This is a genomic window from Halodurantibacterium daqingense (assembly GCF_042666235.1).
GTDB classification, from domain to species: Bacteria; Pseudomonadota; Alphaproteobacteria; order Rhodobacterales; family Rhodobacteraceae; genus Halodurantibacterium; species Halodurantibacterium daqingensis.
The window spans coordinates 1-109,932 of sequence record NZ_JBHTFQ010000007.1; the positions used below are offsets into that span (position 1 = coordinate 1).

Sequence of the window (109,932 nt, forward strand, 5' to 3'; positions counted from 1 at the left end):
AAACTTTATTGCAGTCCAAGCCTTCCGGGCGAGACGACAGCGGCGACGTCAAGCCGACGTCAAGCCCCCTGAGCAATGGTCCAAAATCTCGCTTACCGTGAATTCAAACATCTGACCGGTCGCGCGGGGTGAATACCTCGCGGACACCGGAGTCCAGCCGGAAGCCGGTGGATCCCGTTGCGCCGGAGTCCACCCGGCCAATGCTGATCAACCATCAACAGGAACCTGCATGACCCTCGCCTTTGCCCCGGAGCGGATCGAGACCTGGCCGCTGTCGCGCCTGCAGCCCTATGCGAAGAACGCGAAGGTGCATGGGCCCGACCAGGTCGCGAAGCTGGCCGCCAGCATGGCCGAGTTCGGCTGGACCGTGCCCTGCCTCGTGGCCGAGGACGGCGAGCTGATCGCTGGCCACGGACGCGTGCTCGCGGCGACGCAGCTCGGGCTGACCGAAGCGCCGGTGATCGTGTTGGGGCACCTGACCGAGGCGCAGCGTCGGGCTTACCGGATTGCGGACAACAAGCTCACGGAACTCGGCACCTGGGACGAGGCGCTGCTGTCGGCCGAACTGAACGACCTGCTGGCCGAGGATTTTGACCTGTCGCTGGTCGGCTTCACCGACGGCGAGCTGGACAAGCTGCTGGCCTACGCCGCGGAAGACGACGGTGAAGAGGGTGGCGCCGGGGGCTCCGTGCCGCCGGTGACCATCCCCGAGCCGCCCCGCAATCCGGCATCGCGCACCGGCGATCTGTGGATCCTAGGCGACCACCGGCTCCTATGCGGTGACAGCACCAGCGCGGCGGATGTGCGCCGCCTGATGAATGGCGAGCGGGCAATCCTGTTCGCGACCGACCCGCCGTATCTCGTGGACTACGACGGCTCGAACCACCCGACCCGGAACAAGGACTGGTCGCAGTCCTATGGGGTAACCTGGGACGACAGCAGCCAAGGGGCCGACCTCTACGATGGCTTCATCGCCGCGGCCGTGGCCGAGGCAATCACTGAGGACGCGGCCTGGTACTGCTGGCACGCCTCCCGCCGCCAGGCGATGCTCGAAGCCTGCTGGGAGAAGGCCGGCGCTTTCGTCCACCAGCAGATCATCTGGGTGAAAGACCGCGGGGTTCTGACCCGGTCACACTACCTCTGGAAGCACGAGCCCTGTTTCATGGGCTGGCGCCGACCGAACCGCCCACCGAAGGTCGCCGAGCAGACGCTGCCCTCGACCTGGGAGATGCCGTCCTTCGCGAAGGACGAGCGGCCCGACCACCCGACGCCGAAACCGCTGGACGCGTTCGGCATCCCGATGCGCCAGCACGTTGCCCGCGGCGGGCTTTGCTACGAGCCGTTCTCAGGGTCCGGCTCACAGATCATGGCGGGAGAGGCCAACGGCCGCCGCGTCTTCGCGATGGAGATCAGCCCGGCCTATGTCGATGTCGCCGTCGAGCGCTGGCAGGCCGAGACTTGCCGCGACGCGATCCTTGACGGCGATGGTCGGACCTTCGCCGAGGTGAAGGCCGAGCGGCTGACCTGCCCGCGAAGGAGCAGGATGCAGCCGCATGAAACAGAGCCGGGCCATGTCGCTGGTCGAGGCCGTCGCCAACGTGGCGGTCGGCTACGGCGTCGCCGTGATGACGCAGATCCTGATCTTCCCGGTCTTCGGGCTGCATACGACGCTGGCGCAGAACCTGAAGATGGGCGCAGTGTTCACGGTGGTGAGCATCGCGCGCTCCTTCGCTCTGCGGCGGCTGTTCGAGGCGATCCGAGTTAGGAACTAGGGATCAACAACCTGCGAAGTCGGCACACCGCGCCGGATTGCTGCCTGCCGGAGGCGGGGCCACGTCTCGTCTGAGATCGGCGTGACCATGTAGCCGTGATCAACGTCTCCCAGCATTGCCGAGTAGGCAGTGGGGCCTGCTCGCCAGAAGAGACCAATCAGCGCACAGAGGGCAGCATCAAGTTTGTCCTGATCGGACTTCCGAGGTTGAGCGGCGTTCCGCATCTGGTGGGTCCATTCGGCAAGGCCCAGCACATTGAATCGCTCTGCTGAACGCTCGACCACGCGCGCCACCGCCTGCCAGTCTTCCAAGCGAAATTTTTTCCGGTTCTGCGGATTGTACTTCGGAGCGCCGAGCCGCTGAGCAAAGCCGTTGTCGAGCGCGGGCAGAGCCAGCGCGGGGAATACTTCGATGAGGAAGTGGCCAGCAGACGCTGTGCGCGCCTGAAGAGGATCCTCCTCCGCACAGAGACCGGAAATGAAAGACCAAATCGGCGAGTCGTCGCAGAACATGCCGATCTTGCTGCGGTTGGCCGGCTGAACGCCACCGCCGACAAAAGAAACGAGGGACGCAGCGACTTTGTCCACCGGGCGGCTGCCCGAGGCATTGGGCACTACCGTTGGCTGATCAAGCGCAACGAGGCTGACAGCGAAATCCTTGCGGAGCTCCTCGATCAACCTGCGAGCCTGCGCGAACGAGACCAGTTGCGGTTCGTGGAACTGCACTTGGCCGTGGTCATCAAACGCCACGGCGCAGATCGCGCCCGGCGCCTTCGGTGCATCGGTCCACGCCGAATCGAAACCGAAAATGACCGTGCTGCTTTGCGGGTTCACGAAATCCATGTGGTCCTCCGCAAAGCAGCATAATCAAAGGGTGCAAGGAATGCAGTCGCTTACTTGCTTAGCATGTAAACCCTTCCTCGACCCTCGACCTTCTCGGAGGTGACATCGAGGCCGAGCTTCTTCTTGAGCGCGCCGGAGAAGGCGCCTCGGACCGTGTGCGGCTGCCATCCGGTTTCGGCGACGATCTCGTCGATGGTCGCGCCGCCGTCGGCGCGGAGCATCTCGATCAGCTTCGCCTGCTTCGTGCCCGCCCGCGGTGTGAGTGCCTTGGGCGCAGCGTCCGCCTCTGCGGGAGCGTCCTGCGGGGGCTCGGTACTCGGCGCCCCGTCGGCGCCCGTGGGCGCGCTGCCGGAGCCTTCCGGCTCGACGCCGATGGCGGCGAGGCCCGCGTCCGTGATGTGCAGGAGGATGGCGTTGCCGTCCTCGTCGTTGCGCCAGATGCGGTTGAGCGCGGCGTCGGCCTTGGTCCGGCTGTCGGTCGTGGTCTCGGCGATCAGCCCGCGCTTCAGAAGCGCGCCGACAACCTTTGCGGCGGCGCCGCCGCGAAGGGAGCCGGGGAGCGGCAGGACGTTGCTGTCCTCGCGTTCCACAGCGGAGCTGAGGATCACGAGCTGGGTATCGGAAAGCTTGGTCATCTGGGGTCTCCGTTTTAGGGGCCGCGACCGTCGCGACCCTCCTACGACCCCGAGCCGCGCATCGGCGCGGCAGGAGTTCCGGCTGGACCGGAGGTCAGATCAACCCGAGTTCGCGCAGGAGCGTGGCAGTGGCGGGCAGTCGATCTGTCGCCACGTCGATGGCGATGGTCATGCTGTCGGCGGTGAGGCGAGCGGGAATGTTCTCCTGCTCGCGGAGTGCACTCTCGATCTCGTCGAGGACGGCGGGGATGCGGCTGGCATCCCAAGGCTCGTACAGGCCGCGGATGGCTATGCGGATGGTTTCCATGTTGCGCGCTCCCGTCACTCGGCGTGTTCGCCCTCGCCGAAGGCGCTGTCGGTGATGCGCTTCAGGAGGCTGGCGTAGTGTTCGAGGGTGCCGACATGGCCCCAGTTCACTTCTTCGGGATTGGCGTTGAAGTGGTTGTCGCTGAGCGCCTGCAGGCGGGCGAGCATCTCGTCAATCTCGGTCTTCTTGCCGATGAAGGCGGCGAGCGCGGCTTCCTTGTTCCGGCGCGCCTTCTCGGCGCGGAGTTCGTGGCGCGGGGTCGTGATCGGGTTTAGGCGCGTGGTCATCGTCGTGGCTCCTTGGTGAGTTGCATCGTCTTTATGGGATCGACGTTCGCTCTGTCCGCGAGGCTTATCAACGACATAAGCACCTGACTTTGTATGATAATCGGGATTGGCGATGCAGGGCATGAGCGAGCGCCAGTACGCTGCCCATGTCGGGCTGTCACGCGGCGCGATCCAGAAGGCGAAGGCCGCCGGCCGGCTGGTCCTGCACGAGGATGGCAGCATCGACGCCGCGGCCTCCGTCAAGTGGCGGGCCGAGACGACGGACCCGTCGAAGACGACGAAGGCACCGGCGCCCAAGCTGAAACCCGTGCCCGCGGCCGCCGTCGCCGCCGTAGGCGACACGCTTCGCGAACAGGGACTGACCGCGCCGGCCGTCGGCGGCGGCACGACCTTCCTGCAGGCCAAGACCGCGAACGAGGTGCTGAAGGCGCAGGAGCGGCGTATCCGGCTCCAGAAGCTGAAGGGGGAACTGGTCGACCGCGCCCGGGCGGAGACGCTGATGTTCCGGCTCGCGCGCGACGAGCGCGACGCATGGGTGACCTGGCCGGCGCGGGTGGCTGCGTTGATGGCCTCGGAGCTCACCGCGGCGCTGGGGAATGCATGCGAGGTGGAGGCGGCGCAGATGCAGAAGGTTCTGGAGGCCCATGTCCGCGCCCAGCTCGAAAGCCTCGCGGAGATCCAACCCGGGCTTGGATGAGGATCTCTTCGGGTTCGACGGCGCCGCCGCGCTGATCCGCGCCTGGTCGCGGGGTCTGCGTCCCGACCCGGATCTCACCGTCTCGAGCTGGGCCGACCGCCACCGGAAACTCGCCTCGCGGGCCTCGGCCGAGCCCGGGCAGTACCGGACCGCGCGCACGCCCTACATGCGCGAGATCATGGACCGGCTGTCGCCCGGCGATCCGACCCAGCGGATCGTGTTCATGAAGGCCGCGCAGGTCGGCGCGACCGAGGCCGGCAACAACTGGATCGGCTTCGTGATCCATCAGGCGCCGGGGCCGATGCTGGCGGTCCAGCCGACGGTGGAACTGGCCAAGCGGAACTCGCGCCAGCGGATCGATCCGCTGATCGATGAAAGCCCCGACCTGCGGGAACGGGTCAAACCGGCCCGGTCCCGCGACGCGGGCAACACGATGCTGTCGAAGGAGTTCGCGGGCGGCATCCTGATCATGACGGGCGCCAACTCGGCGGTCGGGCTCCGGTCCACCCCGGCGCGGTACATCTTCCTGGACGAGGTCGACGCCTATCCAGCCTCGGCCGACGAAGAAGGCGATCCGGTCACGCTGGCCGAAGCGCGCTCGCTGACCTTCGCCCACCGGCGCAAGGTGTTCCTGGTGTCGACGCCGACGATCCACGGGCTCTCCCGGATCGAGCGGGAGTTCGAGGCATCCGATCAGCGGCGGTACTTCGTGCCGTGCCCGCATTGCGAGGCGATGCAGTGGCTGACGTTCGAGCGGCTGCGCTGGGAGAAGGGGCGGCCGGAGACGGCCGAGTATCTCTGCGAGGGCTGCGAGCGGCCCATCGCCGAGCACCACAAGACGAGGATGCTCGAGCGCGGCGAGTGGCGCGCGACGACCACGGCCGCCGATCCGACCACGGTCGGCTACCACCTGTCGGCGCTCTATTCGCCGGTCGGGTGGCTCAGCTGGCAGCGGATCGCGCGGGCGCATGAGGCGGCACGGGGCAGCGACGAGGCGATGCGGGCATTCCGGAACACCATCCTCGGCGAGACCTGGATGGAAACCGGCGAGGCGCCCGACTGGCAGCGGCTGGCGGACCGGCGCGAGGCATGGGCTCCAGGCACGGTGCCGCAGCGAGGGCTCTTCCTGACCGCGGGCGCCGACGTGCAGAAGGACCGGATCGAGGTCGACGTCTGGGCCTGGGGTCGGGGTCTGGAAAGCTGGCTTGTCGATCACCTCGTGCTCGAGGGCGGCCCCGGCGATCCGGCCTGCTGGCAGCAGCTGACGGAGTTGCTCGGGCGGACATGGACGCATGCTTCGGGTCAGCGGATGACGCTCGCCCGGCTCGCGATCGACACGGGCTACGAGACGAGCGCGGTCTATGCCTGGTCGCGCCAGGTGGGGTTCGCGCAGGTGGCGCCGGTGAAGGGCGTCGAAGGGTTCACCCGCACCAGCCCGGTGACCGGGCCGACCTATGTCGACGCGACCATCGCGGGCAAACGGCTCCGGCGCGGCGCCCGGCTCTGGACCGTGGCCACCTCGACCTTCAAGGCCGAGACCTATCGTTTCCTGCGGCAGGACCGGCCGACAAGAGAAGAACAGGCCGCAGGTGTACTGTGCCCGCCCGGCACGATCCACCTGCCGGACTGGGTGGACGGCGAATGGCTCAAGCAGCTGACCGCCGAGCAGCTGGTGACGGTGAAGGGCAAGCGTGGCTTCACGCGGCTCGAATGGCAGAAGCTCCGCGAGCGCAACGAGGCGCTGGACACTCGGGTCTATGCCCGCGCGGCCGCGTGGATCCTCGGGGCGGATCGCTGGCCCGAGGTGCGGTGGGCCGATCTGGAGGCACAACTCGGTGTGGCGAAGCAGGACGGGTCCGAGGCCGGTCCAGCGACAGCGCCATCCACCCCAACCCGAACGACGCCGCGCCGACGCACGGTGCGCTCGAGCTACATGAGGTGACTTGATGAGCACGGCCGCTGAGCTCCGCGCCCGCCGCGATGCGCTGAAGGCGCAGCGCTCCTCGGGCGTGGCGCGGGTGAGCTATGACGGCAAGACCGTGGACTATCGCAGCGTGGCCGAGATCGACCGGGCCATCGAGGCACTGGATCGCGAGATCGCCACGGCCGAAGGCCGGCGGATCGTCCGGCATGTGCGCGTGACGACGACGAAGGGGCTCTGAGCCATGGGCCTGTTCGACCGTTTCCGCCGCCGCACCCCCGGCGGCCCCGCGTCCTCCGGGCTTACGCGGCTCCCCCGGAGCCACGGTCCCTCTGGACTGCGCGCCCGGCTCGAAGGCGCCATGGCAAAGCGGCGACTGCGCGGCTGGAACCCGCCGCTCGAGAACATCAACGCGCTGGTCGCCTCGGGCGGCCCACGGCTCCTGGCGCGGTCCCGCGAGCTGGTGGTGACGAACGGCTATGCCGCCAACGCCTGCGAGGCCTTCGCGGCGAACCTCGTCGGTGACGGGATCAAGCCTTCGTCGCTGATCGGAGACGCGGATCTCCGCGACCGGGTCCAGCGGCTCTGGCTCGCCTGGACCGACGAGGCCGACGCGGATGGGCTGACCGACTTCTTCGGCCTGCAGGCCATGGTCGCGCGCGAGATGTTCGTGGCGGGCGAGTGCTTCGTCCGGCTGCGCCCGCGCCGGGCCGAGGACGGGCTGCTGGTGCCGCTGCAGCTGCAGCTTCTCCAGTCCGAGATGCTGCCGTTCGAGAAGATGGAGACCGCGGCAAACGGCAATCGCATCCGCTGTGGGATCGAGTTCGACGGGATCGGCCGGCGCGTGGCCTACCACTTCCGCCGCCGCCATCCGGGCGACAGCACCGATCAGGGGGCGGTGATCCCGGAGACGGTGCGCGTGCCGGCGGCGGATGTGCTGCATGTCTATCGCCCCATCGATGCAGGCCAGATCCGGGGGCTGCCGCATATCGCGCCGGCGATGGTGCGGCTGTTCCTGCTCGACCAGTACGACGACGCCGAGCTCGACCGGAAGAAGACCGCGGCGATGTTCGCGGGCTTCATCACCAAGACCGCGCCCGAAGAGCCCATGATGGGAGAGGCCGAGGCGGATCTCGACGGCGCCGCCATTGCGAGCCTCGAGCCCGGCACGATGCAGGTGCTGCTGCCCGGCGAGGATGTGAAGTTCTCGTCTCCGGCCGATGTCGGCGGCGGCTACGAGGCGTTCCAGTACCGCACGCTGCTGGCGGTCTCGGCCTCGCTGGGACTGCCCTATCATCTCGTCACCGGCGATGTCCGGCAGGCGAACTACTCGAGCCTCAGGGCCGAGCTTGTCGAGTTCCGCCGCCGCATCGGCCAGCTGCAGCATGGCGTGATCGTGCACCAACTCTGCCGCGCGGTCTGGCTGCGCTGGCTGGAGACGGCGGTGCTTTCGGGTGCGCTCAACGCCGATCCGGCACAGGTGCGGCCGGTGCAATGGATCCCGCCACGCTGGGACTGGGTCGATCCGCTGAAGGACATCCAGGCGCAGGTGCTGGCGATGGAGACGGGCATCACCTCGCGGCGCAAGGTGGTCGAGGCCACCGGCTACGACATCGAGGAAGTCGATCGCGAGAACGCGGCCGACGCCGCGCGCGCGACTGGGCTCGGCCTGCGCTACCGCACAAGCCCCGGCGAGACGCAGGGCGCTCGCGCGACGCCGGCGACGCGGCCTGACCCGGGCGCTGGCGCCGGCAACGACTCGGACGACGGCACCGACGCGACCGATCCGGCCACCGAACAGGAGTGAAGACATGGCAAGCTGGTATGCGATCCACGCCCGGGGGCGTGGCCGAGAGGACGCGCGCGCGGAAGTGGCGATCTATGACGAGATTGGCGCCTACGGGGTCTCGGCGAAGGGGTTTCTCTCCGAACTGGGCGCGCTGCCTGAGGGCACGCCCGTCGATCTGCGGCTCAACAGCCCCGGCGGCTCGGTCTTCGACGCGGTCGCGATCCACAACGCGCTGAAACGGCACGCGGGCCCGGTCACGGTCTGGATCGACGGCATTGCCGCCTCGGCGGCCTCCTACATCGCCATGGCGGGCGACGAGATCGTCATGCCCGAGAACGCCTTCCTGATGATCCACGATCCGGCCGGCCTCGTCATGGGCACGGCCGAGGACATGCGCGCCATGGCCGAGGCGCTCGACAAGGTGAAAGGCAGCCTTGTTGCGGGCTACGCCGCGAAATCCGGCCGGTCGCCTGAGGAGGTCTCCGCGCTGATGGCGTCCGAGACCTGGTTCGACGCTGCGGACGCCATGGCACAGGGCTTCGCCGACCGGCTGGTCGAGCCTGTCCGCATCGCCGCGCGCTTCGAAATCAGTCGGTTCCGCAACGCGCCGCCGGTGCTGGTCGACGCCATCGAAACCGAGCCGGAGAACGACGACGACACCGAAGGTGCCAGCGCCGAGGCCACCGATGAAGCGGATCAGGTCGCGGACAGCGAAGACGATCAGGACGCCACCTCCGACGCTCCTCAGCTGCCGGCCGAAGCCCCGCCGCCGAGTGGCGCGCCGCCGGACCCGGCCGCGATCCGGTCGGAGGCCATCGGCCATGCCCGGGCCGTGATCGACCTCTGCCGCCTTGCGGGCCAGCCACAGATGGCCGGTCGCTTCCTTGAACAGGACGCGAACCTTGAGGAGGTCCGCGCGGCGCTCCTCGCCGCCAAGGCCGAGGCCGAGCCCGAAATCGCGCCCCATCACCCGCAGCCCGGCCGCTCCTCGGCCGCGCGTCCCTGGGGCGAGATCGTCGCCCGCACCTTCAAGCCGAAAGGATGACATCATGACCACGCTGGTCGAAGGCACACACCCCGGGGGCTTCCTCGTCTGGGAAGCCTTCCGCGACTACACCCGCGAGACGATCACCGTCGCGGCGGGTACGCTCGAGCCCGGCGCCGTGCTCGGCAAGATCACCGCGTCCGGCAAGTACGCCGCACACGACCCGGCCGCCGTCGACGGCACCGAGACCGCCGTCGCCGTGCTCTGGGGCAAGGCGGATGCGTCCGGTGGCGACGCACCGGCGGTCGCGGTCGTCCGCGGACCCGCCATCGTCAACCGTCACGACCTCGTCTTCGCCGGCACGCCCAGCGAGGGCGAGATTGCGGCCGCCCATTCGGCGCTCCTCGCCGCGGGCATCCTCGTCCGCTGATCCAATCCCGACAGGAGGCATCCTCATGGCCACCATGGACATCTTCGAAGGCGATGCCTTCACCATCGTCGAGCTCACCCGTGCGCTCGAGAACATCCCCTACAAGCCGGCGCTGCTCTCGGGCTCGAACCTCTTCAGCCCGCGCGGCGTGCGCTCGCGCACCGTCGTGATCGAGAGTCGCGACGGCACGCTCTCGCTGATCCCGTTCTCGGAGCGCGGCTCAGCCTACGAGCAGCAGGTGCCCGACCGGCGCGAGATGCGCGCCTTCGTCTGCCGGCAGTTCAAGAAGCAGGACGTGCTCTGGGCCTCCGAGATCCAGTCCGTCCGCGACTTCGGCTCGGAGAGCGCCACCCAGCAGGTGCAAACCGAGGTGGCCTACAGGCTGCGCAAGCTCCGCCAGGACGCGGAGACGACCTTCGAGTATCACCTCCTGAACGGCATCCAGGGGCTGGTGAAGGACCCGAAGGACCACGCGACGGTGGTGAACTACTTCACCGAGTTCGGCATCTCGCCGGCGGCCGAGATCGACTTCGACCTCGACAATGCGAGCCCCGCCTCGGGGGCGCTCCGGAAGCGCTGCCAGGCGCTGATCGAGAGCGTCGAGGACTCGATGGGCGGGCTCTCGGCCGGTGCCGTGCAGATCCGAGCGGAATGCGGCTCGGCCTTCTTCGCCGATCTCGTGGCCCACAAGGAGGTGCGCGAAACCTACCTCAACACCGCCGCCGCGGCCGATCTGCGGGGACGCGTCGCCGACGAGGTCAGCTTCGGCGGCATCACCTTCCGCCGCTACCGTGGCGGCGTCGGCTTCGCGGTGCCGACCGACAAGGCCTTCTTCTACCCCGAAGGCATCGAGGGGCTCTTCGAGATCTACTACGCCCCCGCCGACACCTTCGAGACGGTCAACACGCTGGGTCAGCCGCTCTACGCCCGCACGATCCCGGACCGGGATCGCGATGAATGGGTGCGGCTTGAGATCGAGAGCAATCCCCTCCCGATCTGCACTCGCCCGCAGGTGCTTCGCTCGGCGCGGCGGACCTGATGACCGCCTTCGCCGCCGCCCTCGACGCGCTTTTTGCCGACGCGCATCTCGCGCGCGACGTCGTCTACACCGCCGAGGGCGGCGCGTCGGCACTTGTCCGCGCCATCCTGCGGCGCCCCGACGACGTCATCGGTTTCGGCAAGGCGCAGATCTGGTCGGAGAGCACCCGGCTCGATCTGCGCCTTTCCGAAGTGGCCAACCCGCGTCCCGGTGACCGCATCGAGATCGACGGCGAAGCTTTCCTCATCCAGGGCGAACCTGTCCGCGACCGCGAGCGGTTCGTCTGGACCGTGGACCTTCGGCCGGCCTGATCGCGATGAAGCTGAAGCTCGACATTACGCCCGATCTCGTCGCCGCCATGGCCACCGAGGTGAAGGCGGGCGAGAAGGCCGTCACCGCCGCCATGCGGGAGGCCGGGACCGGGCTCAAGTCGTCCTGGCGCGGTCAGATCACCAGTGCAGGGCTCGGGCGGCGGCTGGCGAACTCGATCAGGAGCCAGACTTACCCCAAAGCGGGCGAGAGCCTGGATGCCGCGGCGCTGGTCTGGTCCAAGGCGCCGGTCATCGTTGGCGCCCACGACACCGGCCCGATGATCCGCTCGAAGGACGGCTTCTGGCTCGCGATCCCGACCGAAGCCGCCGGCCGCGGCCTCCGAGGCGCCAAGCTTACCCCCGGCGAATGGGAACGCCGCCGCGGCCTGCGCCTGCGCTTCGTCTATCGCCGCCGCGGGCCGAGCCTGCTCGTCGCCGACCGCGCCCGGATCAACGAGCGCGGACAAGCGGTGGCGTCGCGCGCGAAGACCGGCCGCAACCAGGTCACCGTCCCGATCTTCCTGCTGTTGCCACAGGTGAAGCTGCCGAAGCGGCTCGACCTCGGCCGCGACGCCGAGCAGGCGCTCGACAGCGTGCCGGGACTGATCGTGGCGAATTGGGTGGAGGCACGAGCATGAGTAGCCAGAAGCGTCGGGCCTAAGATTCTCCTCGCACAATTGCCAGAAGTCGACGGAACTCGGAATCCTCAGTATCACGCTTCCAGAAGTTGATGAAACGAGCCACAACTTGAAGATTTCCAATTTCGTAGTGGCCAGAGCTGTCAATGCGATCCAAAGACGGTCGTAATTGCAAATCTGGACCGTCAAACTGAAGGAAAATTTCTGAAATGGCGCACCTATCACCTGTTTCCCCCAGCAACTCTTTGATATGCGAGATGAGAGCCTCTTTCGAGAGCCGGAGGTCCTTGTTCTTGATAGTGCGTTCCACTGTCTGTCCGTAGGACTGCTTCGCCGTTTGGTTGGCCTGTTCAGCCATGTTCCAGATCGCGATTTCCTTGGAGCCAAGGTAGTGGCCCGTGTTTTGACGTTCCAGCTTGCTCATCCACCAGAAGGCGTCGAGTGTCCACAGGTCCACTTTCAAGTCTCTTGCCAGCTGAAGGAGCATGGAATTGATGATTTCATACCTTTGCCCCTCCGAAGCACCGTGGGGGAACGTTGGCCATACACCTCGTTCCCGCATTTCCGGTTCGCTGGTGCCGTTCCAAACCCCGTAGCGATCAGGATATGCCAAGAGCAATATAGGTGTGAGGGTGGCCGCACCGGCTCCACGCACCATGGAAAGGGCGGAATCAAATCTGTCCGAGATCGGCTTTGTTTCGTCTACTAGACCGGTTATCGCATCTCGCAGACTTTCCATATCATCTGTGGCTCGGCGCCCCAGGCGTTCTAAACCTGTCCAGTGGTGATTGTGCTTGAAACTGAGGAAATCCAGATAGTCCTGCTTGGTGAGACTTTGCGGATTTCGGAATATCGGCCCGAAGCGATCAAGTACTTCATCACGCTTTGCGACAATGTGACGAATATCCGGCAGACTGAGAGCCTTGTCGACGTCGAACAGCATTATCGATACCTCTCAAAAGTGCGCCAGAACATAACCGTGTCGAAATCAGTGCAAACGCACAAGACGACATTTCTTGATGTGATGATCGGCAGAGAACCGTGCCCAGCCCTCGCGAAACTATCCTCGCCGCGCTGCACGTGCGGCTCTCGGTACTGCCCGCCACCACCCTGCGCGGTGAGGTGCTGCCCGAGCGTGTCCAGGCCGAGGGGCTGTTGATCCTGCGCGACGGCGAACCGAATGAGCCCGAGGTCACGCTGTCACCCCTGCGCTACCACTACCAGCACCGCGCCGAGATCGAGGCGGTCGTGCAGGGCGGCGACCGTGACGCCGCCTTCGACACGCTGACCGCCGGCATCGGCACAGCGCTCGCCGCCGACCGGACGCTGGGCGGCCTCTGCGACTGGGTCGAGGCGGAAGCGCCGCGGCCCGTCGATCTGCCGGTCGAGGGCGCGGCCAGCCTGAAGGCCGCCGTGATCCCGGTGGTGCTGCACTATTCCACGGCCGACCCGCTCGGATAGAACCGACGGGTCAGTTGCCGCGACAGGTGCCGTAGTAGCCGCCCGAGAAGTAGCAGTATTCCCGGGCCACTCCGGCAGCGATCATCTGGGCAGCGATGTCGCGACCATCGGGGAGGAAGCACTGCCCGACGATCCGCCCGTATCGGTCGATGTCGCGTACACGACAGGTCAGGCTTTGGCCGGCGACCAGCCGCTGCAGAGTGGATGTCGCGGCGGAGGCACCGCGCTCGTTGCGTTCGGGAGCATCAAGGCCCCAGACACGGATCGGCCGATCGACGCCGCGAAGTGATAGGGTGTCGCCGTCCGTCACATAGCGGACCGCGCCACTCACGGTATTCGTCTGCGCCGAGGCGGGGCCAACCGAAAGAACCACGATCGCAAGGACAGAAACGATCATCCGGGTGATGATCCACCGACCGGAAATACTGAGCGGGAATTTGGGACGATTACTGCGCATGACCTTTATGTGCGGCACGGCCCGACCGAACGCAACCGCGCTTCGACACCATCAAGGAGAACACCATGGCACGAGCCCAGGGGGCGCGGGCGCTGATGGCGCTTGCGTTCGAGACGACCTACGGGACGCCGCCGGTGGGCGGCTTCACCCGCATGCCTTTCGCCAGCACCTCGCTGGGTGCGGAGCAACCGCTGCTGAACTCGGAGTTATTGGGCTACGGCCGCGATCCGCTGGCGCCGATCAAGGACGCCGTGACGGCTGACGGCGATGTCGTGGTGCCGCTCGACGCCGAGGCCTTCGGATTCTGGCTGAAGGCGGCGTTCGGAACACCCACGACCACGGGCGCGGAAGCGCCCTACACCCACGAGTTCCAGTCAGGGTCTTGGACGCTGCCCAGCATGTCGATCGAAACCGGCATGCCGGAGGTACCACGCTACGCGATGTATTCCGGATGCGTGCTCGACCAGATCACCTGGCAGATGCAGCGATCCGGGCTGCTGACCGCGACCGCGCGGCTCGTGGCGCAGGGCGAGACGGTGGGCACGACGACCAGCGCCGGAACACCGGCGGCGTTGGATCTTAAGCGCTTCGGCCATTTCAACGGGTCGATCACGCGCAACGGCACCGCCCTCGGCAATGTGATCTCGGCCGAGATTACCTACGCCAACAACCTGGACCGGATCGAGACGATCCGCAGCGACGGCCGCATCGACGGGGCGGACCCGTCCATCGCGGCGCTGACCGGCCGGATCGAGGTCCGCTTCGCCGACCAGACGCTGGTGACGCAGGCGATCAACGGCGAGGCCTGCGAGATGGAGTTCGGCTACGTCCTGCCCTCCGGCGAGAGCTTCATCTTCACGGTGCACGCCGTCTACCTGCCGCGTCCCCGCATCGAGATCTCCGGACCGCAGGGCGTGCAGGCGACCTTCGACTGGCAGGCCGCCCGTGACAGCGTCGTCAGCCGGATGTGCACCGCCACCCTCGTGAACGATGTGGAGACGTATTGATGCTCACGCTCGACCTGACCAACGCCCCGCGCTGGCACGATCTCACTACCGGCGTCCGCGTGCAGCTGCGCCCGCTGACCACCGCGCTGATGGTGACCACGCGCAGCGATCCGGCCGTCGAGGCGGTGCCCGAGGACGCCTCCGGCGAGGAACGCGCGGTGGCCTTCGCCAAGGCGCTGGCGCGGCGTGCGGTACTCGCCTGGGAGGGCATCGGCGATGCGGACGGCAATCCCATCGACCCGCGCCCGGAGGCCATCGACGCGCTGCTCGACGTCTGGCCGATCTTCGAGGCCTTCCAGCTTACCTACGTCTCCAAAGGCCTGCTGCTGGAACAGGAAAAAAACGCCTCCGCGCTCTCGCCGAATGGTCCTTCGGCGGGGGCGACAGGTATTGTGAAGCCTGCGCGCAAGCCTGCCCGGACTGCCCGGCGCGGCTGAACCGGCCGCTCACCCATGAGGGTTGGCAGGTATGGGACCTGGTCGGCCGTCTAGGCGGCCAGCTGCGTGTCCTGCCCGGTGCGGTGATCGGCTGGGACATGTCGGCGGCGCTGGCGCTCGGTGACGCCCTCGGTGTGCCGCCGCTCGCCATGGCCGAACTGCTGCCCGTCATCGAGGCGGTGATGGTCACCAAGCTCAACGAACAGGTGGATCAATCCCATGGCGGAAAAACGGGTTAGCGTCCGCCTCGCGGCCGTGGGCGGACGGCAGGTGCGCGCCGAGCTGGAAGGTGTCGGCGAGGCCGGGTCGCGCGGCTTCGGACGGCTGAGCCGGGAGATGGAAGCGGCGAACACCCGGCTCGCGGCCTTCTCGCGGCGGGTGCGCGTGGCCGCCGCTGCCGCCGTGGCGGCCGCCGCGGCCGCTGGCGTGGCGATGATCCGCTCCGGGCTCCAGACGGTCGATGCGCAGGCAAAGCTCGCGGCCTCCCTCGACACCACCGTCGCCAGCATCCAGGTGCTCGAGCGCGCGGGCGATCTGGCGGGCGTGTCGATGGGTCAGGTCGAGCAGGCGGCGATGCAACTGACGCGACGGCTGAGCCAGGCCGCTTCCGGCGCTGGCCCCGCGACGGAAGCCCTGCGCCGCCTGCGGCTGTCGGCGGGAGAGCTGCAGGCCCTGCCGCTCGACCAGCGGATCGCGCTGATCCAGGACCGGCTGGCAGACCTCGTGCCCGAAGCGGAGCGCGCGGCGGTCGCCTCGCAGCTCTTCGGCGACCGGGCGGCGCTGGTCTTCAGCCGCATCGACACCGCGACGCTGCGGCAGGCGACAGAGGATGTGCGGGATTTCGGGGTTGTGGTGTCGGACCAGGACACGCGCCAGATCGAGCGCACCAACGATGCCATCTCGCGCCTCGGCCTGATCTGGCGGGGGCTGTCGAACCAGCTCGCCGTCGCGGCGGCGCCCGCGCTGGAGGCTGTCGCCGATGCCATGGCAGCGGTCGCGCGCACCACCGGGCTGCTCGGCATCGCGATCCGCACGCTCTTCGACAACCTCGGGCGGCTGGCCAGCATCGCGGGCACCTTCGCAGCCCTGATGGCTGGGCGCTGGGTCGCAGGCCTCGCGGCGGCGGCTCTCTCGGTGCGCGGGCTGGCCACTGCCCTCGTGGTCCTGCGCGGCGCGCTGATCCGCACCGGGATCGGGGCGCTGATCGTCGGTGCAGGCGAGTTGGTCTATCAGTTCTCCCGCCTCGTCACCGGAGCCGGGGGCTTCGGGAACGCGCTGGAGCTGATGGGTAACGTGGCCCGGGCAGTCTGGGACGGCATCAAGACCACGATGGGCTCGCTGGTCGACGACTTCCGGGCGTTGCGCGCGGATATCGAGAGCATCTGGACGCGGCTCATGGCCTTCCTCGCGGGCAAATGGGCCGACTTCCTCGGGATGATCGGGCCCACCTTCAACGCCGTGGCCGACCGGATCGGCGCGGATTTCCAGATCGACTGGTTCGGGGCGCAGTCCTGGGCCTCGATGCTGGATCATGCCGCGAGCAACGCGGGCAGCATGGCCGAACGCTTTCGCCAGCGGGCGGCGGACACGCGGGCGGGGGCCTTCGACAGCGTCCGCGAGGCCGTCACCGCGCTGGTCGAGGCCGTTCGCGGGTCGGGCGAGGAAACCGAAGGCGCACTCGATGCCGCTGCCGCCGGGGCCCGGCGCGTTGCCGAGGCGCTGGACGAGGCAGAGACCTCGGCGGGTCGCGCGGGTGCCGCCGGGCGCGAGGCCGGAACCCAGACCGCCACCGGCGCCGAGGAAGCCGTCACTGGCTGGCAGGCGGTGACCGCCGCGCTTGCCGACTATGCAGCAAGGGCGCGCGAGATAGGGGCCGACATCGGCCAGGCGCTGGTCGGGGCCTTTGGCGCGGCCGAGACCGCGGTCGCCGACTTCGTGCGCAAGGGCAAGCTCGACTTCCGCGATCTGGTGACCTCGATGATCGCCGATCTGGCCCGGCTCGCCGCGCGGCGCTTCATCCTCGGCCCGCTGGCGGGGCTGCTGTCCGGCGTGCTCGGCGGCGCAGGGGGCATGTTCGCCTCGGTCTTGCACGCGGGCGGCATGGTGGGCGCGGCCGGTCCCGGCCGGATGGTCCCGGCGCTCGCCTTCGCGGGCGCGCCACGCATGCATTCGGGCGGCTGGGTCGGGCTGAAGCCGGACGAGGTGCCCGCGATCCTGCAGCGCGGCGAGCGGGTGCTCTCGCGCCGCGAAGCCGCAGAATTCGGGCAGCGGCCGCGTGATGCGCTCTCCGTCAACATCACCATCATGACGCGCGACGCGGAAAGCTTTCGCCAATCGCGCACCCAAGTCGCTGCCGACATCGCACGTGCAGTGTCCATGGGGCGGAGGGGGTTGTAGCTTGTGGAGATCGGAAAAAGGCGGGCTAATGCCGCTTGGAGCCCTTCACGGTTATTCGGAACTGACTTCCTTGTAGGGCGTAGGGCCTACGCGCATGGAGAATATCCTGATCATGATCAAGGATTGGTGGTGTCAGATTTCTTTAACGGTTTCGCTGAGCAGCTTGTGATGACATCGCGTGGCAAGATCCGCGTGCGGTGTGGCGGGTCCGGTTTTCCCATCCTGCTTCTTCACGGGCATCCGAGAACACACACCACCTGGTTCAAGGTGGCACCTCAACTCGCGCGCAATTTCCATGTGGTTTGTGCGGATATGCCGGGCTTTGGGCGAAGCTATCAACCGGAAACACCCGCCGGCAGCTCGGCAAAGGCGAAGGCAGAAGCGTTACATGAGTGCATGGCAGTGCTCGGACATGAAAGGTTCGGGGTCGCGGGGCATGATCGCGGTTCGTATCGGGCATTCCGGCTTGCGATGGATTTCCCCGACAATGTTGCGGGCCTTGTCGTGATGGACGGTATTCCGATCTACGAGGCTTTGAATCGGGCGGACTGGCGCTTTGCAAAAAGCTGGTGGCACTGGTTCTTCTTTGCCCAAAGCGAGAAGGCGGAAGCGGCGATTCAGGCTCACCCCGACCTTTGGTATCCTGCAGAAGCCGCCGCCGGGGCAGAGAACAACCGGGATTATCTTGCCGCCACCCGAAACTCGGACGTGGTACGTGGTATGCTCGCAGATTATCGCGCAGGGCTTGAGTTCGATTATGACGATGATCGACGCGACAAGGAGGCAGGGAGACGTCTCCGCTGCTCCCTTGGAGTTCTCTGGTCAAAGCATGACGACATGGAAAGCCTTTATGGAGACCCGGTAAATCCCTGGACGGCCTGGAGCGATCAGATCGTTCTGCAACATGGGATCGCAAGCGGGCACCACATGGCTGAGGAAGCTCCTGACGAGGTTGCTGACCAGCTTAAACTGTTTTTTGCGGAGCTACGCTGACCGTCGGCTTCGTCCCGCACAGCCGCCATCACTTTCATGCCGGCGCGCCAACAACCCGCTCGTTCTACGCGCCGGCCAAGCACCGACCGATCACGGCGAAGACCATGTTACCGGGGCCGGGGATCCCGGCAAGCGGCGCGCGGAACTGCAAGAGCGCCGGGACAAGTTCACGATGCGCTCTTTGGGCTGGGCCTCTTGCGGCTGTGCCCGATCCATAACGCGGGCGCGGGGCAGCCCGACCCCGGCTCCGGCGCAATACCACAACTCCTGACATGAGGATCAGATGTCCTTTCACGAGGTCCGGTTTCCGGACGCGATCAGCCGTGGTGCGCGCGGCGGGCCGGAACGGCGCACGCAGGTGGTGGAGCTCGCCTCGGGCGCCGAGGAGCGCAATGCCAGCTGGGCCGACTCGCGCCGCCGCTATGACGTGTCCTACGGCATCCGTCGCGCCGACGATCTGGCCGCTGTCGTGGCGTTCTTCGAGGCGCGCAACGGTCGGCTCTACGGCTTCCGCTTCAAGGATTGGGCGGATTACAAGTCAGGTCCACCGTCGCGGGTCCCGAAGGCGCAGGACCAGCTGCTCGGAACCGGAGATGGCGTCCAGCGGCACTTCCGCCTGCGCAAGCTCTATGGCAGCGAGGCGACGGGCGGCTGGTGGCGCGCGATCCGCAAGCCGGTCGCCGGCTCCGTGCGAGTGGCGCTCGGCGAGGTAGAGCGCTTTGACGGCTGGACAGTCGAAACCGGCACCGGAACCCTGACCTTCGCCGTGGCCCCCGAGGCGGGCATCGAGGTGCGGGCCGGGTTCGAGTTCGACGTTCCGGTCCGCTTCGACAGTGATCTGCTGCAGGTAACGCTCGATGTCGAGCGCCTGGGCTCAATTCCATCGATCCAGCTCATCGAGCTGCGCGAACGCACCACACCGCTTCCGGACTGAGGAGAGCATCCATGTCAGACACCCGCCATGTCTCGGGCATCCTGCGCACCCTCTCCGGCCAGCCCTTTGCGAACAGGACCATGACCTGGTCGCGCAGTACCCGCCGTGCCGTGGCGCGCGAAGGCGTGGGCTTTGTCGACGAGCGGTTCTTCTCCGTCACCGGTCCGGACGGCACGGTCGATCTGGATGTGGTGCCGGGCGAGTACACGGTGATGGTCTCGCTTGCGGATGCGGACCGCTACATCCAGATCACCATCCCGGAGGGGGAAGGCACGTTCAACATCGCCGACGGGATGTATCAGGAGGTGCCCGCCAGGCCGTTAGAGGCCTGGGAGACGACGCGGATCCTGCTGCGGTCGTACCTTTCCGCCAACAGCGGCGCGCCCAATCCGCATTCGCAAGGCGCGATGCCTGCGCCACCGACCGTCGTTACCGGTGCCGGTGGGCCAGCGGCACCGGCCGCCCCCTACGACATGCTCACCAAATCCTACCGCTATTCCGCAGGCACGCTGGGCAATGTGGCGCGCTTCGATGGCGGCGGCAGCAAGCCCTATTTCACGGACTATCGCCGCTTCCCGGTGGCGACCCGCGCCGCCACCGGCGGCAACGCCAATGACGGCGAGGATGCGGTCAGCTGGCGCGCAGGCTTCGTCGTCGACGCGGCGGCGCTGGCCTTCCGTGTCGTGGGCTCCTCGGTCTTCAACTACCGCATGATCGTGGACGGCCGCTACGTGTCCTTCACCCCCACATCGATGGCCACCGGCGGGCGGCAGTATATCGTGCTGGACTTCGGCACGAAGGCGGTGCGGGCGGTGCAGATCGAGGGTAGCCAGGCAGCGGCGATCGACGGGATCCATGTCGCGGCGGCCGACACCGTCACAAAGCTGGAGGAGGCACCCTTTGGCGCGCTGATGTTCGGGGACAGTTTCACCGGCGCCATCGGCGTGCCGACCGGCCGAGACGGCGACGGGCTGGCGGTGGTGGCGGGGGATCATCTCGGCCTGCCGCTCTGGGCTTCGGGCGTCGGCGGCTCGGGCTATGTGGCGACGGCGGGGAGCACGGTCTTTGCCCTGCCACAGCGCATCGGCGCCGACATCGAACGCTACCTGTCCGAGAAGGGCACACCGCCGCCGCTGGTCATCGTGGCGATGGGGATCAACGATATCGGGTCCGGCGGCATCGCCCCGGCGGCGGCCAGCTGCTTCGACATCATCCGCAACCTCTGCCCCGCGGCGCTGGTCTTCGTGCTGGGACCCTGGGATCGCGCCGCGCCACTGGCGCCTGACGCGGGCTATGCCGAGGTGAAAGCCTCGATCATCACCGCCCTGACCGGTCGCACGGGGTTTTTCTTCATCGACACCCAAGGGATCGACTTCACCAAATCGGATGCCACCCATCCCGATCTCGCCGGGCATCAGGCGCTCGGCCTCTGGCTGAGCAACCGGATCAGGTCCCTTGTGCGAGCGCCGTGAGAGACTGACATGAAAGACTTGTCCTCCGCCCTGCAGGCCCATCTCGACGAAGGCACCACGACGCTGGCCTGGTGCTGGCGGATCACGCGGGCCGATGGCGTCACCTTCGGCTTCACGGACCACGACCGGACGCTGAGCTTTGACGGCACCGAGTTCGAGCCCGAGAGCGGGCTGACCGCCTCCGAGATGCGCTTCGGGTCGGACCTGTCGGTCGATGCGCAGGATGCCGAGGGCGTGCTGACCTCCGACCGGATCACCGAAACCGACATCCTCGACGGGCGCTGGGACAACGCCGAGGTCGAACTCTGGCGGGTGAACTGGGCCGATCCCGGCCAGCGCGTCCTCATGCGCCGCGGGGCCATAGGCCAGATCCGGCGCGGGCGGCTGGCCTTCGTGGCCGAAGTGCGTTCGCTCGCCCATGTGCTCGGCCAGACGGTCGGGCGGACCTTCCAGGCGACCTGCGACGCGGCGCTCGGCGACGGCCGCTGCGGCTTCGATCTCGAGGATCCGGCCTTCAAGGGTACCGGTGCCGTGATCGAAATGCTGCGTGACCGCGCCTTCACCGCCTTGGGGTTCGAGGTCTTTGCGGCGGGCTGGTTCGCGCATGGCACGGTCGAATGGACCAGCGGCGCGAATGCGGGGCGTCGGGCGGAGGTGCTGGCGCACGATCTTGTGGACGGGCTGGCGATACTGACGCTGCTCGAGTCTCCGGTGCGGATCATCACCGAGGGCGACAGCTTCATCGCGCGTGCGGGCTGCGACAAGCGCGTCACGACCTGCGGCACGAAGTTCGGCAATGTCGCCAACTTCCGAGGCTTCCCGCATATCCCCGGCCAGGACACGATCCTGCGCTATGCCACGAAGGATGGCGGCCATGACGGGGCGGTGCTGTGATCGGTCCGTTCATTCGGCCAAGGCCTCGGTCGCGGCGGCGATCTGGTCGCGGATCGTGGCGCCGAGCGGCCGAAGCGGGAGAGGCAGCAGGCCATCGCTCAGGCCCATCTGCTGCGCCATCACATGGATCACACGCAGCGAGCCATGGGCGCGAAACAGCGCCCAGAGCGGTGCGAGGCTGGCATCGAGCCGCTGTGTCTCGGCCCTGTCGCCCACCGTCGCCGCTGCAGCGAGCCGCAGCGCGATGTCGGGCAGAAGGCCGCCGATTACGCTGTACCAGGTATCTGCCCCGGCCAGCAGCGCATCGGCGCAGCCCCAATCGCCGCTGTAGCCGATGGCAAATCCCGCGGGCAGCGTGCCACGCAACGTGGCCAGATCCACGGCTACCGTACCGGTGGCGGGCAACGGCATCTTGACCGCCGCGATCCGGGGCAGCTCAGCCAGCCGCTGCAAAAGCCCGATCTGAAACGTGAAATGGGTCGTGCCGGGGTTGTTGTAGATGCACAGCGGAAGATCCGTCGCGGCGGCGACAGCCCTGTAATGTTCATATGCCTCCTCCTGCGTCAGTGGCGTGTAGCTGACCGCAGGAAGAAGCAGCGCATCCGCCCCGGCCTCGGCCGCGTCCCGAGCGAGCGCGCTGGCCTCATCGGTACGCAGTGCGCCTACCCCGACCATCAGCGGCACGCTGCCGCCCAGCACCTCGACCGCGACGGCCACCGCGCGGCGTCGCTCCGCGCGGCTGAGATAGGCGAAGGTGCCGGTGCTGCCCAAGAGGCCGACCGAGGTCAGTTCGGGGCGACGAAGGCGCTCCAGTACACGTCCAAGCGCATCGGCCTGCACGCAGCCATCCGCCGTCATCGGCGTGATCGGAAAGGCGGAAAGCCCGGCAAAGGTCATCGCAAGAGCCCCGAGGCGAAGAAGGAAACCTCATGACGAGATCACCGATCCCGCGCCATGGCAAGTACGCGCCGCAAGTGATCGGGCCGATTCCCGCTGTCCAGGACAAGGTTATCACTGCCGCCCGCAGCTGGCTCGGCACGCCGTATCACGACCAGGCCAGCCTTCGCGGCGCCGGCTGTGATTGCCTCGGCCTCGCCCGGGGCGTCTGGCGCGAGGTCGTCGGTCCCGAGCCGTTCCCGATCCCGCCCTATAGCCGGGACTGGGGCGAGACCGGCCCGCGCGAGGTTCTGGCCGAGGGCGCGGGTGCCATGATGATCGAAGTTGAGCCCGCGGCAGCCGGTCCGGGAACGCTGGTGCTGTTCCGCATGAAGCCCCGCGCCATCGCCAAGCATGTCGGGATCCTCACCGCGCCCGACAGCTTCCTCCACGCCTACGAGCGGCTCGGCGTGATCGAGGAACCGCTCACCCCATCCTGGCGGCGGCGCATCGCCTTCACCTTCCTCTTCCCGCAACGCTGAGACCCTGACATGGCAACACTTGTTCTCGGCGCGGCCGGCGCCGCCATCGGCGGCAGCATCGGCGGCGCGATCCTTGGTGTCAGCGCCGCGACCATCGGCGGCTTCATCGGCTCGAGCATCGGCTCGGTCGTCGACAGCTGGATCATCTCGTCGCTGGCGCCCACGCAGCGCATCGAGGGCGCGCGGCTCGACACGCTGCGCATCACCTCGGCCATCGAAGGCGCGGTGATCCCACGGCTCTACGGGCGCATGCGCATGGGCGGCAACATCATCTGGGCGACGGATTTCCGCGAGGAGACCAAGACCACTACGCAGGGCGGCGGCAAGGGCGGCGGGGGCGGCAAGGTCAGGACGACCGAGTATCTCTACTACGCCTCCTTCGCCGTGGCGCTCTGCGAAGGCTCCGAAGCCGGTCCCGCAGGGACCATTCTCTCCGGGGGAGAGAATGGAGGCGGAGGAGGCCCGGCAGGGCGGGGAATCACCGGGATCGGGCGCATCTGGGCCGACGGCAAGCCGATGGACCTCTCCGGCGTCACCTGGCGCTGGTATCCCGGCGACGAGGCGCAGACCGCCGATCCGTTCATTGCGGCGAAGATGGGGGCTGCCAGCACGCCCGCCTATCGCGGCACCGCCTATGTCGTCTTCGAGGAGCTGGCGCTCTCGACCTACGGCAACCGCCTGCCGCAGCTCTCCTTCGAGGTGTTCCGGCCGCTCGCCGATCCCGACACCGCCGAGGGGCTGACCCGCGCAGTGACCATGATCCCGGCATCGGGCGAGTTCACCTATGCGACGCAGGCCATCCGCAAGACCGATGGCGGCGCGACGTTGCCCGAGAACCTGAACGCGCTGGCCGACTCAACCGACATGGTCGAGGCGCTGGACCGGCTGCAGGCCATAGCGCCTACGGTCGAGAGTGTCAGCCTCGTGGTGGCATGGTTCGGCGACGATCTGCGGGCGGGCTCCTGCAAGGTGCGGCCCGGCGTCGAGGTGTCGGCCAAATCCACCACGCCCGCCAGCTGGTCGGTGAACGGCGTCAGCCGCGCCAGCGCCTTCCTCGTCAGCCGCGACGGTCTCCAGCCGAACGCCACGGGTTCGAGTGAGGCTGGAGACGACCGCCCCGTCTATGGCGGCACGCCGTCCGACTTCGCGGTGGTGCAGGCGATCCAGGAGATGAAGGCGCGCGGGCTGCGGGTCACCTTCTATCCCTTCATCCTGATGGACGTGCCGCCCGGCAACACGCTGCCGAACCCCTATTCCGACAACGTCGCCGAGACGGGCCAGCCCGCGTTCCCCTGGCGGGGGCGGATCACCTGCTCTCCCGCGGCAGGGTTCGCAGGAAGCGTGGACAAGACCGCCACGGCCGCCACGCAGGTCGCGAGCTTCTTCGGTAGCGCGACCCCCGCCGACTTCTCGGTTTCGGGCGAGACCGTCAGCTGGACCGGCCCCGCGGGGGACTGGGGCCTGCGCCGCATGATCCTGCACTACGCCCATCTCTGCGTTGCGGCCGGCGGCGTCGATGCCTTCCTGATCGGGTCGGAGATGCGCGGGCTGACCACGATCCGCTCGGGTGCCAGCAGCTACCCGGCGGTGCAGGCCTTCCGCGATCTAGCCGCAGCCGTGCGAAGCATCCTCGGCCCCACGACGAAGATCAGCTACGCGGCGGACTGGTCGGAGTATTTCGGCCACCAGCCGGGGGATGGCAGCAATGATGTCTTCTTCCACCTCGATCCGCTCTGGGCGGATGCCAATACCGACTTCATCGGCATCGACAACTACATGCCACTGTCGGACTGGCGCGACGGGTTCGAGCATCTCGACGCACAGGCTGGCTGGCCTGCGATCCATGACCGGGGCTACCTGCAGGCCAACATCGCCGGGGGCGAGGGGTTTGAGTGGTTCTATGCCTCGGAGGCTGACCGCTCGGCCCAGATCCGCGCGCCCATCACCGACGGCGGTGAGGCGGGGAGCGCCACGGGTTTGAGCGACGCGCCGAACGCGGGCAAACCATGGGTCTTCCGTTACAAGGATCTGCGCGCCTGGTGGTCGGAGCCCCACTTCAACCGCCCGGGCGGGGTGGAAAGCGGCACGGCGACCGCATGGGTGCCGCAATCCAAGCCCGTCTGGTTCACCGAACTGGGCTGTCCCGCCATCGACCGGGGGACCAACCAGCCGAACGTCTTCTTCGACCCGAAGTCCTCGGAGAGCTTCACGCCGCATTTCTCGCGCGGCTGGCGGGACGATGCCATCCAGCGCGCCTATCTCGAGGCGACCTATCTCTGGTGGGGCGATGCGGCGAACAACCCGGTGTCCACCATCTACGGCGGCCGCATGGTGCACGTCCCCGAATGCGCGGCCTGGACTTGGGACGCGCGTCCCTATCCGTTCTTCCCGGCGCTGACCGACGTCTGGACGGACGGGGCGAATTGGCGGCTCGGGCACTGGCTGACCGGGCGGCTGGGGGCGGTGTCGCTCGCGGCGCTCGTCCGGCACCTCTGCCTGCGCGCCGGGCTGCCCGCCCACCGCATCGACGTCACCGGCCTCTGGGGCGCGGTCGAGGGTTATGTCATCGGGGCGCTGGAAAGCCCCCGCGCCTCGATCACCACGCTCGCGCGGCACTTCGGCTTCGATGCCGTGGAGACCGGCGGCGTGATCCGCTTCGTCATGCGTGGCCGGTTCTCTGTCGCGACCCTCACACCCGACGATCTCGTGGCCGCTCGCGAGGGCGACGTGCTGGAACTGACGCGGGGCCAGGAGACCGAGCTGCCGCAGGCGCTGAAGTGGCAGGTCGCCCGCGCCGACGAGGACTACGACGCGGCCCTCGTCGAGGCGCGGCGCATCACCGTGGACACGACGCGGATCGCGTCCGAGTCCTTTCCGATGGCCGTGCCGCCCGAGGAGGCCGAGCGCCGTTGCCGCCGCGCACTGATGGAGGCGTGGGTGGGGCGCGAAACGGCGGCGTTCCGTCTGCCGCCCTCGCGGCTCGCGCTCGATCCGGCCGACGCGATCCGGCTGGAGCATGACGGGCGGCTGGTCGACCTGCGGCTCGTCTCCATCGCCGACGCCGAGGCGCGCGGCATCGAGGCGGTGCGCCAGGACCGCACGACCTACGACCTGCCGCCCGGCGATCCCCGCGCGGCCTCGTTGACGCGGGCTGTCGTGTTCGGCGCGCCGGATGCGGTGCTGATGGACCTGCCGCAGCTGACCGAGGACCAGCCCGCGCACCGGCCGCTGGTCGCGGCCCACGCCGTTCCTTGGCCGGGCGAGATGGCAGTGCTCCGCAGCCCTTCCACGGACGGCTTCGAGCTGCTGACCACGTTCGGCAGTCGCGCCCGGATCGGCATGCTGGTTTCGGATTTCTGGCCGGGACCGACCTCACGCTTCGATCTCGGCAACGCGCTGGTGATCGATCTGCTCTTTGGCTCGTTGGAAAGCGTCACTGACCTGACCTTCTTCGGCGGTGCTAATGCGCTGGCGATCGAAAGCGCACCTGGCACCTGGGAGATCGTGCAGGCGGGCGCAGCCGAGTTGCTGGCGCCGGGTCGGTATCAGCTCACCCGGCTCTTGCGTGGCCAGCGAGGGACCGAGGGCGCCATTGGCAATCCGGTGCCTGCTGGCGCCCGCGTCGTCGTGCTCGACGACAGTCTCGCATCGCTGCCGATCGCCGAGGCCGATCTCGGGCTGCCGTGGAACTGGCGCATTGGTCCAGCCAGCCGTTCGGTCAACGACGAGACCTACGTCGCCCAGTCCTTCACCCCCGAGGGTGTGGGACTGCGGCCGTTCTCCGTCGCCCATATCGAGCAGCCGTGGCGCAAGGCGCGCAGTCCCGGCGATCTGACGATCCGCTGGACACGCCGGTCCCGAGCACTCGCCGCCGACAGCTGGGGCGGGCTCGAGGTGCCGCTGGCCGAGGAGCTCGAAGCCTACGAGGTCGAGATTCTCGACGGCGCCACCGTGAAGCGGGTGCTGAGCACCGCCACCACCAGCGCGGTCTACACCGCCGCAGACCAGACCGCCGACTGGGGCGCGCCGCTCAGCCCCGGCGACACGCTCGACATCCGCATCTTCCAGCTCTCCACCCTCGTCGGGCGGGGTGCGCCCAAAACCGCCACGCTCTTGTTCTGAAGGCAACCCCATGTCCGACGCCACGACCCATCTCCTGCTGCCCTATATCCTGGCGGCGCAGGCCCAGAAGCATGTCACCCACAACGAGGCGCTGCGGCTGCTCGACGGCATCGTGCATCTTTCCGTTCGCGGAGCCGCCCGTACAGAGCCACCGCCCGCCCCGAACGATGGTGACCGGTTCCTCGTGGCGCCGGGTGCGACCGGCGACTGGTCCGGATGGGACAACAGCATCGCCTACTGGGTCGATGGCGCCTGGCTTCAACTGCCGCCTCGGCCCGGATGGCGGGCGTGGGTTGAGGAGTTCGACGGATCGGCAAACTCTCCGGGAGAGAGTTTGCCGGGAGAACGGCTGCTGCTGGTCTACGACGGCGCGGGCTGGGTCGGCACCACGCCCACGACGCTGCAGAACCTCGCGCTCCTGGGGCTGGGCACGGCAGCCGACGCCGCGAACCCGTTCTCGGCCAAGCTGAACGCAGCGCTCTGGACGGCGAAGACCGTGGCCGAGGGCGGCACCGGCGATCTCTTCTACACCATGAACAAGGAGGCCGCGGGGGACGATCTCGGGCTGACGCTGCAGACCGGTTTCGTGACCAAGGCCCTGGTGGGCCTCTTCGGCTCGGACCACTTCCGGCTCGCGGTCTCCGCGGACGGCAGCACCTTCTTCGACGGGCTCAGCGTCGACAACGCAAACGGCATCGTCGATCAGCCCCGGCTGCCGCGGTTCAAGGCGTACACGAACTACGACAACTACGTCGGCGTCGGCACCTGGACCAAGATCGGCCTCAACAACACCGACTACAACGACCAGGGGGCCTTCGATGCCGCGAACAACCACTTCGTCGCCCCCGTCGATGGCACCTACCTCTTCGGCGCGACGCTGCTCTACAAGATCAACGAGAGCGCCACGGCGCGCATGCGCGGGCGGTTGGTGCTGAACGGCACGACCGAAATCCGCGGTTCCCTCGGCGAAATCTCCGGCACCCACGTCTCGCTCGCCACCGCCATCTGGCTGCAGACCATGGTCCCGCTCACCGCGGGCGATACCGTCGAGCTGCAGGGGTATTTCCGGGTCGCGGACGGCTACTTCGCCGCCAACCACACGTCCTTCTGGGGCTGCAAGGTCGGCTGAGCGGCGGAAGGAGGATCCCAATGACACCACCCCGATCCGAAGGCTTCGTGCGCATCCCCGACGCCGAGTTCGAGGCGATCCTGACGCGCGCGGCCGAGGAAGGCGCGAAGCGCGCGCTCGCCGATGTCGGTCTCGACGGCGACGAGGCCGCGCTCGACATCCGCGATCTGCGGTCGCTCGTCGACTGCATCCGGCTGGTGCGCCGCACCGCCATGCAGACCGCCGTCCGCACGATCACCACCGGCGTCATGCTGGCGCTGCTCGCGGGCATCGCCATCAAGCTGAAGATCTTCGGCGGCGGCCCGTAGCCGCTCAACATCGAAAACCATCAGCCCGACCGCACCCGCCCTCGAGGCGGGGTGAGCCGCGGTCTGCCTGACAGGCAGACGGGAAGGTCCAGTGGGCCTTCCCGAGCGGCGAACGCACCGAGCCCCTGCGAGGGGCCGGAAACTCGTTATGGAGGATCCCATGACCACGACTTTCCACCGCCACTGGCGCGACGTGCCGGGAAGCGCCTGGCGCTGGCCGAACTTCAGCCCGGCAGAGATTGCCTGCCGGGGCACCGGCAAGCTGCTCATCAACGAACCCGCCCTCGACAAGCTGCAGGCGCTGCGCGACCGGCTGGGCAAGCCGCTAATCGTCCGTTCTGCCTATCGCAGCCCCGAGCACAACCGCGCCGTCGGCGGTGCCACGCGGTCGAAGCATCTCGACGGCGCCGCCTTCGATATCGCCATGATGAACCACGACCCAGCGGCGTTCGAGGCTACGGCGCGCGAGGTCGGGTTCCTTGGCTTCGGGTTCTATCCGCGCTCGGGGTTCATCCATGTCGACCTCGGGCCCGCACGGCAGTGGGGCGAGCGGTTCCCGGTCCGGGCGACGGCATTCGCAGCCGAGGCGCCGCCCGCGCGCGAAGTGCTGGCCGAGAGCCGCACCATGAAGGGCGGCGGCGCGGCCGGTGTGGCGACGCTGGGTGCCGCGGGTATCGAGGTGGCGCAGAGCGTCCTGGCCGAGACCCAGACCGCGATCCTGCCGCTCGTCCCGTATCTCGACACCCTGCGCTGGGTGTTCATCGCGGTCGCCCTCGGCGGCATCGCGGTCACGATCTACGCCCGCCTCGATGACTGGAAACGAGGACAGCGATGATCGCTGCGCTCCTGACCGGTTTCGCCGCCAGCCCGTGCATGCGGGTGGCGCTACGCTACTGCGCCGTCGTGCTCGCCGTGATCCTGTTCCTGCTAGCGCTTCGGCGGTCCGGCGAACGCACGGGCCGCCTCGCCGAACGCCTTGAGACTAGGGAGAAGGCCAATGATGTCCAACGCCGGATGCTGGAAGCCGCCGCTCGCCGCCCTCGCGATCGCAACGAGCTTGCTGAGCGGCTGTGCGACGGTCGGTTCTGAGACGGGCGAGTTCGGGACTTGCCCACCCGTCGTCGAATATAGCTGGGAGTTTCAGGCCAGGGCTGCCGAGGAACTGGCTTCGTTGCAGCTTGGCTCGGCCGTTGGCGAGATGCTGAGCGACCACGCTGTCATGCGCGACCAGGCGCGTACGTGTCTTCGGCCCTGATCACGCGCCAAACAGCAGCACCAGGATCAGGCAGCCGCATAGATTGTGAAAACTTCGGTCGACCCACTGCGCCGGATCAGGAACACCTCGTACGCCTCGCGCTCGCTTTCCGGGCCCATGCCGGGCGACCCGTAGGGCATCCCGGGCACGGCGAGACCGATGGCGTCCGGGCGTTCCTCCAGCAGCCGCCGGATATCGGCGGGCGGAACATGACCTTCGATCATGTAGCCCGCGATCCTGCCTGTGTGGCACGAGGCCATTTCCTGCGGGATGCCGTTGTCGAGCTTGTAGCGGGCGAGCAGCGTCCCCATGCTCTCCTCGACCGTCACATCGAACCCGTCGGCCCGCACAATCTCGACCCAGGCCGAGCAACATCCGCAATTGAGATCCTTGAGGACATGGAGCGCAGACCCTGCGATGGCCATTGCGGGGACAGCACCGGCAACCGAGGCAGCGCATGCGCCCAGCACGAAGCCTCTTCGGGAAAGTATCAGTTGCATGTCTTCCTCCGTTTCTCAGACGTTCTCTGCAGCGCTGCGGGTCATGTGTTTCCGACGTTCTTGCCTGTCTATCGCAGACAGCCAATCCGTGCCATGCGGCAGCATTTCCCAGTTCCTCATCATCGACCGACGTCAGCCATCGGAGCCCGGAAGCGCTTCAGTCTCAGCGCATTGCCCAACACGAACACACTCGACATCGCCATGGCACCGGCCGCCAGGACCGGCGACAGGAGCCACCCGAAGGCGGGATAGAGCGCCCCGGCTGCAACCGGGATGAGCGCAGTGTTGTAAGCGAAGGCCCAGAACAGATTCTGCCGAATGTTCCGGATCGTCGCCTTTGACAACGCGATCGCATTCGGAACGCCCTTGAGGCTGCCCGACATCAGGACCACGTCGGCGGCCTCGATGGCGATGTCGGTGCCGGTGCCGATGGCAATGCCGACATCCGCCTCGGCCAATGCGGGCGCGTCGTTGATGCCGTCCCCGACATAGGCAAGCCCACCATGTTGGTGCTTCAGCGCCCTGACGGCCTCCACCTTGCCGTCCGGCAGCACCTCGGCCACGACCTCGTCGATCCCGAGCTGTCGTGCGATGGCTTGCGCCGTGCGCCGGTTGTCACCAGTAATCATCGCCACCTTCAGTCCGAGATCGTGCAGGGCTCGGATGGCCTCCGGCGTGGATGGCTTGATCGGATCGGCGACGGCGATGATCGCGGCAAGCTCGCCGTCGACGGCGGCGTAGAGCGGCGACTTGCCCTCGTCGGCCAGTCGCGCGGCGATTGTCGCGAATTCACCGACATCGAGCCCGAGCTTCTCCATGAAACGATCGGCGCCGATCTCGACGCGGCGTCCGCCGACATCAGCGCTGACCCCATAGCCCGTCACGCTGTCGAACCGGGACAAGTCGGACAGCTTCAGCCCGTCTGCCTCGGCGGCTTCGACGATGGCGCGCGCGATCGGATGCTCCGATTTCACCTCGACGGAGGCGACCAGTGCCAGAACATCGTTACGGGCATGACCGCCGGTGGTCTCAAGGTCGGTGAGGGTGGGCTTGCCTTCGGTTAGCGTCCCGGTCTTGTCGAGCGCGACGACGCGGGCGTCCTTGAGCGACTGCAGCGCTTCGCCCTTGCGGAACAGCACGCCCATCTCCGCGCCGCGCCCGGTTCCGACCATGATCGACGTGGGTGTCGCGAGTCCCATCGCGCAGGGGCACGCGATGATCAGCACGGCGACGGCATTGACGAGCGCGAAGGTGGTCGCAGGCTCCGGCCCGAAGATCGCCCAGACAAGGAAAGTGAGCGCGGCCGCCGCCATGACGGCAGGCACGAACCACAGCGTCACGCGATCAACGAGCGCCTGGATGGGAAGCTTGGAGCCCTGAGCCTCCTCGACCATACGGATGATCTGCGCGAGCATGGTGTCGGCGCCGACCGCGGTTGCGCGGAAGGTGAGTGCGCCGGTCTGGTTGACGGTTCCACCCACCACGGTCGCGCCAGCCTGCTTCTCGACCGGCACCGGCTCTCCGGTGATCATGGCTTCGTCGACGAAGGACACGCCCTCGACGACCTCGCCGTCCACGGCGATCCGCTCCCCGGGTCGGACATCGACAAGGTCGCCTGTCACGACGTCGCCAAGCGCCACCTCGACAACCTTGTCATCGCGGCGGACGCGGGCCGTCTTTGGCTGGAGACCGACAAGGCGCTTGATCGCTTCCGAGGTCCTGCCCTTGGCCCGAGCCTCCAGATAGCGGCCGAGAAGGATCAGCGTGACGATGACGGCAGCCGCCTCGAAGTAGACGTTCACCGTTCCTGCGGGCAAAATCTGCGGCGCGAATGTCGCGACGACCGAGTAGGTCCAGGCGGCCAGCGTGCCGACCGCGACCAGCGAATTCATGTCCGGCGCGCCCCTGATGAGCGCCGGCAGGCCGATCCGGTAAAACCGCAGGCCCGGCCAGAACAGCACCACTGTCGTCAGAACGAACTGCAGGTACCAGCTTTCGCGCATGCCGATGGTGGTCATGACGAGCTCATGGACGGCCGGGATCAGGTGCGAGCCCATCTCCAGCACGAACACCGGCAGCGTCAGGATGGCCGCGATGGCAACGTCGTGACCCAAGGCCGCTTGCTCCGCCTGCTTGCGGGACGCCTGCGTCTCGTCGTCTTCGTTTCCGCTTACCATCCGCGCCTCATACCCCGCAGAGGCGACTGCAGCGACAAGATCGCGATCCGCGACAGTGCCTGAGGCGGAAAGCGAAGCACGTTCGGTCGCAAGGTTCACTGTGGCGGATGCGACGCCCGGGACTGCGAGCAGCGCCTTTTCCACACGCGCGACGCAGGACGCGCAGGTCATGCCATGGATGGCGAGCGTGATCGATCGGCCTGGAACCTCGTAGCCTGCGTCTTCGATCGCCCGGACCAGCCTGGCCTGATCGACAGGCTGGACCAAGGTTATATCGGCACGCTCGGTGGCGAGGTTGACCGTCGCCTTTCCCACGCCTTCAACGCGGTTCAAGGCCTTCTCGACTCGCCCGACGCAGGAAGCACAGTTCATCCCGATGACCGGTAGCGAGACAGTGGCGTGTCTTGGTGTCAGGTTGGAAGCGATCTCGGCGCTTCCTTTCGCTTGGACGTTCATCGTCAACTCCATTGGCGAGTGCTGTTGGAACTCTTCTGCTCTTTCCAGTCACTGGAAGGTCAACACCCGATTTCGTGCTGATGTCGCCCTTGACCTTCCACCAACTGGAAGCCCCATCTTGTAGAAAGCGAGGAAGCAGAACCCTTCAGGAGAGTGCCATGCAGTTCCAGATCGACAACATGACGTGCGGCGGCTGCGCCAAGGGCGTCACCAGGGCGATCCATTCGCTCGATCCGCAGGCGAAGGTCGACGTCGATTTGCCCCAGAAGCGGGTGACCGTGGAGTCGGGCGCCAATCAATCTGCTGTTGCAGCCGTGCTCGAGGACGCCGGGTTCTCGCCTCGCCCTGCGGCATGACGCTCGGGCAATAGTCAGAAGCAGCGTCAAGAGGAACGCGCTGACTTGAAGCGGGTTTTAACTGCTGAGCTAGCGTCTTCCCTGGTGGATAACCATTGATGAAAAAACCAGCGCTGATTTGGAACATGGCAACTGCAGCGTTGCTGGCGCTGGCATTCGCCTTCATCTGGCCGCCCGCGAGCTTTGGCTCCCCATTATCCTATGATCACGCGGCGCAAGCGGAAGCCCATAATCAACACGCTCATGCCAAACCGGGGGACCAGCACAGCCTTCTCACCGTTCAGATGGAGGCTGACTGCGATGCTGCGGCAGCAGGCTGTTGCATGATGGCTCATTGCTGTCCGGGGATTTCAGTCGGAGCGCATGAAATCACGACCGTTACGGCCAGCGACAAGACGACGGCTGCGTCGCCGGTGCCGGGGTTGGGAAGCGATCCTGGGGTGATCCTCCCCCCTCCGCGACGTCTGTGGCTCTGATCGCTCGACAAATCATACATTCAGGAGAACTCAAGATGACTATCGCAAAGACGATCCTCGCCGCGGCTATCGCTGCAACCGCGTTCTCAGCGCCCGTCATGGCGCAGGACGCGGGATTCCAGCTCCCCGAGCAGTGCACGACAGCGGCTGCCTCGGGTGGCATGGATCACTCGGCCATGGGACATGGCGGCATGCACGGCAATCAGGGCGGCGGCATGAACGCGGGCATGATGGAAATGATGGATATGGGAGGCATGGACCTCGAATCCATGCCCGAGCATGTCCAGGAGAACATGCGCAAGATGATGATCACCATGCCGGCCATGCACGAAGGCATGATGATGGAGGATGCCGACGTGGCCTTCGCCTGTGGAATGATCGCCCACCATCAGGGCGCCATCGACATGGCTGAGGTTTTGCTCGAGCACGGCGACGATCCGCAGATGCGCGCGCTTGCCGAAGAGATCATCGCGGCGCAAGGCCCCGAGATCGAGCGGATGACCACCTGGCTGGCTGAGAACGCCAACTGAGACCACAGTGGCCGCGCGGTGCAGACCGCGCGGCCACTTCTGTCCGCTCACCTCGAATTCACTTGAGCTTCCAGCGGCTGGAACCCCTATGTTGGCGGAAGAAGCTACGGAGATGCCGCCATGAACATCGGAGCAGCCGCCAGGCAATCGGGCCTGCCGCCCAAGACGATCCGCTACTACGAGGACATCGGTCTGCTGACCGCCGACCGGGCTGCCAACGGGTACCGCGACTATTCCAACGAGGACGTCCACCGGCTGCGCTTCGTCCAGCGGTCCCGCAGCCTCGGGTTTTCGGTCGAGGAATGTCGGCAGCTGCTCTCCCTCTATACCGACCGCGACCGCGCCAGCGCGGATGTGAAGGCGATCGCCACCGAGAAGCTTGGCGAGATCGACCGCAAGATCGCGGAACTGACCGGGTTGCGGGAGATGCTCGGCCATCTTGTCGAGAATTGTCACGGCGACGCCCGCCCGGACTGCCCGATCATCGACGGGCTGGCGGGAAAGACGCGCGACCACTAGCACTCAGGAGATCGGAACGGTGACGGGCGGCGGCATGATGTGGGGAATGGGGCTGTGGGGCGCCGTGGTCGCCAGTCTCGTGGTGCTCGTCATGGCGGCACTGGTCAAATACGTCGTTTTTCGCTGATGGCAGAGTCGTGGCGCAGACGGGGGCACAGGATGCCGGCCAAACCGCTCTTGCCCGGTCGGCATCTGTTGCCTGCATTCTGCCTGATGATCGGGCTTATGCCGGTTCCGGCTGCGGCGTTCCTCCACGCGTCCGAGACGGACACCGACTCCGGCCGCGCGCTTTACGTCGAGCATTGCGCGGCCTGCCACGGCGTCGATCTCGAGGGACAGCCTGACTGGCGCAGCCCCGACGCCAACGGCTTCTATCCGGCGCCGCCCCATGACGAGACGGGCCACACATGGCATCACGATGACGCCATGCTCATCGATTATATCGCCCGAGGCGGTCAGGCCGTTCTGGACGACATGGGCGTGACCTTCACGTCGGGCATGCCGGGCTTCGGCTCCGTGCTGGACCAAGGCGAGATCGAAGCCATCCTGGACTACATCAAGTCAACGTGGCCCGAACACATTCGCGACGCGCAGGCGCAGCGGTCCAACGCGGCCGCTGCCGATTGACGATCTCCCGACACCCGTCAGACCTTCCGAAAGAGCCCGAAATGGAACCGCTGCACGCTGCCCCACGGCGTGCGGTGTTCGTGGCTCAGCGATCGGACGAGCTGGTATCCGCTGCCCAGCCGTTCGGAAAGCAGGGCCCCATCATAGCGAGCGACCGGCAAACCGCTGCACGAGGCCGGGCCATCTGGCGCGAATGTCCCGATGATGGCGTGACCGCTGGGGACAAGGGCCCGATCCATGACACGCAGATAAGCGTCCTGATCGGACGCCTCGGTCAGGAAGTGGAACGCGGCCCGATCATGCCAGAGGTCGAAGCGGCCGGAGGGCTGCCAGTGCAGGACGTTCGCCGCCACCCACTCAACCGGCGCATCTGGCGAAAGCCGCGCGCGCGCCATGCGCAAGGCGGTTTCGGAGAGATCGAGAACCGTTATCCGGCGGAACCCTTGCTCCAGAAGGCAGTCCACCAGCCTCGATGAGCCGGCACCGACATCTACGATGGCCGCATCCTTGCCCGCGCCGGTCTCGGCGATGAGGTCGAGCGATACCTGTGGACGGTCCTCGAACCAGCTTGTCTCAGCCTCCTCCTTGCTCTGGTAGACGCCTTCCCAGCGGTTCGGTGTTTCGGCCATCGTCAATCCCTTACAACTCGTTCGGCCTGAGCCGTAGGACGTGGGTGATCACCGAACCCTTGCCATGACGCTCAGCCCGCTTCGCAACCGTAGAAACCGCGGTAGCCCACGCTGAGGCCCTGATCAAGCTCGAACACCAGCTCCGCGTTCTGGCGCCAGTCGACCTCGTCGCCGAGCAGCCGCACGGCCACCGTGGTGCCGGGCGCCGAGAACGTCGCCGCACCCTCCTGCGGATCGCCCTGCGCTTCCAGACCGACAAGGACACCGTTCAATTTCATCGCAGCCGCACCGCCTTCACTCGCCCAGAGGATCGGATCGGATTCCGGGCTGCGGTTGAAGGTGCAGGGAGCGGCGGTCCCAAGCACACGCTGGGCCTCGGCCTCGGGCATCGGCAAGCCCTGTCGAAGGCGCAGCTTCCGGATCACGTTCAGTAGTCCCATGTCGATCACTCCATTGACCCCCTCGTACTTCGCTCGGGGCAGGGTCACATGGCTCAAATCTCAATGGAAATCGTCGGCCGGACCGGGTCACCTCTCAGCGCAATTCAACACATCTGCCGCCTTGATTGGCTCATCGCGATCCCGGAGGTGAGCAGACTTGAACGCTTCGCTCTTCGCCCTGAGACGCGAAGCTTCAACACCGCCACGTCGATGGGGCGGCTGTCGCCGAACATCCTGCTGTCCTTCGCCCAGTTCGAGCGCGAGGTGACGGCCGAGCGCATCCGCGACAAGGTCGCCGCCAGCCGGAAGAAGGGCATGTGGATGGATGGTGCGCCACCCTACGGCGATCGCGTCGACAGTCGGAAGCTGGTGGTCGACGAGGACGCCGCCGAGCATGTCCGCTGGATCTTCACCCACTTCCTCGAAGTCGGGTCATCATCGTGACGGATCGCGATGATCTCGACAAGCAGATCAAGGATACCTTCAAGTCCAGTGACCTCGAACCGGTTCGAGCGACGAGCGGGGCTCCCTCGGCTTCATCTGCATCCACCTGTGGCTCACTGCTGGTGGTGCAGGCCGCGGAGGATGCGGCCCATCACCATGTTTCAAAGCGCTACTTGGTCCTGTCCAAAGGTCGCCAAGCGGTTGACAAACCCATCGACAAATCGATCTACGTTTACATCGACACAAACGGCGGCATTGGGAATGGTCGTTCCGGTTCGCCGCCGATCTGGAATGACTTGTCCTCGAGTTAATTCTCCCGCGCATTCCACGTCGATTTGCATTGGCTCCAGCGTCACTAGCGTCGGATCATGCGCGACGGCAACGGCGAGTGGATCGTGTAGCGCACAGCCAGTAATGTCGGGATACTGATCGCGATAGGCTGCAAGATAGAAGCGACTTGCTTCCGCGCATTTCCGCGAAGCGAAGCCGCCTTGCTTTTCAATCCGGTCCATCATGGCATCAGTGAAAAGCGTCTTCATTGTCACGTCCATGCCTACGAGGATGATGTCGGCTCCGGATTGGAGAACGATCCGCGCAGACTCTGGGTCGTTGAAGAAGTTGGCGTCGGCCATCGGACTCGGGATGCGGGGCACCCCAGGATGCCAGATGCTGCCGCCCATAATGACGATACGCTTGAAGAGCGTGGCAATTTCCGGCGCCTTCATCAGGGCAAGCGCAACGTTGGTGATTGGCCCTGTTGGCACGAGCGTCAGTTTCCCTGGATGCTTATGCGCCATTTCGATCAGCAGGTCGGGCGCCCATGTGTCAAGAGCAGTGCGCTCTGGGCTCGGCAAGTCGATGCCACCAAAGCCGTTAGGGCCGTGGATGCGGCTTCCCCTCTTGTTATAAGGCCGTGTGAGTGCGCGTTTTGCCCCTGCCGCGACGGGCACGTCCAGACAATCCGCTGCCTGCAGCAGCGCAAGCGTGTTCAGAGTCGCCTGCTCCACGTCGACATTCCCGTAGGTTGTGGTCACCGCCTCGAGCGTGATTTCGGGATGAGCAAGTGCGTAAACGATGGCCAGCGCATCGTCGATGCCGGTGTCCACGTCAAGGATGATGCGGCAGGGTTCTGTCATGTCTTGTCCTTCTTTCGACTAGATTTGGAATTTGCAGGTTTTGCGTCTGACTCCTGCTCCGGGTAGGCGAACCAGTAGAAGCCAGTGTCCGCAAAGCGCTGAGCAGCATCGGCTGCGCCAGGCCGCTTGTTTGCTACGCCCGCAACTAGCGCCTCCAGCACAGCAAGGACGGCGGCGTCCGAGGTGGAGGCGAAGCTCCGGCGGGCCTGTGCATAAAGCACGACAGTCCCAATCTTGGCGAGTGGCGAAGTCTGATTGTCGGTGACAACGAGGATAGGGATACCATGCTGGTGGGCAAACCGACTCATAGCGACCGTATCACGGAGATAGCGCGGGAAGGTGATCGCGATTACCAGATCCTCGGGGCCCAGACTCGTCAGATGCCGTGCGACTGAAATTGTTCCCGCACCGCTCTCCACGGTGCGGACATCGCAGCCTACCGCCTGCAGCCGGTGCGACAGGATCAATGCGAGACCAGCGGCACTGTCAAACCCAAGGATGAAGATGCGGCGCGCAGCACTGATCATGTCCACTGCCTGTTCACAGCGTGCAGGATCGAGATTGGCCATAGAGCCATGAAGGTTCGCGGCATCCTCTGCCAGCGAGGCTTGAACTACCTCAATGGTGCTGGAAGCTTCGGATAGCTTGCGGCGGAGCTTCTCTACCGGCTCCTGCGCCGGGGCTAAGCCGCGAAGAAGCTCTGCGCGGAACTCGGCGTAGCCGGGAAACCCCAGCTTTCGCGCAAATCGGTTGGCGGAAGCAACGGAGACTCCTGTCACCTCGACCGTATCATTAATGGAAAGCCCCGCAACTTTCAGTGGAGAGCGTAGCACGAAGTCCGCGAAGGTCCGTAGCGCCTGCGAGAGCTCAGGATAAACCGCTTCAATTCGCTCCGCGACAACCGAGCCTGGTGGCAGCGAGTCAGGAGCAGGTGCGCCTAATACTGCCACGATCCGACTCCATTTTGAGGTTGTAAGTATATTTTCATGTGATACACCTTATTGTAATAAGAGGTTACAGCGCTGGTTGCAAGCCGGTATGCCAGAACCCGCGATCTGCACCAACAGGAGTCGCTTGATGATACCTTCCTCATTGTGTCCGCTGTCTCGACGCCGCTTCCTTGCCGCTGGAATAGGCGCGTTGGGTGTTGCAGTCTCTGCTCCTTCACTTCGTGCGGAGTCCAAGTTAATGCGGGTAACCACCGCGCATGGGTGGGTCTCCAACATCCAATATGCGGGGTTCTTTCTTGGCCTCAGCCGCGGCTACTTTGCTGATCATGGGGTGGAGGCGGATTTCATTGCAGGGGGACCAAATGCGCCCGACACGCTGGTTTCACTTGCTGCGGGGCGTGCACAGGTTTGCACGGCAAACTGGAACCCCTTCCTTGATGCCCGTGCCCGCGGCAACGACTTCGTGCTGATCGGTGCGCAGTGGAAGGTGAGTCCGTCGGCCATCATCTCCCTCGCCGGGCGCCCTCTGCACCGGCCGGAAGACATGGTGGGGATGCGTATTCTTACTCAGAATCCCTCTGACAGCCTTATCCTCGATACAATCTTTGACAATGCGGGCCTCCCACGCGATTACACCGCAGTTCCGACCGGTTTTTCACCGGAACCGCTGCTCGCCGGTGACGGCGACGCTTATCTCGCCTTCGCAACAAACCAGCCAATCACGCTCGAACAGATGGGGTTGGTGGAGGGGCAGGATTTCCACGTCACCCTTCTGACCGATCTCGGATACAGGGTGATGCAAGGCCTCTATCTTACTCGTCGTGACTTTTTGGATAAGAACCGCGATGCAGTGACGGGCTACATGGCCGGCATGATCCGAGGGTGGCGCGCCGCCGTGACGGAACCCGACGCCGCGCTCGACCTGGTGCTAAATGAGTATGGGGCCGATCTGGGCCTCGATCCTCAGCAACAAGCTAGGCAGAATGAGTTGCAGATCCCCCTCGTCGCTCCGACGCCGGAAGCAGATCTCTTTGCGCTTGACGCTGAAAGCCTGACGGGCCCCATGACCGAGGTCGCTCGGGCCACGGGCCGCGAGGTCCCGCCGTTACACGAAATGGCTGATTTGGAAGTCGTTCCCGAGGCCTTGGCTCTCATCTCCTGACCTTTTACTTTCGAAAGGATTTTTCCAATGCTCCGCCCCCTATTTTTCTCTGCCGCGCTCTTGGCGGCGGGTTCTCCCATATTGGCCGATACTCCTCTACGCGTTCAGCTGGGCTGGATCGCCAATGTTCAATACGGGGAACATTTCATTGCGCTTGAAGACGGCCTTTTCGCCGAGCGTGGCCTTGATGTTCAGATCGCGCCAGGCGGCCCCAACGCACCGAACGCACTTACTGCAGTAGCTGCGGGCGAGGCTGATATCGGCTACACTAGTTGGCTGCCCTTTCTGGACGCTGTCGCCCGTGGCAACGACTTCGTGCTGATCGCTGCAGCGATGCAGACCTCTCCGCTTGGCATCATCTCTCTGCCTTCGCACCCGATCCTCCAGCCGGTGGATATTCAAGGCGCACGTATCTTGGCTCAGGGACCGGCCGAGAAAACTGCAATAGAGGCGACGCTGAGTCTTGCGGGTCTGCCCACGGATGACTGGACAATGGTGCCGGGCGGCTTCTCTCCGGAGCCGCTGCTGGCGGGCGACGGTGACGGCTACACTGCATTCGCTACTAATCAAGCCATCACGCTAGAGCAGATGGGGCTGGTGGCCGAGGAAGATTTTTACTTTCGCAGTTTTGATGATCTCGGCCTCGAGGGCTACGCGGGGCTCGCATTTGTGTCTCGGCAATTTCTAGAGGAGAACCGCGAAACCGTCCTAGCTTATCTAGAGGCCGTCGTCGCCGGATGGATCCGGAGCGAGGAAGATCCGGCCTATGCCGCTCGCCTAGTCGTGGACAAATACGGTCGCGACTATGGTCTCGAGCTGGATCAGCAAATCCGCCAGAACGAGGTGCAGGCGCAGTTCTTCCGTCCAAATGGAGATCCAGACTACCCCATATACTCACTAGATTTAGAAAAAGTGGCTGGCCCGATGATGAATGCTGCCCGCGCATCCGGTCGCACCGAATTGCCTGATCCCGCTTCTTTGATTGCACCCGAGCTTGCGCTGGAAGCGCTGGAGAATGTGAAGAATTAAAGGACCTCCTACAATGAACGCTCCCAAGACCGCGCCAGAGTGCGCCGATATCCTGATCCGACGTGCCCATGTCGTAACGCTGGATCCTGAGAACCGCGTGATCAGTCAAGGCGCTATCGCCATCTCGGGCAACCGCATTGCTTGGATTGGAAAGGATTCTGATGCCGCGAAGATTCAGGCAAAGGAGGTAATCGACGCCAACGACCAGATCGCCATGCCCGGGTTGATCGACGCGCATTTCCACACGGGGCAGCAGCTTCTACGGGGCAAGCTGCAGGCTATCGCTCGGAGCCGGCCGTTGAAGTTGCCGGTCTGGAAAAACTACTTGATCCCTTGGGAAAGCTGCCTCGATCCCGAGGATGTTCATCTTTCCGGTCTTGTCGCCTATACAAACATGATCCAGGTAGGAACAACCTGCTTTGCCGAAGCGGGCGGACCCCACCCCGATGAGATGGGACGCGCGGCATTGGAAGTTGGGATACGCGGCTTCATCTCCCAGTCTACTGTGGACCAGTCGGAGAACATCGGCGCGACAGTGCCGCCCAACATGCTGCTCACGCATGACGAGGCGCTTGAAAAGAATACTTCTTTGGTAGACCGGTGGAAGGATGGGGATAGGGTGAAGGCGTGGATGTCACTGCGCCAAGTCATCGTGTGCTCTCCCGAGTTGATACGAGACATCACCGTCGAGGCGCAGAGCCGAGACGTGAAGATCCACACCCATCTCTGTGAAGGCTCTTACGAAATCGACTATACTGCAGAGAAGTTTGGAATGCGTCCAACTGAGTGGCTGGAGAGCATGGGCGTGCTGTCACACCGTTTGCACTGCGCACACTCTGTCCTCCTTTCTGATCGAGAACTGGACCTTTACGAGCAGCATAGCCTTTCTGCTTGCCACTGCGGATTCGGCAACTACTCGATTGGCCACCCGCGTCTGATTGAAATGTGGCGTCGCGGTATCGACATTGGCCTTGGCACCGACGGACCTGGCGGGGGCGGCACGATTGACCTTTTCCAGGTGGCACATGTGGCCCGGGTCGGTCAGCAGGCAATCCATTCCTCCACCCTGCACTGGAAGGACCCGATCTCTTCCGAGGAGCTGCTAAGGGTGGCAACGCACGGAGGCGCCCGGGCGCTTGGCATCTTTGACCACGTCGGCTCGCTTGAGGTAGGTAAGAAGGCAGATATTCTTCTGGCTGACACGAGCCGGATGGATCACCGGCCCATGCAGGACCCGCTCTTCATTGCAGCCTCCGTTCTCGTTGGCCGGGACATGGACACCGTGCTTGTCGATGGTCGTGTTGTGATGCGCAAGCGAGAGATGGTCGGCATCGACGTCGAACGCATCAACGCACGCCTAATCGAGCGTATGCCCATCATTTCGGAGCGGTTTGAGAAGTTGGTCGGATGAACAGCGCAGGTGCAAAAGGCGCGGAGATCCTGCTGGATCACGTCGGCAAGGACTTTGCCATGGACAACGGTCAAACCGTCGTCGCAGTGGAAAAGGCACGGCTCGAGATTGGGGCAGGGGAGTTTGTCGCACTCATCGGCCCCTCGGGCTGTGGCAAGTCCACGCTGCTGAGGATGCTGGCAGCACTGGAGCAGCCGACACGAGGTCGCGTCACGGTCGATGGGCACGCACCTGAGGAACTCGCACGTGCGCATCGGCTTGGCGTGGCGTTCCAGGATCATGCGCTTCTGCCCTGGCTCTCGGTAGAGCAGAACGTAGCCTTGCCCTTCCGTATCTCGCGCCGCCCCGTCGACCGCGACCGCATTCGGGAACTGATAGCTCTCGTCGGCCTCTCGGGTTTTGAGAAAGCGCGGCCCAGCCAGCTCTCAGGCGGGATGCGGCAGCGGGTGTCTATCGCCCGCGCGCTTGTTCTGCGTCCAGATGTTCTGCTGCTCGATGAGCCTTTCGGAGCGCTGGATGCGGTGACACGGCGGCAGATGAATCTAGAACTACAACGGATATGGCTGGAGCAGAACATTTCCACCCTTTTGGTTACGCACTCGGTTGACGAAGCCCTTTTTCTCGCCGACCGGGTCGTGGTGATGAGCGGTCGTCCAGGGCGCATCCTGCGAGAGGCAATCGTCCCGTTCGGGCGCCCCCGTGCGCCGGAGGTTATGCGTTCCCCAGAGTTCCATCAACTCGAGGATGATCTGACCGAGGCACTGGAACAGCCGGAGACAAGGCCGTGACGTTGAGCCGCGAACGGGCACAGGATGTATTCTATGGGGTGCTGGGGATCGTGCTCTTTCTCGCTGCTTGGGAATACATCGGGCAGAACCAGCTCGCAGGGCTGACATGGCCGCCGCTGACAACTGTCATCGCCTATCTCACTGATCCCGACCGTCGGCCGCTCTTCCTGCGGGCAACGAGTGCGACCTTCTCCATGGTCGGCCTAGGTTATCTGCTTGGGGCTCTTCTGGGGGCGCTAGTGGCGGGGCTGGCACACCTGGTGCAACCCATGCGCGAAGGATTGGGCCGCCTCTCCTCCGTTATCAATGCAGTGCCGTCAATCGCACTCGCCCCACTTTTCATCGTGCTGCTTAGCCAAGAATGGACGGGCATGGCTATCGCGACGCTCAACGTCTACTTCGTCATCTTTGTCGCCGCCGGCTCGGGACTTAATGCTGCCTCTACGGCCCACCACGATCTCTTCACAACCTTCGGATCAAATCGTTTTCTTCGTTTACTCCAGCTGGAGCTTCCGGCGGCATTGCCTGCCCTGGTCTCGGGCCTCAAATACGCGGTCCCGGCATCCTTCATCGGCGCGATCATCGGGGAATGGTTTGGATCTTCGCGCGGATTAGGCCTCCTCATGGTCTCTTCGATGCAGAATTTTCAAATCCCCCTTCTATGGAGTGCAGTCGTCATTGCCGCAGCAGGCTCCCTCTCGGCCTTTGGGTTGATGGGGCTGATCGAACGCTTCGTTTATGGGAGGTTCCGCTGATGACATCGCTCATAAACGTCCTGCGAACGGGGATCTCCCGCTACTGGGGAGTTATCCTTGTGCTCGGGATCTGGCAGCTCTGGGTGAGCGTCACGGGTGTCAACGCGATAGTTATGCCCCGGCCGCTCGATGTCCTGCGGGACCTTGTAGGAAATCCAAGCGTCTATCTCCACAACGGCGGCCAGACCCTTGGCCTGGCCGTTGCAGGACTCGCGGCCGGAATGGCGCTTGGCACCCTGATTGCGGCGGTTGCGTGGTTCTCGCGGCTTCTCTCAGGGATGCTGGTGCCGCTGGCAATGATCTTTTCTTCAATTCCTGTAGTAGCACTCATCCCGGTAATCGCCCGCATTCTTGGCTACAACCTCACAACTGTTTTCGCGATCATTGTAATTATCTCGTTCTTCCCCGCCTTCGTCTTCACCTCCGCGGGCTTGAGAGCGTTGCCCCGCGGGTCGGAAGACCTTTTTCATGTCCTTGGGGCTAACAAGATGTCCAAGTTCCTGCATCTGGTTTTGCCTGCGGCTGTGCCAAACTGGATGATCGCGCTACGCCTCGCGGCACCTTCGGCTATTCTCTCGGCTATGGTAGCAGAGTTCCTCATGGGTCAGAGCGGGCTCGGGTATCTCTTTAGGCAGTCCGCAGGCGACTTCGATACCGAGAGGGCCTTCGGCACTTCTGTCGTGGCCACGATGATCTCTGTCATCTCTTTCACTCTTTCTCTGCAGGCGGAGCGCCGCGTCTCCGCACGTTGGAGGTAGACAAATGGGCAATCGTTCAATCTATCTTGCAGGGCCAGAAGTCTTTCTTCCAGACGCGCGCGACGTAATGCGTGAGAAGCGCCGCCTCGCCCGTGAGTATGGCTTCGAGCCGACAGGCCCCGGCAGCGACGAGGCCGAAGCTCCCGCAGGCCCGGTTTTCGCATCAGCAATATATGCCCGAAACGATGAAGCAATGCGAAGATCCGCTTTCTGCCTTGCAAACGTCACCCCCTTCCGCGGTATTAGCGCCGACGCGGGCACCGTTTATGAGATAGGCTTCATGATCGCGTTGGGACGGCGGGTCTGGGCCTATACAAACGACCCGCACGATTATGGCGAGCGTGTGCGAGCGAGTTGGTATGGCGGCCACGTTGACATATTTGAAGGCGGCCTCGTTCGCGGGTCTGACGGGTTAATGATTGAAAGCCATGGGAAGGCTGACAATCTGATGATCGACGCGGGCATCGAGAGGCAGGGCGGAAGGGTCCTACGGAACACGAGGGCCGCCGCCGCAGTATCCGATCCCGCACGCGATCTTTCCGTCTTCGAAAAGTGCCTGCAAGAGATGGCGTTGCAAATTCACGAGTGACCTGCCCCCCGGTCGTCCCTCGTTCATAACGAGAGTCCTTGGGTTGATAGTGGTCGGTTTCGGGCTGGGCAAGCGCGCCGGGCGCGGAGCCCTCAGATTGCTCAAGCGCCCGGCGCGCTTCTGCTGGCGTCTTGTTGCCCAGCGAGGAATGCCCGGAATGTAGCACCCAAATTCGACAAAATCGCGGAGGGGGCCAACCGCCGAAGGGGGCCATACGGCGTAGCGTATGGTTACGACGTGGCGCGATCAGTCGAAAAGCGGCACCGTGACGTCGGCCGTCTCGAACAGATAGTCGCGCGAGGCGACGATCTGGTTGCGTAGGGCGGCAATGTCATGCCCGACGATGGCGCCTTTCCATTTCTTGATCTGGCCTGCCACCAGCACGCTTTCCACGTTCGAGCGTTCCATCAGTGTCACCACCGCACCAGCGGCGTTGTTCAGCGGCGCCACGTTCAGCGCGTCAGCGTCCAGCAAAATGATGTCGGCCTCCTTACCGGGCGTCAACGATCCGGTCTTGTGGTCCAGCTTGAGGCCCGCAGCGCCATTGATCGTGGCGAAGGTGATCGCCTCGCGCACGCTCATCAACGCGGGTGCCGCCTCGGGCCCCTGTTCCAGCGCGGTCTGGTTCGCCATCATCCGCTGCACGGTCATCAGGCCGCGCATCTGGGTAAAGAAATCCGCCGTCATGGTGCATTCGACATCCACCGACAGCGACGGTGCCATACCCATGTCGATCGCCTTCTGGATCGGCGGCATCCCATGGCGCATCTGCATTTCGATTGGCACCGCGAGCGAGACATGCGCGCCCACCTCTTGCGCACGGGCCCAAGCCGCATCGGACATGCCGGTCATGTGGATGAACAGGTGCTTGTCGGTGTAATGCGGGATCAGCGCATCCATCGTCTCGCGCATGCCCAGAGATCCCACCACATGCAGGCCGATCATCAGGTCCAGGTCCTGCGCCAGCCGCCACAGGTCCAACGGATCGACGCCGGGCAGATAAACCTCGCCCCCCATCAGCATGGTCAGCAACTGGTCGTCGGAGGCGAAATACGTATCGCGCAGCCGGCGCGCGTCGCCCGGATAAGCGAGGTCGGGGCCATAACCTTCAAAGTAACCAAACACGCCGCGGCGGCCCACGGCCTGCATCCCGGCGATCACCGCATCGGAATGGGCCGGGGAATGGTGGATCTGCGACACGTCATGCACCGTGGTCACCCCGGCATCAAGCTGGCTGAGCCCGCCGAAAAGCTGCGCGATATAGACGTCTTCAGGGCGGTAGAGTTTCGAGAAGATCCCCAAGATATCGTCCAGATAGGTCGGCTCGCCGGGGCGGGTCGGATCGGCGAACATGATCCCGTTCGGCAGATATGACCGCAGCGATGTCTCGAATTGGTGATGGTGGGTGTCGACAAAGCCCGGCATGACGATCCGGCCCGTGGCGTCGATCACCGCCGCATCGGGGGCATCGATCTGCGGGGCCAGCTGCAGGATGCGGCTACCCTCGGTCAGCACATCGCCGGTAAAATCACCGATCGCGCTGTCTTGGCTCAGGATATGCCCACCCCGGATGAGCGTGCGCCGTCCCGCTTCGCCAACTCCGGCTGGCATTTCCTGCGCCGCTGCCGGGCGCGTCAGGAAAGCGGGCAGAAACGCCGCCGCCGCCGCAGATGCGAGCGCACCGCGCAAGAACGTCCGGCGCGTGGGGTTGCTGTGGGATTGCGGGAATCCGGCCTTGCAAAGAGTGCACATTGTGATGTTCCAGTGTGGTTACTATTTGAGACCAAGACACCTAGAGTAAGCGCCGGACCGCACAAGGAGACACAGAAATGAAACTAGGGAACATGTCTGTGCCCGGGGAATGCGCTCGGATCACGCCGATTCTGTCACGCGTCGGCGACAAGTGGACCGTGCTGATCATCCTGATCCTGTCCGAGCATCCAAAACGCTTCAACCAGATCCGCCGCGAGGTCGAAGACATCTCGCAGCGGATGCTGACCATGACGCTGCGTGGGTTGGAGCGGGACGGCTTGGTGGCGCGGAAGGTCTATGCCGACAAGAACCCGCCTTGGGTGGAATACCGGCTGACCGATCTGGGCCAGACGCTTGTGGCGCCGCTGTTTGCACTTTGCGAATGGGCGGCTGAAAATTGCGACACAATCGACGCCAATGCCGCGCGGGCATCGTAAAGGGCGTATTTTGTTAAGAAACACTTCCTTGATTGAACCCTGAACTGCTGATTCAATTCCAGTGATCGAAGGTGACGATCGGCAATGATGGGGCCCGGGCAGGAGGCTCAGCCGGCGCTGTTTTACGAGTTCTCGCTTGAGGATCACATTCCACAAGATCACCTACTTCGATCCATCGAGCGGTTCGTCGATCGGAGCAGCATCCGTGCCCATCTTGTAGATTTCTACAGCCACACCGGCCGTCCCTCCGTCGCTCCCGAACTGATGATCCGGATGCTTCTGGTCGGCTATTGCTTCGGCAGTCGTCCTGCACGGCCCGGCCCTCGGGCGTCGCGCCGATGGCTTCGATGGTGGTGATCTGGCCCTCGCCCACATCGGCGACGGCGAACTGGCAGGAACGGGTGGCCATCCCGTCCAGATGCACGGTGCAGGCGCCGACGCCGCAGCCGCACTTGGTGCCGGTCAGGCCCAGGCTTTCGCGCAGGACCCAGAGCAGCGGCATGTCCTTCGGGGCCGTCACCTCGTGCCGGCGGCCGTTGATGGAAAGAGTGAAGTCGGTCACGATCTGGGTCTCCCTGTTGTGCCGGGGCGGCAGCCGGAGGACCCCGGCTGCCCGCGGGATCACGCCGCCTTTGCCAAGGCTACGGCGTCGGCGCCGGCGGGATAGCGCAGCCGGTCGGACGGGTCGGTCGCCGCCAGCCAGACCGCCTCGGCCACATCGCTTTCGCGGGTCGTCGGGCCGGGGTTGGCGTAGCCCGCGAAGATCGGCGCGGCGAAGTCGGAATAGGCCGCGGGGATCAGATCGGTCGCCGGAACCTCGGTGTTCGAGGCGAAGCGGGTCGTCGGCCCGTAGCCCGGCTCGACCAGCCGCGCCCGGATGCCGAAGGCGCCCAGTTCGTGCGCCAGGGAGCCGGTGAAGCCCTGGATCGCCTGCTTACTGGCAGTATAGGCCGAGGCCAGCGGCATGGGCGCCAGCGTCGCGCTGGAGGTGACGTTGACGATGACGCCCGAGCGGCGCTGGCGCATGCCGGGAATGATCGCCTGACACATGGCCATGACGCCGAAGGTATTCGTCTCGAACACCTTGCGGACATGGGCCATCGGTGTGGCCTCGAAGGCACCGACGACACCGATACCGGCATTGTTGACCAGGACATCGACCGGGCCGGCCTCCGCGACGGCGGCGGCGATGCTGCTTGGGTCCGTGACATCGAGCGCGAGCAGCCGCAAATGTTCCGACCGGGGCAGCAGCCCCGCATCGGGCCGACGCATGGTGGCGACGACGGACCAGCCGTTGGAGAGGAAGTGACGGGCAGTTTCAAGGCCATAGCCGGAAGAACTGCCAGTGATCAGGATGGTTTTCAATTCAGACCTCCATTCATTGGGATAGTCCGAATATGCCGTCGTCAAAATGGACGGTCTATGCTCGATGATCCTTCATTTGTTATCAGTCGTCCAGACCTGGTCCGTGGCGCAATCACGCCGGGCGGAGCCAACACCGTCCGTCAGGACGCTGGGGCGACGGCGTCGGCCGCCCCCTTCGCATACCGGCCGGGCGACACGCCGAGGCGCTTGCGGAACGCCGTGCTGAATGCACTGGCCGAGTCGTACCCGATCTCGTCCGCAATCCTGTCCAGGGTCTTCTCCCCGCACAGCAGCGCGTCCTTGGCGAGCGCCATCCGCCACCGTGCGAGATACTCGATGGGGCCGCAGCCAAGCACCTCGCTGAACCGGGCGGCGAAAGCCGATCTGGAGGACCCGGCGAGCTTAGCCAGGTCGGCCACGGTCCACGTCCGCCGCACATCGGAATGAATGGCGCGGAGCACGCGGGCGAGCGTCGGATCGCGCAGGCCGTTCAGGAGCCCCGCCCTGGGGTCATGGCTGTCGATGCCCTGCCAGCGGAGCGCCTCGACCAGAAGCACTTCCAGCAGGCGGCGCAGGATCATTTCCTTGCCCGGGTCGTCATGGGCGCATTCCTCCATGACCAGTTCGACCAGCCGCCCCAGCCGCTGCGAACGGCCCAGAGTCGCCGGGATCAGGACCATCCTGGGCAACAGCGCAATGAGCAGGGGGGCATTGATCCTTTCAATGCAGAATGTCCCCCCGAGCGAGACGAAATCCGGATCGCCGTCCTGATCTCCGTGGCGCACGGCGACATCGCCCGGCAGTCCGGGCAGGCACTCCACACCGGGCTGACTGCTGATCGTGAAGGGCGGTGTCGTCGGCAGAAGCAGGAAGTCCCCTCGGGCGATCCTAACCGGCGGCTCACCGTCCAGCGCCAGCCAGCATTCGCCGTCCAGCACGATCGTGAAGCCCGGGGCATCGTGCGCATCGTATCGCACGCCCCATGTGCCCCGTCCCGTGATCGGCTTCGATACGGCCGCAGAGGGACGCAGCAAGGAAACAATGTCGCTAAGTGGGTCCACCCGGACAGTCCGCCATTTTTGCGCTAGTCTTTGTTACCAAAGGTCCGGAGAATTGTCGATGTCGGGCAGGCGATTCAGGTCGGAACCCTTGGCCGCTGGTCAGAGAAGGTTGTCTTTCAGGCCCATGCCCTCCGCCACTTACCCTTTTCAAGTCGTTGCTTTGGCTTGACTTTTTTGCGCGCCTTTGCGTCACGGTAGCGAGCGCGGTAGCGGATGGTAGAGCTTGGCATCAGCAGCGCCGCCGGCCGTCGTTTCAGTTTAGCCGGATCTGCCCTCCTCCCCAAGCGGGAAGTCCGCCTGTTTCTGGCACGTCCCTTACTCTGCCAGCGTTGTCGCGAAGCCGATCAGCGGCCTCAGCACTTCGCTCAGGTGTGTCCCGGTCAGCTCTCCCTCTGCCTCGAGACAATCAGCGATCGCGTCGACGTCGCCGCGGTGGACGCCTTGATCAGGATCTACGGAAAACCGGCCTGCATCGTCTCGGACAATGGCACCGAGTTCACCAGCAAGGCCATCCTGAAATGACCGGCAAGAGTGATCCAGGCGAGTCGCCACCAGCAGCGCGTAGCTGCGGCGCGGAGTAGCGGGTGATAAGAGAAGACGCTTCCCAATCAAGGGAAGAGCCGAGAAAGTACGATGATCCGAGAATGGCAGACGTGTTGGGCGGGGCGGGAGGTTACGCGTCCTCAATCCTGTCACCGAACTCGATCTCAAGCAGATCGGTGAGGCCGTGTTCTTCGGCCCAGTGCATCGCTTCCTCGGCGGTCATGGGCGTGATCCTCTTCCGCGCGCTCGTCTGAAGGTTTGGCGACATGCCGGCCAGGCCGGCGGCATCTTCGTGACCGAGCTCCCAAGCCTCGACCACGCGGAGAAAAGCCTTCAGCGCGATGCGGTCAAGACTGCCGGCGTTCGGCGTGGAATCTGAGGCCTGCATTGAGATCTCCTGTTGAACAGCTCGCGCGTTGACGCCAGCCCCTGAGGATGGCCTGCGTGACGGGGCCGAGCTGATGCGGCGCCCCCCAAGCCTGGCTGATCTTTGTCGCAGCGGGATGCATCGAGAGCATGGTGGAAGAGATCAAGGCCCATCGGGAGCGGCATAACGGCCGTCATCGCCCTCGATGGCGTAATCATCCTGATCATATTCGTCCGATGCTTCCGACGGGGGTGATTGCGTAATGTCCGCCGTGACAGCCGCGGCCGAAAAACGACCGAGGTCGGCGCTGTCGTCTGACGCGCGCTCGCGGCCCTCATGTTCGACCGCTTCCTTGAGCCGCATATCCGGCGGGTTAGGAACGACATCCTCCAGTGCCGGCCGAGAATGTGCGGCAAGGGCCGCGAGCGCTTCGTAGACTTCAGCCGGGTACATACACTTACCTCACGTAAAGCTTCGAGGTCCTTCCCATCGGGCTGACCTACCCATCTGTAAATCTGGGTCGGGGATCATCAGGACGGACAGCCGGTTCCGAGCCTGCCCAAAAGCCTCATCTAGCACGAGCATTTCCAAGTACCATAATGATGTTCGTGTTCAAGAGCATTGCCTTGTCTGCGACGGCCAAAGGAAGTCGCAGCGTCACAGTGGTTGGCGCCTATGCTCGCGCGCGTGCTTCCACGCGATCGTTGAAGGGCGACGTGCCCTACCGGATGCTCTCGAACCGCCTACCTAGGGGAGGCGGTCCACAAGGGCGAGAGAGCTTCCCCGGCGAGCACGACGCCATCATCGACTGCGAAACGTGGGATCGCGGAGCTCTCTTGTTCAGAGAGCTCCGCCTGAACGGCCAGCGGCGCAACTGGGCGCCGACGCGCCTCGGCGCGGTGACCCATGAATTGACAAAACGGGACGGGTCCAAGGGGCTTGGCCGGGACTTTGTCATGGGCGTCACGAAGGCCGAAGGCGTATCCGGACCAGATCAACATTTGCCAGCTCTCGCATCGCCTTGAGCGCCGACTGACGGCCGTGGATATGTTTTCCCGGAGACGATTGCCCGATGCAGCGCTGCCGCCGGATAGAAGCGAGCCTCGATGTCATTCTCGATCCGATTCACCACAAGACGGTGCTCCAACCAAAGATGCGGCTTGGTCTTCTCGTGCTTTTCGAACATCAGACTGACGCGCTCCCCTGAGGTCGAGCGCAGAAGATAGCGCGCGACCAGCTTGCCCTGGGGACCGGCAGGATGCTCGACCGCGTGTCGGTCGAGCAATGCCAGGCATGCAGCTTTCAACTCCTTCCGGGGCATGGCCATCGTGGTCATGCCGGAACCTTGCCAAGCCGTTCCAGCAGGCGCTCCCGGATCAGTTTCTCACGCTCGCGCACAAATTCAGGCAACGTCAGGACGTCGCAAAGGTCCAGTCGACGGGGGATCATGTGCTGTTCGTAAAAGTCGGAACGACGCCCCGTGATCCAGGACCTGAACTGCAACGCTCCTTTCTCGATGTTTTCGTCACCCCGCAGGAGCTGAAGATTGCCCAGGCGGTTCACGGCGCCGAGGATTTCTTGTATCCGATGCTCCGGCAGGTTGCGCCCGCGCAGGACGTTCTTCTGAGCGGCGGCCTGCGGGATGATGTGGTCCGACTGCCAGGTCGATCCGTGCCAGTCGATCCCGGGATAGAGGAGCGACAGGGCCACAAATGTGCGTGGCTTGCCATACTGCAGATCCAGCAGTTCCTCTATGGTGCGTTCGTCTACCTGCGACAGGCGCCCGCCCTTCGCCATCGCATCGAACAGCTTCTGCTTCGGAAAGTCCCGGCCAACCCGCAAATGATCCCGAAGCGCGGCCCGGGCCATTGTGATGGCCATGTCGGACTGCCCGGCGAAGGCGCCGACGAGCAGGCTGTTCAAGAGCCAGTAGTGCATGTTCGCCGCATTGACCTGCTCAAACTCGCTCGTGCCGCGGAAATCGAAACCCGGTGTGTTGTAGATGTAGTAGACGAGCGGCAGCGTTGCGTTCAGCGATCCGAGATTATCCTGTGTCAGCCCGTGACGGTTAAGAAGCCGGAAGGTGTTCTCGATCGCCTGCTTGATCCGCGACCAGTTGCTTTCGATCGTCGCGATGGCCTCACCCGTAAAGTTCTTCACGTTGTAGGCAACGTCATAGTCGCACAGGACCAGGCTGGCCTTAAGAACCAGATCGCGCGTGATCTTGTTCGGCGCGGCAAGACCTTTGTTGATGAACTCGACGAAACCGATGATCTCGTCACGCGCGGAACCGCTGGACCATTTCGACGTGATCATCGACATCAGCAGGTCCGCCTTCGACAGCTTGGTGCCACCATCATTCGCCCGCACGAAGATGTCGAGGACCCGGTCGGGCGACTGGTCGGTCTCTGTATAGAAGTTCACCGCTTCCTCTCTCCAGACCACCCGGTGCAGGCTCCGCAGCGTTTCCTCCGCCAGGTCGCGCTCCCACGCCGATACGCCCGGGTGCAGTTCGTCCTTCACCTTGGCAATCAGCCCCTCGAGCCGCTCCTCCGTGGCGTAGTCCAGAATCGAGCCTACCTTGAACCAGTGTCGGCGGTTGTTGTTCACCGGACGCCGCTCCATAAACGCCAGCCCGTAGGTGATGCCGAACTCGTTCTCGCCATCGTCATCGGCGCTTCTGGGGTCTGGATCTTTCAGCAGGTCAATGAACAGGGACTTTGCCGACCATGCAGCAGCGTTACTATGGCGGGCGCCTTTTGCCCTTTCCGAAAACGTCCCTCGCAAGCCAATGAGCAGCGAGGTCAGCCGCTGCTGGCCATCCAGCACAAGGACAACTTGCCGACCCTCTGCGCTGGTTGCCTCGTTCGCCACGTCCGGCCGGTAGTTCTCGATGAACTTGTAGCACCTGATCTCGGCCTTGGTCTCTTCGTCAACCGCCCAGAACATGAAGCTGCTGATCGGATAACCTTTCAACAGGGAGTCGAAGAGCGCCACGACCTGCGACGAGGACCACACATAAGGGCGTTGAATGGCGGGCAGAAAGTAGCTCCGGTTCACGTCGTCGATGACGTCACCGATTGTTCGGGATGCATAGGGCATGAGTGCGATTTTCTGAAAAGGGTCTGGTGATGATGCAGGCCGATCATGAGCGCTAGCGTTAGATAGGCGTGCTGCGGATCGTCGCTCCGGCTGCGAGCTTTCTGGTCGACGATTTCCGTCAGCTGATCTTGCGCGGGTTTGTGTGAAGACATCCTTATCTGGCAGCATCATACACAACTAGAACAACTGTTCGTGGCCAGCTGTCAAGCTGTGCGGGATGCCTCCCGCCATGGACCGCCGCAATGATCTTCTTGTCACCGGGGGGAAGTGCCGCAGTCGAGACCCGCTGGCAGTGCGCGCCTCTGGCCGGCTCCGGACCGGAGGACTCGACTCTGCAACGCTGGACTCTTATCAAGAACAAAAGCGGAACATCAGGGGAATGGGATCTGCGCTAGGATGGCTCGTCGCCTGCTTTCGATATGGTTTCCGCGGCTGGCCAGCGACCGGGCGCTGCGGAAACGTCCGGTTGACGGGCCTTTCGCGCTCAGCCTCCGGGGCGGGAACAGCGAGCATCTGCACTGCCTGAACCATGTGGCCGAGGCGCGGGGCCTTTTCCGGGGAATGCCGCTTGCGGATGCGCGCGCGATTTGTCCCGATCTGTCGACTCGCCCCGCCGATCCTGCGGCCGAGGGGGTGGCGCTGGCCATGCTCTGCCGCTGGGCTGGGCGCTATGCGCCGATGGTGGCGCGCGACGGCAGCGACGGGCTGATCGCCGATATCACCGGGGTGGGGCATCTCTTTGGCGGCGAGGCGGCGCTGCGGGACGATCTGCAGGGCCGGCTGTCGCGGGCCGGCATGACGGCGGTCAGTGCCATTGCCCCCACCCGTGGCGCGGCCTTTGCCCTTGCCCGCCATGGCGGCGGGGGCATCCTGCCGGAGGGGGATCTGGCCCGGGGGCTCGCGCCGCTGCCGGTCACGGCGCTCCGGATCGATCACGAGACGGCGGAACGGCTGCGCCGGCTGGGGCTGGGGCGCATCGGCGATCTGATCCCCTTGCCGCGCGCGCCGATGGCCCGGCGCTTCGGGCAGGGCCTTGTGCTCCGGCTCGATCAGGCGCTGGGGCATCAGCCCGAGCCGGTCGGCGCCGAACCGGAAGCCCCGCATTACGGCGTGCGCCTGACCCTGCCGGAACCCATCGGGCTGCAGGCGGATGTCATGGCGGGGCTCGCACGCCTGCTCGAACGGCTCTGCGAGCGGCTGGTCCGCCACGGCGCTGGTGCCCGCCGGTTGCGGCTGGACCTGCGGCGGGTGGATGGCGCGGCGGTGCAGGTGGAAATCGGTCTGGCGCGTGCGATGCGCGACCCGGTGCGGATGGCGGCGCTCTTTGCCCGCGGGATCGAAGAGGTCGATGCGGGCTTTGGCATCGATGCAATGCGGCTTGACGCGCCGCTGGTCGAACCGATGGCCGCGCGACAGACCGGCATGGCGCAGCGGGCGGCCAATGCGACAGACGGAGAGGAGGCGCTGGCCGATCTTCTCAGCCGGCTCGGAAACCGGATCGGGTTCGACCGCATCCTGCGCTTCCAGCCGGCCGGGAGCCTTGTGCCCGAGCGGAGTTTCCTGCTGGTGCCCGCCGACTGTTCGCAGCCCCTCCCGATCGTGCCGGAAGGGTTGCTGCGCCCGATCACGATCTTCCCTCCCGAACCGATCATGGCCCGGGGTCCACGTCCGCCGGCCCGGTTCCGCTGGCGGCGGATGATGCTGACGAGCCTGCGGGCGCTGGGGCCGGAACGGATCACGCCGGAATGGTGGCTGGACGATCCCGCCTGGCGCAGCGGCCTGCGCGACTACTGGCGGGTCGAGACCGGGGAGGGGCTGCGGCTCTGGCTGTTCCATACGCCGCAGGATCCGGGCTGGTATGTGCAGGGGGAATTCGCATGACCCCCTATGCCGAGCTTTGCGTCACCTCGAACTTCACCTTCCTGCGCGGCGCCTCCCATCCCGAGGAACTGATGACGCGTGCGGCCGAGCTGGGGCTCGAGGCCATCGCCATCACCGACCGCAACTCGGTCGCCGGCGTGGTGCGGGCCTGGTCCGCCCTGAAGGAACTGAAGCGCATGCAGGAGGAGGATGCGGCGGCCACCGGACCCGGGATCCGGTCGCAGACCGTGACCGACCCTTCCAGCCGCCAGAGCAGATCACCGGATGACGCGGCACCGCACTTGCCCGGGGTCAGGCTGCCGCGCCTCATTCCCGGCGCGCGGCTCGTGCTGACCGATTGCGCGATCGAGTGGGTGGCGCTGCCCACCGATCTGGCGGCCTGGTCGCGGCTGACGCGCCTTCTGACGCTTGGCAAGCGGCGGGCGGTCAAGGGCGATTGCCGGATCACCCGCGCCGATCTGATGGAACGCGCAGAGGGCATGATCCTGATCGCGCTGCCGCCCGATCCGCTGTCGGAAACGCCCGACCGCAGGTCCTTGGGCGAGATGGCCCGGCGGTTTCCGGGGAATGTCTGTCTGGGGGCCGCGCCGCGCTATGACGGGCGCGATCAGCCGCGCATCGACCGGCTGGCGGCGCTGGCGCAGGCGGCGAATACCCCGTTGGTGGCGGTGGGCGACGTGCTGATGCACCGGGCTGCGCGGCGCCCGCTGGCCGATGTGCTCACCTGCCTGCGCGAGGGCTGCACGATCGACACGCTGGGCCTGCGGCGCCTGCCCAATGGCGAACGCCGGCTCAAGGCGGGGGAGGAGATGGCGCGGATGTTTCACCGCCACCCGGCGGCGATCCGGCGCACGATGGCCATCGCCGCGCGCTGCGGCTTTTCGCTCGACCAGCTCCGCTACCAGTATCCCGACGAGAACCGTAATGGCGAACCCGCGCAGGCACGGTTGGAGCGGCTGACGCGCGAGGGGCTGCACTGGCGCTATCCGGAGGGTGCGCCGCCGAAGATCATTCACCGGGTGGAAAAGGAACTGACCCTGGTCCGCGAGGTCGATTATGCGCCCTATTTCCTGACCGTGCATGACATCGTGGCCTTCGCCCGCTCGCGCGGGATCCTCTGCCAGGGGCGCGGCTCGGCGGCCAATTCCGTGGTCTGCTATCTTCTGGGCATCACCGAGGTGCCGCCTGAATCGATCACCCTGATCTTCGAACGCTTCATCAGCAAGGAACGCGGCGAGCCGCCCGATATCGACGTGGATTTCGAGCATGAGCGCCGCGAGGAGGTGATCCAGTGGATCTATGACCGCTATGGCCGCGACCATGCCGGGCTGACCGCCACCGTGATCCATTTCCGCGCCCGGGCGGCGATCCGCGAGGTGGGCAAGGTCATGGGCCTTTCACAGGACGTCGTCGCCCGGCTTGCCGGCCAGATCTGGGGCTGGTCCGCCACAGCGCCGGTCGGGGACAGGGTGCGCGCGGCCGGGCTTGACCCCGCCGAGCCGCGCATGGCGCTGACCCTGCGGCTGATCGGCGAGATCATCGGCTTTCCGCGCCACCTGTCGCAGCATGTGGGCGGTTTTGTCATCACCAGGGGCCGGCTGGACGAGCTTTGCCCGATCGAGAACGCCGCGATGGAGGATCGCACCGTCATCGAATGGGACAAGGACGATATCGACGCGCTGGGGCTTCTCAAGGTCGATATCCTCGCGCTGGGGATGCTGACCTGCATCCGCAAGGCCTTCGACCTGCTGGCGCAGCACAGGGGCGAACGGCTGACGCTGGCGGCCGTTCCGCCCGAGGATCCGCGCGTCTATGACATGCTCTGCCGGGCCGATGCGGTGGGGGTGTTTCAGGTCGAGAGCCGGGCGCAGCTGAACTTCCTGCCGCGGATGCGCCCGCGCAATTTCTACGATCTGGTCTGCGAGGTCGCCATCGTCCGGCCCGGCCCGATCCAGGGCGGCATGGTGCATCCCTTTCTCAACCGCCGCAGGGGGCGCGAACCGGTCGAGGATCTCGGTCCCGCGATGATGGAGGTGCTGGACCGCACCCATGGCGTGCCGCTGTTTCAGGAACAGGCGATGCAGATCGCCGTGGTCGCCGCAGGCTTCACCCCGGCCGAGGCCGACCGGCTGCGCCGCAGCCTCGCCACCTTCAAGCGGATGGGCACGATCGGCGGCTTCCGCGACCGCTTCGTCTCGGGCATGCTGGCGCGGGGCTATGACGCGGGCTTTGCCGCCCGCTGCTTTGCCCAGATCGAGGGCTTCGGAAGCTATGGTTTCCCCGAAAGCCATGCGGCGAGCTTCGCGCGGCTGGTCTATATCTCCGCCTGGCTCAAGCGGCATCATCAGGCGGTCTTTACCTGCGCGCTGCTCAACAGCCAGCCGATGGGGTTCTACGCCCCCGCCCAGCTGGTCCGCGACGCGCGCGACTGCGGGGTCGAGGTGCGGCCGGTCTCGGTCAACCATTCAGCCTGGGACTGCACGCTGGAGCCGCGCGCGGATGGCAACCTCGCCCTGCGGCTCGGCTTCCGCCAGATCAAGGGGCTGCGGCAGGAGGATGCCGACTGGATCGCCGCCGCCCGCGGCAATGGCTATCCCGATGTCGAAAGCCTCTGGCGCCGCGCGGGCGTCGTCCCGGCGGTGCTGGAGCGTCTGGCCGAAGGCGATGCCTTTGCCGCCACCGGGCTTTCGCGGCGCGATGCGCTCTGGCAGGTGACGGCGCTGAAGGGGCCCGCGCCGCTGCCGCTCTTTGGTCCGGACGGCGAGGGCGGGCAGGAAGCTCCCGTTACCCTGCCGGCCATGACGCTGGGCGAGGAAACGGTCGAGGATTACCTCTCGCTGCGCCTGTCCCTGCGCGCCCATCCCATGGAACTGCTGCGCCCAAGGCTGGGGCGCATCCTCGCCCATGGCGATCTGCCGCAAGCCTCCGGGCAGGTGACGGTCGCCGGGCTGGTCATCACCCGTCAGCGTCCGGGCACGGCCTCGGGCGTGATCTTCCTGACGCTGGAGGATGAAACCGGCGTCTCCAACATCGTCGTCTGGAAACGCACCTACGAGATGTTCCGCGGCGCCGTCGTCGCCGGCCGCCTGCTGCGCGTCACCGGCCGGATCGAGCGCGACGACCCGGTCATCCACATCATCGCCACGCGGATCGAGGATCTCTCGCCACAGCTCTCGCGCCTGGGCGAGGCGCGGACAGACCCCATCGACCCCCGTGGCCGCGCCGACGAGACCATCCGCCCCATGCAAGGCAGCGTCCGCAGCGCCCAGCACCCCCGCGAACAGGCAAAGCTCCTCTTTCCCAGCAGGGATTTTCACTGAGGGGGCCGAGGCTTGATCGCACAGATCCACGGCGTTGGGACGAAGGCCCTGGCTGCCAGAATGGATGCCCCGCCGGCCTTGATGACGCGAGACCTCTCCGTCGCGAAGCAATGGCTCCGTCAACGGCGACGAGGCGGTCGAACCGTCGGCCTGCTGGCGAGCTCGGGGGCCGTCCGCCTCGTCGGCGAGGGAGTGCCGCCTTCACCGCGATCGAATGAGTTGAACCCCATCGGCCACTGGTTCTTGAAGCCATTCACGGATTTCCGCAGCGCTGGCGCGCTTGAGACCCCGATGAGCGAGTTTGGGTGCCAGGGGCTCGAGTTGGATTATGCTTGCCTGTGTTGGGGGGGCGACTTGATCTGGAATGATCAGGGTTGGCTGCCTAGGATGATGCGTGCGCCTCGATGGCAGATTGCTCGAGACACTGAGAAACAGCGTTTTCGGCTGAATGGCTATCGCGTGCTGCTTACCCGGGCCCGGGCCGGTCTCGTGCTCTTCGTGCCGCGGGGCGAGGCTGATGATCCGACCCGTTCCCCGGATGAGATGGACGCCTGTGCCGACGCTCTGATTGCCGCGGGGTGTGCGGAACTCACGCAGAACTAGAGGCGCCGCTGATTGAACTATTGAGCGAATGAACTGTGTACAGTCTGGCTACTCGACCACCGGGTAAAAGGGACGCCCCCAATCCTCCTTCGGGTTGTCCATCATCAGGTCCACGAAGACCGGGAGGAGGAAGCCGAGTATCGCGGCGCCGTCACGGACCTGTGCTCGGTTCACGCCGCTGTTCCACGTCGATCCGCCGTGCACCAGCTGATTGCGCAGCACGTAGAGCCGGTCGAAGACGAAGCTGAGAACGCGAACGCTATCGCCGGCCTGGAACGCCTGTGCAAAGCTGCGCGAGGAGGTCCGGAACCTTTCCTCCCAATCCTCGAACCCATCTATGCCGTTCTGATGCTGCCAGAATGGGTTGAAGACGAAGCGGTTCTCCATGAGCATCCGAACTGGGCCTGAGAACCGTTGCCATAGCGCCTTGTAAACGCGTCGCTCTTCAGCCCGCGCCAACAGCTTGCCAAAGTAATCGACGATCGCAGCCCTTTCCCCGGGTGCAACCCATTGGAATTCGCGCTCGTCCGCATAGACAGCGTTGAAGGCAATCCAGAGAAAGATGAAGCGCGCATCGTGATCGTCGCCGCACGCCTCTGCTCGGCCGATCCAGCTGATGGAGCGGTGCACGCGTAGCCCCATCGTCTCGGGAAAGCCCGCACGGATTGCGCGTTGCTTCTCCTTCAAAGCGCTGAACGTAAGGCTGTCCGTCATCGAAATCCTCCGTTTCTAATACTCGTTCACGGCATCGCGCCGAAATCGGACCGGCGGTATCCGTCCACCATCGCCCGAAGCGCCTCCGGGGCAATGACCTCGACCTTGTTCCCCCACTGGTAGAGGTGCCAGGTCATCTCCAGCCAGCCTGCTGCCTCGAAACGCACGACAAGGCTGCCGTCGTCTTGCGGCTCAAGCACTTGCCGCGGATGAAAGCGAAAGCCAGCGGCGCGCTCGGCTGCCTCAGGCGCGAAGCGCCAGATCACCTCGCCGTATTGTTCGGGATCCTGCCAGACCCCGAAGGACCGTGCGGCGTAGTCCACGATGCTGAAGCCCTCCTGAAGCCGAAAGCTCTCGTCGAGAACTTCCGCAGCGCGGATCAGGTCGATGCGGAAATTGCGTACCTCGTCTGCTTTGGCGGGGTCGCGTGCAGCGAGGTACGTCCGGTGGCCCAGCAAGACGCCATGTGGTTCCAGGATGCGATTTGCGTCGTCCTGGTTGTAGCGGACACTCAGGCGAAACGGGCCGCGCAGGGCCTCGATGATGGCATCGAGCACGTCTGTCTCGACGCTGACTTTCGGGCCGGGGCGCGTGACCTGTCCCATGGCGGCCAGGACCGCCTCTGCGTCAGTCTCGATACGGGCCCGGGAGGGCGCCTGAGCCAGCAGCCCCTCGCGCAGATCAGCCAAGGCTCGTGCATGTCGTAGCCGACCCTCGGCCTCCGCCCCGCGAACGGCGATCTCCAAGGCTTCCACACCTGTTTCATGGCGAAGTTGCAGGCGGTTGAGGCCAGGATCGATCAGGCGCCAGCGTCGTTTGCGGTCCTCGCCATCCTCTACCACGACGTTTCCAAAGGTTTCCTCCAGAGCGTCGGTCATCCGCTGCGCTGTCCGATGCGACACCTCGAACTCCAGTGTGATCTCCTCGAGGCTGATCCCACTGCGTCTTGCCGCAGCCAACTGTGCGAGCCGGATCAGGTCCTGAGCCTTGGAAAAGGACATGCGCGCCTCGCAGCCTGCCAACTTTTGACACCCTTGGAGGCTAAGAAGCTATTCGTGTCCTGTCGACCTGATTCTCTACGTACTGCAGAAGAACGGGCGAAAGGCAGACAGAAGCTTCGAAAGGGAGATGGATGGCGATGAGTGGGCGTGTGATCAGGATCGAACGAGTTTCTCCACGTGAGGGCGTTGTGGAAGAACCAGACTTTACGTCGAAAGGTTACCGCCTTGGCGACCCTGCCCAAGGCAACGCCAAGCATCACGCCGAACACACCGTCTATGTGAAGACCCTCGATGAAGCTGCGGAACTGATCGAGAAAGGCTTCTCTCTGTGGATGGGGGCGAAGGGGAAGCGAGCTTCGCTGATTTCTCCGCAGAGGCTCCGGATCGTCCGTGGCGGAAATGCCAAGAAGGCTTGAGGCGTGGCTGTTCAGGCGCCGGACCTTCGTAAGGGCCGACAGTTATTGACACCCATAGGGGTGATTTAAGAAGCTGCAATCAGGAGACGTTTCCGCGGTTCGGGTTGCGCTCATTGACGATTGAAGGAGCCCATGCGGGAAATCGGCGGCAACATCCTCTTCTCTGCGAGCGACCTGATGCGGTTCATGGGCTGCGCCCATGCGACGACGCTCGATCTCATGCGCCTGCGCGGCGAAGGGCCGGAGCCGAGCGAGGACAGCGAGGATGCTGCACTTCTACAGAAGCAGGGCGACGCCCATGAAGCCGCGCATGTGGAGCGGCTGAAGAGCGCTGGCATGGATGTGGTCGAGATCCCGCGCGGCGATCTGGCGCGCGATGCGGAGGCCACGCGGATGGCGATGAAAGAAGGTGCCGAGGTGGTCTTTCAGGGCGCGTTCCTGTCGGGCAACTGGGGCGGCTGGTCGGACTTCCTGGAGCGCGTTGAGCGCCCCTCGGCGCTCGGGCCCTTCAGCTACGAGGTCGCCGATACCAAGCTGAAGCGTCGCGCCCATCCGAAACACGTCCTCCAGCTCGTGCTCTATTCTGACCTTCTTGCCAAAGTTCAGGGTGCGACGCCCGAATTCGCCCACGTCGAGCTCGGCTCGGGGGAGCGCGCAACCCTGCGCCTCGCAGATTACGCGCACTATGCACGCGGCGCGCGGGCACGGCTCGAGGCCTTCGTGGCGAACCCGTCGCACACGCGCCCCATCCCCTGCGCCGATTGCGCCTTGTGCCGCTGGGCTGACCATTGCGAAAGCGTCTGGGCCGCCGAGGACAGCCTTTTCAACGTGGCGGGTATCAGCCGCGGACAGGTGAAGAAGCTCGAAGTGGCGGGAATCAAGACGATGGAGGCGCTGGCCCACCTCGATCACCCGATACGCGGCATGGCGGAGACAACGCGCGCGAAGCTCGTCATGCAGGCGCGGCTTCAACATGCCCGCAAGACGGGGGAGGCTACCTACGAGCTGCGCGCGCCCGAGCCGGGCAAGGGCTTCGGCCTGCTGCCCGCGCCGGCACCCGGCGACATCTTCTACGACATCGAGGGCGATCCGCACTACAAGGGCGGCCTCGAATACCTTCACGGCGTGTGGTGCGACGGGAGCTTCCACGCCTTCTGGGCGCATGAGCATGAGGCCGAGGCGAAGGCCCTGTCAGAGTTGCTGGCGTTCTTCCGAGCCCGGCTCGACGCCTACCCGGATGCGCGGATCTACCATTACGCTCCCTACGAGATCACCGCGCTGCGTCGGCTGACCACGAAATACGGAATCGGCGAGGTGTTCCTAGACCGGCTCCTGCGCGAGCGCCGGTTTGTCGATCTCTACGCCGTCGTGCGCGGCGGACTGATCTGCTCGGAGGCGAACTATTCCATCAAGTCGATGGAAGCCTTCTATGACCGAAAGCGCGACGGCGCGGTGAAGACGGCGGGTGGGTCGGTGGTCGCCTACGAGCGCTGGCGTGAGACGGGCGAGCAGCAGATCCTCGACGAGATAGAGGAGTACAACCGCATCGACTGCATCTCCACCGAGGAACTCCGGGATTGGCTGGTTCGGGTCCGGCCCGAACGCCCCTGGCCGCGTCTGGCCGACGATGCGGGCGACAAAGAGGAGGCGGAGGATGCCGACGCCTCCGAACTGCGCGCCATGCTCGCCGCGTCCGGGCTGTCCGACGAGCGCCAGCAGATGCTTTTCAACCTCGGACTGTTCCACAAGCGGGAAGCGAAACCCGCGCAATGGACGGTGTTCGACAGCGCTGGCAAGGACGAGGACGAGTTGATCGACGACCTCGACGCGCTTGCCGGGCTCGAGGCTCTCGGGCCGGCGGAACCGGAGAAGCGATCCATGGCGCGAACCTATCGGTTCCCGCCCCAGGAGACGAAGCTGCGGGGCGGCAAGAAGGCGACTGTGCCAGTCGTCGACGGACCGCCTGCCACCATTGACATTGCGGCTCTCGACCGGACGAGGCGAGAGATCACTCTCAAGGCGGGACTAAAGAAAGCGCACCTGCTGGGCGAGCGTCTCACGCTGCACCCGGACTGGCCGCTCAATACCGGCGTCATCGCCGCGGCACTGCGTGACGTCATCGCGGATCAATGCGGGCCGCGCCGGTTCACCGCCATCGACGACCTCCTGTCCCGCGCAGCTCCGCGCCTAACAACTGGCCCGAAACCCGACTTGCTGGAGGGCGCCGATCCCGTGGCCGGGACGATCGCGGCGGTGGGCGCGATGGACGGCACCGTGCTGCCGATCCAGGGGCCGCCGGGCACGGGCAAGACCTATGTCACGGCGCGGGCGATCCTGTCTCTCGTACGGCAAGGGTACCGTGTCGGCGTGGCCTCGAACAGCCACGAGGCCATTCGCAATGTGCTGATGGGGTGTCTTCTTGCGCTGGAGGACGACGACCCGGACATCACGCTGGAGAACGCCGAGCTCGCTCACAAGGTAAGCGGAGAGGATGACGGCTATCCCGAGGGCTTTCCCGGCATCACCCGCGCCAAGTCCAACGACGACCCCGCGCTGACAGAGGCCCATGTCGTCGGCGGCACCGCCTTCTTCTTCTCGCGCCCGGAGCTCGAGCAGACGCTGGACTGGCTGTTTGTCGACGAGGCGGGACAAGTCGGTCTCGCCAACATGGTCGCCATGGCGCGCGCCGCGCGCAACATCGTGCTGGTCGGCGATCCGCGTCAGCTGCCGCAGGTGATCCAGGGCGCGCATCCCGAGCCTGCGAACCTGTCATGCCTCGACTGGATGCTGGGCGATCACGCGACGATCCCGCCGGACCGCGGCATCTTCCTTCCTGTCTCGCGGCGCATGCATCCTGAGGTCTGCCGCTTCATTTCGGAGCAGATCTACGAAGGTCGGCTGACCAGCCACCCCGATACCGCGCGTCAGGCGGTAAGCGGCACGCGGTTCCCCGAGGCCGGGGCCTTCTGGGTGCCGGTCGCACATGAAGGGAATGCGCAGGTCTCGACCGAGGAGGTCTCCGCGATCCAGGCCGCGGCCGCCGACCTTCTGAAAGGCGAGTGGACGGAGAAGGACGGCACGCGCCGCCCTATGCGCGAGACGGACATCATCGTCGTCGCCCCCTACAACGCGCATGTGAACGCCCTTCGCGACGCACTGCCGCCCCGCATCCGCGTCGGCACGGTCGACAAGTTCCAAGGGCAGGAGGCGCCGGTCTGCCTCGTGTCCATGACGGCCTCATCAGCCGAGGAAACGCCGCGCGGGATGGACTTCCTGTTCTCACTCAACCGGATCAACGTGGCTGTCTCGCGCGCCAAAGGCCTTGCGCTGGTCTTCGGCGCGCCGCGTCTGCGCGAGGCGCGGTGCGAGACAGTCGAGCAGATGCGGCTGGTAAATACGCTCTGTGCGTTGAATGCAGTGGATTTCAGAGTCTAAAGAAAAAGATGATAGAACCTGAGGACGGCTGGCTACAAATCAAGAAAGAGCAGGCTCTCGCCTTCGGCAAGCCGGTGCCATCTGGCTTCGTTGTTCGCTAGGGGTCAACCGCGATGCGGGAAGGATCCCCCAATAAGAAGCGCGACAGGCCCGAACGAGACCGTTTGGTTGAACAGGGTATTCTCGTCCCCGATGAAAATCCGGCACTTTTTCGTTTCAGCGTCGATCATGTGTTCAACAGTCAGAGCCGTGCAGCGGGCGTGGTTATTGACGGAAATAGCAATGGCAGTCATTGGCAACCGGCGACGCTGAGCCTTCCCACACACATCGAGTCGCGGGACCTTTTCACAAGGCCAGAGGTCGAAGGGGCGATGGATGCCTTTGATCGCTACAGTAAGAACGGCGAGCAAAGCGAAATATTCCGCCACTTCGGCGATCCGCGGGACTACTGGGTGCGATCCAGCCGCGAGCGTGAGAATCGCGTCTTCCCCAGCAAGCCGCTCGTGGGATACCTCCTCAACAAGACTGAGCTGAATGGGGGATAGAGCCAAAAAGCTGACGCGGCAGCCAAGCTTCACAACTCCGACTTCATTATAGTTGATCAGGCGGATGAGCCTGTCCAAGCGCTTGAACGATACCCCGTCACGATCCACCCAAAGCCATCGCACCGCGCGGCGGTGGGCATAGCCCCTTTCAGGCCGTAGCTTGAACTCGTAATCGCCGACGAACTCCCCGATGGCACGGAACTGCTGGTTTCCCTTTGACGCGATCACGATGTCGCCTTGCCGGACACAGTTCCGGAATCGGAAGGGCATCTGGACCCATCCGGACCTTGCATCTATGTCGCCACCGCCGTCGCGATGGTTCTTGCAGGCATCGAAGATCGCCTCACGGCTGGCGTACTTCTCATCGCTCCAGTCGATGTCGTCGAAGCCGAGGAGTGTGTATCTGGCAGACTCTACGACTGCCCGAACGTCGTGCTGCTGTACCCCCATCATGGCGACCTGCCGCCAGATCCGATCCGGCGCCGATACTCGATCGGGAAAAGGGGTGCGGAGGAGACACTGATAGTGGCGACACAGGATCTTGCCGGACCACTGCGGAGTCACAAGGATGCTCTTCGGCAACTGGTCTTCGATTGCCTGCAGCGTGACGATCGGTCCGAGGCTGCCCCTCATAAAGAAGAAGCATTTTTTTTATTCTATATGAATGGCGTAACCTTCACTTGAGTGCGCTGCCGAACCTGCCATCAACCCGGAGAACGTTGGTTTCCGGTCCCACCCCCTCCGCCACTTGTCTCACCGAAAGCGTTCTCCCGATCCGGCTGCGGCCGGGTTCTTTCGTTGTTTTCGGGTATTACGCGGGAGGGGCTGTTAACTGGCCCGAGCCATGAACTGCGTACAAGCGGTTTCTTCGGGCCGTATCCTCCGAACCTGTTAACCGCGCCCGATCTGGTAAATAGCCTCAAGCTTCTGCATTCATGCAGATTTTTGGATCTAGCAAAGCGTGCATGTTTGAAAACCAATCCGAGTGGCGATAGAATGGAGATTGAATGGATTAGTCGGCGGCACAAGCTCGCCGCATCCCGCTATCGATCCGAGCCAAAGGTGCGTTCCTGCTTTGCCGAGTCAAGCGCGTGCTACCATCAACAAAAACGCTGGGCGAGCAGTTGGGCGAACGCCCGGCTCCCCGAAAAGGTTAATGGCGCTGGACTTGACGAAGAACTGAATATCCCGCCGCCGAAACTCTTGGGCCTTGCTTGCTCCGAGCTTCATCCGTTCGCGCGCGGCGGCGATCACTTCCGGGGTGAGCCGATCCGGGTATCGCAGCACCAATGGTTTAAGCTCTGATCCGGGTCGATTTCCTCAAATCCGGCGGAGGCGCTCAAGGCCCGGGAGGATCACCGAAACCGCACCGGATGCGTTGATGTCCCGGGCCTCATACCCGTGGCCCGCACGCTGACCTTGGCTCCGCTTGACCTCCTCCCAGTGATTATAGACACGGGCAAGATCGTTTTCCAACGGATCAGCGCCTCAAAGCTTTCGTCACTACAGACATGCGGCTTCCTCATTTGTCCCCTTGGAGTTGAACCCTCGGGATTTCGTTAAAACACACGGAATTTCAACGAAAATCTGCTACCCGTTCGCGGAGTCACATTCGATGGGAGTCTGGCCCACGCGGCAGGCGATTACCGTCACGGTGATGATTCGGCCAAAACGAGAAAAGCCCCTTGCGGGCGCTTGCTCGTAACTCTCTGAACTTATTTTGGTGGAGCCAAGGGGAGTCGAACCCCTGACCTCTTGAATGCCATTCAAGCGCTCTCCCAACTGAGCTATGGCCCCACCGAGGAGCGACCGTTTCCGGTCGCGTGCGGTCATTTAGGACAGGCCGGGGGGCGGTGCAAGTGGAAAAAGTGCCCCCCGGCGAAAAAGATCACGCTTCGTCGTCGTCGCCGCCTACATCGGCAAGATCGTCCAGCGACACTGTGTCGTCTTCATCATCCTCAAGCAGATCGTCATCGATATCGACGTCGTCTGTCTCTTCCGTGGCGAGAAGATCCTCGTCAGCATCCAGGTCATCGACCAGAACTTCATCGTCCTTCTCGACCTTGCTGCGCACCGGCGCGGCCGAGGCGAGCTTGCGACGGCTGCTTTCGATGTCAACGACCTCGCCGGTGTAGGGGCTGACGATCGGGCTCTTGTTCAGGTCGTAGAAGCGTTTTCCCGTGGTGGGGCAAACCCGCTTGACGCCCCATTCTTCCTTGGGCATGGACATCCCCTTCTCAACTGATTATGCCGGAGTCGCAGCCGTCTGCCACAGTTGACACAGGGTGTCAAAGCCTTTCAGGTCTGCCTCCGGGACGAGATTTCCCTTTTCTTGCGGGCGGGGACGGCTATGCTTGCGCGATCGTTCCCCGCCCGCAGAGTGATATGGACCGCGCGCTCCTCCCCGGCAACCCGCCCGTTGAAATTGCCCTGCGTCGTTCTGCGCAGACCAGGCGCTTTTCCCTGCGCGTATCGCGGCTGGACGGGCGGGTTACCTTGACGGTGCCGCAGCGGGCGCGAACCGGCGACGCCCTCGAATTCGCGCGGGCGCAGGAGGAATGGATCCGGACGACCCTGGCCGCCCTGCCGCAGCGCCAGCTGATCGGAGAGGGCAGCCTCTTGCCATTCGAAGGCAGAGAGCTTGTCATCACCCAGGCCCCGGTACGCAGCCCGACGGTCGAGGCTCAACGCCTGCTGGTGCCCCGATCCGGGGCAGTCGGCCCCCGCATCGCGGGTTTTCTGAAACATGCCGCGCGCGACCGGCTTGCCCAAGCCTGCGATCGGCACGCGGCGAGACTGGGGCTCGGATATTCCAGTCTGACGCTGCGCGATACGCGGTCGCGCTGGGGGTCATGTTCATCCGATGGCCGGCTCATGTTTTCCTGGCGCCTTGTCATGGCGCCGGCCGGGGTACTCGATTATGTGGCCGCGCATGAAGTTGCCCATCTGAGCGAGATGAACCACTCACCGGCCTTCTGGGCAGTCGTCGCCGGCCTGTGCCCGGACTGGCGGGCGCAGCGGATCTGGCTGCGCAGCCATGGCAACCGTCTGCACGGCTTTCTCTTCACGTCCGACGCGTAGGGGGATTGACGGCGCGCGCGTCATCGTGATCTGTCGCAACATGAAAACCCCGACGCGCTTGCCCGACGCCAACAGCCTTGCCCATGATCGGGTCTATAGGGCGTTACGCACGCAGGTGATGCACGGGGAACTGGCGCCGGGCCAGGCACTGACCTTGCGCGGACTGGGAAAGGCCTTCGGAACCAGCATGACGCCGGCGCGCGAAGCTGTGCGCCGACTTGTGGCTGAAGGGGCGCTCACGCTGTCCTCGTCCGGTCGGGTTGCAACCCCGGAACTCTCGGGCGAGCGGATCGAGGAGTTGGCCGCGATCCGCGCCTTGCTTGAGCCAGAACTGGCAAGCCGCGCCCTGCCACGCGCGCATTTCGCGCTGATCGAGCGGCTGCAGGCAATCAACACCCTGAATGCCGAGGCGGTCGTCAAGCAGGACGCTGTGGGATACATCCGCACCAATCTGGAGTTTCACCGGACGCTTTATCTGCGCGCACAGGCGCCCGCGATGCTGGCGATGGTCGAGACGGTATGGCTGCAACTGGGGCCGACGATGCGCGCACTTTACGGGCGGCTGCGACGCAACGAAGCGCCGCCGCATCACCGCATGATCATCGCGGCGTTGAAGGCCGGCGATGAACCGGCCTTGCGGCTGGCGCTGCGCACAGATGTGACGCAGGGGCTGCGTCATCTGGCAACCTGAGGCGTGAGCCGGCTTTCCGGCGCTGCTGGCGACGACCTGCCTTCGTGATCCGGAGCCCCTGCCGGTTGGGCCCTCACTGCGGAAGATGGGCGGGCGGCAGGTCGCTGGCGATGGGGGCAGGCTCGTCTTGAGGCGGCAAGTGGCTCGTTGACGTCGATCTTGCAGATTTGATCGTCAAACCGGTGCGGCGCTACGCGGACCAGGTCTTGACGCTTGTTGAGCGGCGCTTTCTCAACAGGCGTCATACCACTGCAGCGAACACCACGGGATCCTCCGGCGCAGGCAGTGCCAACCACGCGCGCTGCCACGGCGACACGTGGCTGGAAGGCAGCCCCGGCGCGCCACAGGGTCACCATCGCAGGAGCGTTGCGCCACGATCGGCGCACCTACCTCGCCCGAGCACTTCCGGTTTCGACACCGCGGGCCGGCAGGCGGAGACACGTTCTGTGCAGCTTGTGGTCCCGCCCCGTTTCACCAGACACGCAGGCGGCTTTCGGTTGGAGCTGCGATGGGACCACGGGCAAGCGCCTCTCAGCCCCACATGCGGATTGTTGTCGTCGTAATCCGCGATCCAGCCTCCGAGCGATCCGACTGGGGTTGTGCATCCGGCAACGCCGTTTCCTGAACCTGGTCGTGCTTCGGCGTGTTCACGATAGCCTCCGGAATCCCTTTGCGCTTCGGGCTTTGGCATCGGGGCTTGAGGCGCAACTGACAGCGATGATCTGCGTGTCCCTTCGCGAGGTTGGGGCCCAGGATCAGGGCTCTCGGCCGCCCGCGCCGCCTCAAGCCGGGCCGCGTGCGGGCATGACCGACCCTCGGGCCTCGATGCTGGATGTGCGCATCAGACAGCACCAGGAGATCCACGCTGGTCGCCCGGGACAAGGGGGCGCACGCAGCTTGTGCGCCCCGATCCGGCGGTATTTCAGGCGTGGATCGCGCCGCTATTGCAGGCCAGGGCCGCCTCGCGCACCGCTTCGGAATAGGTGGGATGGGCGTGGCAGGTGCGCGCGAGATCCTCGGCAGCCGCGCCGAACTCCATCGCAACGCAGATCTCATGGATCAGATCGCCCGCCATAGGGCCAATGATATGGGCGCCAAGGATGCGGTCGGTTGCCTTGTCGGCGAGTATCTTCACGAAGCCTTCGGCAGCGAAATTCGCCTTCGCGCGGCCGTTGCCCATGAAGGAAAACTTGCCCACCTTGTAGGCGCGTCCGGCTGCCTTCAGGCTTTCCTCGGTTTCGCCCACGCTTGCCACCTCGGGATGAGTATAGACCACCGCGGGGATCACCCCATAGTTCACGTGACCTGCCTGACCGGCAATAATCTCGGCCACCGCCATGCCCTCATCCTCGGCCTTGTGGGCCAGCATGGGGCCTTCCACCACGTCGCCGATCGCATAGATACCCTTGACGCTGGTGGCGTAATGGCGGTCGATCTTGACCTGACCGCGCTGGGTGAGTTCCACGCCCGCAGCCTCAAGCCCCAGCCCGCCCGTATAGGCGCGACGGCCGGTGGCGACGAGCACGACCTCGGTGTCGATATGATGCTCGCTTTCGTCCTTGCGGGCCTTGTAACGCACCGTCGCCTTGCCGCCCTTCTGTTCGACCGACTGAACCGCGGCGCCGGTCAGGATGTTCAGGCCCTGCTTTTTCAGGATCCTTTCGAAGTTCTTGGCAATTTCACCGTCAAGGCCAGGGGTGATCCCGTCGAGGTATTCGATCACCGTCACATCGGCGCCAAGGCGTTTATAAACCGATCCAAGCTCGAGCCCGATCACGCCACCGCCGATCACGACCATCGACTTCGGGATCCTGGGCAGGGCCAGAGCGCCGGTAGAGGTCACGATGGTCTTCTCATCGATCTCGACCCCGGGCAGCGACGAGGGTTCCGAACCGCTCGCAATCACGATGGCCTTGGCGCCGTGAACTTCGTCGCCCACCTTCACCTGGCCGGCGCCGGGGATGGAAGCCCAACCCTTGATCCAGTCGACCTTGTTCTTCTTGAAAAGAAACTCGATCCCCTTGGTATTCTGGCCGATCACATCGTCCTTGTATGCAAGCATCTGCGTCCAGTCGACGGTCGGAGCCTTGGCCTTGAGACCCATTTTCGCAAAGTTGTGCTCGGCCTCGTGCAACTGCTCGGTCGCGTGCAACAACGCCTTTGACGGAATGCAGCCTACGTTGAGGCAGGTGCCGCCAAGGCTGTCCCGGCCTTCCACAACGGCCGTCTTCAGCCCAAGCTGGGCAGCACGGATCGCACAGACATAGCCGCCAGGGCCGGCACCGATCACGATAAGGTCATAGTTCGCCATTTGGGCCTCCTTATGGCCAGTAGTCTTGGTTCTGGGCCGATCAGATCAGCGCCACGACGATCATGGACAGCGTGGCCGAAAAGCCCACCCCCCAGATCACCGAACGCCAGGGTGACCAGCCGAAAGCATAGGCGGGAACATAGAGCGCCCGCGCAACAAGATAAATCCAGGCACAGGCGGCGGTGAAGCCGCCCGCCTGTCCCGAAAGGCTGACCACCACCACTGCAACGGTGAACAGGATCAGCCCTTCGAAATGGTTGCTCAGTGCCCGCTGCAACCGCCCGGCAACCGGCGAGAGCGGTCGCGGCGGCGCATCGTCGCGGGGCCCGGTGGTGTATCGCGGGCCAAGTTCGCGGTTTGCCATGATCGCCAGCGCGAGGAACTGCAGGGCCTGCAACAGCGCGGCGAGGGCAAGGGCAGTCAGCTCAGGTGTCATGGCATCGGGCCCCGTCGCCAAGATCGCGGCCCCTCCGCGGCGCGGCGTTGTCCGGAAGATCCAGCTTGCCGCCCCGGGTCCACGACAGCCCGGTGCCACCGTCATCTGTCCTCGCGGAGAGGCTTCGAGGCAGGCCGCGTCTCGCGCCTGCCTGATGATGCCTGACAGATCTGAAGCGCCGAAGGCGTCCGGCGTTGCCGCAACCTGCATACGCGCTGCCGGGCCGGATGCCTTCGAAGGCAGGCGGTGTTCGCCCGATGCCTGGAACGGAGCAGGACTCAGCATCGATCATCCGTTGCAACGGGCGGGCGATGATCGGTCTTGTCCTGAGGCTCTCGTGCATCGGGGCTCTTCGGTCATTTCGAGGGCGCGCAGTTCGGGGCCGCGCGCCCGGTCGGGATCAGATATCCATCAGCAGGCGGCGGGGATCTTCCAGCGCCTCTTTCACGCGCACAAGGAAGGTCACCGCACCCTTGCCATCGACGATCCGGTGATCATAGGACAGCGCCAGATACATCATCGGGCGAATGACGATCTGGCCCTTCACCACGACGGGACGTTCCTGGATCTTGTGCATGCCCAGGATACCCGACTGCGGCGGGTTCAGGATCGGCGAGGACATGAGCGAGCCATAGACCCCGCCGTTCGAGATGGTGAAGCTGCCGCCCTGCATCTCGGCCATGGACAGCTTGCCGTCGCGGGCGCGCAGGCCAAGCTCGCCGATCTTCTTCTCGATCGCGGCAAAGCCCATCTGGTCGGCGTCACGCACTACCGGCACCACAAGCCCCGTCGGTGTGCCGACGGCCACGCCCATATGGACGTAGTTCTTGTAGATGATGTCGGTGCCGTCGATTTCCGCGTTGACTTCGGGCACTTCCTTGAGCGCGTGGCAACAGGCCTTCACGAAGAAGGACATGAAGCCCATCTTGACCCCGTGCTTCTTCTCGAACTGGTCCTTGTAGGCGTTCCGCAGTTCCATGATGCCCGACATGTCGACCTCGTTATAGGTCGTGAGCATCGCGGCCGTGTTCTGCGCGTCCTTCAGGCGGCGGGCGATCGTCTGGCGCAGGCGGGTCATCTTGACCCGTTCTTCACGCGCGGCGTCATCCGCCGGAACCGGCGCACGAGGTGCCGCAGAGGCTGCCGGGGCAGGGGCAGCCGATGCTGCGGCGAGGGCTTTCTGCACGTCGTCTTTCATGATCCGTCCATCACGGCCGGTGCCGGACACGCCATCCCGGGACAGGTTGTGTTCTGCCATCAGCTTCTTGGCCGAAGGCGCATCTTCAACATCCTTGCCGCCTTTCGGGGCGGCGGCCTCGACTTTGGGGGCCGACGGTTTCGCAGGCGCGGCGCCAGCGGCGCCCGCGATGACCGCCAGTTTGCCCGCGGCCTGAACAGTGCTGCCTTCCGGCGCGACGATTTCGGTCAGGATGCCCGCAGAGGGGGCTGGGACCTCGACCGACACCTTGTCGGTCTCAAGCTCGCACAGCATTTCGTCCTGTGCGACCGGGTCGCCGACCTTCTTGAACCAGGTTGATACCGTGGCTTCGGTCACGCTTTCCCCCAGCGTCGGCACCATGACATCGACCGGCGCCGCGTCGGGCTGGACGGGTGCGGCGTCGGCACCTTTCTTGAGCGTCGGCTCTTCCGGACCGGCGTTGCCTTCGTCAGCGATCTGCGCCAGGAGCGCGTCCACGCCCACGGTCGTGCCTTCGGGGGCCACGATCTCGGCCAGCTTTCCGGCGACCGGAGACGGCACTTCCACCGTTACCTTGTCGGTTTCAAGCTCGCACAGCATTTCATCCACCGCGACATGGTCGCCAGGCTTCTTGAACCAGGTCGCGACGGTCGCCTCGGTGACGCTTTCGCCCAGGGTGGGGACGCGGACTTCTGTGGCCATTGTCTTATCCTTCGATCGTAAGCGCTTCGTTCACGAGCGCCGTTTGCTGTGCTTTGTGCTGGCTGGCGAGACCCGTCGCAGGCGAGGCCGAGGCAGGCCGGCCCACATAACGTGGACGCAGCGATGTTGCGCCGATGCGACCCAGAACCCATTCCAGGTTCGGCTCGACAAAGGTCCAGGCGCCCTGGTTCTTGGGCTCTTCCTGGCACCAGATCACCTCGGCACCCTTGAAACGTTCAAGCTCTTTCACGAGGCTGAGCGCCGGGAAGGGGTAGAACTGTTCCAGCCGCAGCAGATAGATGTCGTTGATCCCGCGGGTGTCGCGTTCTTCCAGCAGGTCATAGTAGACCTTGCCGGAACAGATCACGACGCGCTTGATCTTGTCATCCGCGACCAGTTGCGTGTCGCTGTTGCCCTTTTCGGCATCGTCCCACAGAACGCGGTGGAAGCTCGACCCGGTGGTGAAATCCTCAGCCTGCGAAATCGCAAGCTTGTGGCGCAGAAGCGATTTCGGCGTCATGAGGACCAGCGGCTTGCGGAAGCTGCGGTGAATCTGGCGCCGCAGGATGTGGAAATAGTTCGCGGGCGTCGTGCAGTTCGCCACGATCCAGTTATCCTCGGCCGACATCTGGAGGAAACGTTCCAGACGCGCAGAGGAATGTTCCGGTCCCTGACCTTCGAACCCGTGCGGAAGCAGCATCACAAGGCCCGACATCCGCAACCATTTGCGTTCGCCTGACGAAATGAACTGGTCGAACATGATCTGGGCGCCGTTGGCGAAATCCCCGAACTGCGCTTCCCACATGACGAGCGCGTTGGGTTCCGACAGCGAATAGCCGTATTCGAAGCCCAGAACCGCATATTCCGAGAGCATCGAGTCGATGACCTCATAACGCGACTGACCGGCCCGGATGTTGTTGAGAGGGTAGTAACGATCCTCCGACTTCTGGTCGATGAAGGCAGAGTGTCGCTGGCTGAAGGTGCCGCGCGTGGAATCCTGGCCCGAAAGCCGCACCGGATACCCCTCGGTCAGCAGGCTGCCAAAGGCCAGCGCCTCGGCGGTGGCCCAGTCGAAGCCCTTGCCGCTGCGGAACATTTCCGACTTGGCTTCAAGCTGGCGCGCGACGGTCTTGTGGATTTCGAACGCGTCGGGAACCCGCGTCAGCGCCGCGCCGACTTCAGCCATCGTCTCGGGCGTGATCGAGGTCTGACCCGGCTGGTACTCCTCGCCCTCGCGGTTGAGATGCGACCAGCGGCCGTCCAGCCAGTCGGCCTTGTTCGGCTTGTAGTCCTTGCCGGCCTCGAATTCTTCATTCAGCGTGGCCTGAAAGGCCGCCTTCATGTCCTCGATCTCGCCTTCCGGGATCAGCCCGTCGGCGACCAGACGCTCGGTGTAAAGCTGAAGCGTCGTCTTGTGGCGCTTGATGCGGGTGTACATGTCGGGCTGGGTGAACATGGGCTCGTCGCCCTCGTTGTGACCGAACCGACGGTAGCAGAAGATGTCGATCACAACATCCTTGCCAAACCGCTGGCGAAACTCGGTCGCGACCTTGGCGGCATGAACCACCGCTTCGGGGTCATCGCCATTCACGTGGAAGATCGGCGCCTCGACCATCAGTGCGATGTCGGTAGGGTAAGGTGACGAGCGGCTGAAATGCGGCGCCGTCGTGAAGCCGATCTGGTTGTTCACGACGATATGGATCGTGCCGCCGGTGCGGTGTCCACGCAGGCCCGACAGGCCGAAGCACTCGGCCACGACGCCCTGACCCGCAAAAGCCGCATCGCCGTGCAGCAGGACCGGCAGCACCGCGCGGCGCTCGGGGTCGTTCAGCTGATCCTGCTTGGCGCGCGCCTTGCCCAGAACCACCGGGTTCACGGCTTCAAGATGGCTGGGGTTCGCGGTCAGCGACAGGTGGACGGTATTGCCGTCAAACTCGCGGTCGGACGAGGCGCCGAGGTGATATTTCACGTCGCCCGAACCATCCACATCCTCGGGCTTGAAGCTGCCGCCCTGGAATTCGTTGAAGATGGCGCGATACGGCTTGCTCATCACATTGGCAAGAATGTTGAGCCGCCCGCGGTGCGGCATACCGATCACGATATCCTTCACACCCAGCGCGCCACCGCGCTTGATGATCTGTTCCATCGCCGGGATCAGCGCCTCGCCGCCATCAAGGCCGAACCGCTTGGTGCCCATGTATTTCACATGCAGGAACTTCTCGAACCCTTCGGCCTCGACCAGCTTGTTCAGAATCGCGCGACGACCCTGCTTCGTAAAGGTGATTTCCTTGCCATAGCCTTCGATCCGCTCCTTCAGCCAGGCGGATTGCTCGGGGTCGGAGATATGCATGTATTGCAGCGCGAAGGTGCCGCAATAGGTGCGCTTGAGCACATCCACGATCTGACGCATCGAGGCGACCTGAAGCCCCAGCACGTTGTCGATGAAGATCGGCCGGTCCATGTCGGCTTCGGTGAAGCCGTAGGTTTTCGGGTCAAGCTCGGGGTGCGGGGTCTGGTCGCGCATGCCAAGGGGATCGAGATCGGCGACAAGATGGCCGCGGATCCGGTAGGCGCGAATGATCATCAGCGCGCGGATTGAATCGACCACCGCGCGCTGCACTTGCACATCCGTCAGCTCGATGCCCTTCTCCTGCGCCTTGGCGCGGATCTTGTCCCCGGCGCCCTTTGCTTCTTTCGGCGCGGGGGCAGGCCATTCGCCGGTCAGGGCGGCTGTCAGTTCGTCGTCGGGTTGCGGCGGCCAGTCGGCGCGTGCCCAGGATGGGCCCGTGGCGGCGGTCCGGGCATCGCCGTCGGCATCCCCCAGAGCGCGGAAGAATTCGGCCCAGGCTGAATCGACCGAGGCCGGATCATTCGCATAGCGCGCGTAAAGCTGGTCGATGTAATCCGCGTTATGCCCCTGCAGGAAGCTCGAGGCGTGGAAGGCGTCGTTGGGGGACTGCTCGGTCATGGTCGCACCTGAATGTGGGTCTCCGCGCCATCCTGTGGGGGCGCGGAGTTAAGATTTATTTGCCGATGGCCTTCAGAACGGCCTCGCCCAGGCCAGCCGGGCTGTCGGCCACGATCACACCGGCCGATTTCATCGCCTCGATCTTGTCCTCGGCGCCGCCCTTGCCGCCGGCGACGATGGCGCCTGCATGGCCCATGCGGCGGCCCGCAGGTGCCGTGCGGCCGGCGATGAAGCCCGCGACAGGCTTCTTGCGGCCGCGTTTTGCCTCGTCCTTGAGGAACTGCGCGGCTTCTTCCTCGGCGCTGCCGCCGATTTCGCCGATCATGATGATGGATTGGGTTTCGTCATCCGCAAGGAACCACTCGAGCACGTCGAGATGCTCGGTTCCCTTGATCGGGTCGCCGCCAATGCCCACGCAGGTGGACTGGCCCAGGCCAACGTCTGAGGTCTGTTTCACGGCCTCATAGGTAAGCGTGCCCGAGCGCGAAACAACCCCGACGCTGCCGCGACGGTGGATGTGGCCCGGCATGATGCCGATCTTGCACGCGTCCGGCGTGATGACGCCGGGGCAGTTCGGGCCGATCAGCGTGGATTTGGAGTTCAGCAGCGCGCGCTTGACCTTCATCATGTCAAGCACCGGAATGCCCTCGGTGATGCAGACGATCAGCTCCATCTCGGCGTCGATCGCCTCGAGGATCGAGTCCGCGGCGAAAGGCGGCGGCACATAGATCACCGTGGCATTCGCCTCGGTCACGGCTTTCGCTTCGTGGACCGAGTTGAAGACGGGCAGGTTCAGGTGGGTGGAGCCCCCTTTGCCTGGCGTCACGCCGCCGACCATCTTGGTGCCATAGGCGATGGCCTGCTCCGAATGGAACGTGCCTTGGCTGCCGGTGAACCCCTGGCAGATGACTTTGGTGTTTTCGTTTACGAGTACGGCCATGTCAGCCCCTTTCTTCGACCGGAAGCACGAGGATAAACGCGCCTCGTGTGAGCCCGGTGTCTATTCTGTCTTCGATTGCGATCCACATCGGCTTGCCAGCGATCACCGCGCCCCAGAGCGCGTCAGGGACCCGCCGGCGCCCCTCCAGAGGGATCTCCAGCGCCGTATCGGACGGCAGGAAAGCCTGAACAGCCGCTCGTGCTTCCTGAACGGAGAGGCGGTTCATCGTGACGCCGCATCCAGCGTAAGGCGCCTGGGTTGCGGTGATTCCGACAAGAACCCGATTGCGTTCAGTGAACCAGTGATAAACCCCGTCGGTCCCTTCACTGCGAAAGCCTGCCTCCTCGACCGCCGCGCGGGCCGCGCGGAAGTCCGGGATATGGGCGGCGCAGATCTGCACCACCTCCATGGCCCGCGCCACAAGGGCGGGGTCCGCGGCCCGTGCCTGCCAAGGCAGGAAAAGACCGGCAATCGCTGCGAAAAGGACCGGGGCCCGTTTCATCCCTTGACAGCCTTCACGATCTTCTCGGCGGCATCCGACAGGTTGTCTGCGGCGATCACGTTCAGACCACTGTTGCGGATGATCTCCTTGCCCAGATCGACGTTGGTGCCTTCCAGGCGGACAACCAGCGGAACCTTCAGGCCCACTTCCTTGACTGCGGCCAGCACGCCCTCGGCGATGATGTCGCACCGCATGATGCCGCCGAAGATATTGACCAGGATGCCTTTGACGTTCGGGTCCGAGGTGATGATCTTGAACGCCTCGGTCACCTTCTCCTTGGTGGCGCCGCCGCCGACGTCGAGAAAGTTCGCCGGTTCCGCACCGTAAAGCTTGATGATGTCCATCGTGGCCATCGCCAGGCCTGCGCCATTGACCATGCAGCCGATCTCGCCATCCAGCGCGATGTAGTTCAGGTCGAACTTGGATGCGGCGAGTTCCTTCGGATCTTCCTCGGTCTCGTCCCGCAGGCTCAGGATGTCCGGCTGGCGATAAAGCGCGTTGGAGTCGAAGCCCATCTTGGCGTCAAGGCATTTGAGATCGCCCTCGGTGGTGACGATCAGCGGGTTGATCTCGACCATTTCGGCGTCTTTTTCGACGAAGAGCTTGTAGAGCTTGTTGATCAGGTCCACGCACTGCTTGACCTGCTTGCCTTCCAGGCCCAGGGCGAAGGCCACGCGGCGCCCATGGTAGCCCTGGATCCCGGCAGCCGGATCAACGCTGAACGACAGGATCTTTTCGGGAGTGTGGGCGGCCACTTCCTCGATGTCCATCCCGCCTTCGGTCGAGACGACAAACGAGATGCGGCTGGTCGAACGGTCCACGAGCAGCGCAAGATAAAGCTCGCGCGAGATGTCCGACCCATCTTCGATGTAGATGCGGTTGACCTGTTTGCCCGCCGGGCCGGTCTGGTGCGTCACGAGGGTGCGACCCAGCATCAGCCGGGTCAGTTCTGCCGCTTCCTCGACGGACTTGGCAAGGCGCACGCCACCCTTCTCTCCGGCCTCGGGTTCCTTGAAGTGACCTTTGCCGCGACCGCCGGCGTGGATCTGCGCCTTGACCACCCAAAGCGGGCCGTCCATCTCGCCTGCGGCGGATTTGGCCTCTTCTGCCTTCAGCACCACGCGCCCTTCGGACACGGGCACGCCATAGCTGCGAAGCAGAGCCTTCGCCTGGTATTCATGAATGTTCATGAAACTGTCCCATCTTGCTGCGATTTGTCGCTGCTAATGGCACAGCCACGCGAGGCTTCAAAAGGAAATCCGCCGGAATCGAGGATTCCGGCGGAAAATCGCCAGCTTTGTGATCACAGGATTTCAGCGTGTGATCACAAAGGCTGGGGTCCTTACGCGAGTGTCGTGTCGATTCCCTTGCAGGCTTCGACAAGGCCCTTCACCGCCTCGACCGATTTGTCGAACATCGCCTGTTCGTCCTTGTTCAGCTTGATGTCGACAACCTTTTCGACGCCGCCGGCGCCGATGATCGTCGGCACGCCGACATACATGCCGTTCAGGCCAAAGGCGCCATCCACATAGGCCGCACAGGGCAGCAGGCGCTTCTGATCCTTGAGATAGGCTTCCGCCATCTCGATCGCGCTGGTCGCCGGGGCATAGAAGGCCGAGCCGGTCTTGAGCAGACCCACGATCTCGGCCCCGCCGTCACGGGTGCGCTGCACGATCGCGTCGAGCTTTTCCTGCGAGGTCCAGCCCATCTGCACCAGATCGGGCAGCGGAATGCCGCCCACGGTGGAATAGCGGACCAGCGGCACCATCGTGTCGCCGTGGCCGCCCAGAACGAAGCCAGTCACGTCACGCATGGAGACGTTGAACTCGACCGACAGGAAGTGGCGGAAGCGGGCGCTGTCCAGCACCCCGGCCATGCCCACGACCTTTTCATGCGGCAGGCCCGAAAATTCACGCAGCGCCCAGACCATCGCATCCAGCGGGTTGGTGATGCAGATCACGAAGGCGTTCGGCGCATATTGCTTGATGCCTTCGCCGACCGACTTCATGACCTTCAGGTTGATGCCCAGAAGGTCGTCGCGGCTCATGCCCGGCTTGCGCGGCACCCCGGCGGTGACGATGCAGACATCCGCGCCGGCGATGTCGGCATAATCGTTCGTGCCCTTCATCACCGCGTCAAAGCCCTCGGACGGGCCGCTTTCCGCAATGTCGAGCGCCTTGCCCTGCGGCGTGCCTTCGGCGATGTCGAACAGCACGACATCCCCGAGTTCCTTGATCGCGGCGAGATGGGCGAGCGTGCCGCCGATCTGGCCCGCGCCGATAAGCGCGATCTTGGGTCTGGCCATGGAAGTGGTCTCCGGTTCGTTGGTTACGGCGACGATGGGTAAGGCCTTGCGCCGCGGCGTGCAAGGGCGCAGGCTGGTTCGAGGCCCGCCGGGCTTTCTGCTAGCGCAAACATGTGCGAAGGTCCGGTTGTCTCAGGTCGCATCGAGGGTTTCGTGCAGTTCGACTGGGTGTTTTTTGCGGTTGCGGTGCCTGCGGTGGTCTTTGCTGGCGTGTCGAAGGGCGGCTTTGCATCCGGGGCCGCCTTTGCCGCGACGCCGATTCTGGCGCTTGTTCTCAGCCCGGGCGAGGCGCTGGGCCTGATGCTGCCCCTGCTGATGTTGATGGATGTGGCGACACTGCGACCCTACTGGCGCAAGTGGCATGGACCCAGCACGCGGATGCTGATCCTTGGGGCCGTTCCGGGGGTGGGGCTGGGGGCGCTTGTCTACAAGGCAACCGATCCGGACCTCTTCCGGCTTCTGATCGGGGTTATCGCCGTTGGTTTCGTCGTCTGGCAGTTCTCCCGCCGCATGGGGTGGCTGGTGATCACGCCGCGCCCCATTGGCCGCGGTGCGGGGCTGCTTGCCGGCGCGACCGCCGGGTTCACCAGCTTCGTCAGCCATGCGGGCGGCCCGCCGGCGGCCATCTACCTTCTGGCGCAGGGCGTCGGAAAGACTGCCTTTCAGGCAACGACAGTGATCGTGTTCTGGATTGTGAACATGCTGAAGTTCATCCCTTTCCTGTTTCTCGGGATCTTTACCGCCGATACCGTGCTCGGGGTTCTGCTGCTGGCACCTTTCGCCTTTCTCGGTGCCTGGCTGGGGGTGCGGGCGCATCACCTTGTGCCCGAGAAGGCATTCTTCGGGCTGACCTATGTTCTTCTGGCCGTGACTGGCTCCAAGCTTATCTGGGATGCGCTGGCATAGCGCCCCGCATCGCAGCGCCTGGTCCGACCTCGGCGGGGTGGGAAGGCGATCTCTTGCCGCGTGGTTCATGCCATTCAGCGACTCGATACGCGGGCACCAGCCTCGCGCGCAGCGAAACCTGCCCTGCAGGATCGTTCTGCGGAAGGTCATGACGAACCTTGAGGGCTTGCGCGGCGCCGCCAAGCTGTGATTCGCTGCGCTACGTTTCAGGAGGGAATCATGGATCACGCTGCCCGTCCGTTCCGATCGGTGCTGTACATACCGGGATCAAAAGGGCGCGCGCTCGAAAAGGCGCAAAGCCTGCCGGCGGATGCGATCATCTTCGACCTGGAAGATGCGGTTGCTGTCTCGGAAAAGGCGAGGGCGCGCGCCCTTCTCGTTCAGGCGCTGATGGCGTCTGACTATGGCCGTCGCGCCCGGATCGTCAGGATCAACGGTCTTGAAACCCCTTGGGGACATGAGGATCTTGCGGCGCTTCGGGGGATGGCGATCGAAGGGGTCCTGCTGCCCAAGGTCAACGCACCGGGCGACATCGCTGCCCTTGCGGAATTGCTGCCAGATCTGCCGCTCTGGGCCATGATCGAGACGCCGCGCGGGGTCCTGGCCTCGGCAGCCATTGCGGCACATCCGCGCATGGCGGGACTGGTGCTGGGCACGAACGATCTGGCCAAGGAGCTTGGCGCAAGTTTCCGCGCCGACCGGCTGCCGTTGCTTGCCAGCCTTCAACACTGCCTTCTTGCGGCGCGGTCACATGGGCTGGTTTGCCTTGACGGCGTCTACAATGCCTTCATGGACGAGGCTGGCTTGCGGAACGAATGCGCTCAGGGCCGCGACATGGGGTTTGATGGCAAGACCCTGATCCATCCAGCGCAACTGGCGACGGCAAATCAGGTGTTTGCTCCCTCGGAAGAGGAGATCAACCTTGCGCGCCGTCAGATGGATGCCCATGCGGCCGCCGAGGCGGAAGGGCAGGGGGTTGCGGTTGTGGATGGCAGGATCGTCGAAAATCTGCATATCGTGACGGCGCGGCAGATCCTGTCGAGGGCTGCGCTAATTGCAGAGATGGAGAACGAATGATCTGGCTCATCCTTGGTGTGCTGCTCTGGTCCGGGGCACACTGGTTCAAGCGAATTGCCCCCGCGCAGCGGGCAGCCATGGGCAACGGAGGAAAGGGCGCGGTCGCTGCGGCAATTGCCGTTGGCATCCTCCTGATGGTCATCGGCTATCGCAGCATGGACTATATTCATGTCTATGCCCCTCCGACCTGGGGCGTTCATCTGACCAACCTTCTCATGCTGGCGGCGGTGGCGCTTCTGGGTGCGGGCCATTCCAGAAGCCGCCTTCGCGGGCGGTTGCGCCATCCGATGCTGACTGGCGTGATCCTGTGGTCGCTGTCGCACCTGCTGGTGAACGGCCATCTTGCGGCGGTGATCCTGTTCGGCGGGCTTGGCCTCTGGGCGATTGTCTCGATCGTGGTGATCAATCGTGCCGAACCCGCCCCGGCCCGTTGGCATGGCGGAAGTCTTGCTGGTGATGTTCGGCTTTTGATCATCACGCTTGTTCTTTATGCTGCAATTGCCGGCATCCACATCTGGCTGGGCGTCTGGCCTTTCCCCGGGAGATGACATGAAAGCCTATCGACTTCTGACCGAGGATGATACTTCGGCCTTCTGCCACAAGGTGACCGAGGCCCTGAGCAAGGGCTGGGAGCTTTATGGAAGCCCCGCCTATGGCTTCGACCAAACCACCGGCCGGATGCGCTGCGCCCAAGCCGTCGTGAAGGACGTGGAAGGCAGCTATCGTCCCGAGATCAAGCTAGGATTGCTGTGAGCTGGTTCGGCGGGATCTGCTTTGGCACCGATCCCGGAGAGGATCGGCCCTGGGCGGGCTGATCCGGCCGCCAGGGCGTGGCGGCGTTCTCTGCCGCCAGGCCTTCTGAGCATGATCAAGAGGCTTCCGGTGGCGAGGGTTTCATGCTTTAATCCGGCAAAAATCTGAAAACGGAGAGCAGTGATGAAATACCTTGTTCCGGCGCTCGCCACTGCGGCGGGCCTTTTTGCTGGTGCAGCCAGCGCGCAAGAGATGATTATCTCGGGCGGCGCGACGCTGACCACCAATTACATTTCCAACGGGATTACCCAGACGCAGGGTAACCCGGCCTTCCAGCCGTGGGTCGAAGTGGAGTCCATGGGCTTCTACGGCGGGGCCTGGGCCTCGAACGTGAAGTTTCCCGACAGTGACGACCGGACCGAACTCGATCTTTACGTCGGATATCGCGGCGAAACCTTCGGCGGCTTCGGCTATGATTTCGGCTATGCCCGCTATTTCTACAACCGTAGCGGCGACGCCGGTGGCGAGCTTCTGGCCTCGCTCAGCGCGCAGATGGCGGACGGATTCAGCCTGGGTACCGATTTTGCCTATGACCCCCAGGCCGAGGACCTGACGGCGAGCCTTCTGGTAGGATACCAGGGCTTCCAGGGGCTTGGTGTGTCGGGCGAGTTCGGCCGCAGCCAGCCCAACAGCAACAACTTCTGGAATGTCGGCGTGGGCTACGACATCACCGATTATCTTGGCGTCGATCTGCGCTATCACGACACCACCAGCACCGCCGGCATCGTGGCGCTTTCGGGAACGGTTACCTTCGAACTCTTCCGCTAAAGCGGAGCAGATATTGTGATCACGGGTTGGAAATCCGTGATCACAAACCGGATTTTTTTATCTGTTAGCGATAAAATCCATGGAGATTCCTGTCGGCAGGTGGGTTTGCGCGCGTGACTTGGCTGTAAAAAACGCTATTCATAGCCGCAATCAAAGCCAGCCCGTCCTTGCGAAGCCGGGCCTGCCAGACGAAGAGGGAAACGACCATGGCAGATGTCAACCGGGGCAATCGGCCCCTCTCTCCCTTCATGATCGGGACGTATTATCGCCCCCAGATCACCTCCGTTCTGTCGATCCTTCACCGCATCACCGGCGTCGCGCTCACTCTTGCGGCAGTTCTCGTGGTCTGGTGGCTGGTCGCGGCCGCGATGTCGCCTTCGGCGTTTGCGCGTGCGGACTGGGTGCTGACCTCGTGGATCGGCACACTGGTGCTGCTGGGCTCGCTCTGGGCGCTGTGGTTCCACATGCTGAACGGCATCCGCCACCTGGTCTGGGACACCGGCCGCGGGATCGAGATGAACGCGGTCACGACCAGCGGCTGGGCTGCGGTGGCCGGTTCCGTCGTGGCGACACTCGTGACAATCCTGCTGGTGTGAGGGCGAAGCAATGGCATTCAAGACAGATTACGCGCGCGTTCATGGCCTTGGCTCGGCGCATGAGGGGGTTGGCCATTGGTGGATGCAGCGCCTGACCTCGATCGCGCTTCTGCCGCTGACGCTTCTGTTCCTGTTCCCATTCAGCCGCGCACTGGGGCAGGGCCATGAGGCTGTGCTGGCGCTTTACGGCAACTGGTGGCACGCCTTCGTCGCCGTGGCTTTCCTGATCGTTGCCTTCCATCACCTGATGTCGGGGCTGCAGGTGGTGATCGAGGATTACGTTTCCAACAAGCCGGTGCGCACGACGCTTCTGGTCCTGAACACTCTGATGAACTGGGCGCTTGGCGCGGCGGGGGTCTTTGCCGTTGCCCGGATCGCCTTCAGCGCCTGAAGGAAGACGAATATGGCAGCTTACGAATACGAGACGCATCAATATGACGTCGTGGTAGTGGGTGCAGGCGGATCCGGCCTGCGCGCAGCGCTGGGCATGGCCGAACAGGGCCTGCGGACCGCCTGCGTGACGAAGGTATTCCCGACGCGCAGCCACACGGTTGCGGCACAGGGCGGCATCGCTGCGAGCCTGTCGAACATGGGCCCCGACCACTGGCAGTGGCATATGTATGACACGGTCAAGGGTTCGGACTGGCTCGGGGACACGGATGCGATGGAATACCTCGCCCGGGAGGCCCCGAAGGCGGTTTATGAGCTTGAGCATTACGGCGTGCCCTTCAGTCGCACGGAAGAAGGCCGCATCTACCAGCGCCCCTTCGGTGGCCACACGACCGAGTTCGGCGAAGGCCCGCCGGTGCAGCGCACCTGCGCCGTGGCCGACCGAACGGGCCACGCCATCCTGCACACCCTTTACGGCCAGAGCCTGAAGAACAACGCGGAGTTCTACATCGAATATTTCGCGACCGACCTCATCATGTCTGATGATGGCGTCTGCCAGGGCGTGATGGCCTGGAACCTTGCGGATGGCACCCTGCACCTGTTTAGCGCCAAACTGGTGGTGCTGGCGACCGGCGGCTATGGCCGCGCCTATTTCAGCGCAACCTCGGCCCATACCTGCACCGGGGACGGCAACGGCATGGTCGCACGGGCAGGGCTGCCGCTGCAGGACATGGAGTTCGTGCAGTTCCACCCGACCGGCATCTATGGCGCCGGCTGCCTGATTACGGAAGGGGCGCGGGGCGAGGGCGGCTATCTCACCAACTCGGAAGGCGAGCGGTTCATGGAGCGCTATGCCCCCACCTACAAGGATCTTGCCTCGCGCGATGTGGTCAGCCGCTGCATGACGATGGAGATCCGCGAAGGCCGGGGCGTCGGCAAGGACAAGGATCACATCCACCTGCACCTGAACCACTTGCCGCCCGAAGCGCTGCATCTCCGTCTGCCCGGCATTTCGGAATCGGCCCGGATCTTCGCCGGTGTCGATGTGACGAAAGAGCCGATCCCGGTGCTGCCGACGGTGCACTACAACATGGGCGGCATCCCCACCAACTACTGGGGCGAAGTGCTGAATCCCACCGCAGACAATCCCGATGCGATCGCGCCCGGTCTGATGGCTGTAGGCGAGGCCGCTTGTGCCAGCGTCCACGGGGCGAACCGGTTGGGCTCGAATTCGCTGATCGACCTGGTCGTCTTTGGCCGCGCGGCTTCGATCCGCGCCGCACAGATCGTCCGCGCCGATGCGCCCAACCCCACGCCGAACATGGCCAGCGTGGAAAAGGCGCTGTCACGCTTCGACGGCCTCCGCCACGCTTCGGGGACGGTGGGAACCGCCGAGCTGCGGCTTGAGATGCAGCGCACGATGCAGTCTGATGCGGCCGTCTTCCGCACTGACAAGACGCTTGCCGAAGGCTGCGCCAAGATGAATGCCGTTGCGCGCAAGATGGATGACATCCGCGTCACCGACCGCAGCCTGGTCTGGAACAGCGATCTGATGGAGACGCTGGAGCTGGACAATCTCATGCCGAACGCGCTGGCGACGATCGTTGCCGCCGAAGCGCGCAAGGAAAGCCGGGGGGCCCATGCGCACGAGGATTATCCGGACCGCGACGACGTGAACTGGCGCAAGCACAGCCTGGCTTGGGTGGATGGGGCGGATGTCCGCCTTGGCTATCGCCCGGTCAAGCTCGAGCCGCTGACGAAGCCGGAAGAAGGTGGGATTGATCCTGCCAAAATCGCGCCCAAGGCGCGGGTCTATTGAGGAGGCGACAATGGTTCAGCTGACCCTTCCCAAGAACTCCAGGATCCGGACCGGCAAGACCTGGCCCAAACCCGAGGGGGCGACCAACCTGCGCACCTTCCGGATCTATCGGTGGAACCCGGATGACGGGGAAAACCCGCGCGTCGATACCTATTTCGTCGACATGGACACCTGTGGCCCGATGATCCTGGACGCGCTGATCAAGATCAAGAACGAGATCGACCCGACCCTGACCTTCCGCCGGTCCTGCCGGGAAGGGATCTGCGGATCCTGCGCGATGAATATTGACGGGATCAACACCCTCGCCTGCATCTACGGCATGGACGAGGTGAAGGGCGATGTGCGCATCTATCCCTTGCCGCATATGCCGGTGATCAAGGACCTGATCCCTGATCTGACGCATTTCTACGCCCAACACGCCAGCATCATGCCCTGGCTGGAGACCAAGACGAACAGCCCGGCCAAGGAATGGAAGCAGTCGATCGAGGACCGCGGCAAGCTCGATGGCCTTTACGAATGCGTCATGTGCGCCTGCTGCTCGACCTCCTGCCCCAGCTACTGGTGGAACGGCGACCGGTACCTCGGCCCCGCTGCCCTGCTTCACGCCTACCGCTGGATCATCGACAGCCGCGATGAAAATACCGGCGAGCGTCTGGACCAGCTGCATGACCCGTTCAAGCTCTATCGGTGCCACACGATCATGAACTGCGCCAAGACCTGCCCAAAGGGGCTGAACCCGGCCAAGGCGATTGCGGAGATCAAGAAGATGATGGTCGAGCGGGTTCTCTGACCCTCTCCGACCGACAAGGTAAAAGCCCCGGCGGTCCCGCCGGGGCTTTTGTCTGTCTGAAGTTGGCGGAAAGCCGGCGCCAGGCAGGTGGCTGATCTCTCCGGTTCGGGGAAAGGAAGGCCTGTTCGGCGAACCCCCCGAATGAAAACGGCCGCAACCTGGGCAAGGTTGCGGCCGTTGTGGTCAGGTCGCGCTGCATGACGGGGCCGGAGCAATGCCGGCCCCTGCGCCCCCGTTGTTATTCCCGGTTGCCAAGGAATTGCAGCAGGAACATGAACAGGTTCAGGAAGTCGAGGTAGAGCCGCAGCGCGCCCATGATCGCCGACTTGCCCAGCCACTCCTGGTCCGCATGGGCGGCGTGCTGGATGTATTCGGTCTTGATCGCCTGGGTGTCATAGGCGGTCAGCCCGGCGAAGATCAGCACCCCGATCACCGAGATCGCGAACATGATCGCCGGCGAGCCGAGGAAGATGTTGACGATCATCGCGACGATAAGGCCGATCAGGCCCATCATCAGGAAGGTGCCCATGCCGGACAGGTCCTTCTTGGTGGTGTAGCCATAAAGGCTCAGCCCCGCGAAGGCGATTGCCGTGATCAGGAAGGTCTGCGCGATCGAGACGCCGGTATAGACGGCGAAGATATAGCTGATCGACAGTCCCATCAGGGCGGCGAAGCCGTAAAAGACCCCTTGCGCCGCCGCGACGGAGAGCCGGTTGATCATGGCGCCAAAGGCAAACACCACCACGAGCGGTGCAAACATCACCACCCAGCGCAGCGGCGAACCGAAGATCTGGGCAAGCAGTGCCTCGTTCGTTCCGACGGTATATGCCACGCCGCCGGTGACAAGCATCCCCAGCGACATCAGGCCATAGACCTTGTTCATATGGGCGCGAAGCCCCTCGTCGATTTGCGCCGACCGTACGCCCGCAACGCGGGCAGTATCAAACTGAGCCATTCAAGCCTCCATTTCGTTCCCAAAATGGCGACCCCAGGCCGGGGGCGCCCTTTGGCAGGAATATCGGCAAGAAGCCGCGCGTTTTCAAGCGAAACCGGAACGAAACCGGTTGCGCGACGCCGTTGAGGGGCCGTGTTGCTGCGCCTCGTTCAGCGCAGCCAGTGCTGCGGCGCGTCCCATGCCGGGCGGCGCGCTTCACGGCTGGCTTCTTCGCGGGTAATGCCTATGTCGCGCAAAGCGGCATCATCAAGATCGGCCAGCCGAAGCCGCTGACGGCGCAGTTCCCGCCATTGGCTCAACAGGGCAAGGGTGTTCCAGCGCCGTGAAGGCGCCAATGCGGCGGGGCGGGCAAGGCTGGGAGCGGTTGTCATCGTGTTTACCTGATTCCTGGGCGTCTGAGTATCAATGTTGTTGATCGTTTTCGCAGAATCATGTTCATTATGGAAATGAATGATTTTGGCGAACCCCATCAGGAGACGTGATGCCCCGGAATCTCGATATGACGGCCCTGCGTTCATTCGTCGCGGTTGCGGATGCGGGCGGAGTGACGCGGGCCGCAGGCTTTCTCAATCTCACGCAATCAGCGGTGTCGATGCAGATCAAGCGCCTGGAAGAGTCGCTCGGCCTTCAGCTTCTGGATCGCTCGGGGCGGGGCGTCGAACTGACTGCCGCCGGAGAGCAGCTTCTGGGTTATGCGCGGCGCATGCTGTCCCTGAATGACGAGGTGTTTTCCCGCCTGACGCATCAGGCCTACGAGGGCGAGATCGTCCTGGGCGTGCCGTCAGACATCGTCTATCCGTCGATTCCACAGGTCATGCAGCGTTTCGCGGCCGAGTTTCCCCGCATGCGCGTGCATCTTCTGTCTTCCTACACGCGGCGCCTGAAGGCGCTGTTTGCACGTGGCGAGTGCGATCTGATCCTCACCACGGAAGACGCGGTCGACCCGGGTGGAGAGACGTTGACCGAACTCAAGCTGGTGTGGATCGGCGCGCCCGGCGGTACGGCCTGGCGGCAGCGGCCCTTGCCGCTGGCCTTCGAGCATAACTGCATCTTCCGCACCGGGGTGCAGCAGGCGCTGGACCGGGCCGGCATTCCCTGGGTGATGGCGGTGGAATCGGATTCGACCCGCTCGGTCGAGGCGAGTGTCAGCGCCGACTTTGCCGTTCATACGCTCGTCGAGGGCGCTGAGCCGCGTTATCTGGAGCCGGTGCAGCATGGCGGGGCGCTTCCGGATCTCGCGTCGACCCAGATCAACATGTATGTGTCGGAAGCGCATGGCAAGGTGGTAGCAGAGCTTGCGGCACTGCTGCGCGCCGCGTATCGCAACCGCCCCTCGGCGCCGCTGTCGGTGGCACCGCCGCTCGCCTCCTGATGTCTCCTACCTGACAGCCGCTCGCATCCCCATGCACACCGGCCACGGCGTGCTTCATCGCGCGGAACATTCCGTCTTGTATACAAGTTGACAGGAGTCGCCGCATTGATGACGGGGCGGCGCGGCGGCATGGACGTCGGCCAGAGCGCGGCTGCCCGGATCTGCCGCTCGCAAAACGCGATGCATTTTGCAAAACATCTTTTACGGGTAGCAAAACGCGAAGAGAATACCGCAGCGCGCAAACCCTGTCCGAGGGTTTTCCCGACGCTTGTGCGGCAAAAGCCCGTGAATCTGCGGGAATTCGCCTGATCTTCAGAAAAACAGCTCTCGGTATTCGGGATTGGCACGGAAATTGCTTATATACTTTCAGGCGAAGACGGCCACTTTCGGTTGAACAACGGAGAAGACAATGAAGCACCCGGTAGACGCACATGTCGGCAAGCGCATACGGCACCGGCGCTGGATGGTGGGTATGACTCAGCAACAGCTTGCCGATGCAGTGGGGATCAAGTTCCAGCAGATCCAGAAGTACGAGACCGGCATGAACCGGGTCAGCGCATCCCGCCTCTGGGATATTGCCAATACGCTGAACGTGCCGATCGCATTCTTCTTCGAGGGGCTTGAGGGCGAGGCCGCGCAGCTGATGGCGGTGGATGGCGACATCATGGGCGACAAGGAGGCACTGGAACTGGTGCGATCCTATTATGCGATTCCCGAACACCAGCGCCGTCGCCTGTTCGACCTGGCTCGGGTGCTGAGCGACGCAGCCTGACCGCAGCCTCCGGGGCATTGCGCCGTCGGTTGACGAACGTCCGTGCCGGGGCTACGCGGTGCGACAGTCAGAACCGGGGGTGACATGATCAGGATCGACAGTGCAACCGCGGCAGAGCTTTGGTCGGTGGCCGAGGAGATGGCAGCAGCGGCTCGCCGGGAAACGCTGCGCCATTTCCGGCAGGGGGGGCTGACCGCCGAAACCAAGGAAGCCGACCGCTTTGATCCGGTGACCGTCGCCGATCGCGCCGCCGAAACTGCCATGCGCGAGGTTCTTGCGCGCAGGCGCCCCCAGGATGCGGTGCTGGGCGAAGAGTTCGGCGCGACACCGGGCAGCAGCGGTCTGACCTGGGTGCTTGACCCGATCGACGGTACGCGGGGCTATCTTTCCGGCACGCCCACCTGGGGCGTGCTGATAGCGGTTTCGGATGGTGACGGCCCGTTCCTGGGCCTGATCGACCAACCCTATGTGTCCGAACGCTTCATGGGTGGAGCAGGGCGCGCCGAGCTTTCGGGGCCGCTGGGGCGGCATCCTCTTCGCACGCGGCCGCCGCGACCTTTGTCCGAAGCGATCCTGTTCACGACCTTTCCCGAAATCGGATCATCCGAGGAACGCGCCGCCTTTGATGCCCTCGCGGGGAACGTGCGCCTGACGCGCTATGGCATGGACTGCTATGCCTATGCGCTTGTCGCGGCGGGTCAGATCGATCTGGTGGTCGAGGCCGGGCTGCAGGCTTATGACGTGCAGGCGCCCATCGCCGTGATCTCGGCGGCAGGCGGGATCGTGACCGATTGGCACGGCCGGCCCGCGCATGAGGGCGGGCGCATCCTTGCAGCCGCCAATTCCCGGATCCACGAACAGGCGCTGGCTATTCTGTCGCGCGTAGGTTGACGCGGCGCCCGCCGGCCCAGACGGCCCGGATCGCCCGATCATCACCCATCATGATCGTCGGGAAAAGCGCCTCCCAGAAGCTTTCGGCCCTGTCGGCGCGCTGGGCAATGGCCGGGGTCGAGGCGAGGTCGATCACTGCGATATCCGCCTCCATCCCGGGCGCGAGGTTGCCGATCCGGTCCGCCAGGCGCAACGCCCGCGCCGATCCGCAGGTCGCCAGCCACCAGAGCGCCGCCGGATGCAGGGCCTGCCCGCGAAGCTGCGCGATCTCATAGGCGGCAGCCATGGTGCGCAGCATCGAAAAGCTTGATCCGCCGCCGGTATCCGTCGCCAGACCGACGCGCAATCCGCCGGAAGCGAGCCCCGCCATGTCGAACAGGCCCGAGCCAATGAAACTGTTCGAGGTGGGGCAGTGCACCACCGCCGCGCCAACCTCGGAAAGGCGCGCCTTTTCGCGTGGTTCAAGATGGATTGCATGGCCATAAAGCGCATTCGGCCCCAGAAGGCCGAACCGCTCGTAGGTGTCCAGATAATCCCGCGCCTCCGGGAACAGGCTGCGGACCCAGGCGATTTCGTCCAGCTGTTCGCTCAGATGGGTCTGCATCAGGCAGTCGGGATACCTGGCCCAGAGCGCGCCCAGTGCCTCCAGCTGTTCGGGCGAGGAGGTCGGCGAAAAGCGGGGCGTGATGACGTAGGACAGCCGTCCGCGCCCATGCCAGCGTTCCAGCAAGGTGCGGCTGTCGTCATGTGCGGATTGGGCCGTGTCGCGCAGCCCCTCCGGGGCATTGCGATCCATGCAGGTCTTGCCGGCCAACGCCCGCAGGCCACGCGCCTCGGCGGCAGCAAAGAAGGCATCAACGCTCCCGGGATGGATCGTGGCATAGGAACACAAGGTCGTCGTTCCGTTGGCCAGCGTCAGGTCAAAGGTCCGCTCGGCGATGGCGCGGGCATAGGCGGGATCGGCAAAGCGCATTTCTTCGGGAAAGGTGTAGGTGTTCAGCCAGTCGATCAGTCGCTTGCCCCAACTGGCGATGATCGCGGTCTGAGGGAAATGGATATGGGCGTCGACGAAGCCTGCCGAAATCAGTGCACGGCCGTAATCATGGATCTGCGCTGCGGGATGGGCCTTGCGCAAGCTGTCCGCCTGGCCGACCGCTGCGATCTGCCCGTCCCTGACGAGAACGGCACCCTGAGGTTCGTGGCGCGCGGCTTCGGGACCGACCTGAAAGGGGTCGCCGGCAAAGGCAAGGGTCTGTCCCAGAAGAAGGTCGGCCATGTGGATCCTTTCAGCGCGGGATGCTGCGCCGCACAGGCGCCCACACTATCCCTGCCGACGCGCTCAGGACAAGGCCGGGCGGAAAAACGTGGTTCGCCCGTCGGGAACGGGGCCTTTCCCCTGTTGCTGTCGCCCACGGCGGGCTATGTTGCCGCTGCAGCGCAACAGCAGGGGAAACGGGGGCGCCATGACAGAACCAGGCTTCGATCCCAAGCTGCGGGATGACGTGCATATCGAACTGGACCGCAGCCGGATCGAGGCGATTCTGGAAGCGGTCGAACGGCGCGATACCGAGGCGCTGACCGCGCTGCTGGATCCACTGCACGCCGCCGACATCGCCGACCTTCTGGAACAGATCGGTCCCAGCGAACGGCGGGATCTGCTGTCGCTGTGGTCCGGCCATATGGACGGCGAGATCCTCTCCGAGATCGACGAAAGCATTCGTGAGGAAGTCATCCACTACCTCCCGCGCGAGGTTCTGACCGAAGCCGTGCGCGAGCTTGATTCCGACGACGTCGTGGATATTCTCGAGGATCTGGAAGAGCCCCAGCAAGAGATCATCCTTGGCGCGCTTGAAGATGCCGACCGTGTTGCCGTTGAACAGGCGATGGCTTTCCCCGAATACTCGGCCGGGCGCCTCATGCAGCGCGAAACGGTCGTGGCTCCGCAGGATTGGACGGTGGGTCAGGCCATCGACTTCCTGCGGCAGGAGGAATGGCTGCCGGACCAGTTCTATCACGTGATCCTGGTCGATCCGCGGATGCGTCCGATCGGTCATGTGACACTCGGGCGCCTGCTGGCCTCCAAGCGGGATGTACGGCTGCAGGACATCACCGAGGAGGGCTTTCGCACCATTCGCGCGACCGAGGAGGAATCCGAGGTCGCCTATCTGTTCAACCAGTACCATCTGATTTCCGCGCCCGTGGTGGATGAAAATGACCGGCTGGTCGGTGTCATCACTATCGACGACGCGATGAACGTGCTGGATGCAGAGCATGAGGAGGACATCCTGCGCTTTGCCGGTGTGTCCGAGGAAAGCAGCCTGGCCGACGGCGTGGTGGACACGGTCCGCCAGCGGCTGCCATGGCTGGTGGTGAACCTGTTCACCGCCTCGCTGTCGGCGGTCGTGATCTCGTTCTTCGAGGACACGATTGCGGCGCTTGTGGCGCTTGCCGCGCTGATGCCGATCGTCGCCTCGACCGGCGGAATCGGGGGTACGCAGTCTCTGGCCGTGGCAGTGCGCGCGCTTGCCACGCGCAGCCTGACCAGTGCCAATGCGGGCCGGGTGGTGCGCCGGGAACTGCTTACCGGCCTTGTCAATGGCGTGGGCCTTGCGATCATCCTGGGACTTGCGGGCTATCTGATCTTCGGCGAACCGATGCTTGGCGTGGTGCTTGGCCTGGCGATGATCGCCAACCAGATGGTTGCGGCACTTGGCGGGGCGCTGGTGCCGTTGACACTGAACCGGCTGGGTTTTGATCCTGCGCTTGCTTCGGGGACGTTTGTGACGACGCTGACCGATGTGATGGGCTTCTTTGCCTTCCTGGGCCTTGCGACGGTGTTTCTGATATGACTTTCGCGGCAGCCAAGACCGCAGCGCGTGAAGCGGCGCTTGCCGCGCGCAAAAGGGCGCATCAGGCGGCGCAAGGGCATGCGCAGGCCGTGGCTCAGCGGCATCTGCAGGCAGTCCTGGCCGCGCATGCGGGCAAGGTTCTGGCAGGCTACATGCCCATGCGCAATGAAATCGACCCGCTGCCGGCGATGGCCGCACATTCCGGCCCGGTGGCGGTGCCCGTGATCGTGGCCAGGGCGGCGCCGCTCCGGTTTCGTGAATGGCACCCGGCGACGCCAATGGTGCGCGGCACCTTCGGCGCGCTTATTCCCGAAACCGGCGTCTGGTGCGATCCACAAGTGCTGATCGTGCCGCTTGTCGCCTTCGATGGTCGGGGCATGCGGCTTGGATACGGTGGCGGTTTCTATGACCGGACGCTGGAGTATCTGCGGGCACAGGGGCCGGTGCTCGCCATCGGTTTCGCCTATGCGGCGCAGGAACTGCCCGAGGTTCCGGCCGAGCCGGTGGACCAGCCGCTTGATGCGGTTGTCACCGAAGACGGGCTGCGTAGCTTTGGCGCCAGGACGCAGATTCCACTTTCCTGAGCCGCAGGGGATGGTAAGCCTTGCGCCATGAAGATACTTTTCCTCGGTGACGTGATGGGGCGGTCAGGGCGCGCAGCCGTGGCCGAGCGCCTGCCCGCATTGCGCAAGGATTGGGCGCTGGATTTCGTGGTGGTGAACGGCGAAAACGCGACCTCGGGTGCGGGATTGTCACCCGCACATGCCAAGGCACTGCTTGAGGCGGGCGCGGACTGTCTGACATTGGGCGATCATGCCTTCGATCAGAAGGACATGCTGAGCTTCATCGAGCAGGAGCCCCGGATCATCCGCCCACTGAATTTCGCGAAGGCTGCGCCGGGCAAGGGCGCGCGCGTGTTCACGGCGCCCGGAGGGCGCCGGGTGCTGGTTGCCCAGGCGCTGGGCCAGGTATTCATGAAACGCCCGTTCGACGATCCGTTCTCGGCGATCGAGCCGGTGCTGAAGGCCCATCCCCTGGGGGCTTCCGTGCAGGCCGTTCTGGTCGACATGCATTGCGAGGCCACATCCGAAAAGATGGCGATGGGGCACTGGTGCGATGGACAGGCCAGTCTTGTGGTGGGCACCCATACCCATGTGCCGACGGGTGATGCACAGATCCTGCCCCGCGGCACTGCATTCCAGTCCGACGCCGGGATGTGCGGCGATTATGACAGCGTGATCGGCATGCAGAAGCTCGAGCCCTTGCGCCGTTTCGTCACCGGCATGCCCAAAGCCCGGTTCGAACCCGCCACGGGCCCGGCCACCCTGGCAGGAACCTATGTGGAAACCGACGACCGCACTGGCCTTGCCACAAGGGTGGTGATGGTGCGCCTGGGCGGAAGGCTTGTGGAAAGCTGTCCCTGATGCCTTCGACCGGTCCCGCCATGGCTTCTTGGGAAACGGTTTTGCAACGTGCCGCGCCGCGGCGATCGCCTCTTTCCTGTGCAAGGGGCACCATTCCGCCGCCAGCTGATGCTGCCCGATGTGGCTGCGCTTGCGCGCCGCGCCCCTTTGGGCATAACTCGGCCCGGTTGTTCCAGGAGTTGTGATGTTTGGTCTTGAGTTTTCGGCGACCACGGAAGCGATCGTCGCGATAGGGATCGTGATCGGCATGTTCATCATGTTCATGCGCGAGATCTATCCGGTCGAGGTGGTGGCAATCGGCGGCGCAGTGTTGATGCTGCTGCTGGGAATCCTGCCCTTCACCGCCACGACCGAGGTTTTCTCGAACAACGCGCCCTGGACCATCGCATCGCTGTTCATCGTCGTGGGTGGCCTGGTGCGTACCGGGGCGCTGGACTGGATCACCCAGATCGCCGCCCGCAATGTCGAGGCCCGCCCCAGAACGACGCTGGTGACGCTGGCGCTGGGCGTGGTGGCGCTGTCGGCCTTTGTCAACAACACCCCCGTCGTCGTGGTCATGATCCCGATCTTCATGCAACTGGCCAAGCAACTGTCGCTCTCGCCATCCAAGCTGATGATCCCGTTGTCCTACCTGTCGATCTTCGGCGGAACGGTAACGCTGCTCGGCACCTCTACAAACCTTCTGGTTGACGGTGTGGCGCGGACGCAGGGGCTGGAGCCATTCGGCATATTCGAGATCACCGGCGTCGGTATCACCCTTGCGGTGATCGGCGTCGCCTATCTTGCCTTCTTCGCCCCGCGCCTGCTTCCGGACCGGGATTCGATGAGTGCGATGCTGACCGATCGGTCGCGGATGAAGTTCTTCACCGAAGTCGCCGTGCCCGAGGACAGCACGCTGATCGGCCGGAAGCTGGATGAGGTAGAGCTTTTCAAACGAGGCGGTGCGCGGGTGATCGATGTGCTGCGCGGGGACGCGTCGCTGCGGCGCAATCTCGCCGAGGTCGAGTTGATGGCGGGTGACCGGGTGGTTCTGCGCACCCCCATGTCCGAGGTTCTGGGCCTGCAGCAGAACAAGGAACTGCGGCTGGTCGACAAGCTCTCTTCGGTTCAGACCAACACGGTCGAGGTTCTGATCACACCGGGTTGTCATATGGTCGGTCGTTCGCTGGGCTCGATGCGGCTGCGACGCCGCTACGGGGTATATCCGCTGGCCGTGCATCGGCGGAACCAGAACATCGGCCGTCAGCTGGACGACCTGGTCGTGCGGGTGGGCGATACGCTGCTGCTTGAAGGGGCGCCAGGCGACATTCACCGCCTTGCGACCGAAATGGAACTGGTCGAGATCGGCCAGCCATCGGAAAAGGCCTTCCGCCGCTCTCACGCGCCGATCGTCATCGCTGTTCTGGTGGCCATTGTCGGCCTTTCGGCCATGAACATCGCGCCCATTCACATTCTTGCGTTCATTGGTGTGGCGGTGGTTCTGCTGACGCGCTGCATCGATGCGGAGGAGGCGTTCAGCTTCATCGACGGCCGGCTTCTGGCGCTGATCTTCGGCATGTTGGCCGTGGGGGCGGGGCTGGACCATTCCGGCGCGGTCCAGCTTGTCGTCACCTCGGTTGCCCCCTGGCTTGCCGGACTGCCGCCCTTCGTGCTGATCCTCGCCATTTATGCGCTTACCTCGGTTCTGACCGAACTGGTGACGAACAACGCCGTGGCGGTGGTTGTGACGCCGATCGCAATCGGCCTTGCGCTGTCGCTGGGCATGGATCCGCGTCCGCTGGTGATTGCGGTCATGATGGGGGCGTCAGCCAGCTTTGCCACCCCGATCGGTTATCAGACAAACACCCTGGTCTATGGTCCGGGCGGCTACCGGTTTACCGACTTCCTGCGCATCGGCCTGCCATTGAATGTGGTCATGGCGATTGCCACCACGGTTGTGGTATCGTTGTTTTATTGACCGGATCATCCGAAGGACAGCCCGATGCGAACCCTCCTGCGCCTTGTCCCCATCCTGCTTGTGGTGGTGGCCTGTGCCTCTGCGGCGACGCCGCGCCCGACGGACGTGTCCTTTGCGCCCAACGGTGATCTTTCGGTGCGTCTCTCGGATTGGCAGCTTTGCAGCGGCCCCCGCACCGAGGCGCGCCGCGTGGGCGACGGCTGGGCGGGGCAGCTCGAAGGCTGCGCCCCCTCCTACAGCTATGAGGTGGCGCTGGAACGCAACCCGATCCGGGCCGCACTGGGCCGTCTCCTCGGATTTTTCCCGGGCATGGGCACAGTGACCCTGCGCGACGACACGGGCCGCAGCTGGCGTTTCGACGTGCCGCCCCCGATCGAGGACTAGAGCGGCCAGAATAACAGGATTGCCGGCACTCCGGCCAGCAGCACGATGACCTCAAGCGGCAGGCCCATGCGCCAGTAGTCCGAAAAGCGGTAACCGCCGGGGCCCAGGATGACGGTGTTGTTCTGATGCCCGATGGGCGTGAGAAAGGCGCATGAGGCCGCAACCGCCACCGCCATGAGAAACGGATCGGCGCTCACGTCAAGCTGCTCGGCCACGCGGATTCCGACCGGCGCGGCGATGATCGTGGTCGCGTTGTTGTTCAGCACATCCGACAGGAACATGGTCACCACCATCAGCAACAGAAGGCTGACCCATGCCGCCTGACCCGAGGTCAGCATCAGCAGCGCCGAGGCGATCACCGCCGATCCACCGGTAGCATCAAGCGCAAGGCCCAGCGGGATCATCGAGCCCAGCAGCACGATTACCGGCCAGTCCACATGGGTGTACAGGTTCTGCAGCGTCAGTACCTTGCACAGCACATAGCCCACGATCACGAAACCGAGCGCTACCGGCATCGTCATCAGCGAAGCCGAGACCGCCGCGATCGCCAGCACGAAAAGCCCGAGTCCCCACCAGACGCGGTTTTCGTTGGTCACCGCCGTTCCGCTTGCCAGCGGAAGCCCGCCCAGCCAGGTGACCACATCGCCCTGTGTCTCCTCGGGCACCAGCAGCAGCAGGATATCGCCGGGAAGGATCACCGTGCGCCGGACGCGGTCGCGCATGGTCTTGCCCTCGCGCGAGATACCCATGAGGATGGTCTGATGGCGCCAGCCAAGGCCAAGCGCCTGTGCGGTCTTGCCGTTGATGCGGCTGTCGTTCGTGACCACCACCTCGATCAGGTTCATCCCCTCGCCGGTGATCTGGCCCTCGGTCTTGCTGGCGTTCTTCGGGTAGTCGAGCCGCACGAGCGAGCGGAATTCGTTCAGCGCCTCGGGGCCCGCCTCCACCACCAGCACGTCGCCCTCGGCAAGAATCGCGTTGCGCACCGGTCCATAGCGCGGGGCGCCCTCCCGGTACAGCGACAGGATCGCCACATCGCAGCGGTCGGCTTCGGGTTCCAGTTCGTGCACCGCCCTGCCGATCAGGTCCGACCCTTCAGGCACCACAAGTTCGGCGACGTAATCGTCGATCAGCGCCGAAGGCGCCTGCGCGGTCCCACCGCGCACCGGGATCAGCCGCCAGCCGATCGTGGCGATGAACAGCAGCCCCGCTGCCGCGATCGTGAGGCCCACCGGCGCAAAGTCGAACATGCGGAAAGGGCTGCCAAGGGCCTGTTGCCGGAAGGTTGCGACAAGGATGTTGGGCGGGGTTCCGATCAGCGTGATCATCCCGCCCAGGATCGTCGCAAAGGACAGCGGCATCAGTGTGTAACCCACTGCCCGCCGTGCCTTGCGGGCCGTCTGTGCATCGACCGGCATCAGAAGCGCCAGTGCAGCGATGTTGTTCATGAAGCCGGACATCACCGCGCCCAATGCCCCCATGATGGCAATATGCGCATTGACCCCGCGGTCGCTGCTGACCAGCCGCTTGGTGATCAGCTGCACGCCCCCCGACCGGGTAATCCCCGCCGACACGATCAGGACCAGCGCCACGATGACCGTGGCCGGATGGCCGAAGCCCGTAAAGGCCTCGTCGGCGGGCACGACACCCAGCACGACCCCCGCCAGAAGCCCGCTGAACGCCACCAGGTCATAGCGGTAGCGGCCCCAGATGAACATCACCAGGAGCGCGCCGAAAATGGCGAATAAGATGATCTGTTCGCGTGTCATGCCTGTCCCGCTTTCCGGCTGTCGCCATCAACGCATGTCGGGGCAAAAGGGTCCAGAGCTTGCGGCAGTTGCAGGCATTGGCTAAGAGGGGCGCAATCCAGGGATTGCGATCGGAGAAGGTCATGGCAGGCCATTCAAAATGGGCGAACATCCAGCACCGGAAAGGGCGGCAGGATGCGATCCGCTCCAAGCTGTTTTCCAAGCTGGCGAAAGAGATCACTGTCGCCGCAAAAATGGGCGACCCGGACCCGGAAAAGAACCCGCGTCTGCGCCTCGCGGTGAAGGAGGCCAAGTCAAACTCGGTCCCGAAAGATGTGATCGAGCGGGCGATCAAGAAGTCGCTTGGCGGGGATGCCGAGAACTACGAGGAAATCCGCTATGAGGGCTATGGCCCGGGCGGCGTGGCGGTGATTGTCGAGGCGATGACCGACAACCGCAACCGCACCGCCTCGAACGTGCGGTCAACCTTCGGCAAGCATGGCGGCAACCTGGGCGAGACCGGTTCGGTCGCCTTCATGTTCGACCGCAAGGGCCAGATCTCTTATCCCGCCAGCGTCGGGGACGCCGATACCGTGATGATGGCCGCGCTGGAAGCCGGTGCCGAAGACGTCGAAAGCACGGATGAGGGCCATGTGATCTGGTGTGCCGATACGGATCTGGCCGAGGTGTCCAATGCACTCGAGGTCGCGCTGGGCGACTCCGACAGCTCGAAGCTGGTATGGAAGCCGCAAACCACGACCGAGCTGGACCTTGAAGGCGCCCAGAAGCTGATGAAGCTGATCGATGCGCTGGAAGATGACGATGACGTCCAGAACGTGACCGCCAACTTCGAGATCCCGGACGAGGTGATGAGCCAGCTCTGACAAAGCTGGCTCCGGTTCCTGTCGGGGCCTTGGGCGGCTGGCGGTATCGCTTATGGGGTGCCGTCAGAGCATCTTCCCCGTGCGCGATGACAGGCATCCGATGCGATGCGTGCAGATGCCGCCATGGTTGCACCTGTCGCCACCACCCTTTTGTTTTCCGGCGCGCGGATGCGTTGGTGGCGGCTCCCGGTGTGACGGGCTATTCGCTGGCATTGCAGCACAGGCAGCGACCTTTCGAACAGGTCGGTGGGCCACGCGGCGATCGGCATGACCCGAAGGCGATTTGTGTTCGCGACTGACTTCAGCAGACCGCGGATCTGAGCTTCGGGGATACTGAGCGGTCTTGTCCTTGCTGCAAAGTTCGTGTCAGGTCGCGGCATGGATGCCGCCCCTGCCCACCGCCCCGTTGCCGGAATTCTCTGGATGTTTGCGACGGGATTTTCTTTTGTCGCGATGACGGCGGGGGTCAAGCACGTCGGCGCCGAGGTTCCCGCCGCGCAGTCGGCCTTTCTGCGTTTCGCGTTGGGGCTGGTATTCCTGCTACCGCTTGTCGGGCAGATCACCACGTTGCGGCCCGGACGGACGGTGCTGTGGCTCACAACGCTGCGCGGGATCGTTCATACCGGGGCGGTCATTCTGTGGTTCTATGCGATGACACAGATCCCGCTCGCCGAAGTGACGGCGATGAACTACCTCAACCCGATCTACGTGACCTTGGGCGCGGCGCTGTTTCTGGGCGAAAAGCTGGCCCTGCGACGCCTGATTGCTGTCGGCGCAGCGCTCCTTGGGGCATTGATCATCCTGCGCCCCGGGTTCCGCGAAATCTCTCCGGGTCACATTGCGATGCTGGGCACGGCGGCGGGGCTTGCGGCCTCATACCTCGTGGCGAAACGGCTGTCGTCGGAACTGAACGCTTCAACCGTCGTGGCGCTTCTGTCACTGACGGTCACGATCATGCTTGCGCCCTTCGCCTGGGCGGTCTGGGTGCCGGTGACGGGCCATCAGCTGTTCTGGTTGTTCCTGGTCGCGGGCTTTGCGACGCTCGGCCATTATACGATGACGCGGGCCTTCGCGGCGGCGCCGGTGACCGTGACGCAGCCCGTCACCTTCCTGCAATTGCTTTGGGCGACGCTGCTGGGCGCGCTGGTCTTTGGCGAAGCGGTTGATGGCTGGGTGATCCTGGGCGGGGGGATCATCATGTCGGCGGTGCTGTTCATCACCTGGCGCGAGGCTGTCATCCGCAGGCGTGCGGTCACGCCTGCGCTGGACGTGCTGCGCTAGGCCGCATCAGGCCTCGGTGTCGCGCGGATGCAGAAGGCGGCGCAGAACGCCTTCCCGCGTGATGCGACCGATGACCGGGCCCTGCTCGGTAACGGGCAGGGAGGGTTGCGTAGTCAGAAGCCGCATCGCGTCGCGGATCGGCATGCTGGCGGGAATGGGCACGCCGGGTGCATCGCCGGGTTCCAGCGCATCCTGCACAGTCAGCACCCCAAGCGGATTCATGTGATTGACGAAATCGGCCACATAGTCTGACGCCGGCCGCGAATAGATCGCCCGCGCCGTGCCGCTTTGCACGATCCGTCCGCCGTCCATCAGCGCGATGCGGTTGCCCAGCTTGAAGGCCTCATCAAGATCGTGGCTGACGAAGATGATGGTGCGTTTCAGCCGGGCCTGAAGCTCCAGAAGCTCGTCCTGCAGCCGCGCGCGGATCAGCGGGTCGAGCGCCGAGAAGGGTTCATCCATCAGCAGGATCGGCGCGTCGGTTGCGAAGGCGCGGGCAAGGCCGACCCGCTGTTGCATACCCCCCGACAATTCGCCCACCCGATGGTCGGCCCATTGCGCAAGCCCTACCAGGTCAAGCTGTTCCTCGACCTTGGCGCGCCGCGCCTTGGCCTTCATCCCGGCAAGCTCAAGCCCAAGGCCGACGTTTTCCCGAACCGTGCGCCAGGGAAGCAGGCCGAACTGCTGAAAGACCATCGCGATGCGTGACAGGCGCAGGCGCCGAAGGGTCGCGGCATCGGCATGGGTGATGCTGACCATGCCGTCGCCGTCATGCACACGCACCTCGCCCCGCACCACGGGGCTGAGTCCATTCACCGCACGCAGAAGCGTTGACTTCCCCGAACCAGACAGACCCATCAGGACAAGGATCTCGCCCTTTTCCACACTCAGGCTGCAATCGTGCACGCCAAGCACCTGACGCGTCGCATCCTGGATCTCGGATCGGCTTTGGCCGGCATCCATGAGCGGCAGGGCCACCTGCGGGCTGTCGCCGAAGACGATCGAGACGTTATCGAACTCGACTGCCGTCATGACGATTTCTCGCGCCGCAGCATCCGGTCCAGCAGCACCGCGACCACCACGATCACGAAACCCGATTCAAAGCCCAGCGAGGTGTTCACGGTATTGAGCGCCCGGACCACCGGCACCCCCAGCCCGCTTGCCCCCACCAGCGCCGCGATCACCACCATCGACAGCGACAACATGATGGTCTGGTTCAGCCCGGCCATGATCTGGGGCAGGGCATGGGGAAGCTCGACCTTCCAGAGCCGCTGCCGGGGGGTGGCGCCAAACGCGGTTGCTGCCTCCATCAATGCTGTGGGGGTCGAGGAAATGCCCAGATGTGTCAGGCGGATCGGCGCCGGCAGGACAAAGATCACCGTCGCAATCAGGCCGGGCACCATGCCGATGCCGAAGAACACGATCGCGGGGATCAGATAGACAAAGGTCGGCAGCGTCTGCATCAGGTCGAGGACGGGGCGCAGCCAGGCGTAAAGCCGTGGCCGGTGTGCCGTGGCGATTCCGATCGGCACGCCCAGCCCCATGCAGACCACGCAGGCCGAGAGCACCAGTGTCAGGCTTTCCGTCGTCGCCCGCCAATAGCCCTGGTTGAGGATGAAGAGGAACCCGATCAGCACCAGCAGACATGGCTTCCACGAGCGCTGGATGATCCAGGTAAGCGCGACGAACACCGCCACGACCGCCAGCGGAGGCGGGGCTTGCAGCACCCACAGGACGGCATCGATCAGCCACTCCATCGCGGCGGCAAGGCTATCGAAGAACCAGGCGCCGTTTTGTTGCAGCCAGTTGAACAACTGGGAGGCCGTGCGGCCCACGGGTATCTTGGTTTCGGTAATCCAGTTCATGCGCCTCTCGCGGTTTGGCGGCCTGGGCAGAAGAAGGAAAACCCGAACTTCCGCTGGGACCCGGACGCGCTGTCCGGGTCGGCGAAGGCGCCGCAGGTGCGACGCGTGACGGTGCTAGCGGCCCAGTGCCGCTTCGACGGCGGAGAGGCCTTCAGCGCCATCCGCGGTGGTTACGCCCTCCAGCCAGGGACCAAGGACATCCGTGTTGCGTGACAACCACTGCCGTGCTGCGGCTTCGGGCTCCATCCTCTCGTCCAGGATCAGGGCCATCACCTCGTTCTCAAGCTCAAGCGTGAATTCCAGGTTCTGCAAAAACTGCCCGGTATTCGGGCATTCCGCGGCATAGCCGGCGCGGGTCAGGGTGCGCACCTCGGCGCCGCCCAGATCCGGGCCGAACCAGTCATCTCCGCCTTCCAGATAGGTCATTTCAAAATTGGCGTTCATCGGATGCGGCTCCCATCCCAGGAAGACGATCGGCTCGCCGCGCCGTGTCGCGCGATCAACCTGCGCAAGCATGCCCTGTTCCGAGCTTTCGGTGATATCCATTGCGCCCAGGCCGAAGGCATCGGCCTCGATCATGTCAAGGATCAGCCGGTTGCCGTCATTTCCGGGCTCGATCCCGTAGATGCGCCCACCAAGGGCATTGGCATGAGGAGCGATACTGTCAAAGCTGGTGATCCCCAGCGCAGCGCCGGGCGCATTGGTGGCAAGGGTGTATTTCGCGCCGGTCAGGTTGGTGCGCAGCGTGTCGATTGTGCCGGCCTCGCGGTAGGGGGCAATATCGGCCTCCATTGTCGGCATCCAGTTGCCCAGAAACACATCCACATTGCCATTCGCAAGCGAGGTGAAGGTCACGGGCAACGACAGTAGCACCGTTTCAGTCTGATATCCCAGCGCATCAAGCACGACGCTGGCAACGGCGGTGGTGGCGGTGATATCGGTCCAACCCACGTCCGAGAAGGTTACCTTGCCGCAATCAGCATGGGCGGGCAGGGCAAGGGCCAGGGTGGTCGTCGCGGCAAGCAGGCCTGAACGTATCGTCATCGCATCCCCTCGTTTTTCTTGATTGACGAGTCAATAAACTTCAATGTAGCTCCGGAATGCAAGGGCTGTGCGGAAAAAACCTGTGCCGAAGCTTGGAATGGAACCTATCCGAAAGGCCGAACTGGTTAAAGCAACCATTGCCGAGATCGGGGCGGCTGGGTCGCTGGATGTCACGGTCGGGCAGATCGCGCGCCGCGCGGGCATGTCCAGCGCCTTGGCGCATCATTACTTCGGCGGCAAGGAACAGATGTTTCTTGCGGCGATGCGCCATATCCTGATGCTTTATGGCGTGGGGGTGCGGAGTGCGCTGAAAGACGCCGAAGGCCCACGCGCGCGGCTCGAAGCGGTGATCCGCACCAGTTTCGCCCCGGTCGAGTTCCGGCGCGAGGTCGTGGGCGCTTGGCTGACCTTCTACGTTCTGGCGCAGCGCGTGCCCGAGGCGAAGCGGCTGTTGCGGATCTATCAGCAGCGCTTGCACTCCACGCTTGTGCACGATCTGCGCCCCCTGATCGGGCAGCGGGCGCCGGGGGTGGCCGAAGGTCTGGGCGCAATGATCGACGGTGTCTATCTGCGCGAGGCGCTGAAGGAGGATGTGCCGGACGGGGCGGCGGCGGCGGAAATGGTGCTGGCCTATCTCGCGGCAGAAGTTGGAAGGAACGAATGATGCGGGCACAACCTGCGGCCAGTCACTTTGTCGATGGCAGCTATGTCGAGGATACGGCCGGCGCGCCGCTCGATGTGGTCTATCCGGCGACGGGCGAGGTGATCGCGCGCCTGCACGAGGCGACGGATGCGGTGATCGAGGCGGCGCTGGCCTCGGCCAGTCGGGCACAGGCGGACTGGGCGCGCATGAAGCCGGTAGAGCGGGGGCGCGTGCTGCGGCGTGCTGCCGAGATCATCCGGGCGCGTAACTGTGAACTCAGCGTGCTCGAGACCCTGGACACCGGCAAGCCGCTGCAGGAAACGCTGGTGGCAGATGCCGCCAGCGGCGCGGATGCGCTGGAGTATTTCGGCGGGCTGGCGGCGACAGTTACGGGCGAAACGATCCCGCTGGGGCGCGACTTTGTTTATACGATCCGCGAACCGCTGGGTGTCTGCGTGGGGATCGGCGCCTGGAACTATCCGACGCAGATTGCCTGCTGGAAGGGGGCGCCCGCGCTCGCCTTCGGCAATGCGATGGTCTTCAAGCCGTCGGAAACGACGCCGCTCGGTGCGCTCAGGGTCGCCGAGATCCTGATCGAGGCAGGGCTGCCGGCGGGGCTTTTCAACGTGGTGCAGGGGCGCGGGGGCGTGGGCGGCAGGCTGACAACGGACCCACGGGTGGCGAAGGTTTCGCTGACGGGCTCGGTCGCGACGGGGCGCAAGGTCTATGCCGCTGCGGCCGAGGGTTTGCGCCATGTGACGATGGAACTGGGCGGCAAGTCGCCGCTGATCGTGTTCGAGGATGCCGATCTTGAAGATGCGGTGGGCGGCGCGATGCTGGGGAACTTCTATTCGTCAGGGCAGGTCTGTTCCAACGGCACGCGGGTCTTCGTGCAGCGCCCGCTGCTGGGGCGGTTCCTGGAGCGGCTGACGGCACGCACCGAGGCGATCGTGCTGGGCGATCCCCTGGATGAGGCGGTGCAGATGGGCCCGCTGACCAGCGCGGCGCAGATGGAAAAGGTGCTGGGCTATATCGAGGCGGGCCGTGCCGAGGGCGCACGGCTGGTGACGGGCGGCTTCCGGGTGCAGCGGGAAGGGTTCTATGTGGCACCGACTGTCTTTGCCGACGTGACCGACGAAATGACCATCGCCCGCGAAGAGATTTTCGGCCCCGTCATGTCGGTCCTTGCCTTCGACACCGAGAAAGAGGTGATTGCCCGCGCCAATTCCACGGAATTCGGACTCTCGGCCGGCGTTTTCACCCGTGACATGACGCGCGCGCATCGCGTGATCACCGAGATTCAGGCGGGAACCTGCTGGATCAACAGTTACAACCTCGCGCCGGTGGAGGCACCCTTCGGAGGGGTGAAACTGTCTGGCGTCGGCCGCGAGAACTCGAAGGCGGCGGTGGAAAGCTACACCCAACTCAAGAGCGTCTATGTCGGGATGGGGCCCGTTGAGGCGCCCTACTGAGGCGCAGGCCCTCCCGCCCCCGGGACTGCGGGCTGCGCCCTTGCCCGGCGTTGGGCCGCGCCGCCTTCGGCGGCAGAGGCAGACGTGCCCCTTCACGGGCTGAAGCGACGCCTGGGCTTGAACGCAGGGTCGGCTCTGGGGGACGCGGCAGCCGCCGCCTGGAGAAGGGCGCCAGCTTGCCCGGGGGAGAGGCGCGATTGCCTGCAAGCCTGTGTCGGGCCGCCCGACAAGATGACGGCTTTGCCGGCAGTGGGGTCTGCAAGGCGCAGGCTCTGCTGGGCGGCTGGCAGAGGCGACAGAACGATTTGAAGGGGACGCCCAGCCCGGTTCGGCGCGCGGCCGGAACCGATACGGGCGCCCGAAGGAGCGGAAGATGGAAGCGGATTTCGTGATCGTGGGCGCGGGCTCGGCCGGCTGCGCCATGGCCTACCGGCTTTCGGAGGCGGGTGCCTCGGTGCTGGTGATCGAACATGGAGGAACGGACGCCGGGCCCTTTATCCAGATGCCAGGCGCGCTGTCCTACCCGATGACCATGGGCATTTACGATTGGGGCTTTCAGACGGAACCCGAACCGCATCTGGGAGGGCGGGTGCTTGCCACCCCGCGCGGCAAGGTGATTGGCGGGTCGTCCTCGATCAACGGGATGGTCTATGTGCGCGGCCACGCCCGGGATTTCGACACCTGGGCCGAGATGGGGGCGCAAGGCTGGTCCTATGCCGATGTGTTGCCCTATTTCCGGCGGATGGAGAATTGGCACGAGGATGCCGATCAGGACTGGCGCGGCCAAGACGGGCCATTGCATGTGACGCGGGGCGCCCGAAAGAATCCGCTGTTCGATGCCTTCATCGAGGCGGGGCGGCAGGCGGGCTATCCGGTCACGCGGGACTATAACGGCGAACAACAGGAGGGCTTTGGCCCGATGGAGGCCACGATCTGGCGCGGGCGCCGCTGGTCGGCAGCAAGCGCCTATCTGAAGCCGGCATTGAGGCGGCAGAATTGCGATCTGGTCCGCGCGTTCGCGCGCCGCGTCGTGATCGAGGGCGGGCGGGCGACGGGCGTCGAGGTGATGCGCAAGGGTCGGATCGAGGTCATCCGGGCGCGGCGCGAAGTGGTTCTGGCGGCTTCCTCGATCAACTCGCCAAAGCTGCTGATGCTTTCGGGGATCGGTCCTGCCGCGCATCTGTCGGAACATGGCCTGCCTGTGGTGGCCGACCGCCCGGGCGTCGGGCAAAACCTGCAGGACCATCTGGAAATCTACATGCAGTTCGCGGCGCGCTTGCCCATTACCCTGTTTCGCTACTGGAACCTCTGGGGCAAGGCCTGGGTCGGGGCGCAATGGCTTTTGCGACGGCGGGGGCCGGGCGCGTCCAACCAGTTCGAAAGCTGTGCCTTCATCCGGTCGCGGGCGGGTGTCGAATATCCGGACATCCAGTATCACTTCCTTCCCATTGCCGTGCGCTATGACGGCCGGGCAGTGGCCGAGGGGCACGGGTTTCAGGCTCATGTCGGGCCCATGCGCTCCAAGAGCCGGGGATCGGTCAGCTTGCGCTCGTCCCGTCCCGAAGATGCGCCGCGGATCCTGTTCAATTACATGTCCCATCCCGACGACTGGGAGGACTTCCGCGCCTGCGTCAGCCTGACCCGAGAGATATTTGCCCAGCCGGCCTTCGCGCCCTTCGTCAAGCACGAGATCCTGCCCGGCCCCGCTGTCCAGAGCGACGCCGAAATCGACGCCTTTCTGCGCAATCATGTCGAAAGCGCCTATCATCCCTGCGGAACGGTGCGGATGGGACGGCGCGATGATCCGATGGCGGTGGTGGACCCAGAGGCCCGGGTAATCGGCGTGGACGGGCTGCGTGTGGCGGACAGTTCGATCTTCCCGCAGGT

Annotated in this window: 109 protein-coding genes, 1 tRNA gene and 4 pseudogenes (1 of these 114 only partly in view); 73 read left to right on the forward strand and 41 right to left on the reverse strand. The window is 64.6% G+C overall.

Features of this window, described 5'->3' with window-relative positions:
• Positions 1–814 precede the first annotated feature (814 nt).
• Positions 815–1,381, forward strand: a pseudogene (locus ACFQXB_RS20320) (DNA methylase); the annotation flags it as partial.
• A 190-nt stretch (positions 1,382–1,571) separates the two neighbouring features.
• Positions 1,572–1,772: a DUF7220 family protein gene (locus ACFQXB_RS13245; protein WP_449301247.1), complete on the forward strand. Its 201-nt coding sequence runs from the start codon at positions 1,572–1,574 to the stop codon at positions 1,770–1,772.
• Here the strand turns inward: ACFQXB_RS13245 and ACFQXB_RS13250 are convergent.
• The 4 genes from ACFQXB_RS13250 to ACFQXB_RS13265 all read right to left on the reverse strand — a co-directional run bounded on the left by ACFQXB_RS13250 (position 1,769) and on the right by ACFQXB_RS13265 (position 3,843).
• Positions 1,769–2,614, reverse strand: a complete 846-nt coding sequence (locus ACFQXB_RS13250; protein ID WP_377404611.1) for a DUF429 domain-containing protein — start codon at positions 2,612–2,614, stop codon at positions 1,769–1,771. The genes ACFQXB_RS13245 and ACFQXB_RS13250 overlap by 4 nt on opposite strands.
• Positions 2,615–2,664: 50 nt before the next feature.
• A complete protein-coding gene (locus ACFQXB_RS13255) occupies positions 2,665–3,249 on the reverse strand; it encodes a DUF3489 domain-containing protein (protein ID WP_377404614.1) in 585 nt (194 codons plus the stop codon).
• Between the two features lie 94 nt (positions 3,250–3,343).
• Positions 3,344–3,556 (reverse strand): hypothetical protein, encoded by a 213-nt coding sequence (locus ACFQXB_RS13260; RefSeq protein ID WP_377404617.1) that lies wholly within the window; start codon positions 3,554–3,556, stop codon positions 3,344–3,346.
• A 14-nt stretch (positions 3,557–3,570) separates the two neighbouring features.
• Complete coding sequence (locus tag ACFQXB_RS13265; RefSeq protein ID WP_377404620.1) at positions 3,571–3,843, reverse strand: hypothetical protein; 273 nt, start codon at positions 3,841–3,843, stop codon at positions 3,571–3,573.
• 112 nt (positions 3,844–3,955) lie between these two features.
• Here ACFQXB_RS13265 and ACFQXB_RS13270 point away from each other — a divergent pair, with 112 nt between their 5' ends.
• The 9 genes from ACFQXB_RS13270 to ACFQXB_RS13310 all read left to right on the forward strand — a co-directional run bounded on the left by ACFQXB_RS13270 (position 3,956) and on the right by ACFQXB_RS13310 (position 11,653).
• Positions 3,956–4,540 carry a hypothetical protein gene (locus ACFQXB_RS13270; protein WP_377404623.1) on the forward strand — a complete coding sequence of 195 codons (585 nt, stop codon included), beginning with the start codon at positions 3,956–3,958 and terminating at the stop codon, positions 4,538–4,540.
• Positions 4,488–6,482: a phage terminase large subunit family protein gene (locus tag ACFQXB_RS13275; protein ID WP_377404626.1), complete on the forward strand. Its 1,995-nt coding sequence runs from the start codon at positions 4,488–4,490 to the stop codon at positions 6,480–6,482. Before ACFQXB_RS13270 ends, ACFQXB_RS13275 begins: the two co-directional genes overlap by 53 nt.
• Before the next feature lie 4 nt (positions 6,483–6,486).
• Positions 6,487–6,702: a phage head-tail joining protein gene (locus tag ACFQXB_RS13280; RefSeq protein ID WP_377404629.1), complete on the forward strand. Its 216-nt coding sequence runs from the start codon at positions 6,487–6,489 to the stop codon at positions 6,700–6,702.
• Positions 6,703–6,705: 3 nt separating this feature from the next.
• Complete coding sequence (locus ACFQXB_RS13285) at positions 6,706–8,268, forward strand: phage portal protein (RefSeq protein WP_377404632.1); 1,563 nt, start codon at positions 6,706–6,708, stop codon at positions 8,266–8,268.
• Between the two features lie 64 nt (positions 8,269–8,332).
• The gene (locus ACFQXB_RS13290) at positions 8,333–9,295 is read left to right on the forward strand and encodes a head maturation protease, ClpP-related (protein ID WP_377404635.1); all 963 of its coding nucleotides are present in this window, start codon (positions 8,333–8,335) and stop codon (positions 9,293–9,295) included.
• Between the two features lie 4 nt (positions 9,296–9,299).
• A complete protein-coding gene (locus ACFQXB_RS13295) occupies positions 9,300–9,665 on the forward strand; it encodes a head decoration protein (RefSeq protein ID WP_377404638.1) in 366 nt (121 codons plus the stop codon).
• A 25-nt stretch (positions 9,666–9,690) separates the two neighbouring features.
• On the forward strand, positions 9,691–10,704 hold the full coding sequence (locus tag ACFQXB_RS13300) for a major capsid protein (protein WP_377404641.1): 1,014 nt from the start codon (positions 9,691–9,693) through the stop codon (positions 10,702–10,704).
• Positions 10,704–11,015, forward strand: coding sequence for a head-tail joining protein (locus ACFQXB_RS13305; protein ID WP_377404644.1), 312 nt, complete (start codon positions 10,704–10,706; stop codon positions 11,013–11,015). Before ACFQXB_RS13300 ends, ACFQXB_RS13305 begins: the two co-directional genes overlap by 1 nt.
• 5 nt (positions 11,016–11,020) lie before the next feature.
• On the forward strand, positions 11,021–11,653 hold the full coding sequence (locus tag ACFQXB_RS13310) for a DUF6441 family protein (RefSeq protein ID WP_377404647.1): 633 nt from the start codon (positions 11,021–11,023) through the stop codon (positions 11,651–11,653).
• Positions 11,654–11,672: 19 nt separating this feature from the next.
• Here the strand turns inward: ACFQXB_RS13310 and ACFQXB_RS13315 are convergent, their stop codons facing one another.
• The gene (locus ACFQXB_RS13315; RefSeq protein ID WP_377404650.1) at positions 11,673–12,596 is read right to left on the reverse strand and encodes a hypothetical protein; all 924 of its coding nucleotides are present in this window, start codon (positions 12,594–12,596) and stop codon (positions 11,673–11,675) included.
• A gap of 98 nt (positions 12,597–12,694) precedes the next feature.
• Between ACFQXB_RS13315 and ACFQXB_RS13320 the strand changes: the two genes are divergently transcribed.
• Complete coding sequence (locus ACFQXB_RS13320; RefSeq protein WP_377404653.1) at positions 12,695–13,114, forward strand: acyl-CoA transferase; 420 nt, start codon at positions 12,695–12,697, stop codon at positions 13,112–13,114.
• A gap of 10 nt (positions 13,115–13,124) precedes the next feature.
• Here ACFQXB_RS13320 and ACFQXB_RS13325 read toward each other — a convergent pair whose 3' ends face one another.
• Positions 13,125–13,571, reverse strand: coding sequence for a thermonuclease family protein (locus ACFQXB_RS13325; protein WP_377404656.1), 447 nt, complete (start codon positions 13,569–13,571; stop codon positions 13,125–13,127).
• Between the two features lie 65 nt (positions 13,572–13,636).
• On the opposite strand from ACFQXB_RS13325, the gene ACFQXB_RS13330 reads away from it, so the two are divergent.
• The 8 genes from ACFQXB_RS13330 to ACFQXB_RS13365 all read left to right on the forward strand — a co-directional run bounded on the left by ACFQXB_RS13330 (position 13,637) and on the right by ACFQXB_RS13365 (position 21,705).
• On the forward strand, positions 13,637–14,578 hold the full coding sequence (locus tag ACFQXB_RS13330) for a phage tail tube protein (RefSeq protein WP_377404659.1): 942 nt from the start codon (positions 13,637–13,639) through the stop codon (positions 14,576–14,578).
• A complete protein-coding gene (locus ACFQXB_RS13335) occupies positions 14,578–15,015 on the forward strand; it encodes a hypothetical protein (protein WP_377404662.1) in 438 nt (145 codons plus the stop codon). Before ACFQXB_RS13330 ends, ACFQXB_RS13335 begins: the two co-directional genes overlap by 1 nt.
• A 98-nt stretch (positions 15,016–15,113) precedes the next feature.
• Entirely contained in the window at positions 15,114–15,254 is a 141-nt protein-coding gene (locus ACFQXB_RS13340; protein ID WP_377404665.1) for a DUF7697 family protein, read from the forward strand.
• A complete protein-coding gene (locus tag ACFQXB_RS13345; protein ID WP_377404668.1) occupies positions 15,235–17,412 on the forward strand; it encodes a phage tail tape measure C-terminal domain-containing protein in 2,178 nt (725 codons plus the stop codon). The genes ACFQXB_RS13340 and ACFQXB_RS13345 overlap by 20 nt, the downstream gene beginning before the upstream one ends.
• 129 nt (positions 17,413–17,541) lie before the next feature.
• On the forward strand, positions 17,542–18,405 hold the full coding sequence (locus ACFQXB_RS13350) for an alpha/beta hydrolase (protein WP_377404671.1): 864 nt from the start codon (positions 17,542–17,544) through the stop codon (positions 18,403–18,405).
• Between the two features lie 283 nt (positions 18,406–18,688).
• Entirely contained in the window at positions 18,689–19,339 is a 651-nt protein-coding gene (locus tag ACFQXB_RS13355; protein ID WP_377404674.1) for a phage distal tail protein, Rcc01695 family, read from the forward strand.
• A gap of 11 nt (positions 19,340–19,350) precedes the next feature.
• Positions 19,351–20,811, forward strand: coding sequence for an SGNH/GDSL hydrolase family protein (locus tag ACFQXB_RS13360; RefSeq protein ID WP_377404677.1), 1,461 nt, complete (start codon positions 19,351–19,353; stop codon positions 20,809–20,811).
• A gap of 9 nt (positions 20,812–20,820) precedes the next feature.
• Positions 20,821–21,705 carry a DUF2163 domain-containing protein gene (locus ACFQXB_RS13365; protein WP_377404680.1) on the forward strand — a complete coding sequence of 295 codons (885 nt, stop codon included), beginning with the start codon at positions 20,821–20,823 and terminating at the stop codon, positions 21,703–21,705.
• 9 nt (positions 21,706–21,714) lie between these two features.
• Here ACFQXB_RS13365 and ACFQXB_RS13370 read toward each other — a convergent pair whose 3' ends face one another.
• Positions 21,715–22,602: a dihydrodipicolinate synthase family protein gene (locus ACFQXB_RS13370; protein WP_377404683.1), complete on the reverse strand. Its 888-nt coding sequence runs from the start codon at positions 22,600–22,602 to the stop codon at positions 21,715–21,717.
• A 32-nt stretch (positions 22,603–22,634) separates the two neighbouring features.
• Between ACFQXB_RS13370 and ACFQXB_RS13375 the strand changes: the two genes are divergently transcribed.
• The 6 genes from ACFQXB_RS13375 (at position 22,635) to ACFQXB_RS13400 (ending at position 29,771) form a co-directional block, all read left to right on the forward strand.
• Positions 22,635–23,123: an NlpC/P60 family protein gene (locus ACFQXB_RS13375; protein WP_377404686.1), complete on the forward strand. Its 489-nt coding sequence runs from the start codon at positions 22,635–22,637 to the stop codon at positions 23,121–23,123.
• A 9-nt stretch (positions 23,124–23,132) separates the two neighbouring features.
• Positions 23,133–27,245, forward strand: a complete 4,113-nt coding sequence (locus ACFQXB_RS13380; protein ID WP_377404689.1) for a baseplate multidomain protein megatron — start codon at positions 23,133–23,135, stop codon at positions 27,243–27,245.
• A gap of 10 nt (positions 27,246–27,255) precedes the next feature.
• On the forward strand, positions 27,256–28,374 hold the full coding sequence (locus ACFQXB_RS13385) for a DUF2793 domain-containing protein (RefSeq protein ID WP_377404692.1): 1,119 nt from the start codon (positions 27,256–27,258) through the stop codon (positions 28,372–28,374).
• Between the two features lie 20 nt (positions 28,375–28,394).
• Complete coding sequence (locus tag ACFQXB_RS13390; protein WP_377404695.1) at positions 28,395–28,682, forward strand: DUF6127 family protein; 288 nt, start codon at positions 28,395–28,397, stop codon at positions 28,680–28,682.
• A 160-nt stretch (positions 28,683–28,842) separates the two neighbouring features.
• Positions 28,843–29,517, forward strand: a complete 675-nt coding sequence (locus ACFQXB_RS13395) for a YcbK family protein (RefSeq protein WP_377404698.1) — start codon at positions 28,843–28,845, stop codon at positions 29,515–29,517.
• The gene (locus ACFQXB_RS13400) at positions 29,514–29,771 is read left to right on the forward strand and encodes a hypothetical protein (protein WP_377404701.1); all 258 of its coding nucleotides are present in this window, start codon (positions 29,514–29,516) and stop codon (positions 29,769–29,771) included. The genes ACFQXB_RS13395 and ACFQXB_RS13400 overlap by 4 nt, the downstream gene beginning before the upstream one ends.
• Before the next feature lie 192 nt (positions 29,772–29,963).
• Here the strand turns inward: ACFQXB_RS13400 and ACFQXB_RS13405 are convergent, their stop codons facing one another.
• The gene (locus ACFQXB_RS13405; protein WP_377404704.1) at positions 29,964–30,437 is read right to left on the reverse strand and encodes a DUF411 domain-containing protein; all 474 of its coding nucleotides are present in this window, start codon (positions 30,435–30,437) and stop codon (positions 29,964–29,966) included.
• Positions 30,438–30,556: 119 nt separating this feature from the next.
• Positions 30,557–33,070: a heavy metal translocating P-type ATPase gene (locus ACFQXB_RS13410; protein WP_377404707.1), complete on the reverse strand. Its 2,514-nt coding sequence runs from the start codon at positions 33,068–33,070 to the stop codon at positions 30,557–30,559.
• A 158-nt stretch (positions 33,071–33,228) separates the two neighbouring features.
• Between ACFQXB_RS13410 and ACFQXB_RS13415 the strand changes: the two genes are divergently transcribed.
• From ACFQXB_RS13415 to ACFQXB_RS13435, 5 genes are all read left to right on the forward strand, one after another.
• On the forward strand, positions 33,229–33,426 hold the full coding sequence (locus tag ACFQXB_RS13415; protein ID WP_377404709.1) for a heavy-metal-associated domain-containing protein: 198 nt from the start codon (positions 33,229–33,231) through the stop codon (positions 33,424–33,426).
• A gap of 98 nt (positions 33,427–33,524) precedes the next feature.
• On the forward strand, positions 33,525–33,902 hold the full coding sequence (locus ACFQXB_RS13420) for a hypothetical protein (protein ID WP_377404712.1): 378 nt from the start codon (positions 33,525–33,527) through the stop codon (positions 33,900–33,902).
• Positions 33,893–34,432 (forward strand): CopM family metallochaperone, encoded by a 540-nt coding sequence (gene copM, locus ACFQXB_RS13425; protein WP_377404714.1) that lies wholly within the window; start codon positions 33,893–33,895, stop codon positions 34,430–34,432. Before ACFQXB_RS13420 ends, copM begins: the two co-directional genes overlap by 10 nt.
• Positions 34,433–34,552: 120 nt before the next feature.
• Positions 34,553–34,951 carry a Cu(I)-responsive transcriptional regulator gene (gene cueR / locus ACFQXB_RS13430; RefSeq protein ID WP_043869430.1) on the forward strand — a complete coding sequence of 133 codons (399 nt, stop codon included), beginning with the start codon at positions 34,553–34,555 and terminating at the stop codon, positions 34,949–34,951.
• A 159-nt stretch (positions 34,952–35,110) separates the two neighbouring features.
• Positions 35,111–35,578 (forward strand): c-type cytochrome, encoded by a 468-nt coding sequence (locus ACFQXB_RS13435; RefSeq protein ID WP_377404717.1) that lies wholly within the window; start codon positions 35,111–35,113, stop codon positions 35,576–35,578.
• A gap of 17 nt (positions 35,579–35,595) precedes the next feature.
• Here ACFQXB_RS13435 and ACFQXB_RS13440 read toward each other — a convergent pair whose 3' ends face one another.
• Both ACFQXB_RS13440 and ACFQXB_RS13445 read right to left on the reverse strand, forming a co-directional pair.
• Positions 35,596–36,207, reverse strand: coding sequence for a class I SAM-dependent methyltransferase (locus ACFQXB_RS13440; protein WP_043869432.1), 612 nt, complete (start codon positions 36,205–36,207; stop codon positions 35,596–35,598).
• A gap of 71 nt (positions 36,208–36,278) precedes the next feature.
• The gene (locus ACFQXB_RS13445) at positions 36,279–36,695 is read right to left on the reverse strand and encodes a hypothetical protein (RefSeq protein ID WP_377404720.1); all 417 of its coding nucleotides are present in this window, start codon (positions 36,693–36,695) and stop codon (positions 36,279–36,281) included.
• Between the two features lie 135 nt (positions 36,696–36,830).
• Here ACFQXB_RS13445 and ACFQXB_RS13450 point away from each other — a divergent pair.
• Positions 36,831–37,088, forward strand: a pseudogene (locus ACFQXB_RS13450) (recombinase family protein); the annotation flags it as partial.
• Between the two features lie 164 nt (positions 37,089–37,252).
• Here ACFQXB_RS13450 and ACFQXB_RS13455 read toward each other — a convergent pair.
• Together ACFQXB_RS13455 and ACFQXB_RS13460 are read right to left on the reverse strand one after the other, a co-directional pair.
• The gene (locus tag ACFQXB_RS13455) at positions 37,253–38,227 is read right to left on the reverse strand and encodes a nucleoside hydrolase (protein WP_043869434.1); all 975 of its coding nucleotides are present in this window, start codon (positions 38,225–38,227) and stop codon (positions 37,253–37,255) included.
• Positions 38,224–39,177, reverse strand: coding sequence for a MurR/RpiR family transcriptional regulator (locus tag ACFQXB_RS13460; protein WP_052453137.1), 954 nt, complete (start codon positions 39,175–39,177; stop codon positions 38,224–38,226). The genes ACFQXB_RS13455 and ACFQXB_RS13460 overlap by 4 nt, the downstream gene beginning before the upstream one ends.
• A 238-nt stretch (positions 39,178–39,415) precedes the next feature.
• On the opposite strand from ACFQXB_RS13460, the gene ACFQXB_RS13465 reads away from it, so the two are divergent.
• From ACFQXB_RS13465 to ACFQXB_RS13495, 7 genes are read left to right on the forward strand one after another with little or no spacing between them, the layout of a single operon-like run.
• Positions 39,416–40,339, forward strand: a complete 924-nt coding sequence (locus ACFQXB_RS13465) for an ABC transporter substrate-binding protein (protein ID WP_202966945.1) — start codon at positions 39,416–39,418, stop codon at positions 40,337–40,339.
• 27 nt (positions 40,340–40,366) lie between these two features.
• Complete coding sequence (locus ACFQXB_RS13470) at positions 40,367–41,368, forward strand: ABC transporter substrate-binding protein (RefSeq protein ID WP_043869436.1); 1,002 nt, start codon at positions 40,367–40,369, stop codon at positions 41,366–41,368.
• Positions 41,369–41,381: 13 nt separating this feature from the next.
• On the forward strand, positions 41,382–42,779 hold the full coding sequence (locus ACFQXB_RS13475) for an amidohydrolase family protein (RefSeq protein ID WP_043869437.1): 1,398 nt from the start codon (positions 41,382–41,384) through the stop codon (positions 42,777–42,779).
• The gene (locus ACFQXB_RS13480; RefSeq protein WP_043869438.1) at positions 42,776–43,567 is read left to right on the forward strand and encodes an ABC transporter ATP-binding protein; all 792 of its coding nucleotides are present in this window, start codon (positions 42,776–42,778) and stop codon (positions 43,565–43,567) included. Before ACFQXB_RS13475 ends, ACFQXB_RS13480 begins: the two co-directional genes overlap by 4 nt.
• Positions 43,564–44,322, forward strand: a complete 759-nt coding sequence (locus tag ACFQXB_RS13485) for an ABC transporter permease (protein ID WP_139267225.1) — start codon at positions 43,564–43,566, stop codon at positions 44,320–44,322. The genes ACFQXB_RS13480 and ACFQXB_RS13485 overlap by 4 nt, the downstream gene beginning before the upstream one ends.
• Positions 44,322–45,080: an ABC transporter permease gene (locus tag ACFQXB_RS13490; RefSeq protein WP_043869439.1), complete on the forward strand. Its 759-nt coding sequence runs from the start codon at positions 44,322–44,324 to the stop codon at positions 45,078–45,080. Before ACFQXB_RS13485 ends, ACFQXB_RS13490 begins: the two co-directional genes overlap by 1 nt.
• Positions 45,081–45,084: 4 nt before the next feature.
• Positions 45,085–45,669, forward strand: coding sequence for a nucleoside 2-deoxyribosyltransferase (locus ACFQXB_RS13495; protein WP_043869440.1), 585 nt, complete (start codon positions 45,085–45,087; stop codon positions 45,667–45,669).
• Positions 45,670–45,915: 246 nt separating this feature from the next.
• On the opposite strand, the gene ACFQXB_RS13500 is transcribed toward ACFQXB_RS13495, so the two are convergent.
• Positions 45,916–47,280, reverse strand: coding sequence for an amidohydrolase family protein (locus tag ACFQXB_RS13500; RefSeq protein WP_377404728.1), 1,365 nt, complete (start codon positions 47,278–47,280; stop codon positions 45,916–45,918).
• A 218-nt stretch (positions 47,281–47,498) separates the two neighbouring features.
• Between ACFQXB_RS13500 and ACFQXB_RS13505 the strand changes: the two genes are divergently transcribed.
• Together ACFQXB_RS13505 and ACFQXB_RS13510 are read left to right on the forward strand one after the other, a co-directional pair.
• Entirely contained in the window at positions 47,499–47,858 is a 360-nt protein-coding gene (locus tag ACFQXB_RS13505; protein WP_043869442.1) for a winged helix-turn-helix transcriptional regulator, read from the forward strand.
• An 84-nt stretch (positions 47,859–47,942) separates the two neighbouring features.
• Positions 47,943–48,173: pseudogene (locus ACFQXB_RS13510) on the forward strand (IS5/IS1182 family transposase); the annotation flags it as partial.
• Here ACFQXB_RS13510 and ACFQXB_RS13515 read toward each other — a convergent pair.
• The 3 genes and pseudogenes from ACFQXB_RS13515 to ACFQXB_RS13525 form a co-directional block, all read right to left on the reverse strand.
• Positions 48,169–48,360: pseudogene (locus ACFQXB_RS13515) on the reverse strand ((2Fe-2S)-binding protein); the annotation flags it as partial. The pseudogenes ACFQXB_RS13510 and ACFQXB_RS13515 sit on opposite strands and share 5 nt — an antisense overlap.
• A 119-nt stretch (positions 48,361–48,479) precedes the next feature.
• Entirely contained in the window at positions 48,480–49,223 is a 744-nt protein-coding gene (locus ACFQXB_RS13520; RefSeq protein WP_377404731.1) for an SDR family oxidoreductase, read from the reverse strand.
• A 140-nt stretch (positions 49,224–49,363) separates the two neighbouring features.
• Positions 49,364–50,284: an AraC family transcriptional regulator gene (locus ACFQXB_RS13525; protein ID WP_377404734.1), complete on the reverse strand. Its 921-nt coding sequence runs from the start codon at positions 50,282–50,284 to the stop codon at positions 49,364–49,366.
• 213 nt (positions 50,285–50,497) lie between these two features.
• Here ACFQXB_RS13525 and ACFQXB_RS13530 point away from each other — a divergent pair, with 213 nt between their 5' ends.
• The gene (locus ACFQXB_RS13530) at positions 50,498–50,806 is read left to right on the forward strand and encodes a hypothetical protein (RefSeq protein ID WP_377405251.1); all 309 of its coding nucleotides are present in this window, start codon (positions 50,498–50,500) and stop codon (positions 50,804–50,806) included.
• 151 nt (positions 50,807–50,957) lie between these two features.
• Here ACFQXB_RS13530 and ACFQXB_RS13535 read toward each other — a convergent pair whose 3' ends face one another.
• The 4 genes from ACFQXB_RS13535 to ACFQXB_RS13555 form a co-directional block, all read right to left on the reverse strand.
• Positions 50,958–51,215, reverse strand: a complete 258-nt coding sequence (locus ACFQXB_RS13535) for a hypothetical protein (RefSeq protein WP_377404738.1) — start codon at positions 51,213–51,215, stop codon at positions 50,958–50,960.
• 141 nt (positions 51,216–51,356) lie between these two features.
• Positions 51,357–51,647 carry a hypothetical protein gene (locus ACFQXB_RS13540; protein WP_377404741.1) on the reverse strand — a complete coding sequence of 97 codons (291 nt, stop codon included), beginning with the start codon at positions 51,645–51,647 and terminating at the stop codon, positions 51,357–51,359.
• Between the two features lie 541 nt (positions 51,648–52,188).
• Positions 52,189–52,530, reverse strand: coding sequence for a hypothetical protein (locus tag ACFQXB_RS13550; RefSeq protein ID WP_377404744.1), 342 nt, complete (start codon positions 52,528–52,530; stop codon positions 52,189–52,191).
• Complete coding sequence (locus ACFQXB_RS13555) at positions 52,527–54,296, reverse strand: DUF262 domain-containing protein (RefSeq protein WP_377404747.1); 1,770 nt, start codon at positions 54,294–54,296, stop codon at positions 52,527–52,529. The genes ACFQXB_RS13550 and ACFQXB_RS13555 overlap by 4 nt, the downstream gene beginning before the upstream one ends.
• Before the next feature lie 396 nt (positions 54,297–54,692).
• Between ACFQXB_RS13555 and ACFQXB_RS13560 the strand changes: the two genes are divergently transcribed.
• From ACFQXB_RS13560 to ACFQXB_RS13570, 3 genes are all read left to right on the forward strand, one after another.
• Entirely contained in the window at positions 54,693–56,177 is a 1,485-nt protein-coding gene (locus tag ACFQXB_RS13560) for a Y-family DNA polymerase (RefSeq protein WP_377404750.1), read from the forward strand.
• On the forward strand, positions 56,174–59,497 hold the full coding sequence (locus tag ACFQXB_RS13565; protein ID WP_377404753.1) for an error-prone DNA polymerase: 3,324 nt from the start codon (positions 56,174–56,176) through the stop codon (positions 59,495–59,497). Before ACFQXB_RS13560 ends, ACFQXB_RS13565 begins: the two co-directional genes overlap by 4 nt.
• 81 nt (positions 59,498–59,578) lie before the next feature.
• Positions 59,579–60,100, forward strand: coding sequence for a DNA/RNA helicase domain-containing protein (locus ACFQXB_RS13570; protein WP_377405235.1), 522 nt, complete (start codon positions 59,579–59,581; stop codon positions 60,098–60,100).
• A 48-nt stretch (positions 60,101–60,148) separates the two neighbouring features.
• Here the strand turns inward: ACFQXB_RS13570 and ACFQXB_RS13575 are convergent, their stop codons facing one another.
• Positions 60,149–60,814: a hypothetical protein gene (locus tag ACFQXB_RS13575; protein WP_377404756.1), complete on the reverse strand. Its 666-nt coding sequence runs from the start codon at positions 60,812–60,814 to the stop codon at positions 60,149–60,151.
• Positions 60,815–60,840: 26 nt separating this feature from the next.
• Positions 60,841–61,815 (reverse strand): helix-turn-helix transcriptional regulator, encoded by a 975-nt coding sequence (locus tag ACFQXB_RS13580; RefSeq protein ID WP_377404758.1) that lies wholly within the window; start codon positions 61,813–61,815, stop codon positions 60,841–60,843.
• Between the two features lie 149 nt (positions 61,816–61,964).
• Here ACFQXB_RS13580 and ACFQXB_RS13585 point away from each other — a divergent pair, with 149 nt between their 5' ends.
• Positions 61,965–62,231 (forward strand): hypothetical protein, encoded by a 267-nt coding sequence (locus ACFQXB_RS13585; protein ID WP_377404761.1) that lies wholly within the window; start codon positions 61,965–61,967, stop codon positions 62,229–62,231.
• A gap of 132 nt (positions 62,232–62,363) precedes the next feature.
• Entirely contained in the window at positions 62,364–65,666 is a 3,303-nt protein-coding gene (locus ACFQXB_RS13590; protein ID WP_377404764.1) for a TM0106 family RecB-like putative nuclease, read from the forward strand.
• 104 nt (positions 65,667–65,770) lie between these two features.
• Here the strand turns inward: ACFQXB_RS13590 and ACFQXB_RS13595 are convergent, their stop codons facing one another.
• Positions 65,771–66,793, reverse strand: coding sequence for a hypothetical protein (locus ACFQXB_RS13595; protein WP_377404767.1), 1,023 nt, complete (start codon positions 66,791–66,793; stop codon positions 65,771–65,773).
• 414 nt (positions 66,794–67,207) lie between these two features.
• Between ACFQXB_RS13595 and ACFQXB_RS13600 the strand changes: the two genes are divergently transcribed.
• Positions 67,208–67,516, forward strand: a complete 309-nt coding sequence (locus ACFQXB_RS13600; protein WP_377404770.1) for a hypothetical protein — start codon at positions 67,208–67,210, stop codon at positions 67,514–67,516.
• 416 nt (positions 67,517–67,932) lie between these two features.
• Here the strand turns inward: ACFQXB_RS13600 and ACFQXB_RS13605 are convergent.
• Both ACFQXB_RS13605 and ACFQXB_RS13610 read right to left on the reverse strand, forming a co-directional pair.
• Positions 67,933–68,008 (reverse strand) — tRNA-Ala (locus ACFQXB_RS13605).
• A 91-nt stretch (positions 68,009–68,099) separates the two neighbouring features.
• Positions 68,100–68,435 (reverse strand): TIGR02300 family protein, encoded by a 336-nt coding sequence (locus ACFQXB_RS13610; protein WP_377404773.1) that lies wholly within the window; start codon positions 68,433–68,435, stop codon positions 68,100–68,102.
• A gap of 161 nt (positions 68,436–68,596) precedes the next feature.
• Here ACFQXB_RS13610 and ACFQXB_RS13615 point away from each other — a divergent pair, with 161 nt between their 5' ends.
• Together ACFQXB_RS13615 and ACFQXB_RS13620 are read left to right on the forward strand one after the other, a co-directional pair.
• On the forward strand, positions 68,597–69,292 hold the full coding sequence (locus ACFQXB_RS13615; protein ID WP_377404776.1) for a M48 family metallopeptidase: 696 nt from the start codon (positions 68,597–68,599) through the stop codon (positions 69,290–69,292).
• 40 nt (positions 69,293–69,332) lie between these two features.
• Positions 69,333–69,983 (forward strand): GntR family transcriptional regulator, encoded by a 651-nt coding sequence (locus tag ACFQXB_RS13620; RefSeq protein ID WP_377404779.1) that lies wholly within the window; start codon positions 69,333–69,335, stop codon positions 69,981–69,983.
• Positions 69,984–70,905: 922 nt separating this feature from the next.
• Here the strand turns inward: ACFQXB_RS13620 and lpdA are convergent.
• The 8 genes from lpdA to mdh all read right to left on the reverse strand — a co-directional run bounded on the left by lpdA (position 70,906) and on the right by mdh (position 81,345).
• Positions 70,906–72,294, reverse strand: coding sequence for a dihydrolipoyl dehydrogenase (lpdA, locus tag ACFQXB_RS13625; RefSeq protein ID WP_377404782.1), 1,389 nt, complete (start codon positions 72,292–72,294; stop codon positions 70,906–70,908).
• A gap of 40 nt (positions 72,295–72,334) precedes the next feature.
• Positions 72,335–72,730, reverse strand: coding sequence for an MAPEG family protein (locus ACFQXB_RS13630; protein WP_377404785.1), 396 nt, complete (start codon positions 72,728–72,730; stop codon positions 72,335–72,337).
• Positions 72,731–73,130: 400 nt separating this feature from the next.
• Complete coding sequence (odhB, locus tag ACFQXB_RS13635) at positions 73,131–74,630, reverse strand: 2-oxoglutarate dehydrogenase complex dihydrolipoyllysine-residue succinyltransferase (RefSeq protein WP_377404788.1); 1,500 nt, start codon at positions 74,628–74,630, stop codon at positions 73,131–73,133.
• Between the two features lie 4 nt (positions 74,631–74,634).
• Complete coding sequence (locus tag ACFQXB_RS13640; RefSeq protein ID WP_377404791.1) at positions 74,635–77,598, reverse strand: 2-oxoglutarate dehydrogenase E1 component; 2,964 nt, start codon at positions 77,596–77,598, stop codon at positions 74,635–74,637.
• 55 nt (positions 77,599–77,653) lie between these two features.
• A complete protein-coding gene (gene sucD, locus ACFQXB_RS13645) occupies positions 77,654–78,538 on the reverse strand; it encodes a succinate--CoA ligase subunit alpha (protein WP_377404794.1) in 885 nt (294 codons plus the stop codon).
• A gap of 1 nt (position 78,539) precedes the next feature.
• Positions 78,540–79,040, reverse strand: coding sequence for a hypothetical protein (locus ACFQXB_RS13650; protein ID WP_377404797.1), 501 nt, complete (start codon positions 79,038–79,040; stop codon positions 78,540–78,542).
• Positions 79,037–80,230, reverse strand: coding sequence for an ADP-forming succinate--CoA ligase subunit beta (gene sucC / locus ACFQXB_RS13655; RefSeq protein ID WP_377404800.1), 1,194 nt, complete (start codon positions 80,228–80,230; stop codon positions 79,037–79,039). The genes ACFQXB_RS13650 and sucC overlap by 4 nt, the downstream gene beginning before the upstream one ends.
• Before the next feature lie 152 nt (positions 80,231–80,382).
• On the reverse strand, positions 80,383–81,345 hold the full coding sequence (gene mdh / locus ACFQXB_RS13660; RefSeq protein WP_377404804.1) for a malate dehydrogenase: 963 nt from the start codon (positions 81,343–81,345) through the stop codon (positions 80,383–80,385).
• Between the two features lie 111 nt (positions 81,346–81,456).
• Between mdh and ACFQXB_RS13665 the strand changes: the two genes are divergently transcribed.
• The 9 genes from ACFQXB_RS13665 (at position 81,457) to ACFQXB_RS13705 (ending at position 88,504) form a co-directional block, all read left to right on the forward strand.
• Positions 81,457–82,251, forward strand: coding sequence for a sulfite exporter TauE/SafE family protein (locus tag ACFQXB_RS13665; protein ID WP_377404807.1), 795 nt, complete (start codon positions 81,457–81,459; stop codon positions 82,249–82,251).
• A gap of 219 nt (positions 82,252–82,470) precedes the next feature.
• Positions 82,471–83,328, forward strand: a complete 858-nt coding sequence (locus tag ACFQXB_RS13670) for an HpcH/HpaI aldolase/citrate lyase family protein (protein WP_377404810.1) — start codon at positions 82,471–82,473, stop codon at positions 83,326–83,328.
• Entirely contained in the window at positions 83,325–83,876 is a 552-nt protein-coding gene (locus ACFQXB_RS13675) for an NnrU family protein (protein WP_377404813.1), read from the forward strand. The genes ACFQXB_RS13670 and ACFQXB_RS13675 overlap by 4 nt, the downstream gene beginning before the upstream one ends.
• Position 83,877: 1 nt before the next feature.
• Positions 83,878–84,081, forward strand: coding sequence for a DUF1737 domain-containing protein (locus ACFQXB_RS13680; RefSeq protein WP_377404816.1), 204 nt, complete (start codon positions 83,878–83,880; stop codon positions 84,079–84,081).
• A 183-nt stretch (positions 84,082–84,264) separates the two neighbouring features.
• A complete protein-coding gene (locus ACFQXB_RS13685; protein ID WP_377404819.1) occupies positions 84,265–84,909 on the forward strand; it encodes a TorF family putative porin in 645 nt (214 codons plus the stop codon).
• A 206-nt stretch (positions 84,910–85,115) separates the two neighbouring features.
• Complete coding sequence (sdhC, locus tag ACFQXB_RS13690) at positions 85,116–85,505, forward strand: succinate dehydrogenase, cytochrome b556 subunit (RefSeq protein ID WP_377404822.1); 390 nt, start codon at positions 85,116–85,118, stop codon at positions 85,503–85,505.
• 10 nt (positions 85,506–85,515) lie between these two features.
• A complete protein-coding gene (gene sdhD, locus ACFQXB_RS13695; RefSeq protein ID WP_377404824.1) occupies positions 85,516–85,896 on the forward strand; it encodes a succinate dehydrogenase, hydrophobic membrane anchor protein in 381 nt (126 codons plus the stop codon).
• A gap of 12 nt (positions 85,897–85,908) precedes the next feature.
• Entirely contained in the window at positions 85,909–87,714 is a 1,806-nt protein-coding gene (sdhA, locus tag ACFQXB_RS13700) for a succinate dehydrogenase flavoprotein subunit (protein ID WP_377404827.1), read from the forward strand.
• A 10-nt stretch (positions 87,715–87,724) separates the two neighbouring features.
• Positions 87,725–88,504, forward strand: a complete 780-nt coding sequence (locus ACFQXB_RS13705; protein ID WP_377404829.1) for a succinate dehydrogenase iron-sulfur subunit — start codon at positions 87,725–87,727, stop codon at positions 88,502–88,504.
• Positions 88,505–88,742: 238 nt separating this feature from the next.
• Here ACFQXB_RS13705 and ACFQXB_RS13710 read toward each other — a convergent pair whose 3' ends face one another.
• On the reverse strand, positions 88,743–89,459 hold the full coding sequence (locus ACFQXB_RS13710; RefSeq protein ID WP_377404832.1) for a Bax inhibitor-1/YccA family protein: 717 nt from the start codon (positions 89,457–89,459) through the stop codon (positions 88,743–88,745).
• A 149-nt stretch (positions 89,460–89,608) separates the two neighbouring features.
• Positions 89,609–89,929: a DUF1127 domain-containing protein gene (locus ACFQXB_RS13715; protein ID WP_377404834.1), complete on the reverse strand. Its 321-nt coding sequence runs from the start codon at positions 89,927–89,929 to the stop codon at positions 89,609–89,611.
• A gap of 11 nt (positions 89,930–89,940) precedes the next feature.
• Between ACFQXB_RS13715 and ACFQXB_RS13720 the strand changes: the two genes are divergently transcribed.
• From ACFQXB_RS13720 to hisN, 4 genes are all read left to right on the forward strand, one after another.
• Positions 89,941–90,831 (forward strand): LysR family transcriptional regulator, encoded by an 891-nt coding sequence (locus tag ACFQXB_RS13720; protein ID WP_377404837.1) that lies wholly within the window; start codon positions 89,941–89,943, stop codon positions 90,829–90,831.
• Positions 90,832–90,939: 108 nt separating this feature from the next.
• The gene (locus ACFQXB_RS13725) at positions 90,940–91,140 is read left to right on the forward strand and encodes a hypothetical protein (protein ID WP_377404839.1); all 201 of its coding nucleotides are present in this window, start codon (positions 90,940–90,942) and stop codon (positions 91,138–91,140) included.
• Between the two features lie 100 nt (positions 91,141–91,240).
• Positions 91,241–91,603, forward strand: a complete 363-nt coding sequence (locus ACFQXB_RS13730) for a helix-turn-helix domain-containing protein (RefSeq protein ID WP_377404842.1) — start codon at positions 91,241–91,243, stop codon at positions 91,601–91,603.
• 84 nt (positions 91,604–91,687) lie between these two features.
• Complete coding sequence (gene hisN, locus ACFQXB_RS13735; protein WP_377404845.1) at positions 91,688–92,494, forward strand: histidinol-phosphatase; 807 nt, start codon at positions 91,688–91,690, stop codon at positions 92,492–92,494.
• On the opposite strand, the gene guaD is transcribed toward hisN, so the two are convergent.
• Positions 92,472–93,770 carry a guanine deaminase gene (guaD, locus tag ACFQXB_RS13740; protein WP_377404848.1) on the reverse strand — a complete coding sequence of 433 codons (1,299 nt, stop codon included), beginning with the start codon at positions 93,768–93,770 and terminating at the stop codon, positions 92,472–92,474. The genes hisN and guaD overlap by 23 nt on opposite strands.
• 187 nt (positions 93,771–93,957) lie before the next feature.
• Here guaD and mgtE point away from each other — a divergent pair, with 187 nt between their 5' ends.
• The 5 genes from mgtE to ACFQXB_RS13765 all read left to right on the forward strand — a co-directional run bounded on the left by mgtE (position 93,958) and on the right by ACFQXB_RS13765 (position 99,108).
• Positions 93,958–95,343: a magnesium transporter gene (mgtE, locus tag ACFQXB_RS13745; protein ID WP_377404851.1), complete on the forward strand. Its 1,386-nt coding sequence runs from the start codon at positions 93,958–93,960 to the stop codon at positions 95,341–95,343.
• A complete protein-coding gene (locus ACFQXB_RS13750; protein WP_377404854.1) occupies positions 95,340–95,927 on the forward strand; it encodes a 5-formyltetrahydrofolate cyclo-ligase in 588 nt (195 codons plus the stop codon). Before mgtE ends, ACFQXB_RS13750 begins: the two co-directional genes overlap by 4 nt.
• Before the next feature lie 27 nt (positions 95,928–95,954).
• A complete protein-coding gene (locus tag ACFQXB_RS13755) occupies positions 95,955–96,767 on the forward strand; it encodes a TIGR00282 family metallophosphoesterase (RefSeq protein ID WP_377404857.1) in 813 nt (270 codons plus the stop codon).
• 184 nt (positions 96,768–96,951) lie between these two features.
• Positions 96,952–98,724, forward strand: a complete 1,773-nt coding sequence (locus tag ACFQXB_RS13760) for an SLC13 family permease (protein WP_377404860.1) — start codon at positions 96,952–96,954, stop codon at positions 98,722–98,724.
• Positions 98,725–98,748: 24 nt separating this feature from the next.
• Positions 98,749–99,108, forward strand: a complete 360-nt coding sequence (locus tag ACFQXB_RS13765) for a hypothetical protein (RefSeq protein ID WP_377404863.1) — start codon at positions 98,749–98,751, stop codon at positions 99,106–99,108.
• Here ACFQXB_RS13765 and ACFQXB_RS13770 read toward each other — a convergent pair.
• Positions 99,105–100,877 carry an SLC13 family permease gene (locus tag ACFQXB_RS13770; RefSeq protein ID WP_377404866.1) on the reverse strand — a complete coding sequence of 591 codons (1,773 nt, stop codon included), beginning with the start codon at positions 100,875–100,877 and terminating at the stop codon, positions 99,105–99,107. The genes ACFQXB_RS13765 and ACFQXB_RS13770 overlap by 4 nt on opposite strands.
• Before the next feature lie 122 nt (positions 100,878–100,999).
• Between ACFQXB_RS13770 and ACFQXB_RS13775 the strand changes: the two genes are divergently transcribed.
• On the forward strand, positions 101,000–101,740 hold the full coding sequence (locus ACFQXB_RS13775; RefSeq protein WP_377404869.1) for a YebC/PmpR family DNA-binding transcriptional regulator: 741 nt from the start codon (positions 101,000–101,002) through the stop codon (positions 101,738–101,740).
• 378 nt (positions 101,741–102,118) lie between these two features.
• A complete protein-coding gene (locus ACFQXB_RS13780; RefSeq protein WP_377404872.1) occupies positions 102,119–103,021 on the forward strand; it encodes a DMT family transporter in 903 nt (300 codons plus the stop codon).
• Positions 103,022–103,027: 6 nt separating this feature from the next.
• Here ACFQXB_RS13780 and choV read toward each other — a convergent pair whose 3' ends face one another.
• The 3 genes from choV to choX all read right to left on the reverse strand — a co-directional run bounded on the left by choV (position 103,028) and on the right by choX (position 105,930).
• The gene (gene choV / locus ACFQXB_RS13785) at positions 103,028–104,053 is read right to left on the reverse strand and encodes a choline ABC transporter ATP-binding protein (protein ID WP_377404875.1); all 1,026 of its coding nucleotides are present in this window, start codon (positions 104,051–104,053) and stop codon (positions 103,028–103,030) included.
• Complete coding sequence (choW, locus tag ACFQXB_RS13790) at positions 104,050–104,886, reverse strand: choline ABC transporter permease subunit (protein WP_377404878.1); 837 nt, start codon at positions 104,884–104,886, stop codon at positions 104,050–104,052. The genes choV and choW overlap by 4 nt, the downstream gene beginning before the upstream one ends.
• Positions 104,887–105,000: 114 nt before the next feature.
• On the reverse strand, positions 105,001–105,930 hold the full coding sequence (choX, locus tag ACFQXB_RS13795) for a choline ABC transporter substrate-binding protein (RefSeq protein WP_377404881.1): 930 nt from the start codon (positions 105,928–105,930) through the stop codon (positions 105,001–105,003).
• A 97-nt stretch (positions 105,931–106,027) separates the two neighbouring features.
• Between choX and betI the strand changes: the two genes are divergently transcribed.
• The 3 genes from betI to betA all read left to right on the forward strand — a co-directional run.
• Positions 106,028–106,594 carry a choline-binding transcriptional repressor BetI gene (gene betI, locus ACFQXB_RS13800; RefSeq protein WP_377404884.1) on the forward strand — a complete coding sequence of 189 codons (567 nt, stop codon included), beginning with the start codon at positions 106,028–106,030 and terminating at the stop codon, positions 106,592–106,594.
• A complete protein-coding gene (gene betB / locus ACFQXB_RS13805; RefSeq protein WP_377404887.1) occupies positions 106,594–108,045 on the forward strand; it encodes a betaine-aldehyde dehydrogenase in 1,452 nt (483 codons plus the stop codon). The genes betI and betB overlap by 1 nt, the downstream gene beginning before the upstream one ends.
• Positions 108,046–108,418: 373 nt before the next feature.
• A protein-coding gene (gene betA, locus ACFQXB_RS13810) for a choline dehydrogenase (protein ID WP_377404890.1) crosses the window boundary here: on the forward strand, positions 108,419–109,932 show its 5' portion. Its footprint extends 136 nt past the window's final position; only the first 1,514 of its 1,650 coding nucleotides appear in the window; it begins with the start codon at positions 108,419–108,421; the stop codon falls past the right edge of the window.

What these genes read in the sequence shown, in the direction of transcription:
- ACFQXB_RS13245 (WP_449301247.1), top strand. Translation starts at nt 1,572, where the DNA reads ATGTCGCTGGTCGAGGCCGTCGCCAACGTGGCGGTCGGCTACGGCGTC.
- ACFQXB_RS13250 (WP_377404611.1), bottom strand. Translation starts at nt 2,614, where the DNA reads ATGGATTTCGTGAACCCGCAAAGCAGCACGGTCATTTTCGGTTTCGAT.
- ACFQXB_RS13255 (WP_377404614.1), bottom strand. Translation starts at nt 3,249, where the DNA reads ATGACCAAGCTTTCCGATACCCAGCTCGTGATCCTCAGCTCCGCTGTG.
- ACFQXB_RS13260 (WP_377404617.1), bottom strand. Translation starts at nt 3,556, where the DNA reads ATGGAAACCATCCGCATAGCCATCCGCGGCCTGTACGAGCCTTGGGAT.
- ACFQXB_RS13265 (WP_377404620.1), bottom strand. Translation starts at nt 3,843, where the DNA reads ATGACCACGCGCCTAAACCCGATCACGACCCCGCGCCACGAACTCCGC.
- ACFQXB_RS13270 (WP_377404623.1), top strand. Translation starts at nt 3,956, where the DNA reads ATGCAGGGCATGAGCGAGCGCCAGTACGCTGCCCATGTCGGGCTGTCA.
- ACFQXB_RS13275 (WP_377404626.1), top strand. Translation starts at nt 4,488, where the DNA reads ATGTCCGCGCCCAGCTCGAAAGCCTCGCGGAGATCCAACCCGGGCTTG.
- ACFQXB_RS13280 (WP_377404629.1), top strand. Translation starts at nt 6,487, where the DNA reads ATGAGCACGGCCGCTGAGCTCCGCGCCCGCCGCGATGCGCTGAAGGCG.
- ACFQXB_RS13285 (WP_377404632.1), top strand. Translation starts at nt 6,706, where the DNA reads ATGGGCCTGTTCGACCGTTTCCGCCGCCGCACCCCCGGCGGCCCCGCG.
- ACFQXB_RS13295 (WP_377404638.1), top strand. Translation starts at nt 9,300, where the DNA reads ATGACCACGCTGGTCGAAGGCACACACCCCGGGGGCTTCCTCGTCTGG.
- ACFQXB_RS13300 (WP_377404641.1), top strand. Translation starts at nt 9,691, where the DNA reads ATGGCCACCATGGACATCTTCGAAGGCGATGCCTTCACCATCGTCGAG.
- ACFQXB_RS13305 (WP_377404644.1), top strand. Translation starts at nt 10,704, where the DNA reads ATGACCGCCTTCGCCGCCGCCCTCGACGCGCTTTTTGCCGACGCGCAT.
- ACFQXB_RS13310 (WP_377404647.1), top strand. Translation starts at nt 11,021, where the DNA reads ATGAAGCTGAAGCTCGACATTACGCCCGATCTCGTCGCCGCCATGGCC.
- ACFQXB_RS13315 (WP_377404650.1), bottom strand. Translation starts at nt 12,596, where the DNA reads ATGCTGTTCGACGTCGACAAGGCTCTCAGTCTGCCGGATATTCGTCAC.
- ACFQXB_RS13325 (WP_377404656.1), bottom strand. Translation starts at nt 13,571, where the DNA reads ATGCGCAGTAATCGTCCCAAATTCCCGCTCAGTATTTCCGGTCGGTGG.
- ACFQXB_RS13330 (WP_377404659.1), top strand. Translation starts at nt 13,637, where the DNA reads ATGGCACGAGCCCAGGGGGCGCGGGCGCTGATGGCGCTTGCGTTCGAG.
- ACFQXB_RS13335 (WP_377404662.1), top strand. Translation starts at nt 14,578, where the DNA reads ATGCTCACGCTCGACCTGACCAACGCCCCGCGCTGGCACGATCTCACT.
- ACFQXB_RS13340 (WP_377404665.1), top strand. Translation starts at nt 15,114, where the DNA reads ATGTCGGCGGCGCTGGCGCTCGGTGACGCCCTCGGTGTGCCGCCGCTC.
- ACFQXB_RS13345 (WP_377404668.1), top strand. Translation starts at nt 15,235, where the DNA reads ATGGCGGAAAAACGGGTTAGCGTCCGCCTCGCGGCCGTGGGCGGACGG.
- ACFQXB_RS13355 (WP_377404674.1), top strand. Translation starts at nt 18,689, where the DNA reads ATGTCCTTTCACGAGGTCCGGTTTCCGGACGCGATCAGCCGTGGTGCG.
- ACFQXB_RS13360 (WP_377404677.1), top strand. Translation starts at nt 19,351, where the DNA reads ATGTCAGACACCCGCCATGTCTCGGGCATCCTGCGCACCCTCTCCGGC.
- ACFQXB_RS13365 (WP_377404680.1), top strand. Translation starts at nt 20,821, where the DNA reads ATGAAAGACTTGTCCTCCGCCCTGCAGGCCCATCTCGACGAAGGCACC.
- ACFQXB_RS13370 (WP_377404683.1), bottom strand. Translation starts at nt 22,602, where the DNA reads ATGACCTTTGCCGGGCTTTCCGCCTTTCCGATCACGCCGATGACGGCG.
- ACFQXB_RS13375 (WP_377404686.1), top strand. Translation starts at nt 22,635, where the DNA reads ATGACGAGATCACCGATCCCGCGCCATGGCAAGTACGCGCCGCAAGTG.
- ACFQXB_RS13380 (WP_377404689.1), top strand. Translation starts at nt 23,133, where the DNA reads ATGGCAACACTTGTTCTCGGCGCGGCCGGCGCCGCCATCGGCGGCAGC.
- ACFQXB_RS13385 (WP_377404692.1), top strand. Translation starts at nt 27,256, where the DNA reads ATGTCCGACGCCACGACCCATCTCCTGCTGCCCTATATCCTGGCGGCG.
- ACFQXB_RS13390 (WP_377404695.1), top strand. Translation starts at nt 28,395, where the DNA reads ATGACACCACCCCGATCCGAAGGCTTCGTGCGCATCCCCGACGCCGAG.
- ACFQXB_RS13395 (WP_377404698.1), top strand. Translation starts at nt 28,843, where the DNA reads ATGACCACGACTTTCCACCGCCACTGGCGCGACGTGCCGGGAAGCGCC.
- ACFQXB_RS13400 (WP_377404701.1), top strand. Translation starts at nt 29,514, where the DNA reads ATGATCGCTGCGCTCCTGACCGGTTTCGCCGCCAGCCCGTGCATGCGG.
- ACFQXB_RS13405 (WP_377404704.1), bottom strand. Translation starts at nt 30,437, where the DNA reads ATGCAACTGATACTTTCCCGAAGAGGCTTCGTGCTGGGCGCATGCGCT.
- ACFQXB_RS13410 (WP_377404707.1), bottom strand. Translation starts at nt 33,070, where the DNA reads ATGAACGTCCAAGCGAAAGGAAGCGCCGAGATCGCTTCCAACCTGACA.
- ACFQXB_RS13415 (WP_377404709.1), top strand. Translation starts at nt 33,229, where the DNA reads ATGCAGTTCCAGATCGACAACATGACGTGCGGCGGCTGCGCCAAGGGC.
- ACFQXB_RS13420 (WP_377404712.1), top strand. Translation starts at nt 33,525, where the DNA reads ATGAAAAAACCAGCGCTGATTTGGAACATGGCAACTGCAGCGTTGCTG.
- cueR (WP_043869430.1), top strand. Translation starts at nt 34,553, where the DNA reads ATGAACATCGGAGCAGCCGCCAGGCAATCGGGCCTGCCGCCCAAGACG.
- ACFQXB_RS13435 (WP_377404717.1), top strand. Translation starts at nt 35,111, where the DNA reads ATGCCGGCCAAACCGCTCTTGCCCGGTCGGCATCTGTTGCCTGCATTC.
- ACFQXB_RS13440 (WP_043869432.1), bottom strand. Translation starts at nt 36,207, where the DNA reads ATGGCCGAAACACCGAACCGCTGGGAAGGCGTCTACCAGAGCAAGGAG.
- ACFQXB_RS13455 (WP_043869434.1), bottom strand. Translation starts at nt 38,227, where the DNA reads ATGACAGAACCCTGCCGCATCATCCTTGACGTGGACACCGGCATCGAC.
- ACFQXB_RS13465 (WP_202966945.1), top strand. Translation starts at nt 39,416, where the DNA reads ATGCGGGTAACCACCGCGCATGGGTGGGTCTCCAACATCCAATATGCG.
- ACFQXB_RS13470 (WP_043869436.1), top strand. Translation starts at nt 40,367, where the DNA reads ATGCTCCGCCCCCTATTTTTCTCTGCCGCGCTCTTGGCGGCGGGTTCT.
- ACFQXB_RS13475 (WP_043869437.1), top strand. Translation starts at nt 41,382, where the DNA reads ATGAACGCTCCCAAGACCGCGCCAGAGTGCGCCGATATCCTGATCCGA.
- ACFQXB_RS13480 (WP_043869438.1), top strand. Translation starts at nt 42,776, where the DNA reads ATGAACAGCGCAGGTGCAAAAGGCGCGGAGATCCTGCTGGATCACGTC.
- ACFQXB_RS13490 (WP_043869439.1), top strand. Translation starts at nt 44,322, where the DNA reads ATGACATCGCTCATAAACGTCCTGCGAACGGGGATCTCCCGCTACTGG.
- ACFQXB_RS13495 (WP_043869440.1), top strand. Translation starts at nt 45,085, where the DNA reads ATGGGCAATCGTTCAATCTATCTTGCAGGGCCAGAAGTCTTTCTTCCA.
- ACFQXB_RS13500 (WP_377404728.1), bottom strand. Translation starts at nt 47,280, where the DNA reads ATGCCAGCCGGAGTTGGCGAAGCGGGACGGCGCACGCTCATCCGGGGT.
- ACFQXB_RS13505 (WP_043869442.1), top strand. Translation starts at nt 47,499, where the DNA reads ATGAAACTAGGGAACATGTCTGTGCCCGGGGAATGCGCTCGGATCACG.
- ACFQXB_RS13530 (WP_377405251.1), top strand. Translation starts at nt 50,498, where the DNA reads ATGGTAGAGCTTGGCATCAGCAGCGCCGCCGGCCGTCGTTTCAGTTTA.
- ACFQXB_RS13535 (WP_377404738.1), bottom strand. Translation starts at nt 51,215, where the DNA reads ATGCAGGCCTCAGATTCCACGCCGAACGCCGGCAGTCTTGACCGCATC.
- ACFQXB_RS13540 (WP_377404741.1), bottom strand. Translation starts at nt 51,647, where the DNA reads ATGTACCCGGCTGAAGTCTACGAAGCGCTCGCGGCCCTTGCCGCACAT.
- ACFQXB_RS13550 (WP_377404744.1), bottom strand. Translation starts at nt 52,530, where the DNA reads ATGACCACGATGGCCATGCCCCGGAAGGAGTTGAAAGCTGCATGCCTG.
- ACFQXB_RS13555 (WP_377404747.1), bottom strand. Translation starts at nt 54,296, where the DNA reads ATGCCCTATGCATCCCGAACAATCGGTGACGTCATCGACGACGTGAAC.
- ACFQXB_RS13560 (WP_377404750.1), top strand. Translation starts at nt 54,693, where the DNA reads ATGGCTCGTCGCCTGCTTTCGATATGGTTTCCGCGGCTGGCCAGCGAC.
- ACFQXB_RS13565 (WP_377404753.1), top strand. Translation starts at nt 56,174, where the DNA reads ATGACCCCCTATGCCGAGCTTTGCGTCACCTCGAACTTCACCTTCCTG.
- ACFQXB_RS13570 (WP_377405235.1), top strand. Translation starts at nt 59,579, where the DNA reads ATGACGCGAGACCTCTCCGTCGCGAAGCAATGGCTCCGTCAACGGCGA.
- ACFQXB_RS13575 (WP_377404756.1), bottom strand. Translation starts at nt 60,814, where the DNA reads ATGACGGACAGCCTTACGTTCAGCGCTTTGAAGGAGAAGCAACGCGCA.
- ACFQXB_RS13580 (WP_377404758.1), bottom strand. Translation starts at nt 61,815, where the DNA reads ATGTCCTTTTCCAAGGCTCAGGACCTGATCCGGCTCGCACAGTTGGCT.
- ACFQXB_RS13590 (WP_377404764.1), top strand. Translation starts at nt 62,364, where the DNA reads ATGCGGGAAATCGGCGGCAACATCCTCTTCTCTGCGAGCGACCTGATG.
- ACFQXB_RS13600 (WP_377404770.1), top strand. Translation starts at nt 67,208, where the DNA reads ATGGAGATTGAATGGATTAGTCGGCGGCACAAGCTCGCCGCATCCCGC.
- ACFQXB_RS13610 (WP_377404773.1), bottom strand. Translation starts at nt 68,435, where the DNA reads ATGCCCAAGGAAGAATGGGGCGTCAAGCGGGTTTGCCCCACCACGGGA.
- ACFQXB_RS13615 (WP_377404776.1), top strand. Translation starts at nt 68,597, where the DNA reads ATGGACCGCGCGCTCCTCCCCGGCAACCCGCCCGTTGAAATTGCCCTG.
- ACFQXB_RS13620 (WP_377404779.1), top strand. Translation starts at nt 69,333, where the DNA reads ATGAAAACCCCGACGCGCTTGCCCGACGCCAACAGCCTTGCCCATGAT.
- lpdA (WP_377404782.1), bottom strand. Translation starts at nt 72,294, where the DNA reads ATGGCGAACTATGACCTTATCGTGATCGGTGCCGGCCCTGGCGGCTAT.
- ACFQXB_RS13630 (WP_377404785.1), bottom strand. Translation starts at nt 72,730, where the DNA reads ATGACACCTGAGCTGACTGCCCTTGCCCTCGCCGCGCTGTTGCAGGCC.
- odhB (WP_377404788.1), bottom strand. Translation starts at nt 74,630, where the DNA reads ATGGCCACAGAAGTCCGCGTCCCCACCCTGGGCGAAAGCGTCACCGAG.
- ACFQXB_RS13640 (WP_377404791.1), bottom strand. Translation starts at nt 77,598, where the DNA reads ATGACCGAGCAGTCCCCCAACGACGCCTTCCACGCCTCGAGCTTCCTG.
- sucD (WP_377404794.1), bottom strand. Translation starts at nt 78,538, where the DNA reads ATGGCCGTACTCGTAAACGAAAACACCAAAGTCATCTGCCAGGGGTTC.
- ACFQXB_RS13650 (WP_377404797.1), bottom strand. Translation starts at nt 79,040, where the DNA reads ATGAAACGGGCCCCGGTCCTTTTCGCAGCGATTGCCGGTCTTTTCCTG.
- sucC (WP_377404800.1), bottom strand. Translation starts at nt 80,230, where the DNA reads ATGAACATTCATGAATACCAGGCGAAGGCTCTGCTTCGCAGCTATGGC.
- mdh (WP_377404804.1), bottom strand. Translation starts at nt 81,345, where the DNA reads ATGGCCAGACCCAAGATCGCGCTTATCGGCGCGGGCCAGATCGGCGGC.
- ACFQXB_RS13665 (WP_377404807.1), top strand. Translation starts at nt 81,457, where the DNA reads ATGTGCGAAGGTCCGGTTGTCTCAGGTCGCATCGAGGGTTTCGTGCAG.
- ACFQXB_RS13670 (WP_377404810.1), top strand. Translation starts at nt 82,471, where the DNA reads ATGGATCACGCTGCCCGTCCGTTCCGATCGGTGCTGTACATACCGGGA.
- ACFQXB_RS13675 (WP_377404813.1), top strand. Translation starts at nt 83,325, where the DNA reads ATGATCTGGCTCATCCTTGGTGTGCTGCTCTGGTCCGGGGCACACTGG.
- ACFQXB_RS13680 (WP_377404816.1), top strand. Translation starts at nt 83,878, where the DNA reads ATGAAAGCCTATCGACTTCTGACCGAGGATGATACTTCGGCCTTCTGC.
- ACFQXB_RS13685 (WP_377404819.1), top strand. Translation starts at nt 84,265, where the DNA reads ATGAAATACCTTGTTCCGGCGCTCGCCACTGCGGCGGGCCTTTTTGCT.
- sdhC (WP_377404822.1), top strand. Translation starts at nt 85,116, where the DNA reads ATGGCAGATGTCAACCGGGGCAATCGGCCCCTCTCTCCCTTCATGATC.
- sdhD (WP_377404824.1), top strand. Translation starts at nt 85,516, where the DNA reads ATGGCATTCAAGACAGATTACGCGCGCGTTCATGGCCTTGGCTCGGCG.
- sdhA (WP_377404827.1), top strand. Translation starts at nt 85,909, where the DNA reads ATGGCAGCTTACGAATACGAGACGCATCAATATGACGTCGTGGTAGTG.
- ACFQXB_RS13705 (WP_377404829.1), top strand. Translation starts at nt 87,725, where the DNA reads ATGGTTCAGCTGACCCTTCCCAAGAACTCCAGGATCCGGACCGGCAAG.
- ACFQXB_RS13710 (WP_377404832.1), bottom strand. Translation starts at nt 89,459, where the DNA reads ATGGCTCAGTTTGATACTGCCCGCGTTGCGGGCGTACGGTCGGCGCAA.
- ACFQXB_RS13715 (WP_377404834.1), bottom strand. Translation starts at nt 89,929, where the DNA reads ATGGGGTTCGCCAAAATCATTCATTTCCATAATGAACATGATTCTGCG.
- ACFQXB_RS13720 (WP_377404837.1), top strand. Translation starts at nt 89,941, where the DNA reads ATGCCCCGGAATCTCGATATGACGGCCCTGCGTTCATTCGTCGCGGTT.
- ACFQXB_RS13725 (WP_377404839.1), top strand. Translation starts at nt 90,940, where the DNA reads ATGACGGGGCGGCGCGGCGGCATGGACGTCGGCCAGAGCGCGGCTGCC.
- ACFQXB_RS13730 (WP_377404842.1), top strand. Translation starts at nt 91,241, where the DNA reads ATGAAGCACCCGGTAGACGCACATGTCGGCAAGCGCATACGGCACCGG.
- hisN (WP_377404845.1), top strand. Translation starts at nt 91,688, where the DNA reads ATGATCAGGATCGACAGTGCAACCGCGGCAGAGCTTTGGTCGGTGGCC.
- guaD (WP_377404848.1), bottom strand. Translation starts at nt 93,770, where the DNA reads ATGGCCGACCTTCTTCTGGGACAGACCCTTGCCTTTGCCGGCGACCCC.
- mgtE (WP_377404851.1), top strand. Translation starts at nt 93,958, where the DNA reads ATGACAGAACCAGGCTTCGATCCCAAGCTGCGGGATGACGTGCATATC.
- ACFQXB_RS13750 (WP_377404854.1), top strand. Translation starts at nt 95,340, where the DNA reads ATGACTTTCGCGGCAGCCAAGACCGCAGCGCGTGAAGCGGCGCTTGCC.
- ACFQXB_RS13755 (WP_377404857.1), top strand. Translation starts at nt 95,955, where the DNA reads ATGAAGATACTTTTCCTCGGTGACGTGATGGGGCGGTCAGGGCGCGCA.
- ACFQXB_RS13760 (WP_377404860.1), top strand. Translation starts at nt 96,952, where the DNA reads ATGTTTGGTCTTGAGTTTTCGGCGACCACGGAAGCGATCGTCGCGATA.
- ACFQXB_RS13765 (WP_377404863.1), top strand. Translation starts at nt 98,749, where the DNA reads ATGCGAACCCTCCTGCGCCTTGTCCCCATCCTGCTTGTGGTGGTGGCC.
- ACFQXB_RS13770 (WP_377404866.1), bottom strand. Translation starts at nt 100,877, where the DNA reads ATGACACGCGAACAGATCATCTTATTCGCCATTTTCGGCGCGCTCCTG.
- ACFQXB_RS13775 (WP_377404869.1), top strand. Translation starts at nt 101,000, where the DNA reads ATGGCAGGCCATTCAAAATGGGCGAACATCCAGCACCGGAAAGGGCGG.
- ACFQXB_RS13780 (WP_377404872.1), top strand. Translation starts at nt 102,119, where the DNA reads ATGGATGCCGCCCCTGCCCACCGCCCCGTTGCCGGAATTCTCTGGATG.
- choV (WP_377404875.1), bottom strand. Translation starts at nt 104,053, where the DNA reads ATGACGGCAGTCGAGTTCGATAACGTCTCGATCGTCTTCGGCGACAGC.
- choW (WP_377404878.1), bottom strand. Translation starts at nt 104,886, where the DNA reads ATGAACTGGATTACCGAAACCAAGATACCCGTGGGCCGCACGGCCTCC.
- choX (WP_377404881.1), bottom strand. Translation starts at nt 105,930, where the DNA reads ATGACGATACGTTCAGGCCTGCTTGCCGCGACGACCACCCTGGCCCTT.
- betI (WP_377404884.1), top strand. Translation starts at nt 106,028, where the DNA reads ATGGAACCTATCCGAAAGGCCGAACTGGTTAAAGCAACCATTGCCGAG.
- betB (WP_377404887.1), top strand. Translation starts at nt 106,594, where the DNA reads ATGCGGGCACAACCTGCGGCCAGTCACTTTGTCGATGGCAGCTATGTC.